Source organism: Spiroplasma endosymbiont of Cantharis nigra (assembly GCF_964019925.1).
Lineage (GTDB): Bacteria > Bacillota_I > Bacilli_A > Mycoplasmatales > Mycoplasmataceae > Spiroplasma_A.
Map to the genome: position 1 here is coordinate 692,059 of NZ_OZ026470.1, position 115,343 is coordinate 807,401.

The following is a 115,343-nucleotide window of genomic DNA, read 5'->3' on the forward strand; positions in this document are numbered from 1 at the left end:
CTTGAAGCAAATTCATTTTCACTAGATTGAAGAGCTGCAAAGCTATTTTTTAGAATGCTTTCTGGTTCTCCAACTCCCTTTTCTTCTGCCGCACTTAATAAGTTTTCAATTTCAAATAAGCTTTGTCCAGTTTTAGCTGTTGCAGTAAAATTAAATTTTTCTGCTTTAATTTGATTTGAATAACCAGCTCTAGATAAAATTTCTTCCTTAGTTGTCTTGCTACCTTTAAAGCTTGATGCAGTAGGAGAAAGTCTTGATATTAAATCTTTTCTTTTTTCATCTGGTAATACTGATACTGGTTTAACATCTAATCTATCTTTTCAACCAGAAATTGCTCTTTCATTAGTAGAATTTTGTCCATTAGCAAAATTTTCTCAAAAATGTTTAAAAATCCTATTAAATTCACCTTCTCATAAGTCAATTAAATTAGGTCTTCTTGGGTCATTCTTAGGTAATGAGTTTATTCTTTCATATGAAGAAATTAATTTTTTATAACTTTCATCAATTTGTAGATTATATTTATTAATTAAAGCTAATGCTTTGGGACCAAACTTTTGATATAAATATTCATTTGAGCCAGGCTTCTTTACAATAACTGTTTTTGTCCTTGTAGTACTTATTTTTTTTCCTAATGATTTATTATTAGCCGCCATGCCTAGTTCCTCCATTTAAATATAGATTTATTATACACTATTTAACCCTATTTTTAAAGGTTATCTTGCCTAGAACAGTTATAATAAAAGATAAATAATTTTTAGTTTATAAAATAAAAATTAAATAGACAAGCATCTATTTAATAAATGCAAAAGATATATTTTTTGGTTTTACTTTTAAAGTTTTATAAATAGAATCGTTAATAACTGATGTTGCTTTAATTCCATCCATAAAAAATTTTCCTTTGCCAAGTGCATATACTCTTATCAAAATAAATAGATCAGTTTCCTGATGAATAGTTACACTTACATTTATACTTTTATAGCCAACTGCAATTGAAGTAACATCAAATTCAATTATTTTACTTAGTATTTTTTCATCTATTTCTAGATTACCTCTAGAGTTTCTTTCAATAGATATGTACATATTATTCACCTCTAATTTCTTATTTTAGTTTGCTCTTCCTGCATATTTTCCATCAGTAGTATTAATTAACACTTTTTCTCCTTCTTTAATAAATAAAGGAACAGTTATTTCTAACCCTGTTTCAACTTTTGCCTTTTTTTGAGCTCCACTAGTTGTATCACCTTTAACAGCAGGTTCAGCTTCAACTATTGTTAGTTCTATTTTTTCAGGAATAGTTATTCCCAGAATTTCACCATCATACTCTGTCATTTTTACCATAATACCATCTGTTATAAATTTTAATTCTCATTCTAATTTTGCTGAAGCAATTTCCACTTGTTCATAAGTTTCAGTATTCATTAAAACACAATTTGAACCATCATTATATAAAAATTGCATATCCTTTTTCTCAATTAAAGCCTTATCTACTTTTTCTCCCCCTGTAAAAGTAATTTCAACTCTTGCTGCAGTTCTCAAGTTTTTAACTTTAACTGTAACTTTTCCCTGTTGTCTACCTGTTTTAGAAAATGAGTTTTCCAAAACAACAAAAATATTCCCATCATATAAGAATGTACTTCCAGGTCTTAAATCGTTTACTGACATAAAATAATCTCCCTTTAATGTATCTAATTAAATTATATATAAAAAATCCTCTCTTGTGCTAATTTGAAAGGATTTATTTATAAATAAAAATTAGTTAAAAATTAAACCAACTTTTATAGGTGAATTTGGATCTTTAAAAGTAGATGCACTAACCATTTTTTTTCCTTCTCTTTGAAGTTCAATAATTTTTAAAAATCCATTAGTTGTATTTACAATTATTCCCTCTTTATCAATGGCAATTATTTCTCCATTAGCAAATAATTTATCTAATGTCATTAATTTCTCTTCATCTTTTATAACTCTTGCTGATTTTATTTTAATTCTTTCTTTGTCAATATATGTAAAAGCAATTGGCTGAGGACTCAAAGCTCTAATAAAATTGCAAATTTGCTCAGCTGATTTATTTCAATCTATTTTTTCTTCTTCATTTTTTAAATTATATGCAAAGCTAACTTTAGATTCATCTTGTTGAACTCCAATTAATTGCCCTTTTAATATTTGTAATAAACTTTCTTCTATCATTTTTTTACCTAAAACAGCCATTTTTTTAAAAACTGAATCAGCATTATCTTCTTGTGTAATTAAAATTTCTGCTTGGCAATACACATCACCAGCATCCATCTTTTTAATCATTTTCATTAATGAAATACCAGTTTTACTTTCTCCATTCATAATTGCATATTGTATCGGGCTTCCACCTCTGTATTTTGGTAAAAGACTTGCATGAACATTAATACAATTTTTAAAGAGATCTAAAATTGGTTGAGTAATAAATTGACCATAAGCACAAGTAATCATAAAATCTGCTTTTAGACTTTTTAATTCATCATAAATTTGTGAAATCTTAAAAGGTTGAAATAATCTATATTTTTTACTTAGACTATATTCTTTTACTGGTGAAAACTTAATCTCTTTTTTTCTACCAATTTGTTTGTCAGGTTGAGTAATAACACCAACAATTGTTAGACCAGTTTTTTCTATACCTTTTAAAATCTCAACAGATATATCAGGAGTACCACAAAATATTACTTTAAACATTATTTCTCATCCTCTCTTAATTTCATAAGATCTTTTAAAAAATTAGGATTATATTCCTTAACAATATCTACAACTTTTTGTAAAACTACAATCATGGCTAATGTATCTCTGTCACAATATTTAAGCATATCTTCTTTTAAAATTACTTCATATTCTTCTTGACTGATTACATTATCTAAAAATTGTCTGAAAGTTTGGCTTGCTTTATCACCTTTATTAATTTTTAGGTCCTTGTAACTCAAACTACTATCCAAAGCAGGTTGAGTTTTTTTAATTGAATATGAACCTCTAAACTCTGGATGATAAATTAATCAATTGTCTCCTCTTTTTCTGAAGAATTCCATTAAGTCAATAGTATTCATATAAATGTAAGTTAAAGGAATTGTGAATTGAGGATAACAATAAATAAGATTTTTTAAAACTCCCTTTTCAAAAGATTTATTATATGCCACATAAATGCCTGGACCATATTTAAAACAATCTCTAATAAAATTTAATAAAAATTCTGGTCTTGGATCATCTTGATTACTTGCAATAAAGTTTAAATGTTTCATTGTATTTATTGGGTCATTAAAATCATAATTTGGATTATCAATAACATGAATTGAATATTGAAATGGAATTTGTTGGTAAGCTCAAGAATTATCATACTTAGGAATTGCTCATTTTACTGTTTCAAAGTCGTACATATAAACTGGATAATCATAATATTGTTTTAAATCTTTTAAGATTGTTTCATATGAACCAGCTTTGATAATATCATTGGCTGTAATTTTATTATTTTTTATAAAATTGGAAACAACATTAATTACTCTTTTTTGATCTTGCTTAAACAAATTTTTAGAATTATAAATATATTTATTATCATCTAAGTCCTTGATATTTTCAATATAAATATCTTTTGGAAATAAGGAATGTATAACTGCTGCAGAAGCTTTAAAACCTGATAATTCGTAAAGATTAAATTTACTTTTATCATAATATGGAACAACATGTTGACAATATTTTTCATCAAGTTTATAGCTTAATTTTGCATATTCTAATTTAATTTTTTTACACTTTTCATTAAATAAATTCTCTTTTGTTTCAAAAAAAGCTGATATTTTCGCTATACAACCATCAAAATAGAAATCATTTGCTTCCATTCCTTCAATTAAACTATTAATTTTTGGAAGCTTTATTGAATTCTCCAATTTATCTGTAACTCTTATTAATTGTGAATATATTAAATCAGATTCGCCACTAATTGGAAGTTTTAAATCCTTAGTTTTAGGTTTTACGTCCTTTTCATAATCTATATCATATAGATCTGATACTTCAAAATCTCGTCTTTCTTCTTTAATACCAATTCCTCTAATATAGTCTCTATTTATTAGACCTATTTTTACATCATCAACAATGTAACCATTTTTTTCTAAAACTTTTTTTTGATACATAATATCAAAAAAATGCTCAGTCTTTGAAGAGGTTGAAGCCTTAAATTCAACAATAGTAACGTGCTTATTACCATTGTTAATTAAAACGTCACATCTAACTCTTAACATAGAGTCATTAGCTTCAAAAGTGGGCTCAAACAAATACTTTATATTATTATTATCTAAAATCTCACGTGTTTTTTGAATTGTTTGACTATATTCCATTTCCTGAAAATCAAAATATTCAAAATTTGTTTTCTCCACTGAATTCTCTTCATATAATTTTTCAATAAAATACTCCCTAGCAGCTTCACCAACTGCCAATCCATCAACAATTGTTTCTGCAGGAAGACCTGATATTTCAAAACCATTAAGACCATTTAATTGTTTAATTAATAATTCTTTTTGATTCAGCTCCTCTTTTGATAAAAGACTTTCTTCTTTTGTCAATAAATCAGAATATAAATCAATTGCATTAAATCCAGAAGAAGAATTAAAATCATCTTCCGTGTTCATTTCAACTTTGTAATGAGTTTCAAGAATCTTATTTTTTTTCAAATTAATAATTGTTTTAAAATTTTCTAAATTGTGAAAAATTCAAGCTATTTTTGGGCATACACCCATATATCTTTTAAAATCTTCTTTTGTAACTACTTTCATCTTATAATCCCCTAAACAAAAAACATATTATAAAATATGTTACTTATTTCTTCTTGGTATAAATTTAACTGTTGTTGCTTTAATAGCTTTATCCATTTGAAGAGAAATATCTTTATTACTTTTTTGAGTTTTTTTCTCAACTTTGATATTTTTAAGTTCCTCTTTAACTTGAGTTTTATGTTCAATAGTTTTTAATTTTTCTTCTTTTTTAAGTACAACTTTTTCTTGTTTTGTTAATTTAACTTTTTTTTCTGCAATAGCTATCCTTCTTTTTGTATTTTCAAGGTCAATTTCACCATTAACTTGTCAAGCAGTTACATAGTTATTTTTTCCTGATTTTGTAGTAATTCCTTCTACTTCATATGCATTAGTTGAAATTAACTTATTTGTTTTTGGTTCAAACATTTGAACAACAACATCAAAAACATCTCTATATTTGTACTCTACGCCTTTTCTAGCATAAACCTTTTCATATTCAACTTTAATGTTTTTAATGTTTTGTGTTTTTGCCAGATAGTTTTTAATTTCTTCTTTAACTACTTTTTTTCTTTTTTGTTGTTCAACTTTTTGAGCTTTTTTACTTGTTATTGATGAAACTATAACAAATATTAAAACAACTAAAACAACAACTCCAATTACAATAGTACTTGTTGAACTGCTTAATAACATGTAACTCTACACCTTCTTCTAATTCTTTTTTATTTTAACTCATTTTTTTAAATTTTTAAAACTTTATCAATAACTCCACCACCAAGACAAATCTCATTAATATATAATACTGCTTCTTGACCCTCTGTAACAGCCCTAACTGGTTCTTGATAAGTAATTTTAATTTTATTATTTGAGATTACTTCTACTTCTACTTTAATGTCTTTTTGTCTATATCTAAATTTTGCACTACATTGAAACTTATTTGATTTAAAATATATTTCGTAATTAGATATAAAATTAAATTCCTCAACTATGCAACTTTTTGATTCTAAAAAAGTTTCGTCGCTTGCTGGAGCTACATAAATAATTTTATTTATAATATCCTTTTTAGCAACATAATATGGTTCTTTTTGACCACCAAGATTTAGTCCTTTTCTTTGGCCAATTGTATAATACATTACACCAATATGTGTTCCTATTTTTTTATTAGATTTTATATCTATAATATCTCCTGGTTGATTTGAAATATAATTTTGTAAAAAATTAGTAAAATCTCTCTCTCCAATAAAACAAATACCTGTAGAATCTTTTTTTTCAGCTGTTATTAAATCATATTTTTTTGCAATTTTTCTAATTTCACTCTTTTGAAATTTTTGAAGTGGAAAAAGCGTTTTTGATAACTGTTTTTGATTTAACTGACAAAGAAAATAGCTTTGGTCTTTTTCCTTATCAAGTCCTCTTATTAATTCATAAGTATTTTTATCTTTATCAAATCTTACTCCTGCATAATGACCCATTGCAATATAGTCTGCTTTAAGATCATTGATTGCATAATCTAAAAACTTATCAAACTTAATGTATTTATTACAAAGAATATCTGGATTTGGTGTTCTTCCCTTTTTGTATTCACTTACAAAATGCTCAAAAACATAGTCTCAATATTCTTTAATGAAATCAACTCTATGAATTTTTATATTCAATTTTTTAGCTACTTCTAAAGCATCTAAGTAATCCTTTTCTTGTGGGCATACTTCTTCATCTAATTTATTTCCAAGAATATCATTATTTAAGTTACTATCTCAATTTCTCATAAAAAGAGCTTCAACTTCATAACCTTGTTCTAATAATATTGCTGCAGTAACAGAAGAATCTACACCTCCACTTAGACCAACAATAACTTTCTTTTTTTTCATAATTTTCGCCTTATTTTATTTCTTTTTTTTCTGTTCCTTTTTTGATAGTTTACTAATTTTTTTATCTACTTTTGAGTCATTATATCAATCCTCAAATGAATCAAAATTAAAAGAATTTAAGTTTTGATTCTTAGTTAATTTTGATTTTACTTGTAGGCTTTCTACAAGTTGAGTTGTGCCACCATCTTTTTCAAAAAAATCAGTTTTCACCTTATTTTTTTTATTTCTATTTTCAAGACTATTAAAAGCTTTTTGTAGATCATCAACTGTATTTGCAATAGTGTAATCAGAATTATTTATTACCGGCAATGAGTAATTATTATCCTCTTTAAAGAATAAATTTAACTCCTTTGTATCTAAATCAGCACTTGGAAGTGTATTACTAATGTTTAAAGATTTATCATTATTCTTTTTCGCATTTTCATCTTCAAAATTAACATGCACAATTTTGTCTATTTTTTGTTCAGCATCGGCTTTAGTTTCTAAATTTTGTTTGACGTTCATTTCATCTCTTTTAATTTCCATTTTTTGAAGTTTTTTGTCATCTTCAATTTCTTGCAGATCTTGAAAATTTTTTTGTTCTTTAAGATTTTGTTCTTCAATTCCTTTTTTCTGCTCTTCAAGTGCTTTTGATTGTTCATCAAGCAGTCTTTTTTCTACTAGTTTTTTTTGAATTATTAATTTTCTATTAGTTAATCATTGTTCTTCTGTCATTTTTCTTTTTTCTTCTAATAGTTTTATTTCTGCTAATCTATTTTCTTCTTCTAATTCTACTTCAACTAATTTTTTTTCAGCTAAAAATTTTTGCTCCATTAAAATTTTTTCCTCATTTAGTCTTTTATTTTCAGCTAAAAGTTTATTTTCTACTAATAATTTTTCTTCCATTAATCTTTTATTTTCTGTTAACAACTTATTTTCTACTAATAACATATTTGCAGATAATAATTTTTCATCATCTAACTGATTTTCAAAGAATTCTTTTTTATTATCAAAATTTATTTTATCTTTTACATCATTCTTAATATCATTTTTCTCTTCTTCTTTAATAATTTTAGAAAAAAATACATTTTCATTCTCATTTTTATCTGAATTTACTTCATTTGATTTTTGAACTAAAGAACTATCTTTTTCTTTATTTTCTTTGTTCTTTACAACTTCTTCTTTATTATTAAAAATATCAGTTATTTGCTCTGAAGTCATTTCCACAGTTTTTTTAATCTCATCAATTTTTTTATTTAATGAAACTTCTAACTCTTTTAGTTCTTGTTGATAAGAATTTGTTTTAGGCACTAACTTCTCATTTCTAGCTAAATTATAGTTTTTAAATTTATTATTTGGTTTTAAATCAATATTTAATTTATTAAGAAGATAATCTTTATCATTTTGTTCATTTTCATAACTTCTAACTCTTAAATCAATAATTTCTTTTCTTATATCAGATCTTCTTGGCATAATCATCTTATCAACTAAATTAATTGACTCATATGTTTTATTACCAATATCAGTTTTTTGAAAAGCCAAATTATTTGAATTTTCTGGAGCAAAAAAATGAGAATTAGCATTTTGAACAAGATCAATTTTTGATATGTTTTTTGCTTTAAATTCCATTGTTTTATCCAATTCTGTTAAAATTGTCTCTCCAGAGTTTTCATCAAATCATAGTTTATTTGTATAAAAATCCCCTGAGTTTTCATCAAAGGTATTTGTTAAATTTTTATTAATTTTTAAAACTTTTATTTTATCAGACATAATAAACCTCACTAACTAATTATACAATAATTAGTGGCTTTGAAAAATAATACTTTATGTAAAAAAAATAACCTTATAGGTTATTCTTCTAAATTATTTGTAACTTTAAAATCAGTTGAATTTAATATACTTTGCAATTTTTCTCTCTCGTTTTTTTCAAGATCTTTTGGAATTACAAAATTAACTTCTAATAATAAATTACCTCTGTGAGATGATTTAACACCTCTATATAGTCCATAATTTTTAACAGTAATAATATCTCCATTTTTAATACCTTTTGGTATTTTTACATTAATATTTCCATCTAATGTTTTTATAGAAATTTCATTTGCAAGAATAGCATCTAGATAACTAATATCAAATTTAAATTTAATATCAAACTCATTTACTATTGCTAATTTTTTAGAACCATTCAGATGTATATCTGCATATAAATGCCCACGTTCTCCACCATTTGGAGAATAGTTTCCTGCATTTCTTAAAACAATTTGCTGACCTGGAACTAAACCTTTTGGTATTGGCATCATGACAGTTTCCTTTTTAAGAACAGTTGCATTTCCTCTACAAGTTTTACATGGATTCTTATTTTCTTTTCCATTTCCCTTACATTTTGGACAAGATTGTTGTGTTTGAAATTTAGCAATACCCATATCTTGAAGTACAGTAACAACACCATGTCCATTACATACTTCACACTCAACAATATCTGATTTTGATTTTGCACCAGTTCCATCACAATTATCACATTTTGAAATTAAATCCATTTTAATTTCTTTGTCAACTCCAAATAATAATTCTTTTAGAGTTAAATTAACATCTATTACAACATCTTTTCCTCTTGAAGATCTTGCTCTTGAAGAAGAATTACCTCTTCCTCCAAAAAAATTAGAAAAGATGTCTGAGAAAAAGTCTCCTGCTCCTCCCATATTTGAGAAGAAGTCTCCGAATCCTTGTCCAAATCCACCACCAAAGCCAGAACCCATTCCACTTAATCCATCGTGACCAAACTGATCATAAGCTTGACGTTTATTTGCATCCAATAGTACTTCAGCTGCTTCTGTAGCTTCTTTAAACTTTTCTTCCGCATCTGGTTCTTTACAAATATCTGGGTGGTATTTTTTAGCTAACTTACGATATGCTTTTTTGATATCATCTTCAGATGAAGATTTGGCAATACCCAAAATTTCATAGTAATCTCTTTTAGCCATAATATACCTTCTTTCTTATCTTTAAAAAACAACTACAAATTAGTTGTTTTTTAAAATTATTTAGATTCTTCATCTTTACTTTTGTCTTTTTTATCTTTTTTGTCTTTTTTATCTTTTTTATCTTCAATATCTTCTTTTGGTTGTTCAGTTGCACCAGCTTGTGTTTGTTGAGCTGCCATTTCTGAAGCCATTTTCATTGCTTGCTCTAAGTCATTCATTTTTTTCTCTAAAGTTTCATAATCTTCTTTTGAAATTAATTCACGAATTTCTTTTGCCATTTCTTCAGATTGTTTTTTTTGCTCTTCATTTACTTGATCTCCAGTTTCACTAATTGAAGATTCAATTATATTCAAGTAACTTTCAGCCTTATTTTTTAGTTCAATATTTTTACGTTTTTTATTATCTGACTCTTGATTTTCTTCAGCTTCTTTAACCATTCTCTCAATTTCTTTATCAGATAAACTACCTGAGTTTGAGATTGTAATAGTTTTTTCTTCATTAGTAGCTTTATCTTTTGCAGTTACAGATACAATACCATTTACGTCAATTTTAAATGTAACTTCAATTTGAGGAGTTCCTTTTGGAGCTGGTTTGATTCCTGTTAATTGGAATTGTCCTAATGATTTATTATCTCCAGCCATTGGTCTTTCACCTTGTAATACATTAATATCAACTGCTGGTTGATTATCAACTGCTGTTGAGAATACTTGTGATTTTTCAGTAGGAATTGTTGTATTTCTTTGAATTAAAGGTGTCATAACTCCACCCATTGTTTCAATCCCTAATGTTAGAGGAGTAACATCTAATAAAAGAACATCAGTTACGTCCCCAGCTAAAACTCCACCTTGAATAGCTGCACCCATAGCAACAACTTCATCTGGATTAATAGTTCTATTTGGTTCTTTTCCAAGTAATGATTTTACTAATTCTTGAACTGCTGGAATTCTTGTTGATCCACCAACTAAAAGAACTTGATCAATATCACTAGCTTTTAATTTTGCTTCTTTTAAAGCATCTTCAACTGGTTTTCTAGTTCTTTCAACTAAATCTTTTGACATTTTTTGAAACTCTGCTCTTGATAATTTAGTTGAAAAGTTAACTGGTCCACTTTCATTCATTGCAATAAATGGTAAGTTAATTTCTGTTTCAACTTGACTTGATAAGTTAATTTTTGCTTTTTCTGCTTCATCTTTAAATCTTTGTAAAGCCATTTTATCTTTTGATAAATCAATATTGTGTTCTTTTTTAATTTCTTGACCGATTCAATCCATAATTTTTTGGTCGAAGTCATCTCCACCCAATTCATTATCTCCTGAAGTTGATAAAACATCATATGTTCCTTCTGCTAATTCTAATAATGAAACGTCAAATGTTCCTCCACCCAAGTCATAAACTAAAACTTTCATTTCTTTATCTTGTTTGTCAATTCCATATGCCAATGCAGCTGCAGTAGGTTCATTAATAATTCTTTCAACATCTAAACCTGCAATTTTCCCTGCATCTTTTGTAGCTTTTCTTTGAGCATCATTAAAGTAAGCTGGTACTGTAATAACAGCTTTTGTAACTTTTGTACCAATTTTATCTTCAGCATATTTTTTTAAATATCTTAAAATTTCTGCAGAAATTTGTTCTGGAGAATAATCTTTTCCTTCTAAATTTCTTTTTTTATTTGTTCCCATATCACGTTTAATTGATATTGCTGTATTTGGGTTTGTTACTGCCTGTCTTTTTGCAGCTCCCCCAATAATAATGTCACTATTTTTAAATGCAACAACAGATGGTGTTGTTCTTTGACCTTCAGGGTTTTCAAGAACCATTGGTTGTCCACCCTCCATAATAGCTACACATGAATTTGTTGTACCTAAGTCTATTCCTATAATTCTTTCTTTTGCCATAATTAATCTCTCCTTTAATATTTTTCTAAATTACTCTGCAACTTTTACAGCTGCATGTTTAATAACTCTATCATGTAATTTATAACCATTCGAAACAACGATTGCTATTTTCCCTGATTTAAATTCTTCACTTTTTACTTGCTCAATTGCAGAATGCAATTCTGGATTGAAATCATCTCCTGGTTTTACAACAACCATTGCTACACCAGCATTTGTTAATGCTTGGTCAATTTGATTAATAATCATTTCAAATCCCATTAAATAATTTTTAATTTCAGCATTATCAGGAGTTGATTTTAAAACTCCTCTAAACATATCTATTGCTGGAATCAGCTCTGAAGCTAATTTTTCACCGCCATACTTTCTAACCAAAACACTTTCATTTTGAAATCTTCTAACTGTATTTTGATTATCAGCTACCGCAATTAATCTTGCTTCTTCTAGTTTTGCAATTTCATCATTCAAAGCTACAAACTCTAATTCCAATTTTTCAATATTAGAAAGTTCTTCAACTTTAACTTCCTTATTTTTTTTGTCTTCAGTTTTTATATCTTTATGATCTTTATCAGATTTTTCATCTTTAATTTCTTTTACTTTTGGATTTATATTTAATTCTTTTTTAATTATTTCAAATAGATCCAAAATTTTTTTCATTTTTTCTTTTTCCATTTTTATTCTCCTTCCAACAAAAACTTTTCTTCAATTTTATTGCTTATTCATTCTAAAAGTTTTGACACTTTATCATATTCAATTCTTTTAGGCCCAACTAGAGCTAAAGCACCTTTGCCCCCACCTTTTGTGGGAAAGTTTGTCCCAATAACTGCAATATCATCATTTTCATTACCTGTTTCTAAACCAATAGCTACAGTAGTTTTGTTTGTTTTACTTTGGTAATTAAATCAAACAAAGGGAGAAGCATTTTCAATAAATTGAATAATATCTTTTATCTTATTTGCATCATTAAACTCTGGGTTTTCTAATAAATATTTAACACCACTTGTTCTTGATTTATTTGAATCTGTATGTATTAAAGCTCCTATTAAAGTTTGTAATACAAACTCATATTTTTTAACTTGCTGTCTTAATACAGGAATCATTGCTTGTGATTTTGTTTCAATTTCAGAAATTTTAGAATTTACTAATCTTTCATTAAATAAATCAATTGATAATCTTAGTTCTTCTAAAGTTATTGAATCAAGATTTATATTTTTATTTTCAATTGCTCCATTTGAAAGAACAAATATTACAACTGCAGATTTATTTGAAATAGGTATTAATTCAATTTTTGATAAGAGTAATTCACCATTTACTTCTGAAGTCGCAACAACTGTTGCTAATTTTGTCATTTCGCTTAAGATTGATGAGGTTTTTTCTAAAATCTCATCAATAGTGGCTCCTCTTTTTTTAAAGATCTCATTAATCTGAACTTTGATATCTTCAATGTTATTTGATTCCATAAGATTATCAACATAGTATCTATAACCTTTTGTTGAAGGAACTTTTCCAGAAGAAGTATGAGCTTTTTCTAAAAAGCCTTGTTCCTCTAGAAATGCTGATTCATTTCTAATTGTTGCAGATGATACTTCCATTGTTAATACCTCTTGAATCCTTTTAGAACCAACTGGTAATGCAGTTTTAATATATTCTTCTATAATGGATTTTAAAATTAGGTTTTGACGTTTTGTTAACAATTAAAAACACCTCCATAACAATACATTTCTAGTTTATCAATAGCACTCTTAATAATCAAGTGCTAATTTAATTTATTTGAAGTTGATAGTACAAAATTGTTATTTTTAACATCAATTACATAATTTCTCTTAGGTTCTATCTCACTCGAAACTATTGCCCTTGCAATTAAAGTCTCAATATTTCTTTCAATATATCTTTTAATTGGTCGAGCACCATATTGTTGATCATAACCTTCTTCTAAAATTTTTTTTATAGATGAATCTGTAAAATTTATAATATATTCATTTGATAATAAAACTCTCTCTTTTAATTCATCTAAAGTTTTTATAATAACTTCTTTAATAACATCTTTAGATAAAGCATTGAAAGTCACAATATTATCAATTCTATTTAAAAATTCAGGTCTAAAGAATTTTCTTAAATTCTCATTTAGAACATCTTGGTCAATTAACTCTGGTGGTGTTGAAATTAGATATTCAGAACCAATATTTGAAGTCATAATTATGATTGTATTTTTAAAATCAATTGTCTTTCCAAGAGAATCAGTAACTCTACCATCATCTAAAATTTGTAAAAATATATTAAAAACATCTGGATGAGCTTTTTCTACTTCATCAAATAATAGTATTGAATATGGGGCTCTTCTTACAGCCTCAGTAAGTTTACCTCCCTCTTCATAACCAACATAACCAGGAGGAGAACCTAATAATTTAGATACTGAATGTTTTTCCATATATTCAGACATATCAAATCTAAGCATTTTTTTCTCACTTCCAAATAAATTTTTTGCAAGTGATTTTGCAACTTCTGTTTTACCAACACCAGTTGGACCTAAAAATAAGAAACTACCTATTGGCTTATTTGGGTCTTTAATTCCACTTCTACTTCGAATAATTGCATCAGATACAAGTTCTAATGCTTGATTTTGACCTTTTACCATTTTTTTAAGTGTTGTACTTAAACCTAAAAGTTTTTGTTTCTCACTTTCAATTAGATTTTCCATTTCTATTCCAGTTCATTTAGATACAATTGAAGCAATTTCAATTTCAGTAACCTCCTCTGAAATTAATTTTTCCTTATTATTATCAAGTGCAGAACTTAATTGTTTTTCTAAGGCTGGTAATAATGAATATTGAATTTCTCCAGCTCTTTGATAATTAGCTTGTGCTTGAACTTGCTCTAGTTCAATTTTTAAACTATCAATAGTAGACCTAAACTGATTAATTTTTTCTAATGCTTTTTTTTCAGAATTTCATTTATTATTAAATTCGGCTTGTTTTGTTTTTAAATTTTTTAGTTCTTTTTCGGCTTGTTGTAATCTATCTTTAGATTTTTCATCTTGCTCCTTAGAAAGTGCTGCTTTTTCAATTTCTAATTGCATAACTTTTCTATCAATTTGATATAACTCTGTAGGAACTGATGCTAACTCTGTTTTAATTGTTGCACTTGCCTCGTCTACCAAGTCAATTGCCTTATCTGGTAAAAATCTATCGGAGATATATCTATCACTTAATTGTGCAGCTGCAACTAAAGCATTATCATGAATTCTTACTCCATGGTATGTTTCAAAACGCTCCTTTAATCCTCTTAAAATTGAAATTGTTTCTTCAATAGTGGGTTCACTTACAATAACTTTTTGAAATCTTCTTTCAAGTGCCGCATCTTTTTCTATATATTCTCTGTATTCTTTTAGAGTTGTTGCTCCAATAACTTTAATACCACCTCTAGCAAGAGAAGGTTTTAATAGGTTTGAAACATCCATTCCTCCCCCGTTTCCAGTTTTACCTGCTCCCACAATTAAATGTAATTCATCGATAAATAATATTATTTGACCATTTTCTTTTTGAATTGCATTTACAATTCCCTTGATTCTTGCTTCATAATCTCCTAAAAAACTAGCTCCAGCCATAACACTTCCCATGTCTAACTCTAGAATTTTTTTATCTTTTAAAACACTTGGAACATCACCTTTATTTATTCGTTGAGCTAAACCTTCTGCAATAGCTGTTTTACCAACACCAGGCTCACCAATTAAAACCGGATTATTTTTAGTCTTTCTACTTAATATTCTAATTACTCTCATAATCTCATCATCTCTTCCAATGATTGGATCAATTTTTCCTTCTTTTGCATCCTTTGTTAAATCCCTTGTATATTTATTTAGGATTTCTGGATCATTTAAAGGATCTGGTTTTTGTGTAAAATCCATAAACATTCCTCCTCTTGATTAGCACTCTATGTGTCTAATTGCTAATCAATAATATATTACATTTTGTTTTAGCAATGTCAATGTTTAAGTGCTAATTTTTTGAAATTTTTATAAAATAATTTGAATTTAAGAATAAGGTGTTAATTGCTTACTTATCAATTAGAAATCTATCTAGTAAATATACATCCCAACTAAAAATAAAAGCACAAATTAAAAGCACTAGTTTAGACCAGTGCTTTTAAGTATTAAATTTTATTAGAATAATTTTCCTCAATAAAAATACAATATAGTTGCATAAAAGTGGAATAAGCTAATTTTGCCTTTTCTTTTAAATTTAAATTTGAAGTTGATCTAATTACTTCTCCTTGAAAGAGTTTCATATTTATTGGCAAATATTTAAATACATCCAAATTTATATTTTTATTTAGCTCAATAAAATCTTCAGTTTTATCTGATCTCAAAACTAAATTTAAAAGCAGTTTTTGTTCTTCATTAATTAGACTTTTTAAATCTTCATTTTCATTAAAATCATAAAATAGTAAAATTAACTTATAATTAATAGCATTTGAATCCTTAGAGTTTTTAATTTTTTCAGTTTGTTTTTTAGTTAACTTCAATCAAATATTTGAGTTATATCTTAATTGAGTTAAAAAGATTTGTTTTAAAATAAATACTCTTTGCAATATTTTAAATCCATTGCCAATTGTAAACTTACTAGAAAAAAACATTGTTGTTCAATAAGATATATTCTCTGTTAGTTTTCACAAAATATAAGTCTTATTAAATTCTCTTTCCAACTCTTTTACTATTTTTATGAAAGAATTACTTTTAATTGCCTCAGAAAAAAGTATATCGTACTTTTGCTCTATTTTTACCTGAGGTTGATTTGAAAAGTTATATATAATATCTTTAAAATCTATAAAATTATCATCATTAGTTACTTTTAAAAAAGATAAATTGTTATTATCAATAGTTTTTAATTGTTTAAGCATGTGTTCCTCCAAACAATTAATCGCTCTTTTTAATTTATTTTTTTAGAAAGATCATAATTAATTACAGAATTATATCCTTTTTTAATAGCATCATCATATGTAGCTTGCACACAAACTTCTAAAGCTAAACCACATATCTCTAAATCCTCTACTTTTTTAGTTTTTAATCAAAAGTCTAATTCAGATTCAACATTTAACTTCTCATTTTCTTTATCTTTAGAAATATAAAAAGCAGAATAACTATCATAATCTAATTTAGTTCCTTTTCTTATTATTAAGTCAGCATTTGATGAATCAATAATAAACTCTGCACCTTGTGAATTAACTACGCAATGTTCTGGTCATTCAATAAAAGAAATGTGATTTTGGGGATGAAAATCTCCGGAAAAAATAACATAATTTCCATTCTTTTTATATTCACTAATTTTGTTTTCAATTTTCTTTTGAATTAATTCACCCTGAGGCACATAAAGTTTTCCCAAAGGATTTGCAAAATCATATTGATAATCTACTACAATTAAAGCTTTTTTCATATTATAAAAAATCTATTAATATCTCATTTAGGATATTAAATCCCCTTTCTGTACATCTAAGATTATTATTAACTATTTCTAATAAATTTTGTTCAATTTTTTGTTCAATTTTTTGTTGATAAAAAGTAACTATCTCTTTATTTTTTTCTAAAGACACATCAATTCCTTCTACCATTCTTAAACCCATCATTATAATTTGAAAATAATAATCTTCTTGTGAAAGCAACTCAAACTCTTTTTTATAATTTAAAATATTGCCTTCATTTTTAGTCAGATAATATTTATTATCAATTTGTTCAAATCCTGTAGCACCAATACCTACACCAGCAAATGTGGAATTATTTCAATAACTAATATTATGAAATGATTTATTATTTTCTCCTAAAGCATAATTTGATATTTCATATCTAATATAACCTAAATCTTTAAGACCTTGATTAACTATTTCATCAAATAACTCGTCATTTTCGGGTAGTTTCATATTTTTTCTTCCCCAAATTGATTTTTCTTTCATTATTAATGAATATCATGAAATATGATCTGGTTTTAATTCCTTAAGATACTTTAAATCTGTTGCAATATTTTCTTTAGTTTGATCATATAAGTTATACATTAAATCTATACTTACATTTTTAAATCCCGCTTTTCGAATTAGTTTGAAAGCTTTTATTGCTAATGAATTATCGTGAATTCTTCCAATTTTTTTTAATAATTCATTGTCAAAAGTTTGAATTCCCATACTAACTCTATTAATATTAAATTCCTTATAAATATTTAATTTTTCTAGTGTAACTGATTCAGGGTTTAACTCTATTGAATATTCAAAGTTTGGTTTATTAGTAAACTTTAAAAGAATATTGCACATCCTTCTTGTTTGCTCTTCGTTTAAACAACTTGGAGTTCCTCCCCCAATATAAATACTTTGAATATCTTCTAATCTATTTTCGTAGCCCTCTAATTCAAACTCAATTTTGTCTAAATACTTTTCAATTATTTTTGGATCTTGTGGTTTTTTTACTTTTACAAAATCACAATAAAAACAAATATGTTCACAAAATGGAATGTGAACATATAAACTATTAATTTTTCTATCTATTGATTTATTACTCCTCATGGTTTTAATGAAAGACCTCTTTTTTTTCTAATAATTAATCAAGGTATAACAATTAAAAATAAAAGAATTGCCATTGAAGTAAAGAATATAATCATACAAACTTTATTTGCTTTTTTTCTAATTTCTTTTATTTCTTGTTGTGGTATTATTTCATATCCATAATACCCAATTAAATTATTTTTTCTTGTTCTAGTTGTTACTATGTTTAATACGTGAACTATTAAAGTAATAAATAAAATAACTATATTTGTTTTAATTTCTGAATCTAGTGATTTCAGACTCCCAACTTTTCAAAATAAGAAATAAATATCTGGATTTCCATTTAAATATTTACTTTGTAAACCATACATTATTGCTAATGAAATTGCTCCAAAAATATAAATACAAAATGATACTCAGTTTAAATAAACTCCTCTTGATATTAAAGTTCTATAATTTCTAGTAATAAAATAAGGTACGAGCTCTTTTCCAAATAAAAGATCCTTTTCATATTTTTTGACATTTGAATAAATAAAGGCAAAGTCAGTTAAACTAGTTATAAAAAATCCTGCTGATACAATTAATAATGTTATTGAGAAGAAAGGATACATTACTTTTGCTCTTTCTACTCCCATGTAAGTTCCATTATCTCCAGCTTTATAATAAATTGCTAACATAATTGAAGTCGTAATTATACCAACTACTCCTATTAAGAAAATTAAAAATATTCTTAATTTTTCACTTCTTATTTCCTTAGCTATTTCTTTTGGAATGATATTTGCCTTTTTCATTCTTTCTCCATATGAATTATGCTCATAAGGATTATAATTATTTGAACTAACTGGTGCATAGTCAACTTCTGGATTATATCCAAAATTTGGATTTGGATTATAAAATTGATTATTATTAGAGAAATCATTATAGCCATATTGCATATTATTATTTGGCATATGATAATTTTCATATAAAGGCTTATTATTATAAATTTCATTTCTTTGAAGATTATTGATTTGATTGTTTGGAGGATAAACCATTCTATTATATTGATTTTCATCTCTATAATTTCCATAATTAATTCTTGACATATTTTCAAAATCTAAACGCTCTTGTTTTAAATTATTACTATATTGATTTTGATAATTTACATATGACTGCATTTGAGTTGGTTGATATCTTGGTTGTTGATATTGAATTAAATCTCTTTGATTATTTTGAAGATAGAATTTTTCATTTGGATCTCTTACTTCACTTCTCTTATAATCAGGCATTCTATTTTGTTGATAACTATTATCAAAATTTAATTGTCTTGGTCTTATATACCCAGAGTTCTTATTTTCAATTAAATTTTTTTGATATATTGCTGTTTCGTTAAAGTAATTAGGATTATTTTGAGGGTTTGAATTTAACGCAAAAGTTCCAACAGTTTGTTGGTTTTGATTTTCATTTAATTCTTCATTTTTAATTGGATTTACTAATCCACTCATAAAAAACGCCCCTTTTTTTATGAGCATAAAAAGGTTTTATTTTTTTCTTCTATCTCTTTGAATTTTTTTAATTTTAGCTATTTCTAGCTCAAAATTATTTCTTTGATTTTCAAATTTTTCAAGTCTTTTAAATTCATCTGCTGATACTTGTTCTTTTTCAAAGTAAAATTTTGAATTTTTTCTAAAAAGTATTAAAAAATATATAGTTAAAGAAATAGATGCAATTATTGTAAAAACTAGCAATACAACTCATAAAGGAAGACTAAAGTCTAATACTTTAAAATTTGTTTTACTCATTAATAGTGTTTTCATAACAATCACCTTTTTAGCCCAACTGTAAATTACCCTATCTACAATCTTAATTATAATAACATATTTATTAAAAAAACTAGATTTTTTTAATCTAGTTTTATCATTTTTTTTAGTCTCAACTTGCCACTAAAGCGTCAATAATATCATTTTTTCACTCTTGAATATCTAAATCATTAACAAAAAAGTCAATAAATTCATCCTTTAAAGTAACAATTAAGTTCATTGAAAAGTCATTTAATTCAATATCTAATTCTTTTAATTTTTCTAAAACTTCTTTAGGAAAATCAGGACTAAAAGCAATTGATTGTACACAATCTTCTGCAAATAATTCAGCATCTGATTCTTCTTGCAATGAACCCATTAGAGCAGAATAAACCTCTTCTTCACCTATTTCATTTTCTTTAACAACTCTTGCTATTTCTTCAAGGGGTTTTCCATCTAATTTTAATGGCTCATAATTTTTTTCAATTTCTTCTCCAAATAAAACAATAGCAAAATATAAACTCATTCCAGCTATTAATTCTTCAAACATCTTATCTGCTATTTCATCTGGTAAATTATCAATATATTCACTTATACTATTTGCTTGTACTTCTGTCATTTTATAGTTCTCCTTATTTATTTAATTATCTAACAAAAAAGTCCATTAATATAAAAAAGTTTTAATAATTATCTATTTAATTGATTTATACTAATGACAATTATATAAGAGAATTTAATTTAAAAATAAAAAACTTCAACTTTTAATAATTGAAGTTAATAATAAAATTATATCTAATATTTTTAAATAAATTAACTGTTGATAATATCCATTTTTGTATATATTATACTGTTATAATCTCAACTCTTATTATTTGGTCCTCATATTTCAAATCCCCTATTATAATGACTTTCCTTATCTTTATTAGGATCTTCTAAGTCTATGATATGGTCAAAATAAAAATCTTTATAAGATGAATTTTCATATTTATAATTAAATTCAGAGGTATGAGATGAAACTTTACTTCTAATATATGAATTTAACGCATATTCAATTTCAGTATTTCTAACTTCTGTTTCTTCATCTTGCTTATAATCAATCTTTTGTTTAAATGTAAAATTAGCATTATATAATTTTAAATTTAGATGCTGATTTTTGCTATTTGCAATAATCTTGCCTTTTTCATTTACCACTTCTTCAATTAGTAAATCTGGAGAGTTTAGTTGACTACTATATTCTTCAAAAAATTGTTTCATTCAAGTGCTTAAATTACTTGTTACATACCCCACAAAGTAATCTATATATAATGAAATTAAACCAATATAAATATCTTCTCCTTTATTTGTTTTGATTTTTAGTACATCCTCTCATATCCTTGTACATGAAAATGTATAACCTGATATATGTCCTGATCCCAAAAATATTGAGAATGCATTTTTCTTTTTTAGATTCCAATGATTATCATTTGTCATTTCTGAACCAAATTCAATTTGAATATTATTATAAACATTTGAAAAAGCTTGTTTTACTTCATCTTCACTTTTACCAACATAAAATCCTGACATCAATTCTATTCCAAATGGTTTTTCTAAACTTGCATCCATTGGAAGTAAACTATCATATAAAAAATTAACATTATTATTATCTACATCATCTTTTTTAACGATTCTTTCATATTTATTTCCATTACTTGAACCTGATCAAATCTTAAAGTGATCATCTTTTGATGATAACTCTAAGTCACCATTATCTAATTCATTAATTTCTAATGAACCAAATCTTTCTAAAATTTCTTCATCTGATCACTTAGTTTTCTCTTTTTCTGGGTCAGTTGTCCCTCCAAAACAAGATACTACTGTAAACGAACTTGAAGTTACCAATGTTATTGAACCAAGTACTGCTAATAATTTTTTCATTTTTAATTTTCTCCATTTCTTATAACTAACAAATTTTTTACTTATAATATATTATTTAATTTGATTACTATTTTAAAATAATGAAGGGATAAAGTAATTAAAAAATTTTATATAAAATTATTTGTATACGTTATTTTATTTTTTAGATATATAAACTTATTGATGAATTTTATTACTAAATATGTTAAATTTTTATTTCTATTTTTTACCCTTTCAAATTCATTTTATCAAAAAATAATCAAATAAGTGTTATTTTTTTAAATAAAAAAACTTTAAAGTCTAAAACTTTAAAGTACTATCTAATATTTTTTGGAGCTGGAGCAGCTTTTCTTTTATGTTCTGAAATTTTGTTCAAATAATCAACTCTTTCTTTTACTTCAATATCCACTAATTTACCACTAATATAATCATCGATTAAATCATAGCTAAAGCCTATTTCAGATTCATCTGTTTGATCTTCTCATAAACTTGCAGTTGGAGCTCTATTTATAATTGATTCAGGCACACCTAAAATTTTTGCAGCTTCTCTAACTTCTCTTTTTAAAAGATGAACAATTGGTAATAAATCCACTCCTCCATCACCAAACTTTGTAAAATAACCAATATGTCATTCATCAGCATTATCAGTTCCCAAAACTAAATAATTATGAGTTTGAGCCATTGAATAAAGTGTTGTCATTCTTAATCTTGCTTTAGAATTTGCAAGAGCTATTTTTGATTGTTCAATTCCAGATTTATTTAATGAATCTGATAGAACCTCAAATGTTTTAGATAAATCAACTGATACATTTTTTAAATTAAGCTTATTAATTAATTCTAATTTGCATTTTTCATCTAACTCACTAGATTTACATGGCATTCAAACAGTCAAATAATCATCTGGAAATGCTTTTTTTGCAAGAGCTGCAACAACAGCTGAATCAATACCACCACTAATTCCTACAATAACACCTTTTTGATTTGCTTTTTTAACTTCTTGTTGTAATCAATTTACTAAATAATCTAAATATTCTTTTAATTGCATACTAATCCATTCACTCCAATTCTATATCAAAAACTTTAACTACATCACCACGTTGGGCTCCTTTTTCTCTTAAGATATTATAAACACCTAAATGTTTAAGTTTTTCATTAAACAGTAGTAAATTATCATAAGTTGAGATTGGAGTTTTTTGATACGCTTTATAAACATCCTCACCTTCAATTCTTCATCTACCATTTCCAAGATTTTTGACTTGAATATCTTTTAAGTCAGATTCAAAGTTATAAACTTTATAATCTTGAGGATTTTCATCTTTTATTTCTCATAAAGGAATATCTTTTACTATTTCTAAAGTAGAACCTATTTCTAATAATAATTGATCAATATTAATTTTAGTCAATCCAGAAACTTCAATAATTTTTTTATCTTTATATTTTTCCTTAAAGTATAAAAGATTTATTTTAGCTTCATCAATATCAATTTTATTAGCTACAATAATTTCAACTCTTTTTTCTAAATTAAAATTATACTCAATAAGTTCTTTTCTAATTAATTCATAATTTTTTACAACATCTTCTGTTGCATAATTTCCTGACATATCAATAACATGACAAATTATTTTACATCTTTCAATGTGTCTTAAAAATTCATGACCTAAACCTTTTCCTAAACTAGCTCCCTCAATTAGTCCTGGCAAATCTGCTACAGTAAAAGTTCTTCCGCTTTTATCTCTACTCACTCCTAATTGTGGGTTTAAGGTTGTAAAAGGATAATCTGCAATCTGAGGTTTAGAGTTTGAAATAGCTCTTAATAAAGTAGATTTTCCAGCATTTGGAAGTCCAACAAATCCAACATCTGCTAATACTTTTAATTCCGCTTTAATATTTACTTCTTGTCCTGGGTCTCCTGCTTCAAAAATTGTTGGAGCCTTATTTCTTGAGTTTGCAAATCTTGCATTTCCTCTGCCACCTTTACCACCTTGAGCCAAAACTTCTTGTTGTCCATCACTAATAAAATCAAATAATAATTCCTTTGTATCATTATTATAAATAATTGTTCCTACGGGGACTTTGATATAAGTATCCTTACCATTTTTACCATGCATATTTTTAATATCGCCTTTAAAACCATCTTCTGCACTGTAAAATTTTTGTAATTTTAAGTCTAATAATGATGATTTACCTTCATCTGCTATGAAAATAATATCACCACCTTTTCCACCATCACCACCATTGGGTCCTCCATTTGCTACATATAGTTCATGACGAAAAGAAACAGCTCCATCGCCACCTTTACCTGATTTAATATTAAAATGCGCTAAATCTACAAATTTCATGAACTAAGTTCTCCTCTTTTATATACTATTCTAAACTATCGCTATTCATTGATATTGATATTTCACCATTGATCAATTGAGTATAACAATTATGACATAAAAATGTTGGCATACCAATTGAAGCATTATAATCATCTAACTCTTGCCATGCTTCAATTTGAGGCTCTATCATGTCATTTAACTCATCATCGTCAATTTCAGGATTTTCATCCAATATTTCCTTTGCAATTTGGCCAAATGTTTTTGGTGCTTTTTCATCTATAAAATCTATTTCATCAATACCACAAACTGAACAAGTAACTCCAAATAATTGCATCATTACATTTTTTGGGTCATTGAATTTTACAAAATCCTCTTCTGTGAAAGTTGTTTTTATCATAATTTTTACCTCTTTTCTTTAAATGATATTATTTAACTCACTTAATAATAACATTGTATTTTCCTTATTAAAATCTATTTTTAATTCTAAACCCTCTTCTAAACTAATTCCTAATGAATCACAAGCCTTCATAATAATTGCCATTGCTAAATCATTTAATGTAAAGTTATCAAAATTTAAAATTGGAAAAACATTGTAAAAATATGAGTTTGCAATGTGTTGACAAATTGTAAATAAACTTGGATTTGAATCATAAATAGTTTGCTCTATTTTTAATTCAATATCTTTTAAAATTTCTTGTGCTTCTCTTAAATTAAATTTTGAAGGATTTATAGATATAGTAGAACCATTTTTTTCAATAAATATTTCTTGATCTACTAATTGTTCAATTAAAACCATAATTAAAAATGTTTTATATTCCGCTTTTATCTCACCATCTAATAAATAAACTTTAATTTCTTCTAGAATTAATCTAGCATTTAATCCCCTCAAAGCATCAAAAGCCATTAAATGAGATTCTTGATCTAGTTTTTTTGACATAATATCAACAACTTTATCTGTTGTTCAATTTATAAAATTTTTTTCATTAAAATTAAGTTTTTCCATTATTTTTCTTTGCATTTGTTCCAACTGCTTTTCAAAATCTTGAGGTACATATGGAGCATTTAATTCCTCACAAACAATTTCAAAAGCCTGATCATAATCATTTTTAGCCATTGCTTCACTAATTTTTTGCATTATTTCTTCATAATAATTTTTCATAAAAGTACCTCTTAATATCTAATATTTTACCTTTTTTAAGAATTAAATAAATAGAAACAAAAAAATCTTTCAAATGTATGAAAGATTTAAAATTAAATAATTATTTTTTAACTGCTGAAGCATCTTTTGTTTTATTATTAATAACTTCTTTAATACGTGCAGCTTTTCCAGTTAATTTTCTAATATAGTAAATTCTAGCTCTTCTTACACGTCCACGTTTAATTATTTCAATATTTTCAATAATTGGTGAATGAACTGGGAAAGTTCTTTCAACAAAAACTCCATTTGAGTTTTTTCTTACACAAACTGAATATGAAATTCCACTTCCTTGAGTTTTAATAACTACACCTTCAAATGCTTGGATACGGAATTTTTCTCCCTCTTTAATTTTTACATTAACTTTGATAGTATCTCCTGATGTAAAATTTGGAAGATTAGTATTCAATTGTTCATCAATTAATGCTTTTGTGTTTTTTGTTAACATATTCATAATTATTTATCTCCTTTCATTTTTTTTAATTTTTCTATAAATTCTAAATCTAATTTGCTTAATTCACTCTTTTCTAAAAGATCTGGTCTTTTATTAAAAGTATTTCTTAATCTACCTTCTTGACGATATTTTTCAACATTTGCATGATGTCCACTTGTTAAAACCTCTGGAGCTTTTTTACCTCTAAAATCAATTGGCTTTGTATAGACTGGATGATCTAATAAGTTATTTTCAAAACTATCATTTATATGTGAATCTTTTGCAATTACACCATCTAATAATCTAGTTATAGAATCTAAAATAACTATACTTGCTATTTCACCACCAGTTAAAACATAATCGCCAATAGATAATTCTAAATCAACATAATCTAGAATTCTTTCGTCAAAACCTTCATAATGACCACATATTAATATTATATGCTCATATTTTAAAGAATACTGTTTTGCCAAATTTTGATTTCAAGTTTGACCTTGAGGACTTGTTAAAACTACCAAACTATTTTCCTTTTTACAACTTTCAATTGCATTGACAACTGGTTCTACCATTAAAACCATTCCTTTTCCACCACCAAGTTGATAATCATCAACTTGATTATGTTTAAGGGTTGTGTGATTTCTAAGATCAATAATTTCAACATCAATGCTATTTTTTTCGATTGCTCTCTTAATTATTGACTCTGATATATAAGAATTAATTAAGTTGGGAAATAAAGTTATAATTGAAAATTTCATTATAATAAAACCTCAATTTGCTTCATATATATTTTCTTACTTTCAATATCTATTTTTTCCAAATAGAATTCAACGCAAGGAACCCAAATTTGCTTATTATCTATTTCAACTTTTATCAAGTCATGTGCACCATTAAACATTTCATCAATAACTTTTCCATAAGAATTTTTTTGATAAAAACATTCAAATCCAATATAGCTAAATTCCTCTTCTACAATTTCAGATTCTTTTTTTACATATACCAAACTATTAATTAATTTTTGAGCACTTTCAATATCTTTAATATTTTCTAAAGCAATTATGTGTTTTTTATTTAAAAAGTAAGATTTTTCAACTTCAAAAACATCTAAGTTTTTAGAACTACTTTCTAAAAAGAATTGCTCCTTTTTTATATCTTTAACAAGAATTAAATTACCTTCCAACTTAAATTTTACTTCACCTTTTAAACCATGGGTTGCAACAATTTTTCCTATTTTTTGTAAATTATTAAACATGTAGTTCTAAAACCTCTAAATCTATAATAATTTTCTTAGAAAAAATAGATACTTCAGAATTACATAAATTAGTAATTGCTTCTATAAAACCCTCATTTTTTTTGTTTTTAAAAAAATCTTCATTCTTTTCTTCAATTACAAGAATGAATTCATAAGTTTTATCAGTTTCGTATTTTTGCTTTAAAACATATAATATGTCTTTTGGAATAATGTCTTTTAAAATTCTTTCAAATGTCTTAAAAACATCTTGCATCACTATTTATCTGAATTATTTTCTTTTGTTTCAGTAACTTTTTTAGTTGGTGCCTTTGCAGTTTTAGCAGCAGTTGTAACTTTTGGTTTTGCTACTTTTTTACTAGCTTTTGGCTGACTTTTTTTACTTTCCAATTTAGCATTGTGTAAATCAGTCATAACTCCTTCTTTTGAAAGAATATTTCTTACAGTATCAGTTGGTTGAGCACCTTGTTGAAGTCATTTTAAAGCTATTTCCTTTTTAAGACTTACTTCTCCATTAATTGGATTGTATGTACCAATTAATTCGATGTATTCTCCATCACGTTTAACACGGGCATCTGAAGCTACAATTCTATAAAATGCAGCTCTTTTTTTACCAGCTCTTTTTAATCTTAATTTAACCATTTTTATCCTCCTTTTTTCTATTTAAGAACATTATTAATATTAAACTAAAAAAAAAGTTTGTCAAGTTAAATTACTTAACAAACTTATTTTAAGCACTTATTATGAGCATAAAATATTACTCTATTTGAAAATATGTCCTCTTCTTCAAAATGCTCATAAACATCTCCATCTGAAATTCGTATCTTGCATTTATAGCAAATTTTAGCGTGTATATTTCTTTTCATATAACATAATATTAAAAGTAATATAACATATAATATTTTAAATTTTATATAATATTAGAATTTAGAAATATAAAAAGATTTTAAAATCTATCTTGCAAAAAATTTATTTCATAAACCTATAAATATTCAAAACATTATAAGAATAGTAAAATTAATAATATAGTATGTATTTTGATCTTTAGATATTGATAATATATTTATTACTAAAGTAGTAATAAATATTATCAATGGCACTATAAACGTTTCAATTGAGTTTATTAAATTGAATTTAGATTGTTCTAAAAGTTCTAAAAGACCACCAAATACATATGTTAATAACATTGTTGAAAATACAATATATAAAATACTTTTTAATAGATTAAGAAGCTCTGAATTATATCAAGCTGGCTCTTCTGAACCATTATTTGTTGATACATCTGGAAAGAAAATAACATTAAGTATAATATTTGCAAATATTATTGAAATAATTACGTAATAAACTAGTAGATGCAACCAATATATTTTAATATTCAATTTTTTTGAAGAAACAATAATTGAGATATTGTAATGAATCATAGCGACTATTAACATTGCTAATGCAAAACCAGCAAAAAAGTAATTGTTTATTTTAATACTATTTAAAGACATTATAACTCCGGCAATTACAAAAATAGTCATATTTAATAAAAATGCCATAAATAAAGAATTTTTAAATTTAGAAATATATAAGCTAGATATTTTTCATCTACTTGCATGACTATTATCTAAATTATTTAGAGCTAAATTATACTTAATTGAATCTCAACTTGTATTTGTATAATAAGCTTCTGACATTTTTAATTCTTGTAATCCCCTTTGATTTTTAAGTACTCTTTCTCTTTCAATATTAAAAGTTTCTTTGACATTATTTGAAATTACTTCTATTGCCTCTGAAAATACTTTTATATCCTTTTCTAATAATAAGTTATTTGCTAATTTATCAATAAAATCTGATAAATAATTTGGTATATAACTAATAGATTTAAAATCCTTTAAAGCTTTTTTAGCTCCATTTAAATCATTTGCTGCAATAATTTTTTTTAAATTATCAATATAAATAATAGTATTTTCAAATTGAAAAAGAATATTATCTCTCAAATTTTTTCTATAAGTTTTAAGATTTACAAATCTTGAAAATAATAGACTTTTAATTGCTCCATAAATAATTGTAAATATTGTACCTAAAAGAATTAATTTAAAAGGATCAAATAATTGAAACATCAATTCTCCTTCACCTTTATCCTTTAAATTATTAACTCAAGCACTATAAAAATAATACATAAAAAATAAAAAACATATAAAAACTAACTGTATACTAAATTTTTTAATAAAATCACCTATATTCTCTTGTTAGTAAACTAACTTAAATTGTTCTAATCAGAAATTTTCTTCTGTGAAACCTAATTTTTTATAAATATTAAAAGCCATTTTACTACCAAACAGACATGCTTCCTTTTGGCCCTTTTCTAAACATCTATTTATTAATGACTTCATTAAAAAAGTGGCAAGACCTTTTCCTCTTGCAACTTCTAACATTGCAATATCATCAATAACAGTTATATTTTCATCAAAGTGAGTTAAATGACCTGTTCCTACATATTGACCATCATATTTTATAATGTAAAGCTCGCTTACCTTTTGATACTCTTCAAAAATTCCATAAAATTTTTTAGAATCTGTTACTTCATCTGAAAATATTGTTCCAACTATCTTTACAAAATTGTCTAATTGCTCTTTAGTATCAACTTTTATAAATTCAGCCTTTTTAACACTATATTTTTCATACTTTTGTAAATTTTTTAAATTAAGCGACATAAATTGATAATTAATCTTAAACTTAATTTCATTAATTAGTTTTTGCTTTTGATAAGCTTTATTTGTAAAATTAGTTACAAACTTTGGACTATACTTTTTAATTTCATTAAGTCCCTCAAAATTATAATCTCAATTTTTCTTTATAATTGAGGTTGGATGATCATTAAAAGATAATAATTCATGCTCATTTATTTCTAACTTGTTAATTTCATTATTAACTGGATCAACATAATAACTTAAATAAACTTTTGCAATTATGTCATATTTTTTTACTTCTGACATTTTTGATTTATATTTGAATTCCATATATTATTACCTCTAAACCTCAACACACTTATTTTACAAAAAAATAAAAAAAATGCTAGCAAAAGCTGGCATGTATTTTTTTAAATTGGCGCCCACGAGAAGATTCGAACTTCTGACCCTACGCTTAGAAGGCGCATGCTCTATCCTACTGAGCTACGTGGGCAAAATAAGACAAAATAATAATAGCAAATTTTAGACAAGAATGCTACAATTTTATCTCTTTGGTTATAAAAATATAGTATTATAAATATTCTAAAATTTAAATTATTTTGCCTTTTTACCAAATTTATTAGATTTATGAGTTTTTTTATTTTTTATAGGTAGATTTTGTTTTTTAGAAAATCATTTACCTAAATATTTTAATTGTAGTTTATCTCAAAATATTAAAACTAGACTAAATAAAATATTGATATATAAAGTTAAACAACCAGAGTAATAATTTGATATTATTTTTCAATTATTCTCATTTTGAAAACCATATACAATAAAAATAGACGTTAAAAATGTATTAAAAGGTAATAAAAACATTATTGAGTTTTTTAAATTTATACTTATTAAATGCTTATATAATAATTCCGGTTCGAAACCTTTTGTTACATTTAAAAAAGGAGCTAAATTAATTCTATTTTCAGACAAATAAAACGCTTCTAAAAATGAACTCTTTAGAATAAAGAATTTAATAGCATAGCTATTATTTTTTTTAAACTTATTAATATTAGTATCAATATCTTTTAAAACCTTAAAATTAATATTATAGATTTTTCATTCTGTATACGCATAATTAATAGAAGATATAAGCATTCCTCCAGTAATAGCATGCAATAAGATAATAATTAATAGTTCAAAGTTAGAAGAGAAATCCATATTAAGACTAGTAAATAAAAAGTCAAAATTATTATAATCTGTAGAATTTGAGAAATCTTTTAGACTTAAAGTAGTTATCACATTACCAATTAAAAATATTAAAGTTGATATTTTTAGATTAATTGAAATGATTAATAATATAATAAAAATCAATAATGGAAGTAATAAAATGACTACTTTCCATTTTTTAATATATATAACATTTGAAAAAGATGCTAGTTTTTCATGTCCTAGAAAAAAGAATAGTAAAATAGAAATTACTAATATAGGTAATATTATTTTTAATAAAATTACCATTATTGTTGAGTTTAACTCTTCAATTCTATGTCTTTGTTCATTTAAATTATTTAAAACACCATAGATTATTTCAATTAAACATATTGAAGATACTAATGAACCATAAATCATTCATTTTGAAGATATGTTTAAAAACTGAATCGGATAAATAAATATTAAAGGTATTAATACCAATCTAGCAAATTTATTTGGAAGAAATAACCCTATTGTAAAAGAAGCAATAAAACAAAAGCCAACAATAAATGATGGATGAACTACACTAAAAATAATATTTCAAAATGAATATATAGTATAGTTACTAATCATTAAATATGCTGAGAATATCAGTAAAGTAATTTCTATTACATAATAATTCCTGATTTCATTTAAGCTATTCTTGGAAATGTTAATATACTTTAAAATACTACCTAAAATTAATAACATTATAAATAAAATTATTAAAGGAATATTAATATTATTAATAATATTCCCTAAAAATATTAAGGAAAATATTCAAATAGTACTAATTAAAATTATTATAGATGACCTTATTACTTTTTGATTATCATATTTATTTTTTTTAATAGTTTTCATCTATTGAAGAATTTCTTCTACAATTTTCTTAAGTTCATAATCATTTCTAAAAGTATAAACTTTACTATTACCATCTTTATCAATATTTGTGTACATATATATATTAATTAACTCATTTGAATATTGTGTAGAGTGTGAAATACCTTCCATAACAGCTTCAAGAGCTTTTAGATAACTATAAAAGTAAATTTTTCCTCCAACAGAATTTATTGAGCTTATACCATAAATTGTATAAACACCATCTTGAACAATTTCACTATATGACCTTGGTTGACCATTTCATGAGTCTATTTCTTTTTTATTAATAAATTTACTTGTTAAATTTACTTTTTTTCTCATTGCTTTTATTGCTTCATCACCTGATTCTGCAGAAGATTCAAAGTTTCCAAAAACATCATATGCAAAATATCTATTTAAAAGAATTGCTGATTCATACTCAAACATTTTTCTTCTTGCTTCTGCCTCTGTTGCTGATAAAACTAGTCCATCTTGTGAAGAGATATCTTGTTGATCAATATGTGTATACATTAATCTAACATCCATATCTCCATATAGGAAAGTATAGTTTTCCACTTGCTCTTTTGTAGCTCAAAAATCATCTCTAATTTTATAAACTATTTCATTATTTTCTATTCTAGTTTCACCATTTAAGATATCATGTTTATTCTTTTGATGATAATTATATTGGCTTTCATAAAATGAATATTTTTCTCCTTGTTGACCATTTACGTCATATAAATAGTCTTTTGCTACATTGTACTTATTCATTGGTCTATTAACATCGCTAATATTAGTTTCATTATTTATTTCTTCTGGTATGTCTTTAAATAATTTTTTTATTTTAAAATCATTATATCAAATTTTATATAAATCATTCACTTCCTGCGTTGATAAATCCTGATAATTTGAAACAATTCTAGTTAATTTAATGTCTGAAAGTAGGTTTTTATTATTAAAATCTGCAAATAGTTTCACGTTTGTTTGTCCAAGTTCTTCAACTGATTGAAGACTAAAATTTACATTTGCGGGATTCTTTTTTTTACCTTTCTTTGTTGGATAATATTCTATTTTTGAGAATTTTTTATTTACTTTCTTATCAATACCTGGCTTTTCAAAATAATAATGATATCTTTTACCTTTATTTTTTTCATTTACTTCTCTTCAATTGTTTTTATTTATTAAAATTTCTCTAGTGATTGATGAATCATCAAACTTAATATTTTGTCCTTCAGATGAAGTAATAGATTCACTTCCATCATTATAATGAATTTTAAAATCAATTCCTTTTGTTGTAGTAAATCTAAATCACTTTTCAACATCAAGATTGATAAAGTTTTCATAATTTAAATCATTTTCATCTAAAGAGTTTTTTGATTTTGTTCAAGGAGTTCTTAAAGTTGCTTCAATTGTATCTTGTATTGTTTTTTTAGTTCCATATAAAACATTTTGTCCTGTAATTTCACTTGCAGAAACTCTATAGCCTTCTTTTAAAATATTTTTTAAAGCACTTTCATCTTCCTTATTAAATACATTATAATAGCGTCCATTTATATAGTAGTATAAAGATTTATGTAATCCACCTTGATAAACATAATCATTTTTGGCCTCTTCTGGAGAATCGAATCAATTTAAGTTATCATAGCTATACTTATGGGTAACAGAGCCTCCATTTACGTAAGTACTTAAAGCTGCTTCCTTATTTATAGAAACATTACCAAAAGCATCTCTATAAATTCTTTGAAAATTTTCTTGTTCTAAATCATAAATTTTTGTTTCATCTAGTATTCCATTTCCGGCATCTTTAATAATTTTATTTGGATTAGAACTAGTTTGAAATTCTTTAATATTTTCCATTTCAGTTAAGTATAAATAAAGTTCATCTTCGCTATAAAAATCTAATCCATCAATAGATCATTTTTCAATTTGATCAACAGGTTTTGCATTATCTTTAATACTATTATAAAGATTTTCAAATTCAATAGAATTTTCTATTGAATTTAAAGTGGTACTATAGCCAACCGCTGTTAAAGGAGTTGCAACCATATTTAAGCTTGAGAAAGCTAATACTGCTTTTAAACCAATCATTTTAATCACCTACCCCTTTACTTCTTTTGTATTTTTTGAAACTCATTGATAAAAGACAGCTTCACTTGTAAATAACATTCCTCTAAAACTTATTTCGTAATAGACTGAAGTATCTGTTTTTCTTTTTATGTCTGAATTATTAAAAATATAGTACAATGCATCATTATAAGTAGCAAAATAACGATTTTTACCTTTAAAATATACTTTAAATATTGAGTAATTTATCCCACTATATTCTTCTAATTCATTATAATATGTTGTTTTAATTAAATCAGAATTTAATATTGTTTTGCTTTCTATTTTATTTTCTAAAAATTTTTTTTGCTGTTCTCAAGCTTGGTTTAAAGTATCATAATAATAACTCATTCCAGAATTAGTTATTTTATATTTAGTAACAAATTTCTTATTAGTTATATTTTGACTCATACTGTTTAATGCATCAGCTTTATTTTGAAAGAAATTACCAAAACCATCACTATATTGTTTAACAGACTTCGAAGCAAAATATTTATCAAATATTTTTAATTTAAATTCTTCAAACTGTGTAATAAATTGGTATTCCATTTCATTTTCATTGTCACTGCTATTATCAATTTTCACTTCAAACTCTTCTTGTTGAGACATTACATTTATATATAACATGTTTGTATCACTAAATTTTAAAGGGTTTGAAACTATATAATTTTTCAAATATTCCTCTGCTTTTGCTATTCCAGTGAATAAACTTCCATAAACAATATAATAACCATCTTCATTTGGGTTTACTGTTTTATCTGGCTCTGGCATAAATGCTGAATCAGTTTGAATTAATGGAACTTGATTAATATTTTTCTTAAAATCATCATTATCTATTTCAATTCCAAGAAGTGGTATTTTAAAACCTATTACTTGATATTTCAATACTTGTCCATTTCCTAAATCATTTTCATATGTTCTATATGACAAGAATGAGACTATATTTCCTATATCTCAAACGGCTTTTGCCACATTAAAACCAGCTAAAGCTTTGTCAAAACCCTTCATAGGTGATATTGTATTATTATCATTTTTTTTAAATTTAACTTCTCCTGTTTTTGAGTCTACTTTTGCAAGATCATATTTTTTTATTAATTCATCTTGATATTGTTTTTTTTCTTTTTCAGAACTAAACTTAGTTTTTTCAAATTGATATAATGCATTATCTAAACTTAGTTTTTTAATTTCTTCACTTGTTCTAGAAATATCTTTTTTAAGTTCATTAATTTTATCAAAATCTCCAAATACTATATCTCCAACATCATTTAATGCCATTAATAATCCATCCATACCAACTAGTTTACTTGGAGAAGTATATTGGAATTTTGAGGGATTTAAAAATAAATCTAGTATATCTGAAAAATTTAATATGTCTTCTTTTCTTGTTGTTTCTAATGTTTCTTCAATAAATAGACTATCTAAAAATTCTTCATCAACAACAGTAGTAGTTGATTCAATTAGCTCTCTTAAAGTCTGTTTTAAAAAATTAATTAAATCTAATACTTTTTGTTCTTTACCATTATTATTTCTTGTAATTATGAAAAGATATAAGTTCTTTAAAAAAACTAAGTTTTTTTCAAAAACAGGTAAGTCGTCAACAGATGATAAATTAGTTTGTATTTTTTTATAATCAAATGAACCCGATTTAGTTATATCTTCTCCATAAATTCTATTAAATAATCTTTCAAGAGTTTCCTCTTTCTGATTAATTTCACTTACAAACAAGTCCTCCAAATTTCATTCCTTATTTACTTTTTTTTCAGTTAAATTTGCAGAAGCTTTAATAAAAGATGAAATACCCATCAATGGTGCCAATAAAGCATTCATTCCTTTTGTTTCAACTCTATTTCAACCAGTATATAATTGAGTCATAAATTGAGAAGTACTTAAATTAGACTCAATATACTGAGGTCCTGAAAATGTTCCTGATAGACCATTTGAATCAAAATTTAATCAATAAGCATTTTTAATTGGTTTAAATGGTTGAATTTTTTCTTTATCTAAATTTGTTAGATTTAAATTTGATATATTTGGTATATCATTAGGCGATCAATAAAATCCATTATGCTCATATCTAGTATCAGATGTTTGACCAATTCATTGTAAAACTTGTTCTTTTGTCATGTCTAAACCAGATATATTATATTTATCTGTTTGCTCTCCAGACTCAATTTGCTTTCTTATAACACTTTCATAATAGGCAATTGCGTCATTTTGATTAGAGAATTCTATATTCTCTTCTCCGTTTAAATTATTGATCATATATTGTTTTTTAATATCTTGAAATGTATCAATAGCTTCATTTTTATTTGTATAAGCTCTATTATCGCTTCCCTTATAAATTTCTATTAATTTTTCATTTTCATTTGTTATAACATTATCAGATAACTGATTAGAAGTGTCAATTATATTATTATTAATATTTTTATAAGTTTTATACTCTTTAATCGAGTATTTCTTTTCTAAATCCTTTGTTATATCATATAAACTATCAACAGCATAAGGCTTGGAATCATATAAATAAAAATCGTGTGCCGTTTCTTTTGAAGTATAATTAATATTATTATCAATATACTCATTTAATTCCTCTTTTGTATTAAATGTTTTACCATCAAAAACATAGTGAGAAAAATTATTATTATAACTATTTGTTATAGTCAAAATTCCTATAAGTGATGTTGATATTACTAAAGATGATCCAGCAATTAATGATAATATAGTTTTTTTGCTCTTAAATATCTTTTTCATTTATTATTTTTTATACAAACGAGTATTTATTTCTTTTTCTAAAAAAATACTTTTATTGTCTTTCAATGAGATTACTAAGTTTAAACTATATAAATCATAATACTTATCATTTTCATCTAATAAATTAAAATTTACAACATTAATATTTACTAAATTTAATATCGATATTTTTTGATCATTCTCATCTTTTTTTATACTTATTTCAAGTTCTTTTGTAAGTTCATCAAGTTTATCTTGTTTTTCTTTAAGTTGATTTAATTTATCAGTAGTTACTTTTATATTCAAACTCTGAAATATATCTACTTCCTTAAATCATGATGTACTCATTCCTTTGTTATTTTTATAGAAATTTTTATTTATAGTTGAATTAAAAAAATTGTCTAAATATTTTTCATTTTCATATTTTTGTGTTTGAGTGAAATTGAATTTAAAATTTAGTCAGTCATTTTTTGCCTCATTAAATTCGTTATTACTTCTATATGTAAAAGATATGTCAAACGTATATTTAACATTATTTTTTATTTCATTAATTTCTTGATTTAATGTTTCTGCTGTTGCATGAATAAAAGAATAATCTTTATAGTTAAATTTCTCATTAATTAAATCATAAAACTGTTCCAAAGCTAAATGTCCTAAAATTGAACTTGTCCCCATTATTCCATCATTTATTTTATATCCTTCTTCAAATATAAATGGCCCTTCATAATTAATTTCACCAATTTCATTGACAAATTCTTTCAATAATTCATCTGTTAAATCTTTTTTAATCACAGGATCTGGTCCTGGGTTATTACATGCTATAACACTAAAAGATGAAGATGCAACTAAAGTTACAGTTCCTAAAATTGTTAATAATTTTCTCATTGTTTTCCTTTTCCTTTTCAAAAATATTATATTATATAAATTTAAATAATTTAAATTTGTTTTTTATTTTTTCCTTTAATTTAAAAAACCAGTAGTTTTACTACTGGTAAACTTGGGTTACATTTTTCTATATATTTATAATATATATTATCCAAAAAAATAAATCCTTTTTATGTTTTTATATGCTAAATAAGTGTTTTTCTAGTAAAGTATTACTCCTAAATGAAGTCATAATTTTGATTAAGGAACTTAATACTTATTATAAATTTAAATTATTTTTACTAAATACTTTAAAAATTAATATTTTTTTCATTTATATATAAATTAATATTTTTTTACAAAATTCTATTAATATAATTATCTAATCTAAAAATAATTTTTAGCATCAATATAGTTTTCATTTTTAAAAAATATTTTATATTAATTTTTTTATCATAGAAGACATAATTAGAAAAATTATTATTATACTTAAAGCATCCATAAATTATATTGATATTACTAAAAATGATGCGGCAATTAATGATAATATAGTTTTTTTACTCTTAAATACTTTTTTCACTTTATATTACTTTTTTCAATAATGTATTTATTTCTTTTTCTAAATAAATGTCCTTATTGTCTTTCATTGAAATTCTTAAATTTAAACTATATAAATCACGACTTTCATTATATTCATCTAATAAATTAACATCTACAACATTAATATCTACTAAATTTAATATTGACTTTTCTTGTGTTTTTTTATACCTTTTAATATTATCTTCAATCTCTTTTTTAATCTTGTCAAGTTTTAATTGTTGGTCAACAATCTCATTTAATTCGCTAGTAGTTACTTTCATAGATAGAATATTAAATATATTTGTTTTTTCAAAACGAGTAGTTGTCATACCTTTATTATTTTTATAGAGTTCTTGATTAATTATTGAATTAAATCATACATCCAAATATTGTTTATTATTATACTGCTCTGTTTGAGTAAAATTAAACTTAAATGTAATTCCTCCATTTTTAAATTCATTAAATTCATTATTACTTCTAAATCTAAAAAATGCTTCAAAGCTATATTTAACATTATTACTGATTTCAGTCATTTCTTGACTTATTATTGTGGTTGAACCATGAATAAAAGAATAACCTTTATAGTTAAAATTCTCATTAATTAAAACATAAAACTGTTCCAAAGCTAAATGTCCTATAATTGATTCCGTACCAATTATTTCATCATTTATTTGATATCCTTCTTCAAATATAAATGGCCCTTCATAATTAATTTCACCAATTTCATTGACAAATTCTTTCAATAATTCATCTGTTAAATCTTGTTTAATCACAGGATCTGGTCCTGGGTTATTACATGCTATAACACTAGAAGATGAATATGCAACTAAAGTTACAGCTCCTAAAATTGTTAATAATTTTCTCATTGTTTTCCTTTTTCCTTTTCAAAAATATTATATTATATAAATTTAATAACTTAAATTTGTTTTTTATTTAATTTAAAAAACCAGTAGTAAAACTACTGGTAAATTTAGGTTACATTTTTCTGTTATTTTATATTAAATTTTTTACCATAGAGTATATAATTAGAAAAATTATTATTATACTTAAAAGTCCCATAAATTATATTGATATTACTAAAGAAGACCAACAATTAATGACAATATAGTCTTTTTACTCTTAAATAATTTTTTCACTTTATATTACTTTTTTAATAATGTATCTATTTGAGTTTTCAGAAATACATTTTGATCATCCTTCATTGAGATTAATAAATCTAGACTATATTTATTTTTATACTCATTATACTCACCAAGTAATTCAAAATCTGCTACATTAATATTTATTAAATTTAATATTGATTTCTCTCTTACTTTCTCATCAATCTTAATTGCATTTTCAAGTTCCTTTGTAAGCACATCAAGTTCCTTTTCTTTATCATTAATTTGATTTAACTGTTCAGTAGTTAACTCAATATCCAAGTGATGAAAATTATTTATATTTTCAAGTTTAGATGTACTCATTCCTTTATTATTTTTATAGAAATCTTGATTAATTACTGAATTAAATCATACATCCAAATATTGCTTACTATTATATTGTTCTGTTTGAATGAAATTGAATTTAAACTTAATTCCTCCATTATCAAATTCATTAAATTTACCATTACTTCGATATCTAAAAAATACCTCAAACGTATATTTAACATTATTTTTTATTTCATTAATTTCTTGATTTAATGTTTTCGCTGTTCCATGAATAAAAGAATAGCCTTTATAATTAAACTTCTCATTAATTAAATCATAAAACTGTTCTAAAGCTAAATGTCCTAAAATTGAACTTGTTCCCAGTATATTATTGTTTATTTCATATCCTTCTTCAAATATAAATGGACCTTCATAATTAATTTCACCAATTTCATTGACAAATTCTTTCAATAATTCATCTGTTAAATCTTGTTTAATCACAGGATCTGGTCCTGGATTATTACAAGCTATGACACTAAAAGATGAAGATGTAACTAAAGTTACAGCTCCCAAAATTGTTAATAATTTTCTCATTGTTTTCCTTTTTCCTTTTCAAAAATATTATATTATAACTAATCTATTTTTTTCATCTTAATAATTTTAAAGGAAGTTCTAAATTTGAAATATACATTTTAGATTTTTCAAAGTCATTAATTAATAATTTTTCATATTCTTTACACATACTTTCAAATTTTGAATAAAGTTTTTTTACTAGTTCTTGTGTTTGAACAGTGTGATCTAAAGGATGAGGGCCCATTAAAATAAGAATGTTTTTAAAAAGTTCAAATAAGTCATAATTCATTTTTGAAGCTGTTGTATTTTCAACTCCAAGCAATAAACTCATTATTTTTCCAATTTTATAAAAGCATTTTTTATCATAAAAGTCATCAAGTTTTGTATATTTTAATTCTAAAACTTCATTGATATCATCTTCAGAAATTAAAAAGTCAAATTCTAATAGATTTTCAACATCTAATTTTCTTTTAAATTTATCTTCTTTAGTTTCTTCAAAAAGATTTAAAACATCAACAAAAAGCTTTTTCTTTGGTTTTATTCTTGAATCTATTAAATTTGGTAAATACTCGTGAATTAATAAAATTAATCTTAATTTTGCAAGTACTGTATATATTATTTCAGAAGTTCTAAAAAGAGCTTCTTGATTATATGAAATAAATCTTTCCTTTTTTGATTCAATATAAGGAATTAAAACTTCTATATTAATATTTTGATTTGCAAAAGGTGATAAGATTTTAATATTTGATTTTTTTAATTCATTCTTTATTTCACCATTATCATTAATATACTTATCATCAGATATAAATAAAGGCAGATAGTTTTTTAATTGATCAAATAACTCCTCACCATCATCAAGCATAGTAACTGCACTAATTTCTTCTTTCATAAGAATAGTTGTTAATTTTGTTAATTGGAAAAGAGCTTTAAAGCGTTCTTTTAAATCAAAACTATTTCATTTAGATGATGAAAAATTACTTAAAAAGAAAAGTCACTCTTCATCACTTTGAATCAATTCATAAGTTTCATTTAAATAATCTAACTCTTTTTCTCTTCATTCTCTTCCAGAATTAAATTTTCTTAATAGAACATCTCTTTGATAACATTTTTCAATTCTCTGATATAAACCCTGTTTTTCTTGAATACCTATTAAACTTAAAGTGAAAACAAATGGATAAATTGTTGAAGCTTTTATTTTACCATCATCAGCTTCATAATTAATGTCATACTCATAGTTAATTACTAATTCTCTGATATAAGCTTGAGATAAATTTTTTCACATTTCATATGTTCTAAAACAATATTCATTAATATAAGGTAATAATAGATTTGAGATTATATCTCAACATAATTCATAAGTTTCCTCATCTTTTAAGTTTGCTTTTCTCGGTTTGTCCTTTACAAATCTATATCTAATTTTATAGATTTCTTCATATCTTTCTAAAATATATTCTGTATAAGAGTTATTTTCTTCTAAAGGAATTTCTGTTAAAACAATTCCTCGATATAAAGAATATTGAATAACTCCTAAATAAACTACTGGATATAAATTATAAATAAGTTCCTTTTGAGTTGTAATATAGTATTTAAGTTGTGCATTTTCGTGTACCAAATTATGTAAACCATACCAAAAAATACTTTGTTTATCAATTTCTCTCATATTAACCTTTCGCTATTTATACTAATGTTTTAATAAATTGCTTCATTGAATTTAAAGCTCTATTTGAATACATATCTTTTTTTTCTTCTTTTTTAATTTTAGACTTAATTTCTAAATTTTCAACAATACTTCAATTTGCTTTCATAGGTTGAAAATTTTTTGAACTTGTTGAAATAATATAATTTTGTAATCCACCCATTACAGTATTTATTGGAAATTTCATAAGCTCTTGTTGATTTAATAATCTTGCAATATTTATAGCAGCTATGATACCTGATGAAGTTGATTCAACATAACCCTCTACACCTGTAATTTGACCTGCAAAGAATATATTATTATTTGATTTTAATTGATTGAATTCATTTAAAACAGTTGGAGAATTGATAAAGTTGTTTTGGTGCATAACACCATATCTTATAAAGTTGGCTTTTTCTAAACCAGGAATTAATCTAAAAACTCTTTTTTGTTCTGGTCATGTCAGATTTGTTTGAAATCCTACAAAGTTATAAAGATTATCTGCAGCATTATCTTGTCTTAATTGAACTACAGCAAAATTATTTGTTCCATCAAAATTTCTTAAACCTGCTGGTTTAAGAGGACCAAAAGTTAAAGTGTCAAATCCCCTTTTTGCCATTACTTCTAATGGCATACAACCTTCAAAGTATTTTAGATTTTGTTCCGATTCTAAATGTATGGGAGCTAATTCAGCAGATACTAACTCCTTATAAAATAACTCATATTGCTCTCTGTTCATAGGACAATTAATATAATCTTGAGTTTCTCCTTTTTCATAACGATTCTTTCTAAATGCTATATCCATGTTTATTGAATCTTTGGTTATTATTGGTGCAACTGCATCAAAGAAATAAAAATAATCTTGTCCAATTAACTTCGAAATCTCTGACTGTAATGTTTCACTAGTTAATGGACCTGAGGCAATTAAAGTTATTTGAGTTTCATCTATTTTTTTAAATTCCTCTTCAATTACTTCAATATTTTTATTATTTTTCATTTCATCAGTAATATATTTTGAAAATAATTCACGATCTACTGCAAGACTACCTCCTGCTGGTATTTGAGAAAATTCAGCAGCTTTAATTATTAATGAATCAAACATTCTCATTTCTTCTTTTAAAGTTCCTACCGCATTTTTTAAATCACTTGATCTCAAAGTATTTGAACATACTAATTCAGCAAAATAATCCAATTTTTGTACTGGATTTCTTTTTAGGGTCTTTTTTTCATATAATTTAACTTTGATATTTCTTTTTGACAATTGGTAAGCTACTTCACAACCTGCTAAACCAGCTCCAATAATATTAACTATTCTTTTCATTGTTTAATTATAACAAAAAAAGTGACTTAAAAATAAAAGGTAAATATCAATTTATCTAAATTTTATAAATATATTTTCAAAATTAATTATCTTGATAAATTATTACTAAATAAGCAGTTAAAAACCTATTATTAATATCTTGACTCTTTTTAAGATTCATCCTTTATTTGCATAAAGAAGTACAATTACTTTCTTTTTTACATTATTAACTATTTAATTTAAATATCTTAATTTCGTCTTATTTCTCTATTTTTTATTTTTTGTATCTTTAAAGAAGTTATCTTTTTATTTCTTAGATAAATAAAATAGAAATCTCTAATATTAAAAAATGCACAATATAACATTGTGCATAAAATATTTTAAGATTCTCATTTTAATTTAAATGAAGCTGTCACTGTAAAGGCACTTACCAAGGCTATTGAAACTGCTAAATAAATTCCAGTCTCTAAATCAAATATAAATCTTCCTGCTCAAGCATTTGTAAATGGTTCCATGCAATATTTAAATATATTTAAATAAGTTGCATATTTTAGAACTGGACTATTCATAATTAAATCAATTGGTAAGAATGAACCACCTAAAAAAGCAATTGGCATATATATAATATTTGAAACTGCAATATAAGTTGTTGTTGATTTAAATATACTTGCCAATAGCATTCCCATTGCGACTGCTTGAACTAAGGTCAACAATAAAAATGGAATTGATTCTCCAAATTGTACTGGTAAAGCAACATTTGCTCATCCAAACTCGCCACCAAACATTATTCCAGCTCAAAGTAAAGTTCATAAGAATCCCATAAGCATGAAAACAATTCCCATTGCTACAACAGTTAGTATAAAGAATATCGGTTTTATATTTGTTGCACCAATTCTTTTCATAAGAACACTATTTTTAAATTCTAAAATTGTTTGTGGAATTATAAAAACCCCCACAGAAATTATTTGCATTATTGCTAATGAGCCTATTAAGTTATGTAATAAAGCATATTTAGGTTGACCACTTGATCCAGGCATTTCCATTGTTTTGAAAACAAACCCTTCAAGAAATAGAAGAATCAATGGGAAGAAAAATAAGAAGAATGGAACTGCAAAACCCTTCGCATAGTATTTCATTAAAAGTTTTATTAAAGGAAGGTTTTTCCCTTTATTTTTTTCACTATTAATAATTCTATCTAATTTATTTTTATTTTCCTTATCTGATTTTTCAATATCTTTTTTTAAATCAGCTGATTTTTCTTCTTTAAATTTTTTTCAAGTAAAATTATGAACTGACCCATATTGTTTTACTAAATCTTTAACAAGTCCTTGTTCTCTAATTTTTCCATTATGAATATAGATATATTTATCACAAAGCTCTTCAATTTCACTCATCATATGTGTTACCAAAATCATAGCTTTATTTTTACTTACAACATTTTCTTTAATAACATCAAAGATTTCACTTCTAACTTCAATATCTAATCCTGTTGAAATCTCATCAAAGATAACTAAATCAGGATTGTGAATTAAACTTAGCAGTATATTTACTCTTTGTTGTTGACCACCACTTAAACCCTCTAAAAATTTATTTTTAAAATTTTCAATTTGAAATTTTCTTAGGATTTCAATTAATTTTCCCTGAGTCATTGGTATATTAAAAGTTTCTAAATAATACTTAATCATATCCAAAACTGTAATTCCAATTGGATATTTTGATTCTTGGAATTGTAATCCAATTGTCATATTTTCTTGTCTTTTAATTTTACCTAAAGTTGGTTTTCTAATACCTCCAAGTATTTCACTCAAAGTCGATTTTCCCCCACCATTAGGACCAATAATACCAATTCTATCTCCTGGATTTATCACTAAACTAACATCATCTAATGCATTTTTATTTTTATAAGTTTTTGTAATATTAGTGATCTCAATTAAAGGGATTGTTTCGTCAATACCCAATTCTTTTTTGTTTATTTGTTCTTTTTCTATCATAATTATTCCTCTCATTTAAATTTTAGACTCAATAAGTATAATACCTTTATCTTAGTTTTAATTTAGCAATAAAAACTAAAAAATATTTTATAAATACTGATTTTTTTTAATAAAATAATAATGTTGAAAAACACAAAGGGAGAAAAATAATGAAAAAAATACTATCGATATTATCAGCGTTTGGATTGAGTGGTACTGGATTTTTAGCAACTGCTAATGTTGTTTCATGTACAAATGATATTGAATTGCCAGAACAGCCAAAATCATATGAAGAAGCAGAAGCACAAGCAAATATTCATAAAGAAAAATATGAAAAGCTTAAAGCTGAAATTCAAAATGAAATGCCCGATTTTCAAACTGAAAAAGAAGCAATTAATTGAGCTCTTAAAAGTACAAAATATCAAGAAACTTTGATTGAGGCGACATGAGCTTTTGCTTATATGGTTAAGGCTTTATGATTTTTACAAGGAGAACAACCAACAGAGTCTATTGAAGAATATGAAGCAAATATGAACGACGCTAATACACAAAAAGTACTAACATCAAAAAGCAAAAAGAGTATAAATTCAATAATTAATTGAGCTAAAATTAGTCCTTTATCATAATTATAGATATTAAAAAACCTCTTATTAGAATAAGAGGTTTTTTAATATCTTTTAAACAAATTTAACCCATTAGACCTGCATCATATAGATTTTTAAAGTGTCCAGTTTTACTTTTTAATTCACTAAAACTTCCAACTTGAGCAATTCCTTTTTCTGGAGCTAATACTATAATTGTATCAACATTTTTTATTGTACTTAATCTATGTGCAATTGTAACAGTTGTTCTCCCCTTCATTAGACTATCTAATTTAGATTGAATTTCTTTTTCAACTATATTATCTAAAGCACTTGTTGCTTCATCTAAAATTAATAATTGAGGATCTTTTAAGAACATTCTTGCAATTACTAATCTTTGTTTTTGTCCACCAGACAACATAAATCCACGCTCACCAAGAATAGTATTATAGCCTTCTGGTCATGTCATTACTAAATCATGTAATTCAGCTAATTTTGCTGCCTCTATTGCTTCTTCATCACTTGCATCAAAACGTCCATATTTTATATTGTCAAGAACATCTCCAAATAAAATTTGAGGTTCTTGTTCAACATAACCAACTTTGTCTAAGTAACTTGATAAATTTACATCTCTTAAATCATTAGTTCCATTTATTAAAATTTGACCTTTAAATGGATCATAGAATCTTAATAAGAGTTTTGCAATTGTTGATTTTCCAGCTCCAGTTTCACCAACAAAAGCATATGATTTACCATGCTCAAATGTAAATGAAAATTTTGGAATAATAACTTTTTCTGGTTTTTCTGGGTATCTAAATTCAACATCTTTAAAAATAATTTCTTTATCGATATTTTCAATCTTAATTCCTTCTTCAGGATTATAATGTGGATCAATTCTTGATTTTGAAGTTATAATTTCATCAATTCTTACAGCTGAAGTTGAAGCTTGAATTAATCCTATTTGTAACCTCGCTACTTGCATAACTGGTCCAACCATTGTTCCAACAGATGATATAAATGATGTTAAAACAACAGAAATTGTTGTTGGATCATCATGTCATTTTATTGCAGCTGCAATAACAATTATCATCTGAATTGAACTTATTCCTGCCACTAAAATAGTTACTATTGTAGATTGTAACTTAATTAAGCTACTTGATTTTTTAAAGTAATCTTTATGAATTTCTTTAAATCTTTCAGTTTCATAATTTTCAGTTCCAGAAGCTTTAATAAGTCTAACTGTAGCAATTCTATCTGTTACATCTCCATTAATTGATGTTATAGAATCTCTTGTTTTAAAAGCAGCCTTTTTTACAATTCCAAAACTTGAAAAAATTGATGTTACAATTACAATCATTGTTATTATTACAACTATTGTTAAATAAGTATCTATTGTAAACATCATAATTAATGCTCCAAAAAATGTAAATGATGCATTTAACATTGTTACTGGGATTTGTTGTGCTTGATCTCCAATAATTTGTGTATCTGAAACAATTTTTGTTAAAATCTCTCCAATTTTTTTATCAGAATAATAACTCATATCTTGTTTTACTAATTTTTCTAGAGTTTTATTTCTTAATTCAATTTCTACATTTTTTCCCATTATTCCTGCTAAGTAATTTGAAGCAAAAGTAAATATTGCTAATGATGCAAATAATCCAAGTTGCACATAAATTCAATCTACTCAAGTTAAATTAAAACCAAATAATGGTGTAGTAGTAATTGGTTCTCCCTGACCTTCACGTGGAGGAACTAATATTATCATAATATTTTGAATAATTTTAGGACTTAAAACTCCTGCAACTGAAGAAGCAAGTGTCAGTATAACTAAAAAAATACCAACTATAGGATGTTTTTTTAAATAATGAAAAATAATTGCAAAAAATGCTTTTCCACTTTTTTTCTTTTTAAAATCATTATTATTAGATTTTTTTGTATTTTCTTCTGAAATTAATTCTTCAGTAATATTTTTATTTGACATTTCTTCACCTTTTTCTTAAAAATTATACATTAAAAGGCAAAAAAAAGAGAGATAAATCTCTCTTTGAATTAAATAACTTTTATCATTTGTGTGTCGGGAATAAAATGATTAGTTAATTTATACTTAGTTTTTTTAGGCCTAAGCCTTACAAGTGTGATATCTCTATCACAAATTCATTATATCATTATTAGATTTGATTTAATATATCTTTTGCATTTTCTACTAATTTTGCCCCGTCTTTTATTAATTTATTTGTAGAATTCCTAGAATAGATACTATCAGGAATTGCAAAGACCTCTTTACCTTCGTTTATTGAAAATGAGAACAGTTTTTTTATAATATCTTTTTCTTTAAATTGAATAAAAAGAATTGCTTTTGAGATACCACAAATCATTCTATTTGCATAGTCTCCCATAATATTAATAATATTACTATTAGATTCATATACTTCTGTAATTGCCAATAAATTTTTTCTTTCTGGTACATCAATTGTTTTTCTAAGATAATCTTTCATGCTTTCTTCAATTATTTTAATTAATTTATAATCATTTTTAAATCCAGTATCCAATACCTCATTATTAACACCAATATTTTCAATTGTTGAAAATACAGTACCCTCTTCATTTAAGTCTCTCATAAACGTTTGTGTACTTTTAATGCCATAATCATTAATTTCTTCTCCCCCAACCAAAGCAATTGTTTTATTATGTTTAGAGATAAGAGATATATCACCTTTGTAAAATATCACAAATGGTGGTTTATGGGTATTTTTTAAGTAATTTGGATATAACGGACTTAAGATAGTTATAAAATTACAATCAATTGAATTTGAAACTTCATCCAAATCTTTATGAGTTATTTTTTCTTTTATATCCAAAGCATTATAGATTTGATCTCAATCACCATTATATTTTATTGAAAAATATAATAATACATTTTCCATTAATTTAATTGAAAAATTTTATTTGCAACTAATTCATTTCCATATTTATTATTTTCTGCATTTCCGAAAGATACAATTCTTCCTTCAACACCAATATAGGATTGATCAAAATATTCATATTCTTCTCCTAAAATATTGGATCAAACTTTTACATTTATAAAATCATCAATAGTTTCTCCCGATTTAGTTTTATAATTTCTTGGTACTTTTAAAACAAATTTATATAATTTTTTTTGACCATCTTTAGAATCAAAGACAACTTGAGGTTCACCTTCCATTTGGCCAATAATAGTTACATTATTCATATCAATACTCCTCCTACTATTAATATCGACATAAAATTAAAAAAAATAATTGATTAATCAATTATTTTTTTACTTTTAAAATCTCTAATTTTTTCTTTATATACTTCTTTTTCTTGTTTTAAATCATCTTTTAATTTAAGTTTTAATTTTTCTTTTTCTTCTTTTGTTAAGTCCTTATTTTTTAGTTGTTTCATTGTAGAAGAGTTTAAAGTAATAATTTTATTAGTATGTTCGTCCTTTAAACCTTTATTTTCAAGAATTCTTTGTTGGGATTTAATTCCCTTTTCACTTAAAAGATTTGATCCTTCTTCAATAAGTCCCTCTGATTTTGCAACAATTGTTGCAACAGCTACACCTCCAACAACATTTGCTCCTGTTCTTCCCATATCAAATAAACCATCTAATGGTGCAATTAGTTGTAGAACACTTCCTGCATAACCACCAAATCCAATTCCTCCTAATACCCCAACAGTAACAACTGTTGCAGTTCCAGGAACACCAGCTATTCCAAGTGATGCAATGACAGTAACAAACAAAGCCATTATAAAGAATGTAAATAATCCCATATCATGAACAGCACTTCCTGAACCAGTTCCTGTTCATAGAATACTTGTAGCTAATCCTGATTGAACTCCAGCACAAGCAATCAATCCCATAGTTGTAGAAATTGGTTGAATTGTATTAGCAGCTCTTCCATTTACTTTCATATCTTGTGTTAATGTTTCCATTGCAATTGGTAAGGATGCATTGGAAGATTGAGTAGAGAAACCTTGTATTAAAGGTTTTCAAGCATTTTTTCATCAAGCGCCAACTTTGATTCCACTTAAGAAAATTTCTAGTGTTAATAGACCTAAGGCAATTGCAACACCTAGATAACCTACTCCTATAATTTTTCCAATTGAAACTAATGCCCCTATTGGTCTTGAAGTAATTGAAACAGTAATCATAGACATAACAGCCAATGGCATTATTTTCATAAATGTCATTAAAATTGACATCATAACATCTCATCCTGTATCCATAGCTTTTCTAATTGCTTCCATTTCAACATGTTTTCTTTTTGATAGAATTTTTATACTTCCACCAGCTAAAGCACCAACTACCATTACAGGAATAATTGTGTTTTTAGATAAAGCTCCTACGATATTATTGGGAATATAATCTCAAATTATTTGCGGTAAAGGTACATTGTCTTTACCAGTAACAGAAGAATCAGGTGTTAATTCAAATCCTTTTCCTACTTTTACTAATAATCCTATAAAGAAAGTTATTGTAAACATTACAGCCACATTAAATAATAATAGAGCAATCCCCTTTGCTGTAATTCTTCCTAAACCAGTTTCACCAGGTTTAGATGTTATTTTAAATATTGCAATAAATACAATTGGCACTGTTAATAAGTAAACTCCATTTATAAATATATTTTTAAAGAATGAAGCTCAGATATTTAACTCATAAATTCAATATAATTCATTTCCTGGTTTGGAAATTTCTTCAAATGAATCTGAATTAGGAAAACCAACAATGGATTGTAAAACAATACCAAATATTAACCCAATTGACATTCCGAGTATAACTCTGTACATAAATGCAAATTTATATTTCTTTAAAAAGAATCATAAACCTACTTGTAAAGAAATAAATATAGTTATAGCTACAAGTGATTGTCATGTACTAATAGCTACAAAATCTCTAAGTAAATTATGACCTTGTTCTTCTGCTAAGAATTGCATATAATCTCTCCTTTTTTTATTTGTTTAACTTAGATAAAGCGATATGAATAATATCGACAGTTCTTGAAAATGGTGGAGCATAAGGTAAATCAATTTGTTCTAAATCAGAGTTTACTTTTGCCTTTTGCCAAATTAAAACTGCCAAAGCATAAATTCTTAAAACAGAACTATTACTTCCAGCCATTTGAGCTCCCACTATTTCTTTTGTATTTTCATTAATTATCAATTTAAGATATAAGTCTTTTTGATTTGGAGTATAGTTCGTGTGATCCTTATCTTTAATAAAAACAGATTTTATATTCATATTATTTTTTAATGCCATTTGTTCTGTTATTCCAGTTCTTGCTATCTCTAAATCAAAAATTCTTAACATTGAACTTTGAATAGAACCAACAAATTTTGCTTTTTTTCCAGAAATATTATCTGCTATCACTTTTGCAAATTTACTTGCAACTGTAGCTAATGGTGAATAAATATCTTGATTATTAATATAATCCTTAGAGGTTGCACAATCGCCAGCTGCATAAACACCTTTAACATTTGTTTCACCCTTTTGATTAACAATAATTGTTCCTCTGTCATTCATTTTTAACTCACTATTTTTTAAGAATAAAGTATTTGGTTGAAAACCAACAGAAAGTAAAACTGCATCTGCTTTAATTTCTTTACCACTTTTTAATAAAATTGAACTAACCTTTTTATTTTTCAATTTTATTTCTACTAATTGTTCTCCAAGTAAAGTATTAATTTTTTTATCAATTAATTTTTCTTCTATTAAATTAGAAATTTCTTCATCAAAAGCCTTTTTCATAACTTTTGACTCCATTTCCAATAAATATACTTGTTTATTCAATTCAGTAAGACTTTCTGTCATTTCTAATCCAATAAAACCAGCTCCAACAACAACAATTTTTTTGATTTTGTCATTATTAATTATTTTTTCCTTTAATAAAACTCCATCTTCTAATGTTGTAAGAGAAAAAACATTTTCTCCATCAACACCACTAACATTTGGCTTAATAGGCTTTGCCCCTACTGCTAAAACTAAATTATCGTAATCTTCAAATTGACCATTAAAAAATACTTTTTTATTTTTGAAGTCAACTGAATCTACTTTTGTATTAGATATAATTTTAATACCTGTTTTTTCAAACTCTTCTTTTGTTCTTGCTATTAAAATATTTTTATCTTCAAAATTATTTGCAACAAAATATGGAAGTCCACATGCTCCAAGAGAAACGTAATCCTTTTCTTGTATAACAGTTATTTCTATACTAGGATCATTTCTCTTAAGTCTAGCAGCAACACCCATTCCAGTTGCACTACCGCCAATAATTAATGTCTTCATTTTTCTCCTTACCTTTAGCTTGCAATATATTAATGCCAATATTATTATAAGTACTAAATTCGCTTTTTTCATTTTAAATATAAAAAAATAATGACAAGCATTATTTTTTTATATTTCTAAGAATTTTTTCAAATCTTTAAATAATAATTCACATTTAGACATTGCAGCCTCTTCATTATTACTTACACAAATAAAATATATTTTTATTTTTGGTTCAGTTCCCGAAGGCCTTACTGCAAATCAACTTCCATCTTCAAAGTAAAACTTCATTAAATTTTGTCCAGGCATATTGAATAAACCGTCAATATAATCTTCAACATAATTTAACTTTAAGCCACCCATTGATGAAAATTCTTCTTCTCTAAGTTTTTTCATAATAGGCTCTACTTTTGATTTAATTTCTTCCGGCTTAAAATTTAAGTTTTCAGTGTATGTATAATAATATCCATATTTAGCATATAGATCATTTAATACATCTATTAAAGTTTTACCTTTTTGTTTATAATATCATGCTGCTTCAACTAACATTGTTGTTGCTTGAATTCCATCTTTATCTCTTGTTGATGAATCAAGAACATATCCATAACTTTCTTCGTATGCAAATACAAAATTTAGATCTCTTTCAGGCTCTTTTAAAATTTCTGAACCCATTCATTTAAAACCTGTTAGAGTTTTTATAACTTTAACATTATAAGTTTCATTTGCTATTCTATCACCTAAATCACTTGTAACAAAACTTGAGTACATAGCTGGATTTTTAGGAGTTAACTTATGTTTTTTCATTTGACTTAATTTTCATTCAATTAATAATGGACCAGTTTGATTACCATCAATTCTAATTCATTTTCCCTTATGATTAACAGCACAACCAATTCTATCTGCATCTGGATCTTGAATAATTATAATTGAAGCATCTTTATGTTTTTCTCCATATTCTAAAGGAATTTTTCAAGCAGGTTCAAATTCTGGATTTGGATTACCAACATTTTTAAACGTTGCATCTTCAAATGCATGTTCTTTTACTTCTATTACTTCATAACCAAAACTTCTCAATAATGGTGGAGTAAATTCAGTTCCTGTTCCATTAACAGCTGAATAAATCATTTTAAATTTATCTCTTGATTCATTCTTATAAAATTGTAAATTTTCAATCATTTCTTTATATTTTTTTAATACATTTTGAGGAACAACTTCTAAAAGAGTTTTATCAAACTTATAATTTCAATTTAAAATATCACTTATTTCTTCCATATATTCAGCAATTATTTTTGTATCTTCATCAATTAATTGACATCCAAATTCATCATAAATTTTATATCCATTATAAACTGCAGGATTATGACTTGCAGTAATTACAATTCCTCCAATGGCATTTAATTGCTTGGTTGCAAAAGAAACTACTGGAGTTGGTTTCATAATATTATCTTTAAATAAATATGCTTTAATTCCAAAACTTGTTAAAATCTCAGCAGCTAATTGAGAAAATTCTTTTGAGAATTTTCTATTATCATGACCAATAACAACACCTCTATTTAAAACATCTCCATATTTTGATAACAATAATTTTGCATAACTCATTGTCACTTTTTTAATTGTGTATAAATTAAATCTACCTGGTCCGGCACCAAGAATACCTCTTATACCAGCAGTTCCAAATTCTAATTGTATATTAAATGCAGCATTTAATTCATCATCACTAGCTTTTAATAATTCCTCTTTTAAATTTTCATCTAAGTGATTAGATTTCAATCACTCCTGATAGACTTCATTATTTTTATTAAAATTCATGTTTTTTCTCCTTTAGAAATTTTATTGGTTTATAAGAAAATCTATGAATATCCAAAACACCAAACTCTTTAACTCTATTTTGGTGATCAATTGTACAATATCCCTTATTTTTTATAAAGTTATATTGTGGATATTTTAAATGATAATTATTCATTATCCTATCTCTATAAACTTTTGCTAAAATGCTTGCAGCTCCTATAGTAATGCTCAAGTTATCTCCCTTAATAATTTTTATGGTTTTACACAAATCTAATTCTATATTTTCTCCATCAATTAAGCAAACTTCTGGCTTAATTTTTAATTTTTTAATAGAATCTACCATTCCTATTTGACTTGTTTTCTTTGGATTAAATTCATCTACAAATTTTGAATCATATTCACAAATGCTATAGTCAATACAATTTTTTTTAATTTCATCAAACAATTCTTCTCTTTGCTTTTCATTTAATAATTTAGAATCTTTAATTTTAAAGTTGTTATACTCAGGTTTTAAAATTACAGTTGCTACAACAATTGGACCTGCCATTGCTCCCCTACCAACCTCATCACTTCCAGAAATTAAATTAACCTTATTTTCTTCTCTTATTTTTTGATCAAATAAGTATCTTGAGTTTTCTATCATTCCACTGTTAAATCACTTACTACTGTTGAATCTAAATCATTTTCTTTAATTGATTGCTTTGATATTTCCTTAATTTCAATTGGTTTTTCAAATGAGATTTTTCCCAAATTATTTTTAATAATGTCATGAATAAATAACTCAATAGCTCTTTCAACATCAGCTATTTCATCAAGAATTGTAAATTTATTTCTTTTAGCAATTTCTTCAAAGATAGTAAATGTATCATCATAATCTATTGGTCTTAATACATGCTTATTAATTTTATAAGTATTTTCAATTAATGATGGATATGAATTATAAATATATCTCATTAATTTAGTTGCCATTCTCTCTTTTGGAATGACATCTAATCTAATTGAATTAGTAGCAGCGCAATTACAAGCTACAGTTTCATTTTCAAACTTTGCAGGTAAAATACCAGGAGTATCAATCAATGTAATATTATTTGTCATTACAATTCTTTGCATACCCCTTGTTACTCCTGGCTTATTACCTATTTTTAAAGTCTTACCTCTTGAAAGCTTTGAAATAACAGTTGATTTTCCAACATTTGGAATACCAACAACTAAAACATTAAGTTGTGGATTTTCTATTCCCCGTTTTTTTTGTTTTAATTGTGATTCTTTTGTCATTTCATTTATAAGCTTTAAAACATCACTATAAATATCAGCTTGTTTATCTTTTACAATGTATGTTATATTTCCAATGGATTTAAAATATTCAGTCCATTGATTAGTTATCTCTTTATCTGATAAGTCAAATTTAGTTAAAATTATTAACCTTGGTCTAGTGTTTAGAACTTTTCTTAATAATGGATTTTGTGTTGAAAAAGGTGCTCTTGCATCAACAATTTCCATAACAAGATCTACTATAGAAATCTTTTGTTCAATTTCTTTAATACTTTTATTCATATGACCTGGGAATCAATTAAAACTTGATTTTTCATCATTCATAGGATTACCTCCTCAGTGATAGTATCATTTTATAGTTTAATTATTAAAAAATCTAATTTATTTTTTAATTATTTATGATACTTTTGGTTCTTATTTATTTTAAACCCTCTATAAATTTGTTCCAATAAAATTATTCTTACCAAATTATAAGGTAAAGTGATTAAGCCAAAACTAATTTTATTATTATGAATTTCTCTAAACTCTTGACTAAATCCATCACTTGGACCAATTATAAAACATATTTTCCCATTTTTATAATTTTGATTTTCTTCTATAGTTTCAGCAATTAATTCAGAACTATATTGCTTAGAGTTAATATCTAATAAAAATATTTCGTAATCTTTACTTTCTTGTAATTTTAAACTAATATTTTGCTCATTTTTTACCATATTAGATTTTATATCACCATGATCAAATTCATTAATTTCAATCATCTCTAAAATACAATGCTTTTTCAACTTATCAATGTATGCTTCATATACTTCTCTATATTCCTTATTAACTTTATTAAAACAAATTATTTTTATTTTCATATTTACTCCTAAAACTCCTATAATTATACACTTACATATTTATTCAAAAAGAAATATGATAAAATATAATTATATTTTGGAGGATATTTTATGGCTGAAAAAAATAAATTTTATTCAATTTTAGACTACAGACCACAATTTGAAAATATAGTTGATGCACTTGTGCCTGATATTCAATTTTCTTATTCTGCTATTATGAATAATTCAACTATTCAAACATATTTTAATATGATTTCACTTGAATATTATGGATATGAATACTATCAATTATTGAGATTAAATAAATTAGAATTTAAAGTTAGTGAAAGAGCATTAAACTTAACTATTTTAGAAATGGTTTATAATATAATTACACAAATCATTGCAAGAAAATGAAGATATTCTGAGTATATTGCATATGATATGTATATATTACCTTTACGTATTAAAAAATATATTAAGGCAATGAATTATGAATTTATAGAGTATGAAACTGCAAGTAAAAAACCAATTTTAAAATTAGTTGGACAACCTTCAAGAATTGTTGTTGAAGAATTGGTGGATGAATTTCATGATGATAGATTAAACTATGTTATAGAGCAATTTAGATCTACTGGTGAAGATGAAGTTGAAATGAAATTAATATTATTTAAAAGCATTTCTCTTTTCGCTCATGAGGGTGAAGCATTAATTTATCAAAAATTTGGAAAATATTTTGCAGAAAATTATTTTAAAGATGTTAAAAGTTTAGAATCTTATAAAGCAGATAATTTATCTGCAAAAGAAAAAAAACATGTGTCTAAAATTATTAATGATATTTTTAATATAACTTTACTTTCAGTCTTATTAATGTCAGACGCAATGAAAACTGGTGTATGAAAGAAAATGAAAGATATTGAAAAAAGAAGATTAGAATTAGAAAGTACTCAAAAAACAATTGAAGAAGCTAATAAAAAATTACAAGCTATTTCTCAAAGAGAAAAAGAGATAAAGAAAATTGAAATTAAATAAAACTCTCTAAGGTATTTTAATAAAATGAAACTTATTAAAATATATAGGGAGTTTTATTATTTTAAAATAGTAAAAATCTAATTATCAAAAAAATCTAATGATTTTACCAATAAAACCAATAAATAAAAACCAATAGATTATTATCTATTGGTTTTTTAATTTTAAAATTTCATTCCACCAAGATTTGGCATTTTTCCAGATTTAAGTGATTTAGTTAATTCAATAACTTGCTTTTTACCTTTATCAAATTGATTTAAAAGCTCATTAAATTCTTTTTCTGTTCTACCTGAACCTTTTAAAATTCTTTGCTTTCTAGTTATTGCTTTTAGAAGTCTTGGTTCTCTTCGTTCTTTTAATGTCATAGAAGTCATTAAAATATTTGCAACTCAAAGTTTTTGTTGAGCCTGATTAATTTGTGTTTCACTAACTTTACCATTTAATCCTGGAACCATTTTCATAATTCCTCCAAGATTTCCCATTTTTGCAACTTGTTCCATTTGATTTCTTAAATCTTCTAAATCAAATTGACCTGCAAACATTCTTTTCATTGTTTTTTCCATTGTTCTTTGGTCAACAACATCAGCTGCTTTTTCAAATAATGTTTCAACATCACCCATTCCAAGAATTCTATCAGCCATTCTTTTTGGGTAAAATTCAGCAAGAGCTCCAATTCCCTCACCTTCTCCAATAAATTTAATTGGCAGTTTTGTAATATCAGTTATTGAGAATGTTGCTCCCCCTCGAGCATCTCCATCAAGTTTTGTAACAATAACTCCTGTTAATTTTAATAAGTTATTAAATTCTTGTGACACGTTTATAATATCTTGTCCAGTCATTCCATCAACAGTAAGAATTATTTCCTGAGGAGAAACAACTTTTCTAATTTCATTAAGTTCATCCATTAATTGTTTATCAATTTGCAAACGACCTGCAGTATCTAAAATTATTACTTCATAACCATTTTTTTGAGCATAATCAACTGCTTGCTGTGCAGTTTTAACAGGACTTTGTTTGCCTTGTTCAAAAACATCTAGATTATTTTTTTGACCTAATTCAACTAATTGATCAATAGCTCCTGGTCTATAAATATCTAAACCAACCATTAGTGTTTTCTTTTTATTTTTTTTGGTAATTAAATGGGAAAGTTTACCAACTGTTGTTGTTTTACCAGCACCTTGTAAACCAACCATCATAATAATTGATGGCTTTTTATCTATTTCTAATGGTTTATTTGTTTTCCCTAAAATTTCAACTAGTTCTGCGTGAACTATTTTAACCATTTGTTGATCTGCTCTAACACCTTGTTCAATGAAAACACCTTGAGCTTTTTCTTCAATGTTTGCTATAAACTTTTTAACTACATCAATATTAACGTCTGCTTCTAAAAGAGCTAATCTAATTTCCCTTAATACATCTTTTACATTATCACTATTTAAAGTAGTTTTTTTTAAATTCTTTTCAATAGACTTTTTCATTCTATTGGCTAAAAAATCTCCAAATCCCATAGTTTCACTCCAATCTCAATTAATTATAACAAAAAACCCCATTTTTGAAATGCCAAAAAATAATTATAATTATCTAAAAAGTAAAGGTTAATAATAAATAAAATTATAGTTTTTTTAAATCTATAATTAAAAGTTTAATGAAGATAAATTAAAAACGCTAGTTGAAACTAGCGTTATAAATCTTAAGACAGGAATTTATTTTCCTTAGTTAACATTTCCTATAATCTTATTACTTCTCGTTTTTCACGGATTATAGTTATATAAATGTCTCCTGGAGTCTTATTTATTTTTTGAATGCTTTCTTTTAAATTTAAAGATATTTTTTTCATACTATAATCATCTACAACAGATGGATTTACCATAACTCTTATTTCTCTTCCTGCTTTAAGAACATAAACTTTAAGAACACCTTCTTGTTGTAAACAAATATCTTCAAGTTCTTGCATTCTTATAAAATATTGATCTGCATCATTATTTCTAGCTCCTGGCCTTGCAGCACTCATAGTATCTGCTATAGCTACAATTTCTGCATAGTATGTTTCTTTTTCAACATCATTATGATGTGATTCAACTGCATTAATTATTTCAGACTCTAGATTATATTTTTTTAGAATATCTACTCCTAATTTTACATGACTTCCTTCTTGCTCGAAGTCCACAGCTTTTCCAATATCATGTAAAAGACCGGATTTAAGTCCTATTTTTTCATCAAGACCCATCTCTAAAGCAATTTTTCTAGATATCTTTGCAACTTCAATTGAATGCTGCAAAGCATTCTGACCATAACTATGTCTAAATTTTAATTTACCTAGCATTTTAACTATTTCTTCAGGTAAATCATCAATATTTAAATTTAACATGACTTCATTTCCAATCTCCAAACAATGTTTATCCAATTTTTCTTCTTGAATTATTAATTGCTCTTCAATTGTAGCCGGATGAATTCTTGCTGTTTTTATAAGTTCGCTTAAAGTCAAATATGCAATTTCTCTTCTTATTGGATTAAAAGAAGATATTGTCACCCTATTTGGAGTATCATCAATAATTAAATCAACACCCCCATAAGATTGAAATGTTTTTATATTTCTTCCTTCTTTACCAATAATTTTACCTTTTCAAGAATCATTTTCAATTTCAAAAAAAGTTGTATTTTTTTCAGAAGTGATTTCAATATGACAACTTTGCATTGCATCTATTAAAATATCAGAAGCTTTTTTTTCAGCTCTAACTTTTAATTTATTTTCATAATCTTTAATTTTATTTGAAAGTTCATTTAAATATTTATTTTCTACAATATTAAATAATTCTGTTTTTATTTGATCTTCAGTTAAATTCGAAATATTTTCAAGAGCTAACTGAAATTTCTTTTTTTGAATGGCTAATTCATTTTTTATTTTATTTGCATTAATTTTGTCCTGAATTAGTTCTTCTTCCTTCTTATTCAAAATTTCTATTTCTTCAAAGAATTTTTCTTTTTTTTGTTTCAAATTTTTAGTTTCAATTAAAATTTCTTCTCGGATATATTCAGCATCATTTTCAGCATTAAGTTTTATTAAAGCTGCATCTGCTTTTGCTTCCGCAAGAATTTTCATTTTAACTTCTTTTGACTCGTCTAATGTTTTTTTTAAAATGTATTTGCGCTGACGAGACTTAATTAAATATACTATAACTGTACCTAATACAATTAAAAGCACTATTAAAAAAGATATTATCGCAATATACACATGTACTAAATCATCGTTCATAACTAGCATTGTTCTCCAATCCTAGAAAAGCGTGGTGTTGCCTTATGCAACGTTATTATTTTACATTAATTAATAACAATAGTATAAATAGCAAAGAAGATTTTATAAATAAAAAAAATAAACAAAAATAATAATATTTTTTATTTATTTGAAAATATTATCCAACATGTAGTTCAACTTCAAAAGTAAAACTCTGAGCTGATCAATTAAAAGAAGAATTCTCATTAATTGATTGGGCTTTTTTATATGTAATAATATAGTGAATATGTTCGTGCGAATGCTCTGCTTTAGAAATTATATTTTCATTAAAACTAAATGAGGCACTTTCACTCTCTTCTTTTACTGCACTAAAAAATAAAATTTCAAAGTTTTTTGTAGGTAAAATTGATTCATCCATAATTACATTTTCAACTTTTTTTGCAGCTTCTTCAATTGCATTAATTGCCTCCTCTTCTGTTTCAACAGCTACTTTATTTAAAACTTTTTGCAAATTTTTTACTGTATTTTCAATAGAGTTTACATTGTTACAAGCAATAACACTTGTGCTAGCTGTACCAATAAGTCCAAATGAACCCAATAAAGTCAAGATTTTTTTCATATATTTTTTCCTCTAATTTCTATTTCTAATATCTTTATTAGATATAAAAATTATAAATTAGATTTATTATTTTTATTTATAATTTTTATAAATAAAAATAATTTAAATTTAATAAAAAATTTTAAAATAAAAAAACTGCATTAAATACAGTTATAAATTTATTCAATACTTTCTTTAAGTTTAGCTTGAATCTCAAAGTATTTTTCTGGATTATTATTAAATCATTCCCTCACTGATTCTTTTCCTTGACCAATTTTTTCTTCACCATATGAATATCAAACTCCAGCTTTATTTAAAATATTATATATTGTAGCCATTTCAATAATTTCAAGATCTTTTTCTACACCTTTATTATATGCAATAGTAATTTGACAAGTTTTAAAAGGCGGTGCAACTTTATTTTTTACAACTTTAATTTTAACTTTATTTGCAGTTGCCTCACCATTTGTAGATATTGTTTCTCCTTTTCTTACTTCTAATCTTATAGATGAATAAAATCTTAAAGCTCTTCCACCAGGAGTTATTTCAGGACTTCCAAATATGACACCAACTTTTTCTCTCAATTGATTAATAAAAATTACTGTAGTATTAGTTTTCGAAACTATACCATTAATTTTCCTTAAAGCTTTTGACATCAATCTTGCTTGTAACCCAATTTGTTGATCTGACATTTCACCATCCAATTCTGCTTTAGGAACTAAAGCAGCAACAGAGTCAACTACAACTATATCAATAGTATTCGATTTAATTAACATTTCTAAAATATCTAAAGCCTGTTCACCTGAATCAGGTTGAGCCACAACTAAATTTTTAATATCTATACCAATATTTTGAGCATACTTTGGGTCTAATGCATGCTCTGCATCAATAAAAGCTGCCCTACCATTATTTTTTTGTGCTTCACAAATTGCATGTAAAGAAAGTGTAGTTTTACCACTTGATTCTGGTCCATAAATTTCTATAATTCTACCCTTAGGATATCCTCCTACGCCAATAGCTCTGTCAAGTAAAAAACTACCTGTTGGAATAACTTCAATTGCTGAATTAGCAGCATCTCCTAATTTCATAATTGATCCTTTTCCAAAAGTTTTTTCAATATCTTTTAATACACTTTTAAAAGCAGGATCATCATAAATATTATTATCACTCATATTTAAAAGCACCTCATTTGTATTTTTCTCTAATATTTTTTCTATCATATATTTTCCTCCTCAATTATCATTATCGACAATAAGGAATTAAAATTAAATTTCTAAAATTTTTTCAATAATAAATTCACTTGCTCTAAGTTTATACTCTTCTCTTGTAATACTTTCTTTAATAAAAAATTTATAAATAAAATTTTTATCTTTAAATCTAAAACCAATAAAGCTTAAACCAGATTTGTTATCTTCATATTTTGGTGGAGCATAACCTGTAAAGCCAATAACAATATCTGAATTAATTTTTTCACAAGTTTTTTCTAACATTAAAGCTAGAACTTCTTTTGAAACAACACTATATTTTTTAATTACTTCTATATCTATTCCTAAAATTTTTGTTTTAAAATCATCAGAATAACAAATAAATGAGCCTTTGAAATATTCACTAGCTCCAGAGATATTTGTTATTTGATTTGCAAAATACCCTCCTGTAAATGATTCACAAGTAGATAATGTTAAATTATTTAATTTTAAATATTCAAATAATTTTTTCATATACAAATCCTTAAAAAATATAGTGAGATTAAATTATCATAACCCACGTTTTGTAACACTTACGTGCATCAACTATCTATCTATCGCTTATGCATGCGATCCCAAAGGCTTGTTGAATTCCTCGCCCTTAAGCTCCTCTACCAAAATTTGAGTTTCTTGCTTGTGGAGTTTACCCGTTCCATTTCACTATTTCTAGCTAATCGTCTCTGTGGCACTTTAAAAAGCTTATCATAGGCATAAATGCCCTTAGACTATACTTAAGTCGTTACCAATAAATTGGTACCTAAAGTTATTTTTTTCTCTAGCACAAACACTACATTCATCTCAGAATGTGCAAGCGTGGAGTTTCCTCTATATTATTTTTCAAATATAGCAGTTGATTCAAAGTTAATCTCATTGTTTATTTTATACTAAATTACTTATTATATCTCTCTTTTTCTAAATTAGAAATTCTCTTAATAAGATCTGAACTATTTAATCCTGCTCTTGCTAATGCTTCCATTTGACTTTCACTTAATTTTAAAGTTGCCAATGTTTCTGTTAATTCATTTGATAATCTATTAATATTTTCTTTTAAAGTTCCTATTTCCTTTTCTTTTTTAATATTTTTTTCTTCGAAAAATTTATAATCTTCTGCTATCATATCTAAAAAAGCATCAACTTCTTCTACTTTATAACCTTTATATTCAACTTCAAAATCTTTATCAATAATTTCTTGTTTAGTTAATTTTATAAAATCTGCCATTTTTTTATGCCCCCATTTAGTCTAATTGTATCTCATTTTATAATTTTTTGTAGAGATATATCGACTAATATATTTGGGTGAAATTTTGATATTAAAAAATAAAGGAATGTATTTAGAAACTATTATAAATAATAGTATAAGTATTATTGAAGAAAATAGTGGTTTTATTTATAAAATACCTATTAATAATAATATTATTTCAGTTAAAGATAATATTATTACAGCAAGATTAAAGAAGAACTTTTTTTGTGATTATATTGGTTTATGAAAAGGAGCTTATTTAGAGTTTGAAGCCAAGGAATCTGAGAAGGACTATTTTAATTTAAATAATCTTTCTCAAAAACAATTTGAAAAATTAAGATTAGTAAATAAAAATTATGGATTAGCTTTTCTAATAATATATTTTCATTTATATGAAAAAATATATATTATCCATATAAATCAATTAGAGAATATAAAAATTAAAAAAATACCCTATCAGTATTTCAAAGATAATTTCTTGGAAATAAGTTTTTCAGGTATTAGTTTTAATTTTAATGATATTTTTAATCATTTAATCAATTATACATAGTTATTTTTACAGAAGTTTCTTTTGACTTATCTTCTAGCTTCTTCAATAAATCTTTAATATTATTAATTTTACATTCATCAATTATTGACATAATCTTTGGTTTTGAAATACCAAGTTCAATAAAATTTTCAATTTTATCTATTTCATTATCTGTAAGTTTATAGTCAAACAGTTTCTCAATAAAGTTATATGTATTATCATTTCTTAATTTAGAATGTTTTTCTTCTAACTCTACAAGCAACCTATTAAATAAAGGTGTAAGATCAAGGATAGTTTTTTTACCTTTTTGTTCCAATTTAATAATTCGATTTTTTAATAATAAAGATATTTCTTTTTCAATTTCTTCTTTTGAAAGTATCATATGCTCTGCTATTTGTGAAGGTGTAAAATTTTTTTGGTCATCATTTGATAACTCCATAATTATTAGTAAAATAGCTAATTGATTTTCATTAATTTTAATTTTTGAATAATTTAAAATTAAAAGAGTTTTTTTGCTTATTAACCCTGTTTTAAAAAGTTCAAACATATTTTTTTACAAAATTAAAACTTGCTATTTGCAAGTCTTTTAAATTTTGTTCTTATTATTTAGCTACTGCTTCTTTTAATTGTTTAGCTACTTTAAATTTTGTTACTGTTGTTGCAGCAATTTGGATTTTTGCTCCAGTTGCTGGGTTAACACCTTCACGTGCTGCTCTTTCAGCAGTAACAAATTTACCAAATCCTGCTATTGCAACTTCATCTTTATTAACTAGAGCATTTATAATTTCATCAAATACGAAGTTAATCATTTTTTCAGCATCAGCTTTTGTATTACCAAATTCTACTGAAATTTTTTCTGATAATTCTTTTTTTGTCATGGCTATCCACCCCTATCTCTATACTACCTTAGCATGTTGGAAAAAGTCATTTACTAACGCACTAGGCTTATGATTATTGTATAGTATTTTATATAGTATTTCAAACATTGGTACTTTAATTTTATATTTCTGGCTTATCTCATAAGCTAACTTACAAGATAAAACTCCTTCAACAGTATTCTTATGAGAAATTAAAACAGTCTTTGCATCATCTTTTTGAGCAATTTGAACTCCTAATGAAAAGTTTCTTGATTTTAATGATGAAGCAGTTAGAATCAAATCACCAAGTGTTGCAAAATTCATAAATGTTTCTATTTTAGCTCCAAATTGTTTTGCTATAGTATATATTTCTGCATTTCCTATTGTAATTAATGATGCTTTTGAATTATCTGCTGCTGAAAAACCATGCAGCAATCCTGCAGCAATCGCAACACTATTTTTTAATGCTGCTGCAACTTCGCACCCAACTACATCAGTTGTGGGTTTCACAATAAAGTATTCATTAGAAAATAAATTTGCGATATATATAGCAGTTTTTTCATCTTCATTGCAACTCATAACACAAGTTGGTTTTCTCATAATTACTTCAATTGCAACAGAAGGTCCATAAATTGCACCATAAGATTTCATAACATCTTTACCTTGAAATCTTTTTTTAATTTTTTTACTTAATAAATCAAGATTTTCTTCATCTAAACCTTTGGCTACATTTATTATATGCATTTCACGCTTTCCAAATTTTATTACATTTTCAATTGCGTTATCTAAAGCAAAAGTTGGTACACTTAAAATTACAATATTTGCTTTTTCCATGGCTGCTGCAAAATCTGTTGTTGCCTTTATGTTTGAATTAATTAGTAAATCCTGAAAGAATTTAGAGTTCAAATGATTATTATTAATATCTTCAACTTGAGTTTCTTCAATTCCATACATAATTACATCATGGCCATTGTCTGCTAAAACATTAGCTAAAACTGTTCCATAAGCCCCAGTCCCTATTATTGCTATTTTTTCTTTTTGCATATTATTATTTCCTTTCTCTAAAAATTATAGTTATTGGTACACCACTAAAATCAAATTGTGAACGAATTTGGTTTTCTAAAAATCTTTTATATGAAAAGTGAACAAATTCAGGATTATTTACAAATAAAACAAATGTTGGTAAGTATGCTTCTACTTGAGAAGCATAGAATATTTTCAATCTACCTTTATTATGATTTGGAGCAGGATTAATTAATTGAGCCTTATTAAAAACTTCATTTAATAAACTCGTTCTAATTCTTTTTTTAATATTTTTTTGAACTAAATCAACAATATCAAATATCTTATGTATTCTTTTATTTTCTTTTGCTGAAATAAATAAAACCTTTGCATAATTTAAATACTTAAAATAAGCCTTAATTTCTTCTTCTTTTCTTTTCATAGTATTGGTTTCTTTATCTTGAACTAAGTCTCATTTGTTACCAATAATTATTATAGGTTTATTCTCTTCAAAAGCAAAACCTCCAATATTTGTATCATGATCTTTAATATTTTCACTCGAGTCTAAAATTAATAAAACGATATCTGACTTATTAATCGTACTTATTGATCTTAAGTAACTATATTTTTCAAGATTTTCATAAATCTTACCTTTTTTTCTCATACCAGCAGTATCTATAATTGTATAACTATTTCCATTATATTTTATTTTACTATCCACTGCATCAACTGTTGTTCCCGCAATTTCAGAAACTATCATTCTATCTTCACCAACTAATGAATTCACTAAACTTGATTTACCAACATTGGGTCTTCCAACAATTGCTAGTTTAAGTTCATCACTTTCTTGACTTTCATCAAACTTTGGAAAACTTTCAATTATTTTATCCAGCAAATCTCCTATTCCAATACCGTGAGTAGAAGATATCATAAACGGTTCACCAAAACCTAAAGTCATAAAAGTAAAAGACTCATCAAATTGATCCTTTTTATCATATTTATTGACAGCAAGAATTACAGGTTTATTAGTCTTATAAAGTATCTTAGCAACTGCTTCATCTTCTTGAGTTATTCCATCTTTATAATTAATTGCAAAAACAATAACATCTGCTTCTTTAATTGCAATTTCTGCTTGCATTCTTATCTCTTTTGAAAATGGACTATCTTGTAAAGTTATTCCACCTGTGTCAACTACAATAAAAGGTAAAGTTAGTCATTCAGCTTTACCATACATTCTATCTCTAGTGACTCCAGGTTTATCTTCAACAATAGCTTTTTTTTCTCTGATTATTCTATTAAAAAGTGTAGATTTACCAACATTGGGTCTTCCAACAACTGCTACAATTCCTTTTCTTGCCATAAACTACACCTCCTTAAAAAGTAATTACTATTTAAGTTTTTCTATTTTGTTTAAAATTAATCTAATTACTTTATTTATATTTAATTTACTTGTATCTAAATATCAAGCATCAGGCGCTATTTTAAGTGCACCCATTTCTCTTTTTTTATCATAATCATCTCTTTGTTGAATTTGCCTTAAAATATCTTCATAAACATTTGGCTTTATTTTTCTTCTTTTATTTTGATTAAATCTTCTTTCTGCTCTTGATTCAACTGAACAATCAAAATATATTTTTAATTCCGCTTCTGGAAGAACAACTGTAGTAATATCTCTTCCAATGACAATATTGTTTTTATTTTGAGTCATTTTTCTTTGAGCCAAAACCATAAATTCTCTAACCTTATTATTTTTTGCTACATATTTAATATTTTCTGCCACATCATAGTCAAAAATACTTTTTCCATATTCTATATTATTTACTAATATAGACTTTTCATTTATATATTCAAAATTAAAGCTTTTAATTTGTTTTTCAATTTCAGCATCCTTTAAAAAATCAACTTTATTATCTAAACAAAATTTAGTAAAAGCTCTATACATAACTCCAGTATCTATAAAATTCATTTTCAACTTTACAGCTATTCTTTTCATAACTGAACTTTTACCAGAACCTGCTGTACCGTCTACTGCGATATTAATATATTTCAATTACATTATCCTCCTATTACAAATATTGGAATTATTATTGCTAAAAACATTAATACTGCTAAAACAATTAAAATTGGTAAAACTCATTTAAATCTATATTTTCTTTCTTGTAATTTTCAGGTTTTCAAAACTCTATTTAAACCTTTTTCATTTTTTTCACTAACCTCTATTATCATTTGCTGAGTACTTCTATTATCTTTACTTCTTACTTGTTGAACAGTTGTCATTGAAATGTCTTGAGGATTAGTTTTTAATCAAGCTTGCTTTTCTTTTAACTTATCAATATTTCTTTGAAAATTTTTATCATTTGCTTGTAAACTATTATACAAATTAATATACTTATCATTTCTTAGATTAAGTGAACTTTCATCTTCTTCAACTTCACTAATAAAATTTTTATTAACTTGATTTAAACCAATTTTTTTAAGTTCTGATATTTCTAATTTCATTTCATATTTTAAATCTTCAGGAAATAAACTTGACGACTTATCTCTATCTAGATAAGGTTTTTCAAATTCATGTTTTGCATCAAAAATTGATAACTTTTCTTTAAAAAAATCTAAATCTATCATTTTCAATTTTTCAAAAGTTGAATGTATTACTGATTTTTCATCTTGTATATTTTTTTTATAAGCAATTTCCTTCTTCACTTTTTCATGAATTGGCTTATTACGTTCCATTCTTGTTAGGTTCATCTTTTTTTCACCCCATTAACTTATATATTATAAATTAAATATGGAAATAATTGAAATTATTGTTATTATATTAAAGAAAAGGAGATGGTTTTTATGAAGAAAACTTGAATTGATAAATCAATGTGTATAGGATGTATGGCATGTGTGCAAATTGATGAAACTGAGACTCTTTTCATGGATGATGATGGTTTCGCTGAAGCAAACGAAAATGATCTAGAATTAGTTGAATGCCAAATGGTTTGCCCTACTGGTGCAGTTAAAATTGGTGATGAATAAAAAAAATTCTCAAAAGAGAATTTTTTTTATTCATTTATTTATTAATATTTTATAATAATAACTTATCTAATAAAACTCACTCATTAATAGTCTATTAAATTTATTTATTACAACTATAAAATAATTAGCCTTTTGGACAGTCTAATATCTTTTCTTTTTTTTGATAATGCGAAATTATAATTTCTTATAATTTCAAAATTATTATATCATAGTTAAAAAAATATTATAGTTTTTAATTATAATTTAGAATTTTTTCCACTATAAGTTAAATAAAAAAAATCCTAATATTAGGATTTTTTTATTAATAACTTATTTCTTCTTTTACTCTTCTTAATTGATCAAATACTTCTGATTGATATTTTTTTGTTCCATTAATAACAGCTAATAATGGTTGTTCTCCAACTTTAGTTGGCAACTGTAAAGTATCTCCAACATATTTTGCAATACCATTAATTAGTGCTGTTCCACCACATAATACTATTCCATTTCTGAAGATATCTCCAGCTAATTCTGGAGGTGTCATCTCAAGAACTTGAACTATTAATTCAATAACTCTTGATAAAGGAACTTTTAATACTTCTCTTAATTCTTCTGGTGTAATTTCAATTTCTCTTGGTAACCCAGAAACAACGTCACGTCCATAAACTTTCATTGATTTTTCATCAATAAATTTAGCAAGTGAACCAATATTAATTTTGATAATCTCTGCTGTTTTAATTCCAATTTCCATTCCATATTGTGCTCTTATGAATTTTAAAATTTCTTCATTTAAATAGTTACCTGCTATTTTAATAGATTTTGAAATAACTATATCTCCAGATGAAATAACTGCAACATCAGTTGTTCCACCACCCATGTCAACAACAAGTCTTCCTGTAGGAGCATTAATGTTAACTCCTCCACCTAAAGCAGCCATTTTTACTTCTTCTTCAATAAATACTTCTCCTGCTCCTAAACTAATTGCAATTTTTTTAAGTGCTGTTTTTTCTAATTGAGTAATTGCTGATGGACAAGCCAATAACATTACACAATTTTTAAGAGTCTTTTCTAATCTAAGTCTTGCAAAAATATAATTTAATTGAGCTTGAGTAGCTTTGATATCAGTAATAACACCATCAACCATTGGTCTAACAATTCTCAGGTTTTTATTTCCTTTACCAATCATTTTATATGCTTCTGCACCAACTGCTATAATTTTATTTTCCTTAATTTTGTAAGCTACTATTGAAGGTTCATTATAAACTATTCCGTTTCCTTCAATATAAACTAATGTATATGCTGTTCCTAAGTCCATAGAAACAAATACTGGTTTTTTTCCTGCCATTTTTTTATTTACCTCACTATTTTCAACTTTCATATACATTCTATCAAATAAAAGGTCAAAAATTCAAAAAATTTATTTTTACTTGTAAAAGTGATTAATTTTTTTAACTTGAGGTTCTATTACTGCAAATAATGTATAGCAAATTGAAAATCTAACTAATTCTATTGCTGAAATAACACCTATAAAGATTCCTAAATTTTCTTTTATACTTGTTCATTCTCCTGAATGAGCCTCATGATATGAAATAATCATTCCTGTTGAAAAATGATTATGAGTATGACCGTGATCACTATTTGTTGTAATGTATAACATTAAAAATACTAATAGTGTATAAATTATTGTTATTACAGGTACATAAATAACTATTGGTGTTCATCTTTTAAATCTATCTACGCTTTTAATTGGATGCTTATGAATACTTGAATTTCTAAAAATAAAGTAATAGACAAATCACATCAATCAAATTGATGCAAAATAGCCAAAACTATCAATTACTAAAGTTAATGGGTTGTGAGCATCTATTAAGTGAATAAATGGCACTATAAATGCTATTATTCCAGAAAAGATTGGTCCTAGTGCTGCAAGTGATAATGTTATAACTAAAATATCCAATATTCTAAATGGAATGGCCACACCATATAATGGTATTTTATCTAATAATTGCTCATATAACATTTCAAATGCTGATAATGCTACAGCTAATGCTAAGAAAACTCCTGTTAGAGTTATTTTAAATGTTAAATTTCTACGACTTGTAAATAAGCTATTTTTTCAATGAAAATCAGTATCATTTATATCATCGTGGTTACCTAGAGAATCAAAGTGGTGTTCATCATGATAATGGTCTTTTTTACCCTCTTTTACATCATCATGATCTGGTATTTCATGTTTTTTATCTTCCATATTTTTTCTCCTTTTATTGTTCAAAAATATTATATACTAAATTATAAAAATTATAATTAAAAATTATAATTTTTATAATTTTTACTTTTTTTATTTGTTGTTTATAATAATATTGTGTGTATTTTCGGGGCAAGGTGTGATTCCTTACCGATGGTAATAGTCCATGAACTTGTAAAAGAGTTGATTCAGTGAAATTCTGAAACCGACGGTAAAGTCCGGATGAGAGAAAATACCATAACATTTTTATAAACTTTTTAGTTTTTAATTTTGTTGTATACTAAACGCCCTTTTCTTTTTTTTAAATAGTAAGGGCTTTTTATTTCAAAGGAGTTAAAATGGAAAATACTTATAATTTCTGAAGTCATAAATATGACTTTGCAGAAATAAATAGATATAACTGAAGAATGGTACTAAAAGATAATTTTGTTCTAGATATAAAAAGAATATCTTTATTGGCTATGCTTTTTGCAATTGAAATACTTTTTACTATTATAAGTAAATACACTATTGGTGGTTTAGCAATAGCAGAAGCTTTTACAATAGAAATATCTTTAATTGGAATTTTATTTATATATCTAACAACAAATGTTTTCTATGCTGCCATATTTAATATTGCAGCAAATTCGCTCAGAATGGTCTTACCTCTTCCAAGCAATTATATTGGTGTCTTAGCAATGACTATCTCTGATTTAACATTTATAATATCTTTTGCAATTATATTTTTTTCATTAAAGAAAATTGTACTATTTAAAATTAAAAAAGAGAATCAACTAAAGTGGTATCTATTATTAATAGCAATATCAGGAACTTTAGCAATTATGATTTCTGCATTTATTTCTCTTATTTGTAATCAACATTTTATTTTTGAATGATATGAAGTTTTATATCCTGGAATTGTTCCTGAAAAGAATAGTTATGGATGAAATATTTTGTTATGAACAGGATTTGGAGTTTCAATTGCCAAATTAGGAGTTAATCTGATTATTTTTTTATTAACTACTAAATTACTTGTTAAACTTATCAATAAACATTTATTTTAGAAAGTATTGCTATACTTGAAATAATTTAATATAAAATAATTTTATAAAGGAGAACTTAATGATGGAAAAAAATGTAATTAAGATGATTGTTGAAATACCAAAAGGTAGCTCAAATAAATATGAATATGATATTAATACTAATGAAATTAGTTTAGATAGAGTTTTATACGGAGCTAATTTTTATCCAGGAGAATATGGATTTGTTCCAGAAACTCTTGATTGAGATGGAGACCCATTAGATGTTATAAGTCTTGTAACATACCCTACACTTCCTGGGGTTGGAGTTAATGTTAGAATCTTAGGATCAATCAAAATGATTGATGCTGGTGAAATTGACACTAAACTATTTGGTGTATTTGCAGATGATAGAAGATTTGATTCATATAAAAAAATAGAAGATGTTCCTCAACACTTGAAAGATGAAATTGAAAATTTCTTTTTACAGTATAAAGCATTACAAAAAAAAGAAGTAAAAATTAATGGTTGAGGTTCTGCAAATGAAGCTATGAATGAATTAAAAGAATGTAAAGAAAGATATATTCAATACAAGGATAGATATTCTAAACCTGGTGGTAAGGAAGAAATTATGGCTGAGTGAAAACAAAAAGGTTTAGGCCAAGGATAAGAAATAAAAAATGAGATTATAAAGTGAATACAATTTTGGTCACTCTATTTATCTCATTTTTTTATTTCTTAAAGTAATGTGAAAGGTCCAACAAATTTTAAATTTGAAGTTTTTGAATTAAATCTAAAAACTTTAAAATCTATTTTATTAAATTCTTTTGCATAAATTCTTGCTATCGAAATATCTTTTTTATAACTTTCACATTCATTTTTTACAAATTGAATAATTTCCATTTCATATTTTTCCTCTAAGCCATTTTTTAAACTATTTGAAAAAAACATTAAAGTAACAATAAATAAAAATGAACTAATAGAAATAAACTCAAATATTGGCTTTTCAAAAATAAAAATTAAAAATTTGGAAGGATTTTCTTTAATGATTGATGTTTTATCTAAAAAAGAAAAAACTATTGCAATAATTAAAGTTGAATAATAAATAGTATATAAAAATAAAGGTATTCACTTAACTATTAATTGAAATTTTTTTATATCCTTATCTTTTTGATAAAGCTTAGTATTAAATCAAATACTTGCTAATATATAATCCAATTCATATCCAACGCTTGGCATTATTCATTTTGGTATTACTATCTGTTTTTTTCTTTTATTTATCATTTGATTAATTCTTGAATAACTTTCAGTTTCACCATAAATAACATTTAATTCTTCTGCTCTCAAATATACCTTAAATTTAGAGATCATTGAATCAATTTTTGAACTTGAAATATTGCTATCTGCTGTATTTATCTCATGGATTATTATTTTATTTAAACTAAAAGTATTAAAAATTCTTATAGTTATTAGAGAAATTAATGATAATCCCAATGCAATTAAAAGTATCTTATTTAAAGAGTCCATAAGTTCACCTTTCTTTAAAATAATTATATAACTTTAAAATACTATCTCTTATATTTGTCAAATAAAAATTTAATTTCCGGCTTTAATGAATTTACTTTTTTTACATCATAAATAGAATTAAAGTTTCTAACTATTCCATGCGAAGACATGAAAGCATTTACATAGAATTTACCATTTTTATAGTCTACTGGTTTTAAAGTTCCCCCTGCAGTTAATCCTGCGGCAAAAAAACGAACTTTATGATCATCAATCAAATCTAAATCATGTAATATTGAATCAAAATCAAGATTATATTTTTCCAATCAAGCGCGTTCTTTATTTTGTCTTTCAAATGTTTCTAATTCATTTGGTCAAACTTCTTCATATCTTACAAGCCTTGATTGCATTTTACAGTCAGCTGAAATTGCAAGAGCTGCCATGAGTGATCCCTCAGGTGCTCCCCCTATTCCATAAACAAAGTCAGCTTCTCCATTGACAACATCAATTGCTGCCAATACATCTCCATCTTGGATAAGTCTTACAATTATTCCCATATCATTCATTTTTCTTATAATTTCTTGATGACGTGGTTTATCTAAAATAATACACTTCAAATCTTTTCTTTTAGCATGAATTTGCATTGCTTCAATCGAATAAATTACTCCCTTGGATAAATTAATGCACTCCTTAAATTCTGTCCTAACAAAGAGCTTTTCCATGTACATTTCAGGAAGCTGCAACATTGTATTTTCTCTTGAAAAAGCAATTGTTGAAATACTTCCAGCATAATTATATGCCGCTGGATGAGTCCCCTCGACAGGATCTACACTAACATCATATGTTAAAACGCTAGGATCTTCTAAATCACCAAGTATTTGACCTACAAATAGCATAGGAGCTTCATCTAACTCTCCTTCTCCATTTACTACTTTTAATTTAAAGCCCTTCTCATTTTTTAACATTACTTGAAAGGCTTCAACTGCAGCTTGATCTACTAAGTTTTTGTTTTTTTTACCAATATATTTATATGAAGCAATTGCAGCTACTTCAACAGTTCTTAATAAAATAATATCGCGATTCATTTTGAATACCCCTTATATAAATAATTATAACAAAATTATCCAAATCTACTTTTAGCTCTTTTGTATTGTTTATTTCCTTATTAGTCTATAATCTAATTTGTATAAAGGAGATGTATTTATGTCAAAAAAAATAAGAGCACAAGATAATTTCTTTGACTATATGAATAAGGAATGAATTGATAAAACTGAATTGCCAATTGGATATCCATCATGAGGTAGTTTTGAGATGCTACATAAAAAATCAATGGATGATATTAAGGAATTAATTTTAGAATTTAAATCTAAAAAGTATGATTTAAAAGATGATCAAGAAAAAATAACTAATATTTTTGAAAATTACTTAAATGTAAAAAAAAGAAATGAACAAGGAATTACTCCAATAATGGAGATAATGGAATTAATTGATTCATTAAATTCAAAAGAAAACTTTACTGATTTCTTAATAGAATCTTTTAAAAGATTTAATATATCATTTTTTCACTCAAAAGGAATAGATTCTGATTTTAAAGATAGTAATAAAAGAGCCTTAATGATAGGTTCAATGGGTTTGGGTATGTCAGATAGAGATTTTTACGATGAAAATCACCCGAGGCATAAAGATATTAAAGCAGCTTATAAAATATATTTAGAAGATATTTCAAAAGCTTCAAAATTACAATTTAAGACAAAAAGTATTTTTAATTTAGTTTATAACTTTGAAAAAGAAATATCTCAAAGTATGTTAAAGCAAGAAGAATTGAGAAGTCCTGAAAATATTTATAATGTTGTTAAAATAAGTGATTTAAATAAATATTGCTCATTTATTAACTGAGATAAGTATTTAACTCAAACAAAATATGGAAAAGCTGAAATATTAATATTATCTGAACCTAAATTTTTAGAAAAATTAAATGAAATGCTTAATAAATTTGAAATAGATGAATTAAAGGATTTCTTGAAAATAAAAACTTTAATAGCCTTCTCATCTATATTAAGTTTAGATTTATATCAAATAAATTTTAATTATTCAAGTATCTTTAGTGGTGTTAAAGAAATGAAACCTGAAATTGATAGAGCTGTTGAATTCACAAACTCAAGATTGGGAGAATTATTAGGAAAAGAATATGTAAAAAAACACTTTTCACAAGAATCAAAAGAGGATGTTCTAGGAATTGTAAAAGACTTAATTAAAGTCTATTCAAAAAGAATAAATAATTTAGAATGAATGAGTAATACTACAAAAGCAAAAGCTATTGATAAATTAAACTCGTTTACAGTGAAAATTGGTTTTCCAGATAAATTTGAAGACTATTCAAAAATTGAAATTAAAAGCTATGAACAAGGCGGGAATTTATTTGAAAATATTAGAAATCTTTCAAAACATTTTATTGAAAAAGAATTAAATGAAATAAATCTTCCTGTGGATAAAACAAAATGATATATGAATCCCCAAACTGTTAATGCTTACTATAATCCCACTTCAAATGAAATTTGTTTTCCAGCTGGAATATTGCAAAAACCATTTTATGATATTAAAGAACCAAGAGCTAAAAATTTAGGTGGTATTGGTGCTGTAATTGGTCATGAAGTAAGTCATGGATTTGATGATGAAGGAAGTAAATTTGATAAAAATGGAAATTTTGAAAATTGATGAACTGAAGAAGACTATAAACAATATAACTTAAGAACTCAAAAATTGGTTGAGCAATATAACTCATATGAAGTTAATGGAACTAATGTTAATGGAAAATTAACATTAGGTGAAAATATTGGAGATCTAAGTGGAGTTGCAGCAGCTCTAGATATTTGCAAGACTCAATGTAAAGAGGATATAAAACTATTCTTTGAAAATTATGCAACTATTTGAATGAGAAAGTCTACTGATGAATTAAAAAATACTCGTCTTTTAATAGACCCTCACTCACCTGAGGAGTTTAGATGTAATGGAGTTTTAATAAATATTGATGAGTTTCATAGTGTTTATGAAACAAAACCGGCAGACAAAATGTATCTTGAAAAATCAAAAAGAATTAAAATTTGATAAAATAAAAATCAATAGACTAGTATCTATTGATTTTTATTTTATCAAATTAATCTTTATTAACTACTTCTTCCTTAATTTCTTTATTATTTTTTAAAACTAATTTTCCAAAAAAATAAGTTTTATCTTCTATAACTAATTTTCCAAAAAACTTTGAAAAACTAAAGGCATATGTAAAGCAAATTATAGAAAAAGTAGTATAGGTAACTGTCATCTTAACTAATAATAATTTGGACTTTTCATTTGTATTATCAAATCCATTTAATAATTCTGGTGCTCTTAGACTAATTCCCCATATTATTGATAAAACTATTATTAGCAAAAAAATAAAAATATTAATTGATAGAAATATTCAATTTATTTTGGTCTTTTTCTTATTTACTAAAAAAATAGTATATCCAAAAATAAATCAAACTAAAGTTACAATAGCAAATAATAAGGACATATAGCCAATAAGTTCTAAAATAATCATATATCACTCAATCATTTTATCTATCTCCTCTATATCTTCTAGTTTCTATTTTTAATTTATTAATAATATTTTTATAACCCTGAATTTCATCATATCCTTTTTTACTTGACATATATTTCTCAAGATTTGTTTTATTTGACATTATATTCTTATCAAATACAGTTTTATTATAGTTTAAATCAAATTTTGTACCACTAAGTTTTTTACCTAATTTAAGAGTTTGTGCTATATTTTTGTATAAAAATTCTTCTGAAAAATAATTTTTATCAATTAAATAATTAATTTTATTAACATTATTTGTTCCTACAGCTAATTGTAAAAGCCTAGTTGAAGGCATAAATTTAAAATTCTCATCAGAATTAATATCTGCAATTTCAATTATTTTTTGCTTATCTTTTTGTGTATCATATTGTGGATAAGTAAATAAGGTATCTCCAGACACATAACTTATATCTATAAAACTATAGTCATTAAAATCAGATGATCAAGCAGAATGGCCCTCTTCTCATCCATTTAATATATATTTCATATAATGTGGTTCACCTTGCTTATAAAGTGAAGATTGTATATATCCTAATATTCCAGGTTCTGATCTTGTTAAACTAAAAGTACTATCTGAATCTAAAAAGTATTCACCACTTTTTAGATTATTCTTATTTCTAAATTTTTTAAAATTGTTATAGTTCTTATTTTTCTCATTATAAATATCTAGCAAATGAGTCCATGCATAATCAATATGATCATAACTTTCAATATTTTTATAATCAATATCTCTTTCTCAATCTGAGAAAGCCATTCCTAAATAATCTTTATTTGGATCAACTGTTTTTAGTCATTCATTAGTTTTTATAACTTCACCAGAATTTATTTCATCTAAATAATAATATAATTTTATTTCATTAGCTCATTTTGGTTTTTTATTATCTACATGCTTTTTAAATTCTTTAAATCATCAATTCATAAAACCCTGTCCTACACTATAATTTAAAGAACCATTAACATAAAAATATTCCTCTGTTTTTTCATTATAAATGTTAAGAGTTTTATTATCTGTAGTTCAACCAGATTTTGTTGAATTAACAAAACCATGCTTCATTCCAGCATCAGATAAAAGATTTAAATATGTATCAAAAGTATTTCAGTCACTTTCATCAATATAAAGATCATCTTGAATGTCCTCAATATTAATAAATTCTTCCTTAGAATTAATTGTATTAAAATCTCCTTTATATCTTCACGGAGTGAAGTTTAGAGATTTTCTTCTTACTTTTCAAAGATTATGAAACTCTCTTTCATCATCTCAATTATTATTTCAACTATCATCAATTCTCAATTGAAAAGAATCCATTCCAAGTTCTGCAAGTGATTCATACTCATTTTTTCAATATTTATTTCAATTAAAATCAAGATATTCATCAAAAGACAATTTATCTTCAATTCCTATTGGAACTCCTCTATTTTCATTTTCTTTAAAAACACTATTATAATAAGCAGATGTTCATTCAGGAAAATAAAAAATATTATAATCTGCTTCTTTATAATCATCATAATTTATATCAAATAAATTTAAAGTTATTTGATTATTAATAGAGAAATCTTTTTCATTTTCATTTTTACCAGTAATTTTGAAATTAAGTTTTTCAACTGTCTCATTTTTAATCTCATTTGATTTTACAGAAACATTTATTATATAAACTTTATTTTCATAAACATTATTTAAAACTTTTCTATTATTAATTTTTTCTGGAACAAGTAATGTTTGTTGAATACCAAATGGGTTTTTCATACCATTAGTTAATTTATAATCACTGGCATAAATAAATTCATTAAATCCGAATTCTACTTCAAAGTCTTGTTCATTTATTAATTCTTCTAATTCAACTTCTATCGAGTCAAATTTCTCATTAACCACTACCACTATTTGCGCAGTATTAAAATCATTTTCTCAAATATCTATTGAATGCTCATTATTTAAATAATTATATTTTTCTATATCACCATAAAATTCAGCATTTTCCATTGAGTTACTTTCTTCGCTTGGGATATACAAAGCATAATTTTCATAGGCATCTGTAGAAAAAGCATGTAATTTTTCTTTCCCCTTAAAGTTTTCTTTCATTTCATTTGTTAGCTTGAAATCTAAATAGACACTTCTTTCTAAACTAGATTTATTTATAAATATTGCTAATGAAAAAATCATTAAAATGAATTGTAAACAAATAGTTGAAATAAGTAAAATTTTTTTTGTCATAGAACCCCTTTATATTTTAATTCTCAACATTATGATAAATATCTTGAACATCTTCTAATTGATTTAATTTTTCAATTAATTTTTCAAAATTAATTTTTATTGCAGCATCTGTTATTGTAATCATTTCATCTGCTAACATTGTAGTTTCTGCAATATTATAATTATTAATACCAGCAGAATCTAAAGTTTTTTTAACTTGATTAAATGAATTAAAAGGTGCATAAATCACTGTCATATTTTCTTCTTCTACAACATCATTTACTTCACAATCTGTTTCCATTAATAATTCTAATGTTTGTTCAACATTTTTTTGATCAAATGCAAAAATGCTTACCGCTTGAAATGAGTGAGAGACAGCTCCGCTGTTAGCAATCTTACCACCATTCTTATTAAATGCATCTCTTATTTCAGCAATAGCTCTATTAACATTATTTGTTAGTGAATCAACAATTATCATTGAATTCCCTGGTCCATAACCCTCATATCTATTTGAAGTATAATTATCAGCATCTCCACCTTCAGCCTTTTTAATTGCTCTTTGAATTACATCAGCTGGAACTTGCTTTGATTTTGCTTTATCAATAGCACTTCTAAGAGCTAAATTTGAATCCGGATCTTTGCTACCAGCTTTTGCAGCCATATAAATTTCTTTTGAAGCTCTACCATAAATTGCTGATTTCATAGCAGCTGTTTTTTCCATACTTGCTTTTCTAACTTCATGTGCTCTTCCCATATTAAAACTCCTTTGCATTTGAAAACTTTACTTTAAAATTTTACACTAAAATTTTTATTTATTTAGGAAAAGCGTTATATTTATTTTTTATAGTTAGATATATATTAGAATCTTCTTAATTCAATTTAATTACATAATTTAAATTAATTAAAAAAAGTTACAGATATGTAACTTTTCTATTATAAATATTTAATTTTAATAATTATAATTTGTACTTATTTTGGAATAAAATATATCTCCAACTATACCATCATTATAAATAGGTTGTATTCCTAAATATATATAATTTTCTGAGTTTTCATTAAGTTCTCTAATATAGTGACTATTTAAATTATTTTGACCTTGATAATATCATTTTCTACCATCGGTTGAGTAATAAATTTGAAAATAACTTGCACTTGAATTATTTGTTTCTCAATTAAATCTAATATTTATATTATTATTATTTGTTTCTCTTTTAACAATATATTCACTATTTATTTTTGATACTATTGTTTCTTGATTAGAATCAATCTCATCCTTATTAATTTCAAATCCACCAACAGAAAAAATAAAATTATTATTATTCTGTGGATTAATTTTTAATCCAAGTTTAGCAATTCTATTATCTTTATTTATTCCTCGAGCAGATGATAAATCAGCACTAATTTTATATCACCCATCATTACTTTTCTCTTCAATGATTGTATCAATGCTTTTAGGTCCTTCATTTAATTTAGAATCCGTATATGTTATTTGAGTATTATTTAAAATATCTTCTAATTGTGAATTTGAAGACTTACCTATTTTATCTTCATCACTTGCCTTTATATAAAAACTTACCTTATAATTACTTTTACTCAAATTAGTTCCCATTAAATTTCAAAAATAGTCATTATTTGATCATATACCAGGCATAACTTTTCCATCGTTATTAAAGTCATAACCCATTCCTATTGATATAGAGTTACCCTTCATATAAGGATTGTAATAATCATAATATGGCGCTAACTGACCTTTGTTATTTATTTGACTTACAAATTTTTCTCCGTCATTTGTTTTTATTGAGTTTGTATCTGATTTTTTTATTGAACTTCAAAAATCTCATTGGTAAGTAGGATTTGAATCTGCAATTCTGGAGTTAGTTCATGGATTAATTTTGTCATAAATAATTTCATTATTACCATCTCTATTTATAAAATATATTCCTGACCCTGTTGAAAAATAGGTTTTCATAGATGGATCATTTTCAATTTCTTCAGGTTGCTTATCAGAAAACTCACTATAGTTATTATCAATAATTCTATCTGCAACTATTGTTTTTTCTAAAAAACTATTACCTATTCCATAACTCTTATTGTACTTACCATTATTATTTAAAATAAAGTTACTTTTATAAGCTTCATTTCAATTTTTGTCCTCTGAATTAAAAGAATCAAATTTAATTCTTGGATCAGACATATAAATAGCTTCAATATTTTGTTGTCCTTGCCCAATCATCATATCGTATCCTTCAGCATCATTTTCTAAATAACCATTTTTACCAGTCATTTGATAAGTGGAATAGAGATTTGATATTTCTTGTTGCATTATTAAATACTTATATAGATCCTTTTCTTTCCAAATATTTTTTGCTTTTAAAAAGTTTTTAAAGGACTTTGAATATTCATTTGCTCCACCAGATCCAAATATTGAAAAAGAATTATTAGGTTCATTATCATATTCATTTAAATTATTTTTATTAAATATTTGATTTCTATAATCATAGGCTCCAACACTAGGAATAGTAATACTTTCATTTAATAATGTATAAGCATTTTTTCTAGCTTCATTATTACCATTGTGTTCTGAACTTATATATTGATTAAGATTAGGAGTTGAAATACCAAAATCTAGTTGTATAGCACTAGCACTTCTAGAGGCATCAACTGTCTTTTTAGAATTTGGTCGAGATGAAACTTTATCATATTCTAAACTTCCATCATTTGTATAATAAACAATTGATAATCTTCTTCCAATTTTATCTTCTATTTTTTTTGCTTCCCTATTAAACTGCTCCATTATTTTATTTATTTCTGAATTTTTAATAACATACCCATCGCCTTGAGATCCATTTGCTTCATTATTTATTATTCAACCATCAAAATTAAATTTTATACATTGTTGAATTAAAATATCTACCATTTTATAATTGCCATTTGAATCAATCTCTAGAATACTTTTTAGAGATTCTCTAGTTAAATCTTCTCAACCAGACATATATCAAAGACCTAATACTGGAACACCATTTTTGTGCATATATTCACTATAATCTGCAAATGATGGAGTTAATCAACCTTTATTTGTTATTGCTGGTCAAGTATACATTTGATGCATATAACTTAAATTTGTTAGGTTACCACCAAATGGATTTTTTGTTCCTAAAATAGAACTTGATGAACTTGAAGGAGCATGAAACATATTGAAAAAACTACTTTTTTGTTGATTTTTTACAGTGCTTTTTGCAACATAATTTCTACCTCTTAACTTTTCTTTTGATATATTATATTTTAAATCCATATCTTTACCATCATTTCAAGTGGGAAGTGAATTAATATAATTAAATTTTCTAGACCTAGATTGAATTCCAAAATCTAATCACTTATTTCCATTTGGTCTATATGATTTTATTATTGGTGAACCTGTAGCTCCTTGTTTTTTTATAAAATTTGCTCCTTTATATGATGTAGCATAATTGTCATAGTCAAAAATTTTATCAACTACACCATTTGAGGAATCAGTTTTTTTAAAAAGTGAATCATTAAAATCAATTCCATTTTTATCAAATTGATCATAAAATCAATTATAACCATCTCCATCTTCTGTTTCTCCTGTACTTCAATTAAACTCAGGTAATCCTTCAATATAATTTCTTGTTGTTATATCTCCGATGTTACAAGATACAGCGCTTAAAGAAGCTCCTGAAATAATAAAACCTACTAATAGTAATTCAATTATTTTTTTCATATTTTTTTATAACCTCCTTGCTTAATATTAATAAGCAGTGTAAAAAAAGAAATTCATAGCAATGACATAACATAAGTAATTGGCAATATGATATTTGCTTTATTCGTTAAAAATGTAAATGGAATTTCTAATTTTGGATTTACTATTGTTTGTAATATATTAATTTTATACATTGTTATGTTAGTAATTGAAGATAAAAATAATCATTGAAAGGATTTTATTGGCATCAAGTATCCAAATAAGTTTAATACAATAGCTGCCCTATTATTCGTTATTAAATTTATATCAATTAAGCAATCTCCTAGTAATAAAAATACTATTATTATTATTAAATTTATTGATTGAATAATAATTAAATTTTTAAACAGCATCGACATTAAATAACAAATGGCAAGTAGACATAACATATATAAGAATGAAGTAATTAACGAATTCAAAATACAAAAAAATAAATTAAAGTATTCTCATACATTATTATTAATGAAAAATATTTTTTGCATTGAAATAAATAAATATTGAAAATTTTTAAAATACAAAAAGCTATCGATAATATTTGCAATAATTAAACAAAAAAATAAAGATAAAAAAGTGATTAATAAGGTACAAATTAATATTGAAAAATATATTTTAAACTTATTTATTGCAAATATTTTAGCTTGTTTAACAAGAATACTTTGCTCTCAATTTGAAATCAATAAGGAGAAAGTAAATAAAGAAAAAGTAAAAGGTATTATAAATAAATTAAAAATCTGTCCACTACTTTCAATATAGTCTTTATTACCAAAAGATGTTTTAATTAAATATGCACTAATAAATATAAAAGTTGGTATTAATATTGCTAATACATATACTTTAAAGTTTTTAAATATAGTTTTAAAAACATAGTTAAAAGTTGACCGAAATGATATATTGGATTTTAAAGAATTAAACATATTTTACCTACTTTCATTTAAATAACTTAATTGATAGATACGTTAAGATTGATACTAAAATTAGAGAAATGACTACTAAAATATATATATTAGTAATAAATGTGTAACTATGATCATCAGAAATAATTTGTTTTATTCCACCTCTAAAATCAACAAAGGTAAATGAAGCTGTAATTAGTAAAATTCAAACCATATACTTTGTTATTGAAATATAACCTAAGAAAGTTATAAATCAGCTCCTAGTAGAAATAAACGAAGGTATAATAACGTCAGACATAATTAAATAAAAAATAATAATTAAAATTGGAACTACTGCTTGAATATTTTTTGAATTAAATAGATTCATAATTATAACACAAGAAGAAAAAACAGTTATTTGAATTAAAATTGAGACAAAAATAAATCAAACCCAATTTCATCAAAATAAGTTTCCTAAATAATTAAAACTTATTTTAAGCTGAACTTTAGAAATTAAATAGACAATTAATATATTTAAAAGTTCTGCAGCAAAAGTAAAACATGTAGAACAAATTATAATCGATAAAATAATATCATATGGCTTAGTACCTATAAATTTAAGTCTTTTAATTAAAGATGTTTCCTTTCATGAAAACAGCATACTAGAGAAATAAGCTCCAGTAACAAAAGAAGGAATCAGAAATAAAGAAGTCATCTGAGGTGGTAATAATTCAAATGTATTTGAATAATTTGTATAGCCTATAAAACAAATAATAGTAATTATTAATGAAGAAGCAAATATTATTATTCAAGCTCTTTCATTTCTTAAACTTAATGATGTTATTATTGATATTGTTCTTTTGAAATTACTAATTCCTATTTTAAAATTACTATTATTTCTCATCATCAATTTCCTCATAATATTTTTCTAAAAAATATCTAATTGATCCATATTCTTTAATAATTTTTTTTACACTTTCATCCCTATAAATTTCACCTTTATTTAAAACTATTATCCTATTACATATTTTTTCAATTTCTTCAGGTATATGAGATATTACTATTAAAGTAATATCTTCTTTTTTTCTTAAATTATCAAAAAAATTAACTAGTTTGATTTGCATTTTTAAGTCAAGACCTGTTATTAATTCATCTAAAATTAATATTTTTGGTTTTTTAATTATTGATATCATAGAGTTAAAGCGTTGTTGTTGACCACCAGATAAGTCACTTAATCTTTTAGTTAAAATATCTTCAACCTCAAATATATTAATTAACTCTTTTATATATTCGTCTTTATTTCATTTTTTTGAAATTAACAAATTAAGTAAATCTACCCCTCTTGTATTAAATGGTCAATCTCCTTTTTGAAATTGTATTCCAATACTCTCTTTAATTTTGTTATCAATTTCTTTATTTTCACTTATAAAATTTACTTTACCTTCTGTTGGTTCACTTATTCCAGATATTATTTCTATAAGAGTAGTTTTACCACTACCATTTGCTCCTAAAATACCAATTGCTTCTCCTTTTGCAATTTCAAAATTTAGGTTTTTTAAAACTCATTTATTTTTTTCGAATTTTTTTGATAAATTTTCTATTTTAATCATTTTTATACCTCTAACTCATTTCACTATTTGCAAAAAGCAATAAGTTTCACGTTCTTTGTGTAAAATCCTTAAGCTGAGTATTAAATTCTATTCAAGGATTAAACGGTAGTTCCTCTCTGTTTGAGTAGTTATTTGAAGTTTCTTCAATTTTATCAACAATAACTTTATCCTCATTTCCTTCTTCTGCTTTAATAAATTCAACTCAGTTATTTTGATCATAACTAATATAAATGTATCTATTATCTGATTTTCCTAAATCAAATAAAAAGATTCTTAAATCATAAAATGAGTTATATTTATAGGCATAGTAAAGTAAAGACCCTGGACTATCTTGTCTATATTCTTTTCCCTTATTATTAAAAACATTATCTATTCCTTCTAATGGTGCTGCTTTTTTTTGATACATTTCAGATTTTGGATCAATGAAATTAATATAATTTAAGGCAATCTCTGCATATATTTTTATTAAATTACTTGCAATATAACACTGTAAATTTTCATTATTAGAATGATATTGATTTCAATCTCACAGTTTGAATTGAATAAAACTATCAACTTTATTATCCTGGATACTAATATTTAATTCTTTTCTTCTATAATATGGATCAAATACATTTAAAGTTTCTTCTTCACCATTATTAATTTTCTTTTTTGCAAGAAAATTTAATTTAACTACCTGACCAATATCATTTTCATTAACTTCCTCATTTGTTTTAAAAAAAATATTATCCGTATTATTTAAATTCACTAAGTTAAAATACTCATTTCCTGATTCATCTATAAAAGAATCCTCTTGATTTATATTAATTATATCTAATATTTTTTTATCACTTATTGAACTTTGATTAACATATAATTTAAATCCACTTTCCTCTAAAGCACTAAAATTAGATATTTCATATCTTTCAATTTCATGCAAGGGAGATGCAGATGGGCTATTATGTCCCATTACTTGTAAACCTAAATAAATTGCATCAACACGTTTACTTTTTATTCTTATTGGTTTTTTTTGCATTAAGTCAACACTAATTTCATCAACATTACCATTTTTAATTCTCTTTGCTTCATTTTCAAGCTCAACTTTATATTTTCAATCATAAGCAGCTGAGTAAGTTTGAGAAGAGTTTACAAGATTTTCTCAACTTGACCTATATTTTGGTTCTAAAGGAATATCTTTAAAATTTAATAAATTATCAAGTGCACCTGATCTACCCTCCTCTTTATTTTTGATTGTAGTGGTAATCAAAAATAAGGAAGAATATAATGGTAATACTGTTAATGCTGAGATTGCAAATATTAAAAAAATTTTGCTTTTAAAATTAATGATTCCCGATTTCATTTTTTTAACCTCTTTTATAACTTTTAAAATTATAGACAAAAAAAAAAAAAAAACAATTCCCTATAACAGTATTTTTCATATCCGCATAATTTTAGCTACTTATAAATTTATTTAATAGCTATTTTAAATATTAAAAAAGAAAACTCAAAATTAAGTTTTCTTTTCAATTTATATAGAATATTTAGAAAGTCCTTTAATAAAAATATTTATATTTATTAAATACAACCTTTATATTGGAAGATTATACAAGTTTTATTTTACTAATTTTGGATCTATAGAATAAATTTTATTCATAATAAAGTCCATTTTTGTTTCTAAATTGTCTGTTTCCGCATCTACTACCAAAAAATCAAACATATGTTTTCTTCTTTCAAAGAAATCATCATATTTTTTATTTAATGTTTCTCAATATTGTTTTGGAGTATTAAGTTCTTGACTTCTTCCTCTCTCTTTAATTCTTTGGATTGCTTTGTTGGTTGAAACTTTTAAATAAATTACCAAATCAAATGTTGCTCTATGCGCCAAATTTGGAATAACAACATGCTCATAAAAATCAGTGTAAGTTTTATAATCAATATCATTCATTGTTTTTAATTCATGATTAACTGCAACAAAAATTGGGTCTTCCAAAATTGTTCTATCAAAAATTACATTTTCCAAAGATTTTGCTGCAATTAATTGTTGACTTCTTGCAGTAAGCATATATATTTGCATTTTAAATACATTAGCTTCCATATCTTTATAATAATCATCAAAGTATGGATTATTATCAATTGGTTCTGGAAATATTTCATAACCTAGTCTTTTTGAAATCTCTTCACTAATAGTTGATTTACCTGCACCAACTGTTCCAAAAATAGCTATTCTCATTTATTTACCCCTCTTAATTTTCAATGAATTATAAATTCCATAAAACTGCTTAATTTCATGTGATTTTAGTTCTCTAAATTTACCAATTGGTAAATCATCAATTGTTAAAAACTCTATTTGAGTTCTTTTTAATTTTCTCAAATAGATATCTGCTGCAACTAACATTTTTTTTACGTGATGTTTTCTTCCCTCTGCAATTGTTAATTCAATAACAGATTCATCATACTCTTCATCATATTTAAGTAATCTTGCTTGAATTGCTTTTGTTTTGTAATCATCATCTATAATTACACCATCTACCAATTTTTTAATTTGATACTTATGAACCTTTCCTTTACATAATGCCTGATATGTTTTTCTAAATTCATATTTCGGATGCATTACAAAGTTTGCAAATTCTCCATCATTTGTCATGATTAAAGCTCCCGATACATCATAGTCAAGTCTTCCTACTGGATATACTCTTAATTTTGAATCTTTAAAAAATTCTGCTACAGTTTTCCTGTCTTTTGGATCGTGCATTGTTGTTAATACTAATCTAGGTTTGTTAAACAAATAATAAACCTTTTCTTTATTCTCATCCAGATTTTTATTATTAATATCAATTTTTACATTTGTATCAAATTTTGAACCCATTTCTCTAATAACAGTTCCATTAACTTTTACTCTACCTTGTTCAATTAATCTTTCTGCTTGTCTTCTTGAACAATAACCTCTAGTGGCTATTATTTTTTGTAATCTTTCTTCCATTATGAACCTCTATTAAAAATGTCTTTTTCTTCTTCTATTGCTTCTTTTAGTTTTGGCAACTCATCTAAGCTATTTAAATTAAAATATTTTAAAAAATCATCTGTTATTTTATATAACATTGGCTTACCAACATCTTGAGATTTTCCAGCTTCTTGAATTAAATTTCTCAATTTTAATTTATAAAAAATTGTTTCACAATTTACACCTCTAATATCTTCAACATTAGCTCTTGAAATTGGTCCTTTATAGGCAACTATAGAGAGAGTTTCAATACTTGCTGTTGAAAGTTTTGATTCGGTTTTCACATTTGCTAGTTTTGTATAATATTCAGCATTTTCTTTTTTTGTAATTAGTCTAAATTTATTTTTTGCAAATTTTTGAATGTTTAGGCCACACGATTCATCACTCTTATATTTATCAACCAACTTATCTATTATTTTTTCAATCTCATTTGTACTACCTTCATTTAATATAAATTGCAGATCTTCAATTGTTGTTCCCTCATCGCCACTTACAAATAATAAACCTTCAACTATTGCTATCTTTTTATTCTTATCCATAATTTTCTCCTCTTAATAATCTAATTCAAATACTTTACAATAACTGCATCTCCATTTTGAGAAAGCGTTATAAATTTCTTAGCTGCTAAATCTAAGACAGCCAAGAAAGTCGCTACCATCATTCTAATTGAGAATTCTTTTAATTCAATTAACCTTTCCAAATCAATTTCATCAATATTATTATTTTTTAGAAATTCCTTAATTTCTTCTGCTACTTCTTCAGGAGAAACATCAGTTCTATTAATTGTATTAACTTCCATTCTTTGGAATTTATTCTTCTCAATTGCTTTTAAGAATATATTTGAGAATTTTTCTATATCAATATTATTTTGAGCTAAAGGTAATTCGTCATCATCAATTTTAGCTATTTTTATTATACTTTTTGTTTTACTAAAAGTCTTTAAAAAATCTTCTTGTTTAGTTTTAAAGAAATTTGTTACTTCTTTAATTTTGTGATATTCCATTAATCTGCGTATTAAATCATCTCGTTCTTGATCTTCATAATTTGAATCAACTTCAACTTCTTCTTTTGGAATTAATAGTTTTGATTTCAATTCTATAAGGTATGCAGCCATAACCAAATATTCACTTGCAATTTCAATATCTAGTAACTCATATTCTTTAATATAGCTTATATATTGTGAAGAAAGTTCAATTAAATTAATGTCCATAATATTCATTTCTTTTTCTTTTATTAAATGAAGTAATAAGTCTAGTGGTCCATTAAAATTATTTAGTTGTATTTCATTTCATTTATTCATAATGTACCTCTTAAATTAAACTATTTTTCTACTCTTAAGGAATCTAATGTTTCTTTGATTTGCTCGTTTGATTGTAAGTATTTATTTAACGCTAGCATTATTCTACCAATTATTATGAATAATAACTCTAATGAAAAGCAAATATTATATTTATATGCTGGATCAACAAAATCATGTTCAATCGAATTTCTTAACCTTCTAATATAATGTCAAGCCTTAGAATAAGTTACTTTTTCAATAATATCTGATAGTTGTTGGAAATCAAAAGCACTCTTTGATAAAAAAGAAATATTTGGTAAAAAATCATTCGAAAATCTTAATGACTCACTAGAGTATTTTGTAGGTTCTTTTTTACAATACTTATCATTTAAATGTTTTGCAATATAAGTTAATTTATCAAATATTGTGTAAAGATATTTAAAACTTTCATTTTGCTGATGAAATTCAACTGAACTTACACTATACAATTCTTTAAAATTTTTTAGTGCTTCATATTCTTTTGATTTTTCTAAGAAATATTTAAAGATACTTTTTATTTCTACAAAAATTGAAAAATTGAAAGTACTTTCTTCACTACAAATTGTTTTTTCAATTGATTTTTTTACATTGCTTGTATAATTATGAACATTTTCAGTAGTTAATTTAATTCCACTTGTTTTTTTAAAAGTAATATCTAGATATCTGGCACTATTATCACAATATTCAACTAATTTTTCAATAATTGCATCATTTTTGAAAAAAGTCTCATCAATGTAGTTTTGAATAATATCACTATATTTATCAAACTCTATTAAAGATTCATATTCTTTAGAGGCAAGTGTTTTATTAATTTCAACTATATCTCTTAATGTAGTTTTTTCGGACATAATTTTTACCCCTTACTATATTAATTATACATAAAAAAAATTTATAACCCCATTATGTGTACTAAAATTTAGCTTATAAAAGAGTGTATAATATTTGAGTAAAGAAAAGACAATTTGGAGAAATTTATGATAAATAGAATTAATACACGAAAAGTTATGGTTGGCAATATTGAAATTGGAGGAAATAACAATGTTGTTATTCAATCAATGACAACATCAAAAACACACAATGTTAAGGAAACTCTAGAACAAATAAATTCACTTTATAAAGAGGGATGTCAAATTGTTCGTGTTGCAGTATTAGGTATTGATGATGCTAATGCACTTAAACAAATTGTAGATAACTCCCCTGTCCCTATAGTTGCAGATATACATTTTAATTATAAATTTGCCTTAATTGCAGCAGATGCTGGTTGTGCTAAAATAAGAATAAATCCAGGAAATATTGGAATTGAAGAAAATACAATTGCAGTTGTTGAAAAATGCAAAGAGAGAAAAATACCAATAAGAATTGGAGTAAATTCAGGTAGTTTACCAAAAAAAATGGTTGCTCAATATGGTTGAACAGCAAAAGCAATGGTTGAATCTCTTAGAGAGCATATTGAGATATTAGAAAAGTATAATTTTAAAGATATTATTTACTCTTTAAAGGCAACCGATCCTTTAATGGCAATTGAAGCCTATGAACTTGCTAGTGAAAATTGAGATTATCCTGCACATTTAGGAATTACCGAAGCTGGTAGTTTATTAAATGGAGCAATTAAATCTAGTTTTGGTTTGGGTTATCTTCTTAAAAGAGGAATTGGAAGTACTATAAGAATTAGTTTAAGTGAAGACCCTGTTGAAGAAATTAAAGTGGCAAAAAGATTATTAAATTCACTTGGTCTATTTGAAAATATGGTTGAGGTAATTGCTTGTCCAACTTGTGGAAGATTAGAATTTGCTCTAAGAGACGTTGTTAAGGAAGTTGAGGAATTTGTAGAAGAACTTCAATTTCCTTTAAAAGTAGCAATACTTGGTTGTGTTGTAAATGGGCCAGGTGAAGCGAGTCAAGCAGATATTGGAATAGCAGGTGGAAATAAAGGTGGTATTATTTTTAAAAAGGGAAAAATTTTTAAAACTGTTCAACAAGATATGTTAGTTCCAGAATTAAAAGAATTAATATTAGAATATTATGAGGAATGAAAAAAGATGCAATAGCATCTTTTTTAAAATTCAATTTGTAATAAAAAATTCTTCTCTTGATTAGGTTCTAAATTTAAAACTTCAGGCTTATCTTTTAACTCCTTAGATATTTTATTTTTCATATCAGGTAATCCATTTCAATGTTCAATACAAATAAAATCACAATCATTATTTTCTCTTCATAATACTAAATCTTTGAAATCTTTAGTTTTTATTTTAAATTCTATTTCTCCATTATTTAAAATAATATCTTCATGATAATAATTATCAGTTATATATGATTTACTATTATTAAAATCTAAACCTTTATGTGTAAATTCTTTAATTTCAATATTCTTATTTAAGTTAACAATAAGTCCCTTTTCAAATTTATCTGAAAATAAGATTGGCTTATCAAATTTTAAATTTGCTTTATTGAAAAATTTAAAACCAGGATGATGTCCAAGTGAGAAAAACATAGTTTCATTCTCTAGATTTTTTACAATTATGTTTAAAAAGAAATTATTCTCTATTAAATATAATTCAATTATAATTTTAAATTTAAATGGGTATATATGATAAAAATCATTATTTGAAATATATTCTATAATCACCCTACTTTTGCTCTGCTCAGTAATTTTTCAGTTTCTTATTTCTCTAAAAAATCCATGTCTTTCGAGTTTTAAAGGTTTACCGTTATGTTCTAAATTACCATTTAAATTCCCACAAATGGGAAATAAAATTGGTCAATTTTTCTTTCATTCTGAACTCTTTTGATATATTATTTCCACATTAGATTTCTTAACACTTTTTATTTCAAAAGGATTAATTTCAAAAATAACTTCAATTTCATCATTAAAAATTTTATTCATAATCTTGATTAATATCCTCCTCTATAGCTTTTAAGTTCAATTTTGTTTTTGTTTTTGCTATAACTCTTTTTTTAATTAACATTTTTAAATTTTTTGTAGCCGAATTGTACTTATTATAGTCTGCAAATATTTTATTACTCATAAAATAAAATATTAATATTGAAACAAGCACAATCACACAAGCAATTGAGATTATTAATGTTGAGAAATTATCAAAGGTTCTTAAAAGTTTTTCAATTTCTTCACTTGTTGAAGTCTCTCTAAAAATAAACAATTGATCTAAATTAGAAAAGTTTTTAAAAATACCTACTTTTAAACTAGATAAACTATTTTGTGTCACTTCAACAATGAAATATCCAAGAAACATTGAACTGCCAAAAAAACCTGTAATGGGGTTTTTTTTAGCTCTATAATTTCAAAATACACAAGCTGAAAATAATGAGTAAATAATTTGATTAAAACAAATTCCAGTAAGTATATTTAATAATATAAATATAAATGGATTAGAAATAAATGCCATTATTGTATATGCTGAAAATAAAACAAATAGATTAATATAGATTAAATATTTTTGTTCTATTATTTTTCTTAAAACTTTATAACTTAATATTGAAGCTAAGATCGTTGGAATTAAATAAATAAATTCATTAATTCTTAATCAGGTCAAAACATTCTCGTCATTTAGATTTAAATTAGTTAAATTTAAAGCAATATATAACTTTATAAATAATGAGTTATTTATTGCACTAGTCAAAGTTAATAGAAAAGCCAATGTGTAAATAATAAAAAAAGTAAAATTATTCTTCTTAGGTAAATGTTCTAAAACTTCATTATCAAATACTTGAACTAGGTTTTTGTTTTCCTTAATTATAAAACTAAGTACAAAACCCGTAATTAACATCGATATTAATAATACATTAAATACTATTGTACTTGCATTGCTATTAGCAACCATATTTACATTATTAAAATAAATTCCTAAAGAAGATGAAAAAGAAATAAATATAAATGTAATTCAAACTGAGGGCATAATATATATTCTAAAAAAGCTTTGCTCATTTAAAAATAGAGTAAATAATGTTGAACTTGCTAAACAAAATGAAAGTATAATTGATACAATGATTAACATTCATAATGGTAAATTTAGAAAACTTATTAAAGTTAAAACTAACATTAGTAAAACATTACTTATTTGAATTCAAATTTTTCTATTTTGTATAATTCCTGTAGTAAAAGTTGCAATTGGTTTTAAAATAATTAAAAATAAAAAAGTTGAAAAAACACTAGCTAAAATAAAATTTGTGGAACTAATATTTTGTTGTAAACTTATCTGATTTTTTATTTCAATGCTTGCATAACCAGCTGCTACTCAAAATAAAATAATTTGAATTAATCATAGATAAGTAGTCTTTTGCAATTTCTCTTTTTTGCACAAAAATACCATTGAAATGGCGCAAATTATAAAAAGTATTGGAAATAGAATCATTATATCTCAGTGTTTCATTTTGCACCTCAAATTATATTTTATTACAAATTAAAACTAAAAGGTCATTTAAATGACCTTTTAGTGTGAAATTTTTTGATGATTTTGTTCCTTTTTAGAAACTACTGGGCTGATTTGTTGCTGATTAATTTTTTTAATATCTTTTTTGATTTTTTTAAGTTCATTATGAACTTTAATTAAATAGACACTTGATTCATTATTATAATTTTGAATTGAGTCAATTATTTCAACCCTGTTCTCAAGTTGAAAATTATAAAATGCAATCTTTTTATATTGTTTATCACTAATTATTATCAAATAGAAAACTAAGTAAATTAAGAAAATTAATGTTATTGATATAAATGCTGTCATAAAAATAACATCTATTGCATTATTAAAATTGAAAGTAAATATTACACTTAGATTTAATGTTTTATTTTGAACTCAGTAAACTGAACTTTTTATAAATAGTCCAATTATCGGCGTAATTACCATAGCTAATAATAAAATTACTAATCATAAGCTCATTATTCTAAATTTTTTATAAATTTTAGAATTTTTTAAGGCATCTTGATTAAAATTTCTGTTAACTCCAAATAAAGTATTTGTATTATCAACATTATTTCTATATTTTTCATTTAAACTATCTTGAAAATTTTGTTGCTTATTGAAGTTTTCAAACAATCTTCTAGTATTCAAAGGTCCAGTTTCCAAAGTATCAAAGTGCTTTTCATCAAACTCCTTATTTAAGTTATTTGAAAACTTATTAAGCTCAATTTCTTTTTCAATTACTTCCTTATCTAATGACTCAGTAAAGTCATTTTTAAATAAGTTTAAATTATTGTTACTTTCAACTTGATTAATTTCTTTAATTAAATCAGAATTCAGTTCTTTTAATAAAAGAGAATTTCTTTCATTTAAAGGATTAGATTTTAATTCTTTTATTAAATAATTTTTAAATTTATCATTTTGATTAAAATTTGATTCATCAAGTGATACATTTTCTTTTAATTTTCTCTTTTCATACTCAATTTCATGCTTTTTAAAATCTTTAATTTCTTGTATTCTATTAATTTCAGATTGTTTTTTTTCTTGTTGTAATTTTCTTGTAGGAATTATTTCAGTAGTTTTAGTAGCTACTTCCCCAACCAATTTCAAATCGCTAAATGTCTCACTTATTGGTGAAAGATTTTCTAATGAAGATTTTCTTCTTGGTGTCAAGTGAACTTTTGTTTCAGGAGTTTGAAAATTTTCAACTAATGTAGATGATGTGTTAGATTTTTCAAATATATTTACTGTTTCATGATTTTCAAAATCATCATTTTCAAAATTATCAAAAATAACATCATCTAATGTAAAAGTATTTTCTCCAGTTAAATCAAACAAACTAATATCTTCAGTTTCCTGTGTTATACCAATTTCTGAAAATAAAGATTCAATATAACTAGTATCAGTAATTTGATTTTCAGTTACCTCTTTTTGTACTTCTTTTCTTGGTCTTAACTCAATTTGTTGAACTTCTTGAGAATTAACTGTTACTATTTGTTGATCTATTAGGTTTTTTAATTTCAAAAATTTAATGAAACTAGAATTAATCTGTCTTTCAATTATTTCTAGTATTACATAATTTTGACGATTATATGATACAACCATCCCTATACTAAATCCCATAAGATACACCTCTAATATTTAGTATATATATAAATAAATGTTTTACAACCTTGCTTGAGTGACTTTTATAAGGTATCTTTTAAGTTGAATTGAGGTCAACTATTAGATAAAAAAATAAAAAAAGCATAAGCTTTCTAATAAATACTAAATTTTCATTAAATCATTTTCTTTATCTTTTGCCATTTTATCAAGCATATCAATAAATTTATCAGTGTGTTTTTGAATTTGATTTTCCAAATCTTTTTTTACATCTTCTGGAGATGAACTATCTTTTTTAATTTTATCATTTGCATCTCTTCTTGCATTTCTAATTCTAACTTTAAAACTCTCAAGTTCTTTTAGCATTTTTTTAACTAGGTCTTTTCTAATTTCTTCAGTTAGTGCTGGTATATTAATTCTTACTAAATCAGCTTCTGCAATTGGATTTAATCCCAAATCAGCCTTATTTATTCCTGCCACAACTGCAGCTACCTGACCTTTATCATAAGGTTTAATAACTAACTGTTGAGGTTCAGGAGAAGATACTTGTGAAGTTTGATTTAATGGTGTTGGAGTTCCATAGAAATCAACCATAACACTATTTAGCATATTTGAGTTAGCTCTACCTGTTCTAATTTTTAATAAGTATTCTTTAAAACTTTCTATTGTCTCTTCCATACTCATTTCAGTGATATCAATTATTTCATGTGACATTTTAAAAATCCTCTCTTATTTATTTAATTACAGTGCTTTCTAATTCACCATGTGCAATTTTGATAATGTTGTCTGCACCATTCATATCAAAGACAACAATTTCCAATTTGCCATCTCTTGATAATGCTGCAGCCGTTGAGTCCATAACTTGTAAGTTTCCTGCAACTAAATCATTATGTGTTAATTTTTTTAAAAATTTTGCTTGAGAATTAGTATTTGGATCAGAATCATAAACTCCTTTAGTTCCATTTTTAGCCATTAATAAAGCGTCCGCTTTAATTTCAATTGCTCTAATACTTGCTCCAGTATCTGTTGTGAAGTAACTATATCCAGTTCCTCCAGCAAATATTGTTACATAACCTTCATCAAGTTTTTCTCTTGCATTTCTATAGTTATATGAACTTGTTACAGTTTTAATTTCCAAAGATGAATAAACTTTGACTTTATCAAATCCTAATTTTCTTAATGTAGCTTCAAATGCCAACGCATTCATAATTGTTGCTAACATTCCCATATAATCTGCTTCAATTCTAAATAATTCAAGAGTATCTGCTAATTTTCCTCTTCAAATATTTCCCCCACCAATTACAATTCCAATTTGCAAACCTTGCTTAGTTAATTCAATTACTTGCTTTGCAACAGCATCTAGTCTTTCCTTATCATAAATGTCTCCATTTCCTTTTAAGGCTTCTCCAGATATTTTCAATAGAACTCTTTTAAATTTTAGTGCCATACTTACCTCGCTAGATAGATTATAACAAAAACCCATATTTTTTTGATAAAAATATGGGTTTTTTACAATTTAATATTTATATTATTAAATCTGTTTATTATCAACAACTTCCTTTTTTGTTTGCTTTTCTTGTAAATAGAATTTTAAAAAACCTATTGGAACAATTAAAATAACTAACAATATAACTAAAATCGGTTTTCAAATATCAGCCCTTTTTGTTGCACTTAACATTAACATCATTGAGCCTCCAAGTGTTAATAGACAAGTTAAATATGCAAAAGTAACAAATATTCAAAATAGTCAATTTTTATAAATTTTCTTATAAGTAGGTTCTTTTAATCTTAAGTAGATTACATTAGTTGTCATTAATATTTTTAATGCGCTTACTGCTAATGAAAAATATGCTAATAATTCAACAATTTGATTAAAAATTATATACAATATAGCACAGCCAATTAAAAGTAACATAGCCATATATGGTTGATTTGATCATTTAGAAGTTTTTAAAAATGGCTTAGATAAATCTTTTTCTTCTGCCATTTTATATATCAATCTTGTTTGATATAACAAAAATGCATTAATTGAACCAATAAATAATAAAATTGCTAAAACATTAAAAGTTATTTTTGATCAATAAGGTAATTTAGAAAAAGCCAATAATCCTTGATTACCATTTGCCATTTCATCACCTGATGAGGCTAAAGATAACAAAGCAATCCCATATATTAAATAAATTGTAATAACAATTATCACACCACAAATAATTACTCTTGGTGTAGTTTTTTCTGCATTTTTAATTTCTCCTGCTACATAAGTTGGTACTTCTGTACCCGAATATGAAAACATAGTCATTGTAATTGCTGGAATTAATAAAGATGATGAAATATATGCTTGACCTAAACCTTGATTCATTTCCTTATTACTTAAAAGCCCATTAGTTGAACCATAAACTAAAGCTAATATCATTACAAATAATATAGGTAATGCTTTAATTACTAAAAAAATTATTTGACTTACTTGACTACTATTTTTTAAAAATATTTGAGTTCCCCCAATTAATAATAAAATTAAAATTGATATAGTCTTTAATAAGTAAATATTATCAGCTTTTGCCATACTCATAATAATTGTAGATAAAGCTAAGCAACTACTTGCTATTGCAGTTGCTGATACAAATAATGTTAAAACTCAGCCAAATCAAAAACTCATAACTTTTCAATTTGCTTTTCTTAATCAACTATAAGTAGTTCCATTTTCTTGAAAAGAAATTGCAGGTTCTACCATTAAAAATGTTTCAGGAAGAATTATTATTCCCCCAATAATTCAAGCTAATATCATAAGCAATGGATTATTACCAACCATCATAAAAACTTGATTAAAAGTAACAAGTAAACTTGAACCAATTGTTGCTGTTAATGTCAAAGCTAACACAGTTCAAAAACCCATTTTCTTATTTTTCATTTTTTATTCTCTCGCTTTCCTTTGAAAACTCTAAAGTTCTATTTATGTACTCTTCATTATAATCTACAATTACATTTACATGTTCAGAACCCTCTGGTGTTCATAATATACTTCTTTTATTTTTTTCTAAAGAGATTTTTTTATTATACATATCTAAACTCATTTCATAAGGAATAAATGTATCACCAATAGCATGTATAAAAAATATTGGTACATCCTTATTAAATTTCATATTTTTAATTAAATTGTAACTATTTTGATTAGTTTTTGTAATTTTACTAAACTTCTTAGTATAATTTAAACCATTAAATCATCAAGCTTTTTTAAAAAAATTATTTTGAATATAATAACGATATTGATATTTAATTTTATTAAAACCACAATCAGCAACTACTCAACTTATTTCATTTTTAAAAAGACCTTTTTGAGAATACAGAATAGAAGTTGAAGCGCCCATGCTATTACCAATTAAACCAATATTTTTAACATTATTGTTAATTTTCAAATCACTTATAATTTCATCTAGCATTTCAATACTTGAATAACCAATATCAGTATATTTGCCATAGCTCTCTCCATGTGCAAATGCATCAAAAGATAAAATATTATATCCCTTTTTAAAATAGTGGTAAACAAGTCTTAAAGCTAAATATTTATCTTCAGTTCAACCATGTAAAGCAATTACTCAATTATTGCTTTTCTTATTTATAGCTTTAATATAACTTATATCTCCTTTTTTGGTTTTCAACTTATACTCTTTAATATCATTTTTTTTAAATGATTCCTCTTTTAAACTCATTTTTTTTAAATCTCAATAGTGATAATCTAAACAATTCAATTTACTTGTAATATTTGGATACTGACCAATATTCCTCTCTTTTTCAGATCTTGGATATGTATAACAAAAATCCTTATATATTTTAAAATCCCTTTTTGATTTTATTAAAATTAAAGGAATTAAAATAATTGTAAGTAAAATTCTTGAAAAATTATACTTATATTTTTTTATATTTTTAGACATAAACTATTCCTCTCAAGAATTTCATTTTAATTCCTACAAAAAAATTTTAAAAGATATATTGGATATTTTTTCACTTTTATAAAAAATGAAAATTTTTTTTATATTAAAAAACCTACTCAGTATATTCTTCTTGAGTTAAGTTTCTATTATAAAAGAATCTATCCTTTACAGTTCAAAGTGACTCACATATTGAGGGAATGCAAATTATTAAAAGTATATAATCAAAAATTGTATTTATGGAATTATAAATAAATGAGTAACCGATATTATTTGCTCAATTGAATTCCTTATTTATTACTTCAATTTTATTTGGATTTAATCAGTATACAACTCCCGAAGTAACTCTTGAGAAATATAAAAATATAATTGGTATAGAAATAAAGGCAAATCATACTCCAATTTTAGTAATCATTTTATTTGTTTTTACATTTGGTGTGAAAAAACCAGCTGTAAAAATTAATAGAGTTGGTAATCAATAATCAAAGAAAAATTGTCAAAACTGTAAATATGCTCCTGGTAAAAGTATTGATAAAGTTGCTGCTAAGAAACATAAAGTAATTGAAGCAGATATTGACAAGATAAAAGCTCCAAAAAAAAGTGGTATATACTTAAATGTCAATGTAATATAAAAAGGCATTGGTGGTATTAATCCTGTTACAAAACCTATTGAAAAATATAAAGCTAATAATAGTGAAATTGAAGTTATATCAAATATTGTTCATCTTTTCATTTTTATTTTTTTAAATTTAAAGTCTTGTTTACTTAAATAGTAAATTAAAGTCTCTAAATTTAAAGTAATAAAAGCTAAGGCCATTATATTTTTTTTATTAAAATTATCCTTATCTAGGATAATATTAAGAATTAGTGAAAAATTTATTAAAGTAAATAAAACAAAAAATAAGGAAAAACAAAAAGAGATTGTTATTATTTTTCCAAGTAATAGACTACCGTTTTGATCTCCTGCCTCAATAATTGTAATAATTGCTCAAATCACTAATCCTAAGCAAATTAATATTCTTATTGTAGATAAAGTTATTGATAATTTTATAATTTTTTTATTCATGAAGTTCCTCCATGAAAAAAGCAGAATTTTTATTCTAAAGGTCTTCCTACGCTAGTATTAACTAGATCAGGTTCTAAGAGTGTTTCTCAAACTTATTTAAAAGTTACCTCTGCCTTTTTCATACTTATTTTATATTAAATAAAATAAAAACACATATTAAAATGTGTTTTTATCTATTAATTTTATTTCTCTAAATCTGTCTTAGATTTTGCAACTGTCTTTTTGGCAGTTGATTCAGCTTTAGCAACTGTTTTTTCGGCAGTCTTTTCAGCTTTTTCAACTGTCTTTTCAGCTTTTTCAACTGTTTTTTCAGCAGTTTTTTCGGCCTTTTCAACTGTTTTTTTGGCAGTTGATTCTGCTTTAGCAACTGTTTTTTCAGCTTTTTCAATTGTCTTTTCGGCTTCTATTTCTACTTTTTCATTTGGTGCTTTCACATCTTTTTTAGAAATTTCTAAAGCTTCAGCTCTAATTTTAGCCACTTGTTCTTTAAAATAAGTAACCTCATCTCCCTTTTCTGGATTAACTCCTGTTTTTGATGCATTCTCTAAAAAATAAATTCCTAGAGCTGTTTTTTTACTAAATTTTATTTTTTTAATTGTTCTTCTACCTTCTAAGTAGTTAACATAAACAGCACTTTTTTCATCATCTTCAATTATTTTTTGAATTTTTGATAATTTAATTGATTCTCCCAATGTAACAATTTTTTCATCATCAATATAAAATCATAGTTGATTTGAAAAAAATAAAACCATTGAAAACCAAATTGCCGATGTTACAAATGATATTACAATACAAACAATAAACAATGACATAGTTAAGCTTTTTAAATCTATAAAATAAAATACCAATGACATTACTGCTGCTACAATTGATAAAATTTGTAAACCTATCATAATTCCAACTAATAATTTATTAGCAAATTTAACTTCAGATTTATTTGTTTTAAATAACCCTGTTAAATATCATGAATAGACTGATGATAATGGTGCTACAGTTAAAAGGACAATTGAAAGAATTAATAAATTACTTGCTTGTAAAGATAATAAATTATTAACCATATTAATTACCTGCCAACTGTGCTGCAACTTCAGCTGCAAAATCTGTTGTTACTTTTTCAATTCCTTCTCCAACTTCAAATCTAAACATTTGTTTTAAAGTTGCGCCTTTTGATTTTACAAAGTTTCCTACTGTTTGTTTTTCATCCATTACAAAACCTTGATCCAATAAAGTTATTTCAGCAATCTTTTTATTTAGTTTTCCTTTTAAAATATTTTCAGCAACATTTTCAGGTTTACCAGTTAAATCAGTAGTTTCCTTAATAATGTGCATTTCTTGATCTTTAAATTCCTGAGGCACATCAGTTTGTGATAAATATTTTGGAGACATAGCTGCAACATGCATACAAACATTATATGCATCTTCACTTGAAATGTTTCCATCAAAATTTAGTAATACAGATATTCTTTTATTTGCATGATTATATATTGCTAAATTTTTTCCTTCAACTGCAGCAATTCTTCTTAATTCAATTTTCTCACCAATTGTTGCTGTTGCTTCAACACAAGCTTCACTAATATTTTGCCCTGATGCCAATTTAACATTTAAAGCTTCTTGTAAATTTGTAGCTTTTGATTTTAATAAAGCATTACTAATATTTTCAATTAATGCCATAAACTTATCATTTTTAGAAACAAAATCAGTTTCTGAGTTTACTTCAAAAATAATTGCTCTTTTACCATCAGTTTTTGCAAATGAAACTCCTTCAGCTGCTACTCTATCAGCTTTTTTAGCTGCTTTTGCTAAACCATTTTCTCTTAATCAAACTACTGCTTCTTCAATGTTACCGTTTGTAGCTTCTAAAGCTTTTTTACAGTCCATCATTCCAGCAGAAGTCATTTCTCTTAATTCTTTAATTAATTGTGGTGTAACTGCCATTTTAATCTCTCCTATTTAGTTTCTTCTTTATTTACAACAGGTTTTTTAGGTGCAGCTGATCTTTCACCCATTGAATCATTATTTCTTGGTGTATATGGTCTTTGACCTTCTCCATATTGTTTCTCTTCTTTTTTCTGAGCAACAATTTTTAAACTACTTGGTTGCATTTTAATACCTGCTGCGTCAGCATAAACGTCAACTATAAAATTAATAATAATATTTACTGATTCTTGAATATCGTCATTTGCAGGAATTACAAAATCAACCATATCTGGATCAACATTTGTATCACAAATAGCAATAACTGGAATTCTTAACTTTCTTGCTTCTTTAACAGCAATTTCATCAGTTTTAGGATCAACTACAAACATCGCTGCAGGTAGTTTATGCATTTGCTTAATTCCACCTAAAGTTTTTTCTAATTTAGCTTTTTCTTTTCTAATTAAAATTTGCTCTTTTTTAGGTCTTAAGTTAATTTTTCCTGTTTTTTCTTCATTTTCAATATCTCATAAAGTTTTAATTCTTAATGAAATTGTTTTCATATTTGTTAATGTTCCACCCAATCATCTTGAGTTTACAAAGAAATTCCCACTTCTTAGTGCTGCTTCTTTTACTGCATTTTTGGCACTTCTTTTTGTACCAACAAAAATTATTTTCTCTTTTTTTTGTCCAATTAAAGTAACGTATCTTTTAACGTCTTCTAATCTTCAAATAGTTTGTTGTAAATCAATAATATGATTTTTATTTTTTGCTCCATAAATATATGGTTTCATTTTTGGATTTCAACGCTTAGTTTGGTGTCCAAATTGAGCTCCAGCATCTCATAACTGTTCTCTTGTTAAATCTTTTGCCATGTTTTAAGGTCCTTTCAAGTTTTTATTCGTTAATCTTCCATAATGGTTCTAAATAAATCCACTTGTTTAATTAAAAATAACAAGCACTAGGATATAAAATTCCCATATGTGATTGCATACCCAAAATTAAATATACAATATTTATAGTATATCATTTTTTAATATTTGTTCTACAAAAAAATAATGCTTTAAAAGCATTATTTTAATTTTGTTAATTTGACTAAAGATTTTGCATAAATTTCCATCATTTTCTTTAAATCATCAATTTTTACATATTCATTATATGCATGCATAGTTGAATCATTCATATCAAATTCTGCTCCAAAGGCAATCATATTTGGCATTGATTTTGCAAATGTTCCCCCACCAATTGCTATTGGTTCAGCTTTTAAATCCCCAGTTACTTCTTTATAAACTTGCATAATGTTTTTTACAACTTCACTATCTTTTGGAAAATAAACTCTATCCTCAATTGAAGATAATTTTAATTCAATGTTTTGATTTGAAACAAATTTCTCTAAAACTTCCACAACATCTTTTTTTGGTTCTCTTGTACAAGGTATTCTAAAATTAATTGTAAATCTAAAATCTCTTTTAGAAACTTCAACTATTCCATTACAAGCAGTTAAACTTCCAGTCTCATCTGTTAAGTCCCCAAATATTTCTTTCATATCAAAATTTAGGTGAGCATATTTTGAAACAAATTCAGTCAAAGGATGTTTCAATCCAATTTCAGCAATTGCTTTTAATAATCAAGTTGATGCAGATATTCCTTTAAATGGTAAACTTCCATGAGCTGATACTCCTTTTACAAATAAGTAGTTATCTTTTTCATAAGAATCAATTGAGTTTTTCTTTAATCAAGCTGCAATTTCGCTTTTTTTAGGTCCATTATATTTAACTAAATCATTTACGGCGTTGTAAACTTCTCCTCCACTTAATTCAAATTCGGATTCAAATTTTCCCACTAAATCAACATCAGCAATTCATTTTTCTGCATAGACAACAGGAAAATGACCATCAGGAACATATCCTAAATCACATAATTGCTCATTTGCAACATATGCTTCCATACATTCTCAGTTTGTTTCTTCACTTGTACCAAAAATAAATCTAACTTTATAATCCGGTTTAAAACCATTATCAATTAAATATTTAAAAGCAAAAATATTCATCATTGTAGGTCCTTTATCATCGAAAGTCCCTCTACCAATTAATTTTCCATCTTTTATTATTGGTTCAAATGGATTAGTTTTTCACTCATCAATATTTCCTGCAGGAACAACATCTAAATGACAAATTATTCCAAATAATTTATCTCCAGTTCCATAATCTGCATAACCGTATCTGTAATCTGGAGCTATAAAAGTTTCAAAACCAAAACCCTTTAGTAAATCTATACAATGATTTAGAACATTTTTTATTTCTTGATGTACAGGCGCTCCATATGTCAGATCTCTTCTATAAGATGGCATAGCCACTATTTTTTTTGTTTCTTCCAAAGCTTGATCAAAATATTGACCTAATAATATTTCTTTAACTACATTCATAAATATTCTCCTTAATTTTTATTTCTTTCTTTTACAACAATATCATAGGCATCATTTATTTGAGCCATTTTTTCTTTTGCATATTCATTATTATTTTTATCAGGATGATACATTTTAGCAAGTTTTAAATAGGCTTTTCTAATTTTATCATCTGAATCAGTTGGTAACACTTCCAAAATTTTGTAAGCTTCTATTAATTTTAACTGCATTTCATTAACTTCAAAATTTGTTTTATTTTTTTCATTTGATTTAACTTGTAATTGAATTTCAATCATTTCAATAATTTTATTTAATTGTTTAGAAAATTCAAGAAACTGACTATCAATATATTCATTTAAACTTTCTGGTTTAATTGATTTAAAACTTTTATTTTCTTCTTTAAAAATGATAGCTGGTATAACTGCTAAAATAAATGTCTGCTTATACAAATTAAAAGTTTTTGTAATAAACTCACTATATATCAATAATAGAACTTTTGTTGAAAATACAATAAAATTTTTTTTGGATAAGTTTTCAAAAATTACAAAAAAATCAAATTCTTTAACTGCTCAATAATCATAAAAACTTTTTTGAGTATTTTCAATAGTTAAAATTAGTTTTTCATTTTTATATTTTTTCTTTATTTCTTTAAATTCAGATTTGAAAGGAAATCTATTAAAACTTTCAACTAAATCAATTTCCTTTATTAAAACAATTTTATCCTTTTGACTTGCAAATGAGGATTTAAAACTTTTTAATGCTTCATTAACTTGAATATTATCTTTACTATTTTTTTCACGTTTTCCTAATTTAATCTTATACAAAAAACTTAAAATACCAAATAAAAATAATAAAATAAAAACTAATACTCAAAATGACATTATTAAACTCCTCTTTTCATTAAAAAAACTCCTATTTAAAGGAGCCTCTTATTTATTATTATTTAGATTCTTGGGGAATAACAACAGCTCTAGTTCTGTTTTTACCAAATCTTTGATATTTTACTATTCCTGATACTAATGCAAATAATGTATCATCTCCACCACGTCCAACATTTACACCTGGATGGATTTTTGTTCCTCTTTGTCTGAAAATTATAGAACCTGCATTAGCAAATTGTCCATCTGCTTTTTTAGCTCCTAAACGTTTTGATTCTGAGTCACGACCATTTCTAGTTGACCCTACTCCCTTTTTAGAAGCAAAATATTGTAATCCTAATAAGAAACGCATATTAAATCATCCTTTCTATTTTAAAATTCTTTGGATATTGTACCTCAATAGTTTCTAGTTGAATAATCATAAACTCTAATAGATGATTTAATAAATTATCCTCTATTATTACTTTTATTTCTATTCTATTTGCATCAACATTAATTTCTATATTTTTATTAAATTTAATATCTAATGCATTTAATGATCCTGAAACTATCCCTGTAATTGCAGCACATACAAGATCTTCTCCATGATCTTTTAAATTTGCATGTCCACTTATTACAAATGAATTTATTTTATTTTCCTTTTTAAAAATTTTTGCTTTTACCATCAACTATTCCTCTGTTTTATTTGAAGTAGAAGTTTTTGGTGCAGCTGTTGTTTTTGGTGCAGCTGATTCTATTGTTGGTTTTGAACCACTTAATGAAATAGTATCAATCTTAACCTTAGTATAAGGTTGTCTGTGACCATATACTTTATTAACATTTTTCTTAGGGTGATATCTAACAACTCTAAGTTTCTTTCCTTTACCTTGTTTAACAACAGTTCCTACAACTGTTGCTCCTTTTATTAAAGGTGAACCTACAGTTCCATCAATCATTAGAACTTCATTAAAAGTAAATTTTTTACCTTCTTCGACCTCTAATTTTTCAATATAGATTTCATCTCCTGATTGAACTTTAATTTGTTTTCCACCAGTTTTTATAATTGCGAACATCTTTATTCCTCCCAGTCTAGACTCGCCTTGTATGTGAGTTATTTTGCAAACTTCTTTATAACATACAAAAGTGCGGTTGAAACTAGCAACCTAAATAATTTTATACCAAATTAATAGATTTTTTTACTTTTTTTTACTTTTTTAAGCAAATATTAAAACAAATTTACTACATTTGGAACATTATTTTCAGCTTCAATTGCAGCTTTATTTGAAGTTGAATTATCTGTCTTAAAAGTAGAATTCCCAATTTTAGCATCTAGCTTATCAACTTTATTTAATGAAATTGCTGTAAAAACAGTAGTGGCAATTGTTCCTATTGAATTTGAGAAAAGATCACCAAGTGATTTTGTAATAGAACTAAAACCATTAAGTAACGCTCCTGAGATTCCTTTACCTCCAATAATTTCTCTTGATTTTTGTATAGATAATTTTTCCATATTTAGACCTCCTTTATTAATGTCGTCATAATATTTAAAAAATTAATCTTTATAAAAATATTTTGTTAATTCATTTTTACTTACAGAGTACTTTTTTGAAATAGTTTTTATTGCTTCCTTTTTACTAATATTTTCTGATATTAGTTTTTCAACCTCACATATAATTAATTCCATATCTACTTTTATTTCATTTTTTAAAGAATATTTAGAATCAATAACAATACAAAATTCTCCTTTTAAAACTAATTGATTATTATTAATATATTCACAAATCTCAATAATTGTTCCCCTTAAAAACTCTTCATTAAGTTTTGTTAATTCTCTTGCTAATACAATATTTGTATTTTCATTTAATTGTAGAGAGAGCTGATTTAATGTTGCTTGAACTCTATGAACAGATTCATAAAAAGATATAATAGTATCACCATTCTTATTATCCTTAAAGATTTCTTGCATATCTTTTTCTATATTTTTTTTATCTAAAAAACCCAAAAATAAATTCCTTTTGGCAACAAAACCTGAAGCTGCTATTGCATGAATATATGCAGGACCACAGTTTATTGAAGTTATATTCACTTTTATATCATTTTCAATAATATTTTTAGTAACAATGGCTCCTGGATCACTAATACAAGGAACACCTGCATCACTAATTATCGCTATATTTTTACATTTTTTAATATCATCAATTATTGTTGGCAAGATTGAATATTCATTAAATTTATGTAAAGCCTTTAATTTCTTTGATATCTTTAATTTTTCAAATAATTTAAAACTTACTCTAGTATCTTCACAATAAATAACATCAGAGATTTCAAAAGTGTCAATTACTCTTTTTGATATATCATTTAAATTACCAATTGGAGTTCCCACTAAATATATAGTGGTCAAATCATTTTTAAATGTGCTTTGAACTTTTAACATATGGCACTCTCCTTTTATACAAAAAAACCTAATAAAATTATTAGGCTAATTATTTGATATCTTTAATTGTTATTTTATAAGGTTCTTTTAGTTCTCTTACTTCAACTGAGTCTCCAACAACTTTACCCATCATTGCTTTTGCCAATGGTGATTCGTTTGAAATTTTATTTTCAAATGGATCTGCTTCAATAGCTCCTACAATTTTAACAGTCATTTCTTTTTTAGTTTTTTGACTTGTAAATGTAACTTGACTTCCAATTTTTACTTCTTTGTTTTTTGAATTAGAATCTTTAATAATCTTTGCTTTTGAAAGCATTGCTTCTACTTCTTTAATTCTTGCTTCTACTTCAGCTTGTCTGTTTCTTGCTGCATCATAATCAGCATTTTCTGATAAATCTCCCTGTGCACGTGCTTCAACAAGTTCTTCAATAACTTGTGGACGGATATTATTGATTAAATGAGTTAACTCTTCTTTTAATTCCTTAAGACCCTCTGCTGTTAAAATAATATCTTTATCTATCATATGAATCCCCTTTTATTAACTAAAATATTATACATTTTTTTATTATAAAAATGACTATATTATTCTATTTTTTATTATCTAATTGTTTTTTTAATTCCTTAATGTTTAAAACAATTTCATCCTTCTTAACAATACTCTTTATTTCTTCAAAACTAGCATTATAGAAGTCTATTCTTGAAGGAAATTGATTATTTATTTTTTGAATCATTTTCTCTCCAATACCTTTTATTGTAGCTAATTCATCTCTTGTAAAAGATTTATTATGTTTTTTTCTAAAACCAGCAATAGCATAACTATGAACTCTATTTTGAATTAATTCTAAGAATTTAAAAACTTCTTGAGATTTATCTAAATATATTTCTTGCATATCATAGTTCAAAATATATTCAGTCCTATGTTTATCATTTTTAACAAGTCCAATTATTGGAATATTTAAATCCAATAATTCTAATTGTGACCTGGCAGCATTTACTTGAATTTTACCTCCATCCATTATTATTAAATCTGGTAAATTTTTTTCTTCACCAATTTCTTTTTGATATCTTCGATAAATCATATTTTGCATTCTTTGAAAATCACCTTTTTCATCAATTATAATATTATACTTTCTGAAGTCATTAAAACTTGGTTGTGCTCCTTTAAAAACAACCATAGCACCAGTTACAAATTCATCTAAGATATTGGCTACATCAAACATTTCAATATGATATGGATAATTTGGAAGATTTAGAGTTTTTTGTAAGTTATCAAGTAATTCTTCTTTACTCATTGATTTTTGATTTTTATAAATTTCTTGTTGTCTAATATATTCCTTAGCATTATTTCTAGCTAGTTCCAATATTTTTAAACTAGTTTCATCATTTCCATAAGTTATTTTTTCTTGAAATAAAAACTTTAAACTTGTTTGTTCCAATATTTTAGGAAGAATAATATAATCAGGAAGCATATTTTTTAAGTATATTTGCATAATAAAATTTTCAAATAGAGATATTAAATCCTCTAGACTATTTTTAATAATTAATTGGTCTTTTAAAATTAATTTTCCACTTCTATAAAATAAAACAACAAAACAGATATATTCTTCTGATTCAAAATAATTAAAAACATCACGATTTAAATTATCATTAATATCAACAAATTGTTCTACAATTGAAAAATTTAAATGAGCTATAATATCTTTTATTCTTTGTGCTTCTTCAAACTGAAGATTATTTGAAGCAATAATCATTTTTTCCTCTAGTTTATTTTTAAAATCATTATTTGTTCTATTAAAAAAATTTTTAACTTTTGTTATTTGTTCTTGATAATATTCCTTTTCAACATCCTTAAAGCAAGCACCAGAACATTGGTCAATATGAAAGTGAATACATGGTTTACCCAAATTACCTTTACATCGTCTTAAGGGATAAATTCTTTCTAGTGTTTTTAAAATATTTCTAGCACTAGTTCCATCTGGAAGCGGTCCAAAAGATATTTGATTTTTATTATCAAAATTTCTAGTATATACATAAATTGGATCATGTTCTTTTGTAATAGCAATATAAGGATATTTTTTATCATCATTTAAAACAATATTATATCTTGGACGATATTTTTTTATTAGGTTTTGCTCTAAAATTAAAGATTCCTTTTCATTGTCAGTAACTATAGTTTCAATATCAAATATATCTCTAACAAGTTGTGTTGTTTTAAAATTATGAGCCTTATTAAAATAACTTGTAACTCTCTTTTTAAGATTTTTGGCTTTTCCAACATAGATTACTTGATCTTTTTTATTTTTATACAAATAGCAACCAGATTTCTCTGGTAAATTTTTAACTATGTTTTCCATAAATCTCACCTCAAATATAATTATATATAGTTAAATAAATTAAAATCAGCAAAACTAATTTGCTGATTTTAATATACATCTTCATTTTGAATATAAACATCTCTTGGTTTTGAACCATTTTGAGGTCCAATGATACCGCTTTCTTCAAGTTCGTCAATAATTCTCGCAGCACGGTTATAACCAATATTAAATTTTCTTTGAATTAAGCTTGTAGAAGCTTTTTGCGTTCTAATTACATAATCTTTAATTTCATCAAACATTGAATCCTGACCAGCTCCAAGATTAACAGTAAAACTTGGTTCCTCTGCTTCAGCTTTTAAAAATTCTGTGTCAAAAATTTGTTGTTGTTGACTTGAACAATGTTTTACTAATTTCTCAATTTCATCATCACTAATGTAAGCTCCTTGAGCTCTTACAAGGGATGTGCTTCCAGGAATTGTATAAAGTAAATCTCCTTTACCAATTAATTTTTCAGCTCCATTTGAGTCTAATATTGTTCTTGAGTCAATTGATGATGCAACTGAGAAAGCTAATCTTACAGGTATATTTGATTTAATAACACCTGTAATAACATCAGTTGATGGTCTTTGAGTAGCTACAATTAAGTGAATTCCTGCAGCTCTTGACAATTGTGTAAGTCTCATAATTGAGTCTTCTACATCTTTTTTATTTGATGTCATCATTAAATCAGCAAGTTCATCAATAATAATTACATAATAAGGTAACTTAGTTGAATCTGTTTTCTGTTTAGCATTAAATCCTGCTATATTCTTAACCCCATATGTTGTAAATAATGCATATCTTCTTTCCATTTCATTAATAACTTTTTTTAAAGCACTATTTGCAATATTCATATCACTAATAACTGGTGCAAGTAAATGTGGAATTGAAGAGTAAACTGAAAGTTCAACCTTTTTAGGGTCAATCATTAAGAACTTAACTTCATGTGGTTTTGCTCTCATTAAGATTGAAGAGATTATTCCATTTATCATAACTGATTTACCACTACCTGTTGAACCAGCAACAAGTAAATGAGGCATTTTATCTAACTCACCAAATAGTAACTCTCCAGTAACTGTTTTACCAATAGCAAATAATAACTTATTACCCATTTTTACAATTGGTGTATTTTCAATAACCCCTCTCATTGGAACTGCTTCTGGTTTATCATTTGGTATTTCAATACCCACGGCAGCTTTTCCTTGAATTGGAGCTTCAATTCTAACATTTTGACTTGCCAGTGCTAATTTTAAATCATTTTCCAATGAAGTAATACTATTAACTTTTGTTCCTGGCTCAGGTTGTACTTCAAATTTAACTACACTAGGTCCAATGCTCATATTTTTTACACTAGCTTTTACACCAAACTGTTTAAATGTTTCATTGATACTTTCCGCCTTTTGTTTGGCTGAGTTAGTAATTTCTTCTTGGTCTTTTAAATTCACAACATGTACTTTTAAAATATCAATTGATGGTAATTGATATGAATTGTTTACAAATTGTTCCTTTTCAACTGCTTTATTTTTGTTAACTTCCATAGTTTGATTAACTTTGTTTGTTGATTGATATGATGATGAAGAATGTAAAATATTTCTTGAAACATTCTCTTGCATTGGTGAAGTATAATCACCATAATCCTCAATCATTTTTTTCTCTTCTTCTTTTTCTTTTTTACTTTCACTAATAAAATGATCTAATGTAATTTGACCTGATTGAACTTCATCAATTTTAATTGAGTTTTTTCTATTTCTTGATTGTACTAATTCTAGTGTCTTTCCATTTGCACCAAAAGGAGTTATATTTGTTTCTTTAGCTAATTCTTCTCTTGCTTTTTCAGTTGATACTTGACCATATTTTGTATCATATGGAAGAGAATCATAACTATAGTCTTTTTCTCTTCTTGGAATATAATTATGTTCTTCTCTAACTAAATTTTCAGCTTGTTGTCTAGCTTCATGAATTTTTTGATCTAAATTATAATCAACTATTCTATTTTGATTTGGATTTTGAGTTAAATTTGGATTTTGATTTTGATTTTGATTTGGATTAGCATATTGCTCTTTATAATTTTGATTTGAATTGTAACTTTCTAAATTTACATTGGAAAAATCATCATTATAAAAATCAGTATTTACTTCTTCATAAATATTATTTTCATAGTTTCTATGAAAACTTGGAAGCTCGATTGTAATATCTGATTCTTTTGATGAAGACAAAATTATTCTTTCATCAAAAGTTTCGTCATTTTGAATATTTAAAATATTTAAAATCCCTCTTCCGTTACTTTCTCTTTTAGGTTTTTCAGAAGCTGGATAATTTACACTTTGAGTATTTTTTAGGGAAAGAATTCTTAATCTTTTACCTCTACGCTTATGCTTTGGTTTTAAGAAAAAGAAAGGATCTCCAGTAAAAATTCAAATCATATCCAAAACAAGAAATAAAATTGCAATAATTAAACCAACATATATTGATGTATATGCAAATATTCCAGAAAGAAGAGTTCCTATTAATCCTCCACCAGATCAAGTTGTAAAGTATGTACTTGGGTCTGCTATTCAAATTGTTCCACTATTCTCACCTCAAATAGAGTTATTTTTTCAATTAGTTAAATAAGAATTTAATGAGTCTTTTAGTATTGTTCCTGACCATATATCTTTTACTATAAAATCTTGTGTTTTTACATGATAAGCAACAATAAACAAAATTGCACTAATAATTCAACATAAGCAAATCCAAGTTAAAAAAATCATAGCTATAAACCTTTTTTTAGGTTTAAATTTTATTCCAAAATAAATTGAAAAGTCTAGTAAGAAAAATAAAGAGTATAAAAAATATTTAAATCATCCAAATGGCAAATTAAAAATTACATCATCGAAGAATTGACCTACTATTGTAATTCTTCCCAATGACATTAAATTTAAAAAAAATAATACTAAAGCTCCAACTATTCAAGAAATTGAGTCATTTTTTCTTTGTTTTTTTTGAATAGAAAAAGCCCTTGTGCGATCATTATCATTATGATTATTTAGCCCTTTGTTATTATTCATCATTTCACCTTAATTTTGCCCTTACCATATGATTTTAATATATTTTAACCCTTTTTTACATTCAATTAGCAAAAACTCATAGAGACTATGAGTTTTTTGATTTAGTCATTTTTGGCTCAAAAAACGAACCATCTAATTCATTAATTATTACTAAAACAATTGGTTGCTTTCCAGTTTCTTGTTTCAAAGTACTTCTAATTCTTGAAACAATTTCCTTTTTAATTGCATTTAAATCAAAACTAGCAGGTTTTGTTTTTGCCTCATTTTTATATTTCTCTAAAATATCAATTATTTGTTTTTGCATTAATTTAAAAATAGGATTTTCATCAGTAATGTAAATAACACCTCTCATTTGAATATCTATTAATGATATTAATTCTTTTGTTTTACTATTTACATTTGCACCAATTATAACTGCTCCATCAGTTGCAAGCTGCTTTCTTTCATTTAAAACAACTGCTCCAATATCGCCAACACCAATTCCATCAACATTTACATCTGCTGTTTTTATTGAATCAGAACCAATAACTAGCTTTCCACCATCACTAATTTTTAAAATTTGCCCATTATTAATTAGTTGAATATTTTTCTTTTCAACTCCTGCTTCAATTGCTGCTCTTTCAGCACTTAAAAAATCTTTATATAAACCCTTAATTGGAATAAATGATTTTGGTTTCATTATTCTTGTCATCAATTTTATATCTTCATAACTTGCTCTCATAGATCAAATATTTTTATCACTTAATGATATTAATTTTGCATTTGTTCTTGATAATTCATCTAAAATTTCAGCATGTCTTTTTTCTACCCCAGCTGCTGGTGGAGTTGCTAATATAATAGTATCATTCTCTGTAAATTCAACCTTATCATCATTTCCTGCAGCTATTTTTGCAAGTCTTGCATATAGAAGATCTCCTGCTCCAGTTAAAAGCAAAATACCATCTTGAGATTTCATAAAGTCTTCAATAGATATAATGTCTTTTTCAGTGATTTGTAAACTTTCTTGTATTACTTTTGATTCAACAACCTTAGTAATTGTTTTTCCATAAATTGCTATTTTTCTATCATTTGCCTTTGCTTGTTTTATTATTTCAAATAATTTAAAAACATCTTCTTCAAACATTCCTAAAATTAAACGTCTTTTTTTATCTTTCATTGGCGCTGCAATGAATTTTTCAATTCTATGATTTGGAACTGTATATCCAATTCTTGATGCGTATTCTGCATCACTTATTAATGCCAAAACACCCTTTTGAGCAATTTGATTTAAGTGATTCATATCTGTTGAGAAATATGATTGTTCATTTCCATCAATAATATAATCACCTGCATATACAATTACACCATCTTGCGTATGAATTGCATAACCATATGATTCTGGAAATGCAGCTGTTGTTCTAAAAGCTTCTATTTTTACATCACCAAAATTAATGATATCTTTATCATTAATAATTTTAAAATTATTTTCTCTATTTTTAATTCTGTATTTTAAATTTCTATATTTCAAAATTGTTGTTGTAAGTTCATTGCAATAAACTGGTACATCTATTTCTCTTAAAATGTAACTAATTGCTCCTGAATTATTTGAACTTGGATTTGAAAGAAAAATTCCTTTAATTTTTTTTGAATTTGCTTTCAAAAAGTCAAAATTTGGAATTATTACATCAATTCCTAATACACTTCTTTCTGGAAATTTAATTCCAGCATCAAAAATATATAAATTATCATTAACACTAATAACAAAAATATTTTTTCCTCTTTCGTCTTGACCACCAAGAGCCATAAATTTAATATCTGCCATATTTTTTCTCCTTTTTTTAATTTCTTCTTATTATTTTGTTTAATTTTTTAATAAACGTTAACCAGAATTGAATTCTATTTAATTATAATTTATTTATAGTTAAAGTAAAGTTTTTTTAAATAAAAGAATAAAATCTTAATGAGAGAGGAAGAAATTTATATGTAT

At 25.2% G+C, this 115,343-nt stretch carries 109 protein-coding genes, 1 tRNA gene, 1 other RNA gene, 1 pseudogene, 2 riboswitches and 1 other annotated feature (2 of these 115 only partly in view); of the genes and pseudogenes, 11 read left to right on the forward strand and 101 right to left on the reverse strand.

Annotation, left to right across the window (positions count from 1 at the left end):
• The 41 genes from AACL04_RS02910 to AACL04_RS03110 form a co-directional block, all read right to left on the reverse strand.
• Window positions 1-653 carry the beginning of a hypothetical protein gene (locus tag AACL04_RS02910; RefSeq protein WP_339029396.1) on the reverse strand. Its footprint begins 1,249 nt before the window's first position, so 653 of the gene's 1,902 nt are visible here — the first part of the coding sequence; the start codon lies at window positions 651-653; the stop codon falls past the left edge of the window.
• A gap of 136 nt (window positions 654-789) precedes the next feature.
• Window positions 790-1,080 carry an MMB_0454 family protein gene (locus tag AACL04_RS02915; protein WP_339029397.1) on the reverse strand — a complete coding sequence of 97 codons (291 nt, stop codon included), beginning with the start codon at window positions 1,078-1,080 and terminating at the stop codon, window positions 790-792.
• 24 nt (window positions 1,081-1,104) lie between these two features.
• Window positions 1,105-1,662 (reverse strand): elongation factor P, encoded by a 558-nt coding sequence (efp, locus tag AACL04_RS02920; protein WP_339029399.1) that lies wholly within the window; start codon window positions 1,660-1,662, stop codon window positions 1,105-1,107.
• A 90-nt stretch (window positions 1,663-1,752) separates the two neighbouring features.
• Complete coding sequence (gene fmt / locus AACL04_RS02925) at window positions 1,753-2,700, reverse strand: methionyl-tRNA formyltransferase (RefSeq protein ID WP_339029400.1); 948 nt, start codon at window positions 2,698-2,700, stop codon at window positions 1,753-1,755.
• Window positions 2,700-4,775 carry a DUF2779 domain-containing protein gene (locus AACL04_RS02930; protein WP_339029402.1) on the reverse strand — a complete coding sequence of 692 codons (2,076 nt, stop codon included), beginning with the start codon at window positions 4,773-4,775 and terminating at the stop codon, window positions 2,700-2,702. Before AACL04_RS02930 ends, fmt begins: the two co-directional genes overlap by 1 nt.
• A gap of 39 nt (window positions 4,776-4,814) precedes the next feature.
• Complete coding sequence (locus AACL04_RS02935; RefSeq protein WP_339029404.1) at window positions 4,815-5,444, reverse strand: hypothetical protein; 630 nt, start codon at window positions 5,442-5,444, stop codon at window positions 4,815-4,817.
• A 47-nt stretch (window positions 5,445-5,491) separates the two neighbouring features.
• Complete coding sequence (gene mnmA / locus AACL04_RS02940; protein WP_339029405.1) at window positions 5,492-6,619, reverse strand: tRNA 2-thiouridine(34) synthase MnmA; 1,128 nt, start codon at window positions 6,617-6,619, stop codon at window positions 5,492-5,494.
• A 15-nt stretch (window positions 6,620-6,634) separates the two neighbouring features.
• Window positions 6,635-8,368, reverse strand: a complete 1,734-nt coding sequence (locus AACL04_RS02945; RefSeq protein ID WP_339029407.1) for a hypothetical protein — start codon at window positions 8,366-8,368, stop codon at window positions 6,635-6,637.
• Between the two features lie 80 nt (window positions 8,369-8,448).
• A complete protein-coding gene (locus AACL04_RS02950; RefSeq protein ID WP_339029409.1) occupies window positions 8,449-9,576 on the reverse strand; it encodes a DnaJ C-terminal domain-containing protein in 1,128 nt (375 codons plus the stop codon).
• 56 nt (window positions 9,577-9,632) lie between these two features.
• A complete protein-coding gene (dnaK, locus tag AACL04_RS02955) occupies window positions 9,633-11,471 on the reverse strand; it encodes a molecular chaperone DnaK (protein WP_339029410.1) in 1,839 nt (612 codons plus the stop codon).
• 30 nt (window positions 11,472-11,501) lie between these two features.
• Window positions 11,502-12,140, reverse strand: a complete 639-nt coding sequence (locus AACL04_RS02960) for a nucleotide exchange factor GrpE (protein ID WP_339029411.1) — start codon at window positions 12,138-12,140, stop codon at window positions 11,502-11,504.
• 2 nt (window positions 12,141-12,142) lie between these two features.
• Window positions 12,143-13,162, reverse strand: coding sequence for a heat-inducible transcriptional repressor HrcA (gene hrcA, locus AACL04_RS02965; RefSeq protein ID WP_339029413.1), 1,020 nt, complete (start codon window positions 13,160-13,162; stop codon window positions 12,143-12,145).
• A gap of 62 nt (window positions 13,163-13,224) precedes the next feature.
• Entirely contained in the window at window positions 13,225-15,372 is a 2,148-nt protein-coding gene (locus AACL04_RS02970) for an ATP-dependent Clp protease ATP-binding subunit (RefSeq protein WP_339029415.1), read from the reverse strand.
• A 245-nt stretch (window positions 15,373-15,617) separates the two neighbouring features.
• Window positions 15,618-16,364 (reverse strand): hypothetical protein, encoded by a 747-nt coding sequence (locus AACL04_RS02975; protein WP_339029417.1) that lies wholly within the window; start codon window positions 16,362-16,364, stop codon window positions 15,618-15,620.
• A gap of 29 nt (window positions 16,365-16,393) precedes the next feature.
• Window positions 16,394-16,897 carry an isochorismatase family protein gene (locus AACL04_RS02980; protein WP_339029419.1) on the reverse strand — a complete coding sequence of 168 codons (504 nt, stop codon included), beginning with the start codon at window positions 16,895-16,897 and terminating at the stop codon, window positions 16,394-16,396.
• Window position 16,898: 1 nt separating this feature from the next.
• Complete coding sequence (gene hemW, locus AACL04_RS02985) at window positions 16,899-18,011, reverse strand: radical SAM family heme chaperone HemW (RefSeq protein WP_339029421.1); 1,113 nt, start codon at window positions 18,009-18,011, stop codon at window positions 16,899-16,901.
• Complete coding sequence (locus AACL04_RS02990; RefSeq protein ID WP_339029423.1) at window positions 17,990-19,474, reverse strand: MSC_0882 family membrane protein; 1,485 nt, start codon at window positions 19,472-19,474, stop codon at window positions 17,990-17,992. The genes hemW and AACL04_RS02990 overlap by 22 nt, the downstream gene beginning before the upstream one ends.
• Before the next feature lie 36 nt (window positions 19,475-19,510).
• Window positions 19,511-19,786 carry a TIGR04561 family membrane protein gene (locus AACL04_RS02995; protein ID WP_339029425.1) on the reverse strand — a complete coding sequence of 92 codons (276 nt, stop codon included), beginning with the start codon at window positions 19,784-19,786 and terminating at the stop codon, window positions 19,511-19,513.
• A 109-nt stretch (window positions 19,787-19,895) separates the two neighbouring features.
• On the reverse strand, window positions 19,896-20,387 hold the full coding sequence (locus AACL04_RS03000) for a hypothetical protein (RefSeq protein WP_339029427.1): 492 nt from the start codon (window positions 20,385-20,387) through the stop codon (window positions 19,896-19,898).
• Between the two features lie 191 nt (window positions 20,388-20,578).
• Complete coding sequence (locus AACL04_RS03005; RefSeq protein ID WP_339029429.1) at window positions 20,579-21,682, reverse strand: lipoprotein; 1,104 nt, start codon at window positions 21,680-21,682, stop codon at window positions 20,579-20,581.
• Between the two features lie 295 nt (window positions 21,683-21,977).
• On the reverse strand, window positions 21,978-22,706 hold the full coding sequence (gene nadE, locus AACL04_RS03010; RefSeq protein ID WP_339029431.1) for an NAD(+) synthase: 729 nt from the start codon (window positions 22,704-22,706) through the stop codon (window positions 21,978-21,980).
• Between the two features lies 1 nt (window position 22,707).
• Window positions 22,708-24,000 (reverse strand): GTPase ObgE, encoded by a 1,293-nt coding sequence (gene obgE / locus AACL04_RS03015; protein ID WP_339029433.1) that lies wholly within the window; start codon window positions 23,998-24,000, stop codon window positions 22,708-22,710.
• Window positions 24,001-24,025: 25 nt separating this feature from the next.
• Window positions 24,026-24,379, reverse strand: a complete 354-nt coding sequence (locus AACL04_RS03020) for a hypothetical protein (protein WP_339029435.1) — start codon at window positions 24,377-24,379, stop codon at window positions 24,026-24,028.
• An 18-nt stretch (window positions 24,380-24,397) separates the two neighbouring features.
• The gene (locus tag AACL04_RS03025; RefSeq protein ID WP_339029437.1) at window positions 24,398-25,141 is read right to left on the reverse strand and encodes a DUF3196 family protein; all 744 of its coding nucleotides are present in this window, start codon (window positions 25,139-25,141) and stop codon (window positions 24,398-24,400) included.
• 100 nt (window positions 25,142-25,241) lie between these two features.
• Window positions 25,242-25,634, reverse strand: a complete 393-nt coding sequence (gene rplS, locus AACL04_RS03030; RefSeq protein WP_422397907.1) for a 50S ribosomal protein L19 — start codon at window positions 25,632-25,634, stop codon at window positions 25,242-25,244.
• Window positions 25,634-26,365 carry a tRNA (guanosine(37)-N1)-methyltransferase TrmD gene (trmD, locus tag AACL04_RS03035; protein ID WP_339029441.1) on the reverse strand — a complete coding sequence of 244 codons (732 nt, stop codon included), beginning with the start codon at window positions 26,363-26,365 and terminating at the stop codon, window positions 25,634-25,636. The genes rplS and trmD overlap by 1 nt, the downstream gene beginning before the upstream one ends.
• Window positions 26,365-26,859, reverse strand: coding sequence for a ribosome maturation factor RimM (gene rimM, locus AACL04_RS03040; protein ID WP_339029443.1), 495 nt, complete (start codon window positions 26,857-26,859; stop codon window positions 26,365-26,367). The genes trmD and rimM overlap by 1 nt, the downstream gene beginning before the upstream one ends.
• Window positions 26,852-27,112, reverse strand: a complete 261-nt coding sequence (locus AACL04_RS03045) for a hypothetical protein (protein WP_339029444.1) — start codon at window positions 27,110-27,112, stop codon at window positions 26,852-26,854. The genes rimM and AACL04_RS03045 overlap by 8 nt, the downstream gene beginning before the upstream one ends.
• Window positions 27,113-27,114: 2 nt before the next feature.
• Window positions 27,115-27,498, reverse strand: coding sequence for a 30S ribosomal protein S16 (gene rpsP, locus AACL04_RS03050; protein ID WP_339029445.1), 384 nt, complete (start codon window positions 27,496-27,498; stop codon window positions 27,115-27,117).
• Window positions 27,499-27,809: 311 nt separating this feature from the next.
• Window positions 27,810-28,961, reverse strand: coding sequence for a hypothetical protein (locus tag AACL04_RS03055; RefSeq protein WP_339029446.1), 1,152 nt, complete (start codon window positions 28,959-28,961; stop codon window positions 27,810-27,812).
• Window positions 28,962-29,090: 129 nt separating this feature from the next.
• Complete coding sequence (locus tag AACL04_RS03060; protein ID WP_339029447.1) at window positions 29,091-29,861, reverse strand: GNAT family N-acetyltransferase; 771 nt, start codon at window positions 29,859-29,861, stop codon at window positions 29,091-29,093.
• An 86-nt stretch (window positions 29,862-29,947) separates the two neighbouring features.
• A tRNA-Arg gene (locus AACL04_RS03065) sits at window positions 29,948-30,024 on the reverse strand.
• A gap of 101 nt (window positions 30,025-30,125) precedes the next feature.
• Entirely contained in the window at window positions 30,126-31,595 is a 1,470-nt protein-coding gene (locus tag AACL04_RS03070) for a hypothetical protein (RefSeq protein WP_339029449.1), read from the reverse strand.
• Window positions 31,596-33,680 (reverse strand): hypothetical protein, encoded by a 2,085-nt coding sequence (locus AACL04_RS03075; RefSeq protein ID WP_339029451.1) that lies wholly within the window; start codon window positions 33,678-33,680, stop codon window positions 31,596-31,598.
• A 9-nt stretch (window positions 33,681-33,689) separates the two neighbouring features.
• Window positions 33,690-36,443: a hypothetical protein gene (locus tag AACL04_RS03080; RefSeq protein ID WP_339029453.1), complete on the reverse strand. Its 2,754-nt coding sequence runs from the start codon at window positions 36,441-36,443 to the stop codon at window positions 33,690-33,692.
• A 3-nt stretch (window positions 36,444-36,446) separates the two neighbouring features.
• Window positions 36,447-37,307 (reverse strand): lipoprotein, encoded by an 861-nt coding sequence (locus tag AACL04_RS03085; RefSeq protein ID WP_339029455.1) that lies wholly within the window; start codon window positions 37,305-37,307, stop codon window positions 36,447-36,449.
• A gap of 560 nt (window positions 37,308-37,867) precedes the next feature.
• Window positions 37,868-38,731: a lipoprotein gene (locus tag AACL04_RS03090; protein WP_339029457.1), complete on the reverse strand. Its 864-nt coding sequence runs from the start codon at window positions 38,729-38,731 to the stop codon at window positions 37,868-37,870.
• Window positions 38,732-39,007: 276 nt separating this feature from the next.
• On the reverse strand, window positions 39,008-39,865 hold the full coding sequence (locus AACL04_RS03095; protein WP_339029459.1) for a lipoprotein: 858 nt from the start codon (window positions 39,863-39,865) through the stop codon (window positions 39,008-39,010).
• A gap of 43 nt (window positions 39,866-39,908) precedes the next feature.
• A complete protein-coding gene (locus tag AACL04_RS03100) occupies window positions 39,909-41,504 on the reverse strand; it encodes a hypothetical protein (protein ID WP_339029461.1) in 1,596 nt (531 codons plus the stop codon).
• A 16-nt stretch (window positions 41,505-41,520) separates the two neighbouring features.
• Window positions 41,521-42,840 (reverse strand): methylenetetrahydrofolate--tRNA-(uracil(54)-C(5))-methyltransferase (FADH(2)-oxidizing) TrmFO, encoded by a 1,320-nt coding sequence (trmFO, locus tag AACL04_RS03105; protein ID WP_339029462.1) that lies wholly within the window; start codon window positions 42,838-42,840, stop codon window positions 41,521-41,523.
• A gap of 359 nt (window positions 42,841-43,199) precedes the next feature.
• Complete coding sequence (locus tag AACL04_RS03110) at window positions 43,200-44,810, reverse strand: ABC transporter ATP-binding protein/permease (RefSeq protein WP_339029464.1); 1,611 nt, start codon at window positions 44,808-44,810, stop codon at window positions 43,200-43,202.
• Window positions 44,811-44,959: 149 nt separating this feature from the next.
• On the opposite strand from AACL04_RS03110, the gene AACL04_RS03115 reads away from it, so the two are divergent.
• Window positions 44,960-45,415, forward strand: a complete 456-nt coding sequence (locus AACL04_RS03115; protein WP_339029466.1) for a hypothetical protein — start codon at window positions 44,960-44,962, stop codon at window positions 45,413-45,415.
• 61 nt (window positions 45,416-45,476) lie between these two features.
• On the opposite strand, the gene AACL04_RS03120 is transcribed toward AACL04_RS03115, so the two are convergent.
• The 9 genes from AACL04_RS03120 to AACL04_RS03160 all read right to left on the reverse strand — a co-directional run bounded on the left by AACL04_RS03120 (window position 45,477) and on the right by AACL04_RS03160 (window position 55,579).
• The gene (locus AACL04_RS03120; protein WP_339029467.1) at window positions 45,477-47,354 is read right to left on the reverse strand and encodes an ABC transporter ATP-binding protein; all 1,878 of its coding nucleotides are present in this window, start codon (window positions 47,352-47,354) and stop codon (window positions 45,477-45,479) included.
• 187 nt (window positions 47,355-47,541) lie between these two features.
• The gene (locus AACL04_RS03125) at window positions 47,542-48,297 is read right to left on the reverse strand and encodes a DNA-processing protein DprA (protein ID WP_339029469.1); all 756 of its coding nucleotides are present in this window, start codon (window positions 48,295-48,297) and stop codon (window positions 47,542-47,544) included.
• The gene (locus AACL04_RS03130) at window positions 48,297-48,602 is read right to left on the reverse strand and encodes a single-stranded DNA-binding protein (protein WP_339029471.1); all 306 of its coding nucleotides are present in this window, start codon (window positions 48,600-48,602) and stop codon (window positions 48,297-48,299) included. Before AACL04_RS03130 ends, AACL04_RS03125 begins: the two co-directional genes overlap by 1 nt.
• 53 nt (window positions 48,603-48,655) lie before the next feature.
• The gene (locus AACL04_RS03135) at window positions 48,656-50,335 is read right to left on the reverse strand and encodes a dicarboxylate/amino acid:cation symporter (protein WP_339029473.1); all 1,680 of its coding nucleotides are present in this window, start codon (window positions 50,333-50,335) and stop codon (window positions 48,656-48,658) included.
• Window positions 50,336-50,351: 16 nt separating this feature from the next.
• Window positions 50,352-51,683, reverse strand: a complete 1,332-nt coding sequence (locus tag AACL04_RS03140) for a CoA-disulfide reductase (protein ID WP_339029475.1) — start codon at window positions 51,681-51,683, stop codon at window positions 50,352-50,354.
• A 108-nt stretch (window positions 51,684-51,791) separates the two neighbouring features.
• Window positions 51,792-53,471, reverse strand: coding sequence for a phospho-sugar mutase (locus AACL04_RS03145; RefSeq protein ID WP_339029477.1), 1,680 nt, complete (start codon window positions 53,469-53,471; stop codon window positions 51,792-51,794).
• The gene (locus tag AACL04_RS03150; RefSeq protein ID WP_339029478.1) at window positions 53,461-54,093 is read right to left on the reverse strand and encodes a ribonuclease HII; all 633 of its coding nucleotides are present in this window, start codon (window positions 54,091-54,093) and stop codon (window positions 53,461-53,463) included. The genes AACL04_RS03145 and AACL04_RS03150 overlap by 11 nt, the downstream gene beginning before the upstream one ends.
• The gene (gene ylqF / locus AACL04_RS03155) at window positions 54,087-55,046 is read right to left on the reverse strand and encodes a ribosome biogenesis GTPase YlqF (protein WP_339029479.1); all 960 of its coding nucleotides are present in this window, start codon (window positions 55,044-55,046) and stop codon (window positions 54,087-54,089) included. The genes AACL04_RS03150 and ylqF overlap by 7 nt, the downstream gene beginning before the upstream one ends.
• Window positions 55,047-55,114: 68 nt before the next feature.
• The gene (locus AACL04_RS03160; RefSeq protein WP_339029481.1) at window positions 55,115-55,579 is read right to left on the reverse strand and encodes a 23S rRNA (pseudouridine(1915)-N(3))-methyltransferase RlmH; all 465 of its coding nucleotides are present in this window, start codon (window positions 55,577-55,579) and stop codon (window positions 55,115-55,117) included.
• A gap of 90 nt (window positions 55,580-55,669) precedes the next feature.
• Between AACL04_RS03160 and AACL04_RS03165 the strand changes: the two genes are divergently transcribed.
• Window positions 55,670-56,569, forward strand: coding sequence for a hypothetical protein (locus AACL04_RS03165; protein ID WP_339029483.1), 900 nt, complete (start codon window positions 55,670-55,672; stop codon window positions 56,567-56,569).
• A 161-nt stretch (window positions 56,570-56,730) separates the two neighbouring features.
• Here the strand turns inward: AACL04_RS03165 and ffh are convergent, their stop codons facing one another.
• From ffh to AACL04_RS03200, 7 genes are all read right to left on the reverse strand, one after another.
• Window positions 56,731-58,074, reverse strand: coding sequence for a signal recognition particle protein (gene ffh / locus AACL04_RS03170; protein WP_339029485.1), 1,344 nt, complete (start codon window positions 58,072-58,074; stop codon window positions 56,731-56,733).
• 218 nt (window positions 58,075-58,292) lie between these two features.
• Complete coding sequence (rny, locus tag AACL04_RS03175; protein ID WP_339029486.1) at window positions 58,293-59,819, reverse strand: ribonuclease Y; 1,527 nt, start codon at window positions 59,817-59,819, stop codon at window positions 58,293-58,295.
• A gap of 157 nt (window positions 59,820-59,976) precedes the next feature.
• The gene (locus tag AACL04_RS03180) at window positions 59,977-60,417 is read right to left on the reverse strand and encodes a lipoprotein (protein ID WP_339029488.1); all 441 of its coding nucleotides are present in this window, start codon (window positions 60,415-60,417) and stop codon (window positions 59,977-59,979) included.
• Window positions 60,418-60,575: 158 nt separating this feature from the next.
• Entirely contained in the window at window positions 60,576-61,616 is a 1,041-nt protein-coding gene (recA, locus tag AACL04_RS03185; protein WP_339029489.1) for a recombinase RecA, read from the reverse strand.
• Between the two features lie 45 nt (window positions 61,617-61,661).
• On the reverse strand, window positions 61,662-62,114 hold the full coding sequence (locus AACL04_RS03190) for a nicotinamide-nucleotide amidohydrolase family protein (RefSeq protein ID WP_339029491.1): 453 nt from the start codon (window positions 62,112-62,114) through the stop codon (window positions 61,662-61,664).
• 34 nt (window positions 62,115-62,148) lie between these two features.
• Window positions 62,149-62,502, reverse strand: an RNA gene (gene rnpB / locus AACL04_RS03195) — RNase P RNA component class B.
• Between the two features lie 27 nt (window positions 62,503-62,529).
• The gene (locus AACL04_RS03200) at window positions 62,530-62,859 is read right to left on the reverse strand and encodes a DivIVA domain-containing protein (protein WP_339029493.1); all 330 of its coding nucleotides are present in this window, start codon (window positions 62,857-62,859) and stop codon (window positions 62,530-62,532) included.
• Window positions 62,860-62,944: 85 nt separating this feature from the next.
• On the opposite strand from AACL04_RS03200, the gene AACL04_RS03205 reads away from it, so the two are divergent.
• Entirely contained in the window at window positions 62,945-63,430 is a 486-nt protein-coding gene (locus AACL04_RS03205) for a Holliday junction resolvase RecU (protein ID WP_339029495.1), read from the forward strand.
• Here the strand turns inward: AACL04_RS03205 and AACL04_RS03210 are convergent.
• The 6 genes from AACL04_RS03210 to AACL04_RS03235 are packed head-to-tail and all read right to left on the reverse strand — an operon-like array spanning window position 63,405 to window position 68,013.
• The gene (locus AACL04_RS03210) at window positions 63,405-63,956 is read right to left on the reverse strand and encodes a DnaD family protein (RefSeq protein ID WP_339029497.1); all 552 of its coding nucleotides are present in this window, start codon (window positions 63,954-63,956) and stop codon (window positions 63,405-63,407) included. The genes AACL04_RS03205 and AACL04_RS03210 overlap by 26 nt on opposite strands.
• Before the next feature lie 55 nt (window positions 63,957-64,011).
• Entirely contained in the window at window positions 64,012-64,287 is a 276-nt protein-coding gene (locus AACL04_RS03215) for an HU family DNA-binding protein (protein ID WP_339029499.1), read from the reverse strand.
• An 18-nt stretch (window positions 64,288-64,305) separates the two neighbouring features.
• A complete protein-coding gene (locus AACL04_RS03220; protein WP_339029501.1) occupies window positions 64,306-65,310 on the reverse strand; it encodes an NAD(P)H-dependent glycerol-3-phosphate dehydrogenase in 1,005 nt (334 codons plus the stop codon).
• A 4-nt stretch (window positions 65,311-65,314) separates the two neighbouring features.
• Complete coding sequence (gene der, locus AACL04_RS03225; protein ID WP_339029503.1) at window positions 65,315-66,628, reverse strand: ribosome biogenesis GTPase Der; 1,314 nt, start codon at window positions 66,626-66,628, stop codon at window positions 65,315-65,317.
• 27 nt (window positions 66,629-66,655) lie between these two features.
• Window positions 66,656-67,318 (reverse strand): (d)CMP kinase, encoded by a 663-nt coding sequence (cmk, locus tag AACL04_RS03230; RefSeq protein WP_339029505.1) that lies wholly within the window; start codon window positions 67,316-67,318, stop codon window positions 66,656-66,658.
• A 5-nt stretch (window positions 67,319-67,323) separates the two neighbouring features.
• A complete protein-coding gene (locus AACL04_RS03235) occupies window positions 67,324-68,013 on the reverse strand; it encodes a hypothetical protein (RefSeq protein WP_339029507.1) in 690 nt (229 codons plus the stop codon).
• 93 nt (window positions 68,014-68,106) lie between these two features.
• On the opposite strand from AACL04_RS03235, the gene AACL04_RS03240 reads away from it, so the two are divergent.
• Window positions 68,107-68,289 (forward strand): ferredoxin, encoded by a 183-nt coding sequence (locus tag AACL04_RS03240; protein WP_235443295.1) that lies wholly within the window; start codon window positions 68,107-68,109, stop codon window positions 68,287-68,289.
• A 301-nt stretch (window positions 68,290-68,590) separates the two neighbouring features.
• On the opposite strand, the gene AACL04_RS03245 is transcribed toward AACL04_RS03240, so the two are convergent.
• Entirely contained in the window at window positions 68,591-69,613 is a 1,023-nt protein-coding gene (locus tag AACL04_RS03245) for a rod shape-determining protein (RefSeq protein ID WP_339029512.1), read from the reverse strand.
• 78 nt (window positions 69,614-69,691) lie between these two features.
• Entirely contained in the window at window positions 69,692-70,516 is an 825-nt protein-coding gene (locus tag AACL04_RS03250; protein WP_339029514.1) for an ECF transporter S component, read from the reverse strand.
• A gap of 116 nt (window positions 70,517-70,632) precedes the next feature.
• A riboswitch (FMN riboswitch) is annotated at window positions 70,633-70,751 on the forward strand.
• A gap of 100 nt (window positions 70,752-70,851) precedes the next feature.
• Between AACL04_RS03250 and AACL04_RS03255 the strand changes: the two genes are divergently transcribed.
• Both AACL04_RS03255 and AACL04_RS03260 read left to right on the forward strand, forming a co-directional pair.
• Window positions 70,852-71,556: an ECF transporter S component gene (locus AACL04_RS03255; RefSeq protein WP_339029516.1), complete on the forward strand. Its 705-nt coding sequence runs from the start codon at window positions 70,852-70,854 to the stop codon at window positions 71,554-71,556.
• 61 nt (window positions 71,557-71,617) lie between these two features.
• Entirely contained in the window at window positions 71,618-72,181 is a 564-nt protein-coding gene (locus tag AACL04_RS03260) for an inorganic diphosphatase (protein WP_422397908.1), read from the forward strand.
• 68 nt (window positions 72,182-72,249) lie between these two features.
• Here AACL04_RS03260 and AACL04_RS03265 read toward each other — a convergent pair whose 3' ends face one another.
• Window positions 72,250-73,038, reverse strand: a complete 789-nt coding sequence (locus AACL04_RS03265) for a hypothetical protein (RefSeq protein ID WP_339029520.1) — start codon at window positions 73,036-73,038, stop codon at window positions 72,250-72,252.
• 41 nt (window positions 73,039-73,079) lie between these two features.
• Complete coding sequence (locus AACL04_RS03270; RefSeq protein ID WP_339029522.1) at window positions 73,080-74,099, reverse strand: fructose-bisphosphatase class II family protein; 1,020 nt, start codon at window positions 74,097-74,099, stop codon at window positions 73,080-73,082.
• Between the two features lie 118 nt (window positions 74,100-74,217).
• Here AACL04_RS03270 and AACL04_RS03275 point away from each other — a divergent pair, with 118 nt between their 5' ends.
• The gene (locus AACL04_RS03275) at window positions 74,218-76,122 is read left to right on the forward strand and encodes a M13 family metallopeptidase (protein ID WP_339029524.1); all 1,905 of its coding nucleotides are present in this window, start codon (window positions 74,218-74,220) and stop codon (window positions 76,120-76,122) included.
• Between the two features lie 46 nt (window positions 76,123-76,168).
• Here AACL04_RS03275 and AACL04_RS03280 read toward each other — a convergent pair whose 3' ends face one another.
• The 4 genes from AACL04_RS03280 to AACL04_RS03295 all read right to left on the reverse strand — a co-directional run bounded on the left by AACL04_RS03280 (window position 76,169) and on the right by AACL04_RS03295 (window position 82,560).
• Window positions 76,169-76,606, reverse strand: a complete 438-nt coding sequence (locus tag AACL04_RS03280; protein ID WP_339029526.1) for a hypothetical protein — start codon at window positions 76,604-76,606, stop codon at window positions 76,169-76,171.
• Window position 76,607: 1 nt separating this feature from the next.
• The gene (locus AACL04_RS03285) at window positions 76,608-78,842 is read right to left on the reverse strand and encodes a hypothetical protein (protein WP_339029527.1); all 2,235 of its coding nucleotides are present in this window, start codon (window positions 78,840-78,842) and stop codon (window positions 76,608-76,610) included.
• Window positions 78,843-78,858: 16 nt separating this feature from the next.
• Window positions 78,859-79,575 carry a YebC/PmpR family DNA-binding transcriptional regulator gene (locus tag AACL04_RS03290; RefSeq protein WP_339029528.1) on the reverse strand — a complete coding sequence of 239 codons (717 nt, stop codon included), beginning with the start codon at window positions 79,573-79,575 and terminating at the stop codon, window positions 78,859-78,861.
• 195 nt (window positions 79,576-79,770) lie between these two features.
• Window positions 79,771-82,560 (reverse strand): endo-beta-N-acetylglucosaminidase, encoded by a 2,790-nt coding sequence (locus AACL04_RS03295; RefSeq protein WP_339029529.1) that lies wholly within the window; start codon window positions 82,558-82,560, stop codon window positions 79,771-79,773.
• Between the two features lie 87 nt (window positions 82,561-82,647).
• On the opposite strand from AACL04_RS03295, the gene AACL04_RS03300 reads away from it, so the two are divergent.
• Together AACL04_RS03300 and AACL04_RS03305 are read left to right on the forward strand one after the other, a co-directional pair.
• Window positions 82,648-82,944, forward strand: a complete 297-nt coding sequence (locus AACL04_RS03300; RefSeq protein WP_339029531.1) for a hypothetical protein — start codon at window positions 82,648-82,650, stop codon at window positions 82,942-82,944.
• Between the two features lie 3 nt (window positions 82,945-82,947).
• Window positions 82,948-83,331 carry a hypothetical protein gene (locus tag AACL04_RS03305; RefSeq protein WP_339029533.1) on the forward strand — a complete coding sequence of 128 codons (384 nt, stop codon included), beginning with the start codon at window positions 82,948-82,950 and terminating at the stop codon, window positions 83,329-83,331.
• Window positions 83,332-83,499: 168 nt separating this feature from the next.
• On the opposite strand, the gene AACL04_RS03310 is transcribed toward AACL04_RS03305, so the two are convergent.
• The 8 genes from AACL04_RS03310 to AACL04_RS03345 all read right to left on the reverse strand — a co-directional run bounded on the left by AACL04_RS03310 (window position 83,500) and on the right by AACL04_RS03345 (window position 90,206).
• Window positions 83,500-84,357: a hypothetical protein gene (locus AACL04_RS03310; RefSeq protein ID WP_339029535.1), complete on the reverse strand. Its 858-nt coding sequence runs from the start codon at window positions 84,355-84,357 to the stop codon at window positions 83,500-83,502.
• A complete protein-coding gene (locus tag AACL04_RS03315; protein WP_339029537.1) occupies window positions 84,344-85,060 on the reverse strand; it encodes an ABC transporter ATP-binding protein in 717 nt (238 codons plus the stop codon). Before AACL04_RS03315 ends, AACL04_RS03310 begins: the two co-directional genes overlap by 14 nt.
• 10 nt (window positions 85,061-85,070) lie before the next feature.
• The gene (locus AACL04_RS03320; protein ID WP_339029538.1) at window positions 85,071-86,399 is read right to left on the reverse strand and encodes a hypothetical protein; all 1,329 of its coding nucleotides are present in this window, start codon (window positions 86,397-86,399) and stop codon (window positions 85,071-85,073) included.
• A gap of 252 nt (window positions 86,400-86,651) precedes the next feature.
• The gene (locus AACL04_RS03325; RefSeq protein WP_339029539.1) at window positions 86,652-87,269 is read right to left on the reverse strand and encodes a deoxynucleoside kinase; all 618 of its coding nucleotides are present in this window, start codon (window positions 87,267-87,269) and stop codon (window positions 86,652-86,654) included.
• Window positions 87,270-88,022: a pseudouridine synthase gene (locus AACL04_RS03330; protein ID WP_422397909.1), complete on the reverse strand. Its 753-nt coding sequence runs from the start codon at window positions 88,020-88,022 to the stop codon at window positions 87,270-87,272. It abuts the gene before it with no gap.
• The gene (gene scpB, locus AACL04_RS03335) at window positions 88,019-88,579 is read right to left on the reverse strand and encodes an SMC-Scp complex subunit ScpB (protein ID WP_339029543.1); all 561 of its coding nucleotides are present in this window, start codon (window positions 88,577-88,579) and stop codon (window positions 88,019-88,021) included. The genes AACL04_RS03330 and scpB overlap by 4 nt, the downstream gene beginning before the upstream one ends.
• A 20-nt stretch (window positions 88,580-88,599) precedes the next feature.
• Window positions 88,600-89,340, reverse strand: a complete 741-nt coding sequence (locus AACL04_RS03340) for a segregation and condensation protein A (RefSeq protein ID WP_339029545.1) — start codon at window positions 89,338-89,340, stop codon at window positions 88,600-88,602.
• 20 nt (window positions 89,341-89,360) lie between these two features.
• Entirely contained in the window at window positions 89,361-90,206 is an 846-nt protein-coding gene (locus AACL04_RS03345; RefSeq protein WP_339029547.1) for a hypothetical protein, read from the reverse strand.
• A 126-nt stretch (window positions 90,207-90,332) separates the two neighbouring features.
• On the opposite strand from AACL04_RS03345, the gene ispG reads away from it, so the two are divergent.
• A complete protein-coding gene (gene ispG / locus AACL04_RS03350; protein ID WP_339029549.1) occupies window positions 90,333-91,406 on the forward strand; it encodes a flavodoxin-dependent (E)-4-hydroxy-3-methylbut-2-enyl-diphosphate synthase in 1,074 nt (357 codons plus the stop codon).
• 8 nt (window positions 91,407-91,414) lie between these two features.
• Here ispG and AACL04_RS03355 read toward each other — a convergent pair whose 3' ends face one another.
• The 22 genes and pseudogenes from AACL04_RS03355 to AACL04_RS03460 form a co-directional block, all read right to left on the reverse strand.
• Complete coding sequence (locus tag AACL04_RS03355; RefSeq protein ID WP_339029551.1) at window positions 91,415-92,242, reverse strand: hypothetical protein; 828 nt, start codon at window positions 92,240-92,242, stop codon at window positions 91,415-91,417.
• Window positions 92,235-93,686: a hypothetical protein gene (locus AACL04_RS03360; RefSeq protein WP_339029553.1), complete on the reverse strand. Its 1,452-nt coding sequence runs from the start codon at window positions 93,684-93,686 to the stop codon at window positions 92,235-92,237. Before AACL04_RS03360 ends, AACL04_RS03355 begins: the two co-directional genes overlap by 8 nt.
• A 120-nt stretch (window positions 93,687-93,806) precedes the next feature.
• The gene (locus AACL04_RS03365) at window positions 93,807-95,396 is read right to left on the reverse strand and encodes a hypothetical protein (protein WP_339029555.1); all 1,590 of its coding nucleotides are present in this window, start codon (window positions 95,394-95,396) and stop codon (window positions 93,807-93,809) included.
• A 144-nt stretch (window positions 95,397-95,540) separates the two neighbouring features.
• Window positions 95,541-96,089 (reverse strand): ribosome recycling factor, encoded by a 549-nt coding sequence (frr, locus tag AACL04_RS03370; protein ID WP_339029556.1) that lies wholly within the window; start codon window positions 96,087-96,089, stop codon window positions 95,541-95,543.
• A 19-nt stretch (window positions 96,090-96,108) separates the two neighbouring features.
• Window positions 96,109-96,822: a UMP kinase gene (pyrH, locus tag AACL04_RS03375; RefSeq protein ID WP_339029557.1), complete on the reverse strand. Its 714-nt coding sequence runs from the start codon at window positions 96,820-96,822 to the stop codon at window positions 96,109-96,111.
• An 84-nt stretch (window positions 96,823-96,906) separates the two neighbouring features.
• Window positions 96,907-98,283 carry an amino acid permease gene (locus AACL04_RS03380; RefSeq protein ID WP_339029559.1) on the reverse strand — a complete coding sequence of 459 codons (1,377 nt, stop codon included), beginning with the start codon at window positions 98,281-98,283 and terminating at the stop codon, window positions 96,907-96,909.
• Window positions 98,273-99,304: an alpha/beta hydrolase gene (locus AACL04_RS03385; protein ID WP_339029561.1), complete on the reverse strand. Its 1,032-nt coding sequence runs from the start codon at window positions 99,302-99,304 to the stop codon at window positions 98,273-98,275. The genes AACL04_RS03380 and AACL04_RS03385 overlap by 11 nt, the downstream gene beginning before the upstream one ends.
• A gap of 112 nt (window positions 99,305-99,416) precedes the next feature.
• Entirely contained in the window at window positions 99,417-100,367 is a 951-nt protein-coding gene (locus AACL04_RS03390; RefSeq protein ID WP_339029563.1) for an energy-coupled thiamine transporter ThiT, read from the reverse strand.
• A 25-nt stretch (window positions 100,368-100,392) separates the two neighbouring features.
• Window positions 100,393-100,488: riboswitch (TPP riboswitch) on the reverse strand.
• A 61-nt stretch (window positions 100,489-100,549) separates the two neighbouring features.
• The gene (locus AACL04_RS03395; RefSeq protein ID WP_339029565.1) at window positions 100,550-101,425 is read right to left on the reverse strand and encodes a hypothetical protein; all 876 of its coding nucleotides are present in this window, start codon (window positions 101,423-101,425) and stop codon (window positions 100,550-100,552) included.
• A 1-nt stretch (window position 101,426) separates the two neighbouring features.
• Window positions 101,427-102,302, reverse strand: a complete 876-nt coding sequence (tsf, locus tag AACL04_RS03400; protein WP_339029566.1) for a translation elongation factor Ts — start codon at window positions 102,300-102,302, stop codon at window positions 101,427-101,429.
• A gap of 11 nt (window positions 102,303-102,313) precedes the next feature.
• A complete protein-coding gene (gene rpsB / locus AACL04_RS03405; RefSeq protein ID WP_339029567.1) occupies window positions 102,314-103,156 on the reverse strand; it encodes a 30S ribosomal protein S2 in 843 nt (280 codons plus the stop codon).
• A 197-nt stretch (window positions 103,157-103,353) separates the two neighbouring features.
• Entirely contained in the window at window positions 103,354-104,706 is a 1,353-nt protein-coding gene (locus AACL04_RS03410) for a Sapep family Mn(2+)-dependent dipeptidase (protein ID WP_339029569.1), read from the reverse strand.
• 11 nt (window positions 104,707-104,717) lie between these two features.
• On the reverse strand, window positions 104,718-105,566 hold the full coding sequence (locus AACL04_RS03415; protein ID WP_339029571.1) for a J domain-containing protein: 849 nt from the start codon (window positions 105,564-105,566) through the stop codon (window positions 104,718-104,720).
• A 58-nt stretch (window positions 105,567-105,624) separates the two neighbouring features.
• Window positions 105,625-105,915, reverse strand: a complete 291-nt coding sequence (gene rpmA, locus AACL04_RS03420; RefSeq protein WP_053945913.1) for a 50S ribosomal protein L27 — start codon at window positions 105,913-105,915, stop codon at window positions 105,625-105,627.
• Window position 105,916: 1 nt separating this feature from the next.
• On the reverse strand, window positions 105,917-106,228 hold the full coding sequence (locus tag AACL04_RS03425) for a ribosomal-processing cysteine protease Prp (RefSeq protein WP_339029574.1): 312 nt from the start codon (window positions 106,226-106,228) through the stop codon (window positions 105,917-105,919).
• A 90-nt stretch (window positions 106,229-106,318) separates the two neighbouring features.
• Window positions 106,319-106,615: pseudogene (gene rplU, locus AACL04_RS03430) on the reverse strand (50S ribosomal protein L21); the annotation flags it as partial.
• An 8-nt stretch (window positions 106,616-106,623) separates the two neighbouring features.
• Window positions 106,624-106,703: a sequence feature (ribosomal protein L21 leader region), on the reverse strand.
• A 64-nt stretch (window positions 106,704-106,767) separates the two neighbouring features.
• A complete protein-coding gene (locus AACL04_RS03435; protein ID WP_339029576.1) occupies window positions 106,768-107,052 on the reverse strand; it encodes a hypothetical protein in 285 nt (94 codons plus the stop codon).
• Window positions 107,053-107,094: 42 nt separating this feature from the next.
• Window positions 107,095-107,976: a 16S rRNA (cytidine(1402)-2'-O)-methyltransferase gene (rsmI, locus tag AACL04_RS03440; RefSeq protein ID WP_339029578.1), complete on the reverse strand. Its 882-nt coding sequence runs from the start codon at window positions 107,974-107,976 to the stop codon at window positions 107,095-107,097.
• Between the two features lie 49 nt (window positions 107,977-108,025).
• Complete coding sequence (gene greA, locus AACL04_RS03445; RefSeq protein WP_422397910.1) at window positions 108,026-108,496, reverse strand: transcription elongation factor GreA; 471 nt, start codon at window positions 108,494-108,496, stop codon at window positions 108,026-108,028.
• A gap of 67 nt (window positions 108,497-108,563) precedes the next feature.
• Window positions 108,564-110,330, reverse strand: coding sequence for an excinuclease ABC subunit UvrC (gene uvrC, locus AACL04_RS03450; RefSeq protein ID WP_339029582.1), 1,767 nt, complete (start codon window positions 110,328-110,330; stop codon window positions 108,564-108,566).
• Window positions 110,331-110,398: 68 nt separating this feature from the next.
• The gene (locus AACL04_RS03455) at window positions 110,399-113,377 is read right to left on the reverse strand and encodes a DNA translocase FtsK (RefSeq protein ID WP_339029584.1); all 2,979 of its coding nucleotides are present in this window, start codon (window positions 113,375-113,377) and stop codon (window positions 110,399-110,401) included.
• A gap of 85 nt (window positions 113,378-113,462) precedes the next feature.
• The gene (locus AACL04_RS03460; RefSeq protein ID WP_339029586.1) at window positions 113,463-115,178 is read right to left on the reverse strand and encodes a ribonuclease J; all 1,716 of its coding nucleotides are present in this window, start codon (window positions 115,176-115,178) and stop codon (window positions 113,463-113,465) included.
• Window positions 115,179-115,337: 159 nt separating this feature from the next.
• Between AACL04_RS03460 and AACL04_RS03465 the strand changes: the two genes are divergently transcribed.
• Window positions 115,338-115,343 carry the beginning of a rhodanese-like domain-containing protein gene (locus tag AACL04_RS03465; RefSeq protein ID WP_339029588.1) on the forward strand. The gene runs 297 nt beyond the window's last position, so 6 of the gene's 303 nt are visible here — the first part of the coding sequence; it begins with the start codon at window positions 115,338-115,340; its stop codon lies off the right edge, out of view.